Here is a 115,343-nt window from a genome sequence, read left to right as displayed (position 1 = left end):
TTAGTGATGTGCATTATAAAGACAAAAAGGATAAATAGATGAACGCATTAATCAAAGCTACTACACAAGCATTTGAATCTAAATTTGATTATAAACCCGATACACTTATACAAGCTCCCGGTCGTGTAAATTTGATTGGCGAGCATACCGATTATAATGATGGTTTTGTTTTACCTTGTGCTATCGATTATCAAACGATAATAAGTTGTCACAAACGTTCAGATAATCTTGTTCGAGTTATTGCGGTTGATTATGATAATCAACAAGATGAATTTTCTTTAGATTCTCCTATTGAAAAACATCCAGATTATATGTGGGCTAACTACATACGTGGGGTGGTAAAGCACTTAAAAAAATATACAAATAATATCCATGGCGTCGATTTTGCTATTAGTGGAAACGTTCCTCAAGGAGCAGGACTAAGTTCATCAGCATCTCTAGAGGTTGCGGTAGCTAAAATGTTCCAAGTTCTTTACAACTTAGCTTTAGATGGCACCAAGTTAGCCTTAATTGGTCAAGAGGCCGAAAACCAATTTGTTGGTTGCAATTGTGGCATCATGGATCAACTAATATCTGCCCTTGGACAAAGCCAACATGCATTATTAATTGATTGTCGTTCATTAGAAGTTAAACCAGTCTCAATTCCTAAAGATTTTGCTGTAGTTATCATCAATTCAAATATCAAACGAGGATTAGTTGATAGTGAATATAATACTCGACGTAAACAGTGTGAAGCAGCAGCACAAGCCCTTGGGGTAAAAGCCTTAAGAGACGCGTCCTTAACTGAATTACAACATATTGAAAACACGCTCGATCCAATTGTCTTTAAACGAGCTCATCATGTAATCACTGAAAATGAGCGCACACTAAAGGCAGCACAAGCTCTTACAGATGGTGATTATAAATTATTATCAAAACTCATGGCACAGAGTCACAATTCAATGCGTGATGATTTTGAAATTACAGTCCCCGCTATTGATTATCTAGTTGAAATAATTCACGGTGTAATTGGTGAACAAGGCGGTGTTCGCATGACAGGCGGTGGCTTTGGTGGTTGTGTTGTGGCATTAGTACCAAAAGATAAAGTTGATGCTGTTAAAACCGTTGTTAGCGATAGTTATGCTAAAAAATTTGGTATTAAAGAAGATTTTTATGTCTGTAAACCAAGTGAAGGAGCACACGCGATATGCCTATAACGCAAATTATTGAACTGTCCAATAAACAAGGAATGCAAATAAAACTTTCAAACTGGGGAGCTACATGGCTTTCCTGTGAATTGCCCGTTAATGGACAGACTCGTGAAGTGCTACTCGGCTGTCGCTCACTTGAACAATACCAACAACAGGATGCCTATTTAGGTGCTACAATAGGCCGATATGCTAACCGTATTGCCAATGCTACTATTAATATTGACAATAAACAATATCATCTCACTGCGAATCAAGGTGTAAATCAGTTACACGGCGGAAAATTAGGCTTCGATAAACAATTATGGTTAATTCAATCTTGCTCCGATCAGCAAGTGACCTTCCTTTTGATTTCACCTGATGGTGATCAAGGTTTTCCTGGTGAGTTGAATGTAACTGTAACGTATAAACTCACCGATGACAATCAAGTAATTATCTTGTTTAATGCAACTACAACAAAAACTACGCCAGTAAATTTGACTAATCATGCTTACTTTAATCTAGATGGTGAAATAAGCAAGAATATACTTAATCACAGATTAAAAGTAAATGCTAACTATTATTTGCCAGTTAATGCCAATGGTATCCCTAATAAGAGCTTAGCTAGTGTTGCCATGCACGATATGGATTTACGTCAACCAAAACTTTTATCGGAAAAACTGCTTGAAAGCGCAGAAAGGCAAATAACTGGTGGTTATGATCATGCTTATTTATTAGATAAAACCAAAGCGATAGCCGCTCAACTCATTTCATCTGATAAAAAAGTAACAATGAATGTTACTACAACCAAACCGTCATTACAGATTTATACAGGTAACTTTTTACAACATACACCAAACCGGCATAATGGTGAATATGGAAATTTTGCTGGCATAGCATTAGAAAGCCAATTTTTACCAGACAGCCCTAATCATCCTGACTGGCCACAACCAAGCTGCTTTTTACAACCAGAACAAATATATGAACATTACACTGCTTACCAATTTTTTATAAATCAATAAGTTGTTTGACTTAATTATTGCTGTATATTAATAATATCTAGCTTTTTCATATTTACATTACTAGAAATCTAACAAATTGAGCAAAAGAATTTTGCATGGTTAAACTAACAATCCTAAGTAAAATTAGGTATGATACAGTCATCATACCTAATGGATAATATTAAATATGAAAAGCAAAAGTTTAACTGCTATTTTCCCGGGTACTTTTGATCCCATTACTAATGGTCATATTGATCTTGTTACACGAGCTTCGTTACTGTTTCCTCGATTAATTGTTGCTATTGCCGAAAATCCTAATAAAAAAACACTCTTTAATCTAGAAGAACGCGTGAATTTAGCATCAACAGCAGTTGAACATTTACTCAATGTCGAAGTTATTGGTTTTGACAATTTGATGGCTAATTTTGCACAAACCCATAATGCCACGGTTATCGTTCGGGGCGTTCGTACAACACACGATTTTGAATACGAAAGGCAACTTGCCGAAATGAATCGTGCATTAAAATCTGATTTAGACACTATCTTTTTAATGCCATCAATTGCAATGGGATTTATTTCATCAACAATAGTGAAAGATGTTGCCTACCATGACGGTGATATAACAAATTTAGTACCACTACATGTCAAAACAGCTTTATTAAAACGCTTAACATAAATAAAAACGTCTATGGTTAATTTTTACACTCCACAAAGAAAAAAGTTCACACCACAAAAATTGACAGTAACTATTTCATCTTTAGATGCCTTTGGGCAAGGTGTGGCCAACCATAAAGGTAAAACAATTTTTGTAAAATCAGCCTTGCCTGATGAAACCGTTGATATTGAGTTAACTGAAAATAAGAAAAATTACGCTAAAGCTAAAGTCATTAGATATCATAATCAAAGCAAATACCGCGTTAAACCTCTATGTGAATATTATCAACAATGTGGAGGTTGTGAGCTACAACATATTGCACCACATATGCAACAACAAGCAAAATATAATGCGTTGATAAATCTATTACAAAAAGAAACAGGACAACCTTTATCAAATATCGTTAAAAATTCACCGCAAATTATTGCCGATCAACCTTACCATTATCGTCGACGTGCAAGACTTTCAATTAATATCGTTAAAGGCCAATTAGCAATTGGATTTCGCCAAGCAGAATCTAATCAAATAATCAATATCAAACATTGTCCTGTATTAGTTGATGAATTAGATTCATTGCTAGCACCATTACAAAGCATGCTCAATAACATAAAACAGAAAAAAGTACTGGGTCACGTTGAACTAATTTCGGTCGATAGTGGTATTATTCTTGTTTTAAGGCACACTATGCCTCTAAGCAATCATGATGTTAACCTATTAAAAGAATTTGCCGAAAATAACAATATTTCACTTTATTTTCACGGCGATGATTTAATACATATTGCCGGTAATACTGAGCATTTTTATTTAATTAATCATTTAAAATTAACATTCAGCCCTCTAGATTTTATTCAGGTAAATTGTAAAATTAATCAAAAGATGATCGAACAGGCGCTTAACTGGCTAACTTTACAACCAACAGATCGGGTTTTAGATCTGTTTTGCGGAATGGGCAATTTTTCGTTACCTATAGCAAAATTAAGTAAAACTGTAACGGGAGTTGAAGGTGTTGATACCTTGGTTGAAAAAGCAAAATTCAACGCTATATTAAATAATACTGAGATTTGTGCGGAAACTAATTTTTTAACCAGCAATTTAGATGATTCTCAACAATTTTCGATATGGAGTAAATCACAATATAATAAAGTATTATTAGATCCAGCAAGAGCAGGAGCGTTTAATGCAACAATAGAAATTGCAAAATTAGCCCCATCAAAAATTGTTTATATATCGTGTAATCCTGCTACACTAGCTCGAGATAGTAAACAACTTATCGATGCAGGATATCAAATTGCTCAAATTGCTATTTTAGATATGTTTCCGCAAACCAAACACATTGAATCAATGCTGTTGCTAATAAAATCAGGAACATAAGTTATGGTATCTATTAGAGGCGCACACCAACATAGTGAAGAACACTATTCCCTTGCTCAATTTGATGTAGAACAATGGGTAAAACAAGAATTGTTATTAACTAATCCTGCATCTTATAAGAAGTTTAGAGAAGTTTGGGATTTTTGTTTTGAAAACAGCGCAGGTGCATCAGAGCAAATTTTCTGTTTCCAAAATGCGATAGAAATGGTCGAAATTCTATCGACACTTAATATGGATATTAATAGTTTATGTGCGGCTTTATTGCTTCCTTTTGTTGATAGCAAAATTATTCGCCGAGAAGATATTCCAGAAGATTTTGATCGTGAAATTTCTCATATTATTTCTAGTATTGTTAGGATGAAAGAAATTCGCCAATTACGAGCAATTCGTAACGGCAGTGCTACTTCCGAACAAATTGATAGTATTCGCCGAATGCTACTAGCGATGGTAAATGACTTCAGAAGTGTAGTGATTAAATTGGCAGAACGCATTACCTACTTACGCAATTTAATCAATGCACCTCAAGAAGAACAGGTCCTTGCAGCTAAAGAATGTTTTAACATCTATGCGCCTTTAGCCAACCGTTTAGGCATAGGTCAATTAAAATGGGAACTAGAAGATTTCTGCTTCCGCTATTTACATCCAGATGAATATCGATTAATAGCAAAAAAATTGCAAGAAAAACGATTAGATCGTGAACTGTACATCAAACAATTTGTAAGCCATTTACAAGATTTGATGAATCAAGATCATATTCGAGCTGAGGTATACGGTCGTCCTAAACATATTTATAGTATATGGCGAAAAATGGAGCGTAAACACCTTCAATTCGAAGATCTATATGATATTCGTGCTGTGCGCATTATCTGCGATCGTATTGAAGATTGTTATAATGCATTAGGTATTGTCCACAGCCATTATAAACATATCGCAAAAGAATTTGACGATTATGTAGCAAATCCTAAACCAAATGGTTATCAATCGATCCATACTGTTGTTTATGGTCCACAAGATAAAGCAATCGAAATTCAAATTCGTACTGAAAAAATGCACAATGAAGCTGAACTAGGTATTGCTGCACATTGGAAATATAAAGAAGGCAGTACCGACAAAATGACAGCTTATGATCAACGAATTTCTTGGTTGCGTAAATTATTAACATGGCAACAAGAAATGTCGGAAAGTGGTGAAATACAAGAAGCCGTTCGTAGCCAAATTTTTGATGACCGAGTTTATGTTTTTACGCCTAAAGGTGATGTTGTTGACTTGCCTGCTAGGTCAACTCCACTTGATTTTGCTTATCATATACATAGCGATGTGGGTCACCGCTGTATTGGAGCCAAAGTAGGCGGGCGAATTGTACCATTTACCTATAATTTAAAAATGGGCGATCAAGTTGAAGTCATTACCCAAAAACAGCCAAATCCTAGTCGAGATTGGCTAAATCCGAATACAGGATTCGTTAATAGTAGTCGTGCCAGAGCTAAAATTCAAGCCTGGTTTAAAAAGCAAGATCGCGATAAAAATATCGCCGCAGGTGAGCAAATTTTACAAAGTGAACTTGAACCTTTAAACATTAGTATAAAAAGTGTCGAAAAAATCTTAATTAATAAATATAACGCTCATTCATTTGACGAGGTATTAGCAGGTATTGGTAGTGGTGATGTAAGGATTAATCAATTAGTTAATTTTATCAATGCACAATTTAATAAACCAACTGCTGAAGAGGAAGATGAAGCAGCATTAAAACAGATTGCCCAAAAAACGAATATACAATCTAAAAATACTAATAAATTCAACAACAAAAAAGGCAGTGAAATTATTATTGAGGGAGTGGGTAACTTAATGTATACCATTGCAAACTGTTGCCGCCCTATTCCTGGCGATCTAATTATGGGGTTTGTAACTCATGGGCGAGGTATTTCAATTCACCGAGCTGATTGTGAGCAATTGCAAGAACTTAAAAATCATGCGCCTGAACGTATTACTCACGCTGTTTGGAACAACAATACCCAATCAAGTTATACCATGGTGATAAAGATTGTTGCCAACGATCGAAGTGGTTTATTGCGAGATATCACCACGATTTTAGCTAATGAAAAGGTTAATGTTCTTGGTTTAATGAGCCGTTCAGATATGAAGCAACAATTAGCCACTATCGACGTAGATATGGAAATTTTTGATCAAGATTCGTTAAATCGAGTGCTCAATAAAATAAAACAACTACCCGATGTTATTAAAGCTAAACGTTTTCAAGGTTAATTAACATGTTAAATTGCCACTTTTTTAGTGGCAATTAAGTTTAATATTTATTGCTTTCTCTCTAAAATTTCAAACTGATATGAATAGCTATTTTTATCGTCAGGTTGGTGTCCTTCTTGATAAATAACTTGCCATTGCTCAGGTGAATAATCAGGGAAATGGGTATCCCCCTGTAGTTCCGCATCTATGTGCGTTAAATAAAGTCGATTTGCTAACGGTAAAGTCTGCTTATAAATATTACCACCACCAATAATAAATGCCTCATCAACATTCTGTTCTTGGGCTAACACTATGGCGGCATCAATTGATTGAACCCAACTTACATTTTGAGTTGAATTAGATTCACTTGGTGCTTGCTTTGAAATAATAATATTATGACGATTTGGTAGTGGACGACCAATAGACTCAAATGTCTTCCTTCCCATAATAACGGGTTTATTAAGTGTATTTTTTTTAAACCATGCCAAATCTGCAGGTAAATGCCAAGGCATTTGATTATTTAAGCCAATTACACGATTATCAGCCATGGCTACAATAATACTTAATATCATATCCGTTCCTTTACACATACCCTAAAGATTTTATTCGCTGATTGACATGCTCAGGAAAGATAGTTTGACTCCAAAGTCGTTCGCTTAAAGAAAGTAACGCCTCTTTTTGTCCAGCAACGATCCAATTAGACAATTCTGTAGCAACATCAGGGTATATTATTGGTTTTGGTGAAGGTAAATCTAACCAATACTTAAGTTTGATACAGTTTAAACTTTCCATAACCGTTGCCATATCAAGAGATCGTAAACATTGAGCATTATAAATTTGTTCAAATTGACCTGCCACAGGCTTAGTAAGAATCTTTTTACCAAGCGTTAATGCTTCAGAAATCAATGCAAAGCCCGTATTTGAAATAATGCCAGAGCAATTGACTAAAGCTTGCGTAAAACTATCACGACTAAGAGGTTGAAAATTAATATTACCTCGTTGCGATTCTTGCTTTATATCTGGGTGAAAACAGATAAATTGACGATCTTGAAATTGGTTTAACATACCAATGATCTCATCTATACCTTCAAACGGCAAATAAACCACAATGCTGCCATCTTCTGTTGGTGTGGCATTAAATGAATCAATCATCGGTGGCAATAACTTATGCCCAAAATGAAACCAATGCAAACCAATAGGCTTAGTAACTGGCGCATAATATTTCATAATTACATTGGCAACTAACCCATATTCTTTAGGTTTAAGATATTGGCATACGGCCTGATTACTTATACCTAAACAGTCACGTTGCTGATGATGTGCGGCCCAAGCAGTGACTGGCTCAAAATCACTAATAATACAATCATACTTTGATAAATCGAGTTCCCGCACGTCTTTAATCAGCCTGAAAGCGCGAATTCGTTGTATGGTTTTACGAAAATTAATTTTACCGTTTAGTGTTGCAAAGGTGACACCTCGATAAGTCTTATAATCACCAAAAACTTGCATATCAAAATAGTCTTTAGGATCACGTCCACTAAAAATATAATCAACATCAGCTCCAGCTTTTTTTAATGCTTTAGCTAAAGTTCTACAACGACTGACATGGCCATTTCCTGTTCCTTGAACACCAAAAAGAATCTTCATATCAATATTATTTGCCAATTATTATTGATAAATATCATACCAGAACACGTTATAATTATCTTATTTTTTTACACATTAACTTAAAATTTTAGTATTTTTAATATATTAATAGACAAGTCGACAAATCAATACAATTAAATTAAACTAGTTGTATCAAGGTGATATTTAAACTTTAAGTAGGGCTATTATTTATTTTACAAAAAATAGCGAGATATCAAGATGCCTATAACACCCAAAAATAAACCAATTTGCCTGATAATTGTATTAGCATCAATACTATTTTGGTTTAGTTATTCTTCATGGCATTTATCTAACTTACTATTATCACCAGCTTTAACTTGTCATTCTGCTCATTCCACATCTGAATTAACACCTAAACACGAATCTATTTCTAACGAGCCAGTTTTGGTTTTGCGAAAAAACACAATCATATCATCTTGTGCTTTGTTTCATCAGTGTTCAACCTGTAATATTTTAAATTCTCATTTTCCTACAAAACTTTATATTTCGTCTAGCAGTGAACGATATCTGCCCATTAAGCCTATTCTACAATATAACGAATTTATTCCAGAGTTAAGACCGCCGCAAGCTGTTTAATTGATTTATGTAAATAAAAGCAGTAAGTAACACAACACGTAATAACTGAATTATATTGATATTTGTTTTATCAGTATAACCATCAGGTTATTGTTAAACTTAACTATTTTTGAGGAACATCATGAAACGTCGAAATTTTTTGATAAATATTACCACAGCTATCGGTGGATTAGTCGCAACTAAAGCTATAGCCCAAATGGGGCACAATAATATGCATGACACAATGTGTGATACTCATTCTGATGAATGTCAAAAGGGGGATAATATGCACCAACACATGAATATGGACATGAATCACAATCAAATGCCGCAAAAACTTTTATCGACTTCAGCCCTACCACAAGGAATGGATCTACCAACTTTGACCAACTTAAAAAATGAGAGCAAGAAAAAAGGTGTTTTTGAAGCAACATTACATATAAAACCAACCAAAATTGCATTAACGCCAGATTTAACCACGGAATTTTGGACCTATAATGGAATGATACCTGGTCCGAAAATTGAAGTATTTGAAGAAGACCATGTTAAAATCACTGTAAAAAATGAACTTACTCAATCAACGACAATTCATTGGCACGGCTTGCTCATTCCATCTGATCAAGACGGCAACCCACAAAACGAAATTCCAGCAGGAGGCAGTCGAACTTATGAGTTTACCATTCCTAAAGATACGGCTGGCACTTATTGGTATCATCCTCACGGACACAATACAGTAGCCGAACAAGTTTATCGAGGTTTAGCTGGTACATTTATTGTTCGTAGCAAACACGATCCACTTGCATCGTTCCCTGAACAAAATTGGTTCTTTTCTGACTTAAAATTAACCGACAAAGGCCAAATTGCTGATAATTCAATGGTTGATTGGATGAATGGACGTGAAGGCCAATTTGTATTGATAAATGGCAGTTACCGCCCAAAAATCAAAATAGATTCAGCCACACATATCCGAGTATGGAATTCGTGTTCAGGTCGATATCTCAATCTTTCTATCCCTAACTGCGATGTCTTTTTAGTTGGCACTGATGGAGGACTATTAGCTAAACCCTACCTGCTTACCAAACCCTTATTATTAACTCCGGCTGAACGTGCTGAATTAGTCATAATACCAAAACAAACTGGTACTGTATATTTACAATCAATCGGATATGATCGCAATAAAATGGGCAATGTACCGCCAGAACAAGATATAATACTAGGTGAGTTAACACTGACTAAATCCGAGCCAATCACCTTACCAAACACATTAAACCAACTACCTAATATGGGGCCAGCTGTCGTCCATAAATTACTGGAATATACCGAAGTAATGGACATGAAAGAGCCGCGTGGTGGTGTGTTATTTTTAATTAATGGTAAACGTCATGACATGTCGCGAATTGATCTAAAAAGCAAAATTCACGATATTGAAGAATGGACAATATTTAATAACTCCCATATGGATCACAATTTCCACATCCATGGCGCACAATTTATTGTACAATCGCACGAGTTAAATGGTAAAAAAACTCAGCCTGATTATATTGCCTTAAAAGATACCATTAATTTGCGGCCACACGAAAAACTTACCATCAAAATACAGCAAAATCTTCCTGGGCTTCGCATGTATCACTGTCACATTATTGAACATGAAACAACTGGCATGATGGGGCAATTAATGGTGGAATAATATTTATTCCTTTATCCCTTTCCTTGATTCAATTTTTAGTATGGTTGGATTGAGGGAAGGTAAATTAACAAAAACTCGCTTATCATTACTGAAAAAAAGCGAGTTTTTATAAACCTATCATCTTATTAAAATTCCTTTTATTAAATTATTCCCCTTGTAATAAGGGTTTTTTATTTTGCTAAAAAATGCTAAAATGCGCAGATTATGATCGTCATCAACTATTGGCAAAAACTCAACAAACGATTGATTATCAAAACCGCTTTATCGCACTTATTATTAGGTGTGATTGCTGCTGGGTTTGGTTTATGTCAAAACGAAGTGCTTCCATCGGAATCTGATGTTTCGCACAGTGGAATTATTGCTATTACATCCATTGTACAAGATCACAGAGAAACAGCACAAAGAAAGTTACCAACACTAGCACTATCATGTTCCCCAAAACAGCATACTGTAGTACTTTTAATAACGCCCAATTATGATGATCTTTCCCATAGCAAGACAATCCGACTATCCCCTTACAACGGCATACGAGCTGGACCAAAAACTACCTCTTAGAATTTACGCACAAATAAAACTAATTTTTATTCAAGGTAAAAGCCTTAAAATCCGTATTAAAAAACAAGAGAAAAGTTATGTTATTAAAATTATTAACAAAAGTATTTGGTAGCCGCAATGAGCGCGTATTAAAAAGTATGCGTAAACGAGTTGAAAAAATTAATGCACTTGAACCAGACATGGAAGCATTAACCGATGATGAACTAAAAGCAAAAACTACAGAATTTAAAGACAGGATTGCCTCTGGAACTCAATTAGATGATATTTTGGAAGAAGCTTTCGCTGTGGTACGTGAAGCGAGTAAACGTGTATTTGGCATGCGTCATTTTGATGTGCAGTTAATCGGTGGTATGGTATTAAATGAACGTTGCATTGCCGAAATGCGTACGGGTGAAGGTAAAACTTTAACAGCGACATTACCTGCCTACTTAAATGCACTAACAGGTAAAGGTGTACACGTTGTTACGGTTAATGATTACTTAGCGCAGCGAGACGCTGAAAATAATCGTCCTTTATTCGAATTTTTGGGCTTAACTGTAGGGATTAACCTGCCAAATATGCCCACACACATAAAACGTGAGGCTTACAACGCAGATATCACCTATGGTACCAATAATGAATATGGTTTCGACTACCTACGCGATAATATGGTATTTACCAAAGATGCTCGTGTACAACGTCCATTACATTACGCCTTAGTCGATGAAGTTGACTCAATTTTAATTGATGAAGCAAGAACACCTCTGATTATTTCAGGTCAAGCGGAAGATAGTTCCGACAGATATATTAGCGTTGATAAAATCATTCCTTACTTAACCCGTCAAGAAAAAGAAGACTCTGACCAGTTCCAAGGTGATGGTGACTTCTCAATTGATGAAAAATCACGCCAAGTTAACTTAACAGAACGAGGCTTAGTTAAAGTTGAAGAATTACTGATAAAACAAGGTATCATGAAAGGTGATGAGTCACTTTATGCGCCAAGCAATATCGTATTGATGCATCACGTTAATGCAGCCCTACGCGCTCACCACCTATTCCACCGCGACGTTGATTATATTGTCAGAGATAACGAAATTATCATCGTTGACGAACATACTGGAAGAACAATGGATGGTCGACGTTGGTCTGATGGTTTACATCAAGCTGTTGAAGCAAAAGAGCACGTTAAAATCCAAAATGAGAACCAAACACTGGCTTCAATTACTTTCCAAAACTATTTCCGTTTATATGAAAAACTAGCGGGCATGACAGGTACTGCTGACACTGAAGCATTTGAGTTTAACCAAATTTATGGTTTAGATACGATTGTTATTCCAACTAATCGCCCAATGCAACGAAAAGATCAATCCGACCTTGTCTATATGACCGAAAAGGAAAAGATAAATGCGATTGTATCTGATGTACAAGAATGTGTAAAACGCGGTCAACCTGTTTTAGTCGGAACAGCATCAATCGAAAAATCAGAATTAGTTTCACAAGCATTTAAAAAAGCAGGTATCAAACATAATGTCCTAAATGCTAAATTCCATGCTCAAGAAGCAGAAATCATTGCTAATGCAGGGAGTAAAGGTGCAGTTACTATTGCAACCAACATGGCTGGTCGTGGTACTGATATTATGCTCGGTGGTAACTGGCAAAATGATATAGCAAAAATTGAAAATCCAACACAAGAAGACATCGAAAAAGCGAAACAAGCTTGGCAAACAAAACACGAAGAAGTGATTGAGTTAGGTGGACTTTATATTTTAGGTACTGAACGTCACGAGTCACGCCGTATCGACAACCAACTACGAGGTCGTGCAGGACGTCAAGGTGACCCTGGCGCTTCACGCTTTTATCTATCACTGGAAGATCCATTGATGAGAATTTTCGCCTCTGATCGTATGGGTAATATGATGCGTAAATTGGGTATGAAAGAAGGTGAAGCTATTGAACACCCATGGGTCACAAAAGCCATTGCCAATGCTCAAAAGAAAGTTGAAAGTCGCAACTTTGATATTCGTAAACAACTTCTTGAATATGATGATGTCGCCAACGATCAACGTAAAGTAATTTACCGAGAACGAAACGGTTTACTTGATAATACCGATATAAAAGATACCATTGATTCAATTCGAGGTGATGTATTTAACACTCTAATTGACCAATACATTCCACCACAATCAATTGAAGATATGTGGAATATACCAGGTCTTGAAACTGCACTAAAAACAGACTTTGATTTGGATTTACCGGTCGCAAAATGGCTAGATGAAGAGCAAAATCTGCACGAAGAAACATTGCGTGAACGAATCTTACAAATTGCTCAAGACAAATATTTAGAAAAAGAAAATATGGCTGGAGCTGAAGCATTTAGACATTTCGAGAAAAGTGTTATGTTACAAACACTTGATACGCTTTGGAAAGAACATTTAGCAGCTATGGATTATTTACGCCAAGGTATTCATTTGCGCGGCTATGCACAAAAAGATCCAAAACAGGAATATAAACGAGAATCGTTTAATATGTTTGCTAACATGCTAGAATCATTAAAATATGATGTTATTGGTATTTTGAGTCGCGTACAAATTCGCTCACAAGAAGAAGTTGACGAAGCTGAACGCCAACGCCTAGCAGAGATGGAAAAACTAATGGCCAAACAACAAGCTAATCATGATTCGGTAGCGAGTATAAATGGCGAAAATGAAGAACTATCAGCAGGTGCTTCTTCGCAACCAATAGTACGAACTCAAGCCAAAGTTGGTCGTAATGATCCATGCCCTTGTGGTTCAGGTAAAAAATATAAACATTGCCATGGTGCTGTTCAGTAAAGAAAAAATTTAGTATCATCAAATAAAGTTGATAATTAAATCGTCGATTAGGATCGACAATAGGTTGAAAGGGAAAGTTACAACTTTCCCTAATTTTACTCATAGGCAAATAGAATTATGAACAAACATATTGAAATTGCTGTAGGTATTATTCGTTCACAAAATTGTCAAATATTTATCACCCAACGCGGTGAAGACTCTCATCTTGCTGGTTTTTGGGAATTTCCTGGTGGAAAAATCGAGATCGGAGAAACGCCATATCAAACCTTACAACGAGAAATTGCTGAAGAAGTTGACATCCATATCCACCAAGCTCAATTTTTAGATATCTTTAAACACAGTTATGATGATCGCGATATCACAATTCATGCGTATTTAGTTGAAGAATGGGATGGAGTTCCTTTTGCTAAAGAAGGCCAACCAAGTCGTTGGGTTGACCAAGAAGATCTGAATGCCGACGAATTCCCTGACGCCAATCGACCGATCATCGAAATGCTTAAAAACTTAGATAAACAAATATAACTTAGTTATTACAATTTAGCTTGTTTGCTAGTCTAGTTTGTTTAATTTAACTTAGCTTTTTGTATAATTTTAGAGCTATTATATTTAGTTCATAAAATAAATGTACGCTGTTCCCCAACACCTAGAATAACACAATGCTAAAGCAAAAATTTACTATCACAAAGCTTTGATCTTATTTTAACTAATAATCCATTTAGCAATGACTAAATACATACCCAATAAACTCGGATTTAGGTCTATTTACTGTAACAACGAAACGAATAAGTAAGGATTTTTGTATATAAAAAAACTGCCATAAGCAGGTTTTATAAATTCGGAAATTGGCTCCTCCAACAGGACTTGAACCTGTGACATACGGATTAACAGTCCGCCGTTCTACCGACTGAACTATGGAGGAACACTTAACGGGATGAATATTAACTATATATAACGCTAATGTCAATCTCTAAAACAGCAAATAGAATTAACTGCTCAGCTTGTAATCAAATTAATCTGTAGATATGCTAAGATAATTAAATATATTATTAACAGGTAAAATAGCATTTATGAAAAAAAATATTTGTATTTTTTGCGGAGCAAGCGAAGGAAGCCAATTAGAATATCGTACACAAGCAGAACAATTAGGCAAAACTTTAGCAGAACAAAATCGACGGCTAATTTATTATGGTGGTGGTAATAAGGGATTAATGGGCATTATTGCTAATGCGGCACTAGCTCATGGTGGAGAGGTGATTGGTATTATTCCTGAACGTTTAGTCAAAGCCGAAACAGCACACCACGGTATCACTCGTTTAGAAGTAGTGGATAATATGCATCAACGCAAAGCAAGACTTTCGGAATTAGCTGATGGTTTTATTGCAATGCCAGGAGGAACTGGAACTTTAGAAGAATTTTTTGAAGTTTGGACAGCAATGCAAATAGGTTATCATGAAAAGCCCGTTGCATTATTTAATGTGTTAGAATTTTGGCAACCAATGCTTAATTTTTGCAACATGCAGTTAATGAAGGTTTTGTTCGAGATAGTTTTTATAAAACATTAATTGTTTCGGAAGATCATCAAACTATACTACAACAAATGGATCATTTTATCCCTAAAGATTTACAGCGCTGGGTAAAAAAATAGCTTAAATGTCATATTATATAAAAACGCCATCACTTGATGACGCTTTTATTTATATGTTTAAAATTACGCAGCAGTTACAGCTTCTGACTCTGGTTGTTTAATAAATGCATATGCTACACCAGCAACTACAGCACCAACAACGATAGATAATAAGTAGCCAACTACTGGTTTAACAACGCCTGGAATTGCTAAAGCAAATAAACCACCATGCGGCGTCATTAATGTTGAACCGAAGGCTAACGCCATACCACCAGTAATAGCACCACCAACAATACAACATGGGATAACACGTAATGGATCGCGCGCAGCAAATGGAATTGCTCCTTCTGAAATAAAGCATAAGCCTAATACCAATGAAGCCTTACCACTTTCTTGTTCAGTTTTAGCAAATTTTTTGCGCGCAATCAATGTCGCAATTCCCATTGCTAAAGGTGGAACCATGCCCCCAGCCATAACCGCTGCCATTGGAGCATAAACTTGCGCTGAAATTAAACCTGTACCAAATGCATAAGCAACCTTATTTATTGGTCCACCCATATCAGTACACATCATGCCACCTAATATAGCGCCCAATATAACGGCATTGGCCGTACCCATTGAATTTAACCATACTGTTACAACGTTCATTAACCACGCAATAGGCGTACCAACAATAAATTGCATCACAAGACCGGTAATAAGCGTTGCAAATAGTGGTACGATTAATATTGGTTTCAATGCCTCTAGACTTTTTGGTAATGGTAAATATTTAGTGATTAATAGTGCTAGATAACCTGCAAAATAACCAATAATAATTCCACCTAAAAAGCCAGCGCCCGTCGAAACTGCTAGTAAACCGCCAACAAGTCCTGGTGCAAGACCGGGTCTGTCAGCAATGGAATAAGCAATATAACCTGAAAGCAGTGGCACCATAAGTGAGAAAGCAAGACCACCGATTTCAGCTAAGTGCGATTCTCCAATTAATTTTTGTACTCCATCAACCATTTCAAATGAACCAAAAGCGAATGAAAGCGCAATAATCAAACCACCTGCAACCACCATTGGTAACATATAAGATACACCTGTTAGAAGGTGCTGATAAATACCTTTTTTCTCGTTGCTTGATTTAGCGGTTGAAGTATTTGATGACGGTTGATATACGGTTGCTTCTTCAAATGCTTTATCAAATTCTTGTGCTGTTTTTTTCAGAGCTGGACCTGTTTTGGTGCGATAAAGTTTTTTACCTGCAAATTTACTCAAATCAACATCAATATCACAAGCCGCAATTACAACATCGGCTGAAGCCACTTCTTCTGGTGTTAATTCATTACCGACACCAACTGAGCCACGTGTTTCAACCTTACACCACCATCCACGTTTTTTGGCTTCCTCTTCAATCGCTTCTGCTGCCATAAAGGTGTGAGCAACACCTGTTGGACATGCGGTTACCGCAACAATACGTTTTACACTGGTATTATTGCTTGGTGAAGACATAGCTTCGGCTGTTTGTTGATAAACACTCGCTTTACTTTGCGCATCTGTTAAAATCTGTTTTGGGTTAGCAAAAATTTGATTTAAATCATCAACGGCATAAACCTTTTTACCAACAACTGCTTTATCACTGATAGTTCCAGAACCTACTGCAACTATAACATCAGCCGATGTTGCATTATCAACCAGATTTAGATTTAATTCGTTTGCGGCTAAAGCTAATTCCGCTTTAGCCAAACGTCCATTTACTGGGCCTGTATTACTACCTTCAATAATATATATATTCATGAATACTCCTATTCAGAAATTATTTCAATTTTTTCTAGCATATTATTTACAATTTGGCAATCAGATATACCAACACCAGCTTGCCCAACTGATAAAGCTGCAACACTTGATGCAAAGACTAAAGTATCTTTAATTGAACGATTAGTCATTAAGCCATACATCAACCCGGCGACCATTGAATCACCGGCACCAACAGTACTAACTACATGACATTTTGGTGGTTTTGCAAGCCATGCTTCATTTTTAGTTACCCACAAAGCGCCTTTACTTCCTAGCGAGATCACTACATTTTCAATGCCATCGTTAACTAACTCCATAGCAGCTGCTTTAACATCTTCTAATGTTGGTAATTTGCGACCTACCCACATTTCTAGCTCTTTGTCATTGGGTTTAATTAACCATGGTTTTGCTTTTAATCCTGCAACTAATGCATCTCGGCTACTATCAAATACGATCTTTGGACAAATCGCTTTAACTTGTTCCATCCACTTAGTAAATTTATCAAGTGATACTCCAGCAGGTAAACTACCGCTGATAGCCACCATGTCAATATCTTTTAACCATTCAAGAGAATTTGTAACAAAACGTTGCCAATCTTGCTCGCTAATCGTGAAGCCTGAAAAATTAAGGTCAGTCACTTCACTATTTTCCTCAGTTAATTTAACATTAATGCGAGTACGACCTTCAATTGTTTCAAATTGATCAATCACATTTAATGATTTGAATAATAAGTTAAAACCATCACGATTTTCTTTACCTAAAAAACCGCCAATAGTTAATTGGACATCTAAATCCGACAAAACTTTAGCAACGTTGATACCTTTGCCTGCAGCAAGTAACGCATTGGTTTGGACTAAATTAACATCACCAAGCTCAACTTTGGGACAAAAACCCAAAAGATCATAAGCTGGGTTTAAAGTTATTGTTGCGACACGATAAGTCATTATTCAGTCCCCTCACCTAAACCATCCCCAATTGCTTTACCAATAGCATCAAGCGCCTGAGTAGCATCTTCACCTACTGCAGTAAATCGTAATCGACTACCTTTTTTAGCGCCTAGCGCAACAATTTTCATTAAACTCGTTGCACTTACTGGCTCACCTTTACCATCTAAATTAGCGACAGTAACCTTACAATTAAACTCTTTAACTAATTTTACTAGTACTGATGATGGGCGTGTATGTAAGCCATTTTCGTTTGGAATAATAAATTCACGACTTAATGATTCATTATTCGATTCAGCCACAGTCGACTCATTTGAAGATGTCGATTGGATTTCTGATTTATTAGATTCTATTGTCGCAGAACCAGATAAAAGAAGGCTGATAAGATCATCAGTATTGGCTGATAATAATAATTGTAATTTTTGGTTAAAAACTAAAGTTGCAATATTATTTACAATATCAGAAATAGAATCATCAACTGCTGATATGGTGATGAGTAACTTAACAGGCTTACCATCTTCATTAATATTACTGATGGTGCGACTAATCGCCATAGCATTTTTTAAATTACCTTGTTTGCTATCATTTAACCAAACTCCATCACCTAAATATGTAGGTTTATTGTCCAACACATCGGCAATAAAACTTGAATTTACAGCATTTTGCTGTTTTAGACGTGATGCATTTAATACTTGTAAAGTTGCTAAACTATCAGCAGGAATATCCAATAATAATGCAGATTCATTTATAGAAAATTGGCTATCTTCAGAACTTGTTTTACCAGTTAAAATAGCAATTGCTTCGTCGGCTGACTGAATTTTTTTAATTCGCTCCTCTACCCCTTCAGCTCCAAGTACGTGAGTTAGTTGACGGAGTAATTCTAAATGCTCATCAGAGCTTGCTGCAATACCAATTGCAAGATAGGCCTTTTCACCATCATCCCCCCATTGAACACCATTAGGAAAACAAAATACTTGTACCCCTGTTTTTTTGACTAAATGGCGAGTTTTAGTAGTTCCATGGGGAATAGCAAGGCCTATACCCAGATATGTGGCTGCTTGTGCTTCTCGTTCTAGCATTCCATCGACATAACCATCTTCAACAAATCCTGCATTGGTTAATGCCGTAGCAATTTTTTTTATCGCTTCAGTTTTATTGGTAGCTTGTTCATTTAAACGAATGTTTTCTTTAACTAAATGAAACATATAATAAATACCTCTGGGTTAATAATGTTGGGGCGACTAAAATGACTTAGAAAATACAAATCCTTTAATCAATTGAATCGTTTCAGCAATAATGAATAAATAAACATTAATTATCAAATAAATTATGTCTATTAATAAGTAATTTGTGATCTGGATCTTATTTTTTAATTTGAACTGTTTTAAAATTAACATATTTTTTATGCCTATTAATACCTTAACGGCTTAAGCTACCTCGATAGATCAATCGTCTTGGAATTATTGTTGTGCCCGATTGGTAATTATTGTTATGCAGATAGTTTAAAAACAGTTTTATTGTTACATCGGCAACTTCTTTATGATCTTGTGAAAGTGATATAACTTTACATGGTAAAAAATCTAACAATTCATTATCTCCAAAGGTAGCAATAGTTAAACTCTCGGGTAAGTGCCCAAATTTTCTTAAAATTGCATCAATGCTCCCCTGTAATAAAGAAAAAGAGGTAGTAAATATGCCATTAGGCAATTCATGACTTTCTAGCCATTGACTAAAGGCTAAATCAGCATCTCGTCGACTATAGTTATTTGCATATAAAAAATCAACTTTATTACAATTGTCAAGTTTGATATCTTTAAAACCATCTAAACGAAGTTGACTAACAGATAAGTTTGGTAAGGCTCCTATATAAACCACTGAATCTTGTACAAAGTTATTAAATGCTTGAGCAAGTGATTTAGAATCTTGTTTATCTGCACCTACAATATTTCTAAATTTAGAGATGGATAATATTCGATCAAGTGCAAATAATGGAATCTTTTCGTTTTGCCAGTCATCATAAAAAAAATAATCTTGAGCAAAAACAAACGAAGAAGAAACAATTAAGGCATCTACGCGACGCTGCTGAAGGTGTTTGACACACTCTCTTTCGACTTGTGGATTATCTTCGGAACATGCAATTAGTAATTGATATCCTTCCTTTCTTACCAATTGTTCTAAATAATTAGCTATGCGAGTGTAACTGTTGTTTTCTAAATCAGGAATAATAATGCCTATAGTCCGGGTTTTACCTGCTCTAAGCCCCGCTGCTACCGCATTGGGTTGGTAATTATGTTTTTTCACCACCAACATAACTTTTTCGACTGTTTTATCACTAACGCGGTACTTTTTGGCTTTTCCATTGATCACATAACTGGCCGTCGTCCTTGATACACCAGCTAAAAGTGCTATTTCCTGTAATTTCATTATAATTATCTCAACAAAAATATTGCCAATTATTTAACATGGTTAGAAATAAATAGTAAACAATAATTTTTATTTACTTAATTAAACAATTGTAACTTTTTACTATTAAGATTAATTAATTTCCATTGTATTTGTTAATAGTAAATAGCAATATTTTGATTGTGAATATTTTCAATTTTGACCGGTGTATCAAATATATCTTCTAAAATATTGGCTTTCATAATCTGTTGTGAATTGCCTTGGTATATTAATTCACCATTTTTCATCGCTAAGATGTAATCTGAATATACGGATGCAAAGTTGATATCATGAATAACAATCACAATGGTTTTACCCAGCTCATCGGCTGCGCGGCGCAATTGTTTCATCATGGCAACAGCATGTTTCATATCAAGATTATTGAGTGGTTCATCAAGTAATACATATTCAGTATCTTGACATAACACCATAGCAACATAAGCTCGTTGCCGTTGACCACCAGATAATTCATCTAAAAAGCGGTCTTTATATTCAGTAAGATCTAAAAAATCGAGCGCTCGATAAATATGGTTATAATCATCAGCATTTAAACGCCCTTTGGTATAAGGATAACGCCCAAATCCAACTAGTTCAAAAACAGACAATCTACTGGTAAAACGGTTTTCTTGTCTCAATACTGATAAATAAGTGGCAAGTTTATCACTTGGCGTATTAACAACATCCATATTTTGAATTTTAACTTGTCCTTCATCAGCTAATAGAAGACGACTTATAATTGATAATAGCGTCGATTTTCCCGCCCCATTTGGACCAATAATAGCAGTAATTCCACCTTGTGAAATCGTCGCATTGACATTTTTTAATACAGATACTGTTTGATAGTTTTTACTAACATTATCAATTTTTATCACTTTGGAACCTTTTTTAATAATAAGAAGATAAACAAAGAACCACCAATGAATTCAATGACAATGGATAATGCACCAACCATATTTAATACTCGCTCTAAGAACATTTGTCCACCGACCAGAAAAATAACACCTAACAAAAAAGCAGTAGGCAGTAAAAAACGATGTTGGTTTGATCCACTAATACTATAAGCTAAATTAGTAATTAAAAGCCCCAAAAAAGTGAATGGACCGACTAATGCCGTTGACACTGACACTAAAACTGAAACTAGCAATAATATAATAGCGGCACTTTTTTGATAATCGATACCCAAATTGATTGCATTATCCCGACCCAACGCAAGTACATCAAATTTAAATCGCATTTGCCATAAAAATAGACCAACAATAGCTACTATTACTAACGAAAAGATAATCAATACAGGCTCTGCACGCGTAAATGTAGCAAAAATACGACTTTGAAGCACAGCAAATTCAGACGGAGTCATTAAGCGTTGCAATAGATTAGAAAAACTACGGAATAATGTGCCTAAAATAATTCCTATTAATAATACCAAATGTAAATTTTTCTTGAGTCTAGTAAACAAACCTCGATATAAAAATAAAGAGAATAAAATTAATAAAAGTGATTCGAATACAAATTTACCAATAATACCAATATAAGGAATACCTTGTGAATCAATACAAAAGATTACAACAGTTTGAATAAGTACAAATAGTGATTCGAATCCCATAATAGAAGGTGTTAATATTCGATTGTTGGTAACTGTTTGAAAAAGCAGTGTTGATGTCGCAGCCGAAAAAGCGACTAAAATCATAGTTAGCATTACCCACGTTCGATGCTTCAAAATATAGCTAATATTGCCTTTAAGGTTGAAGGTCATAAAACATGTTATGCATATTAAAGCAATAATTAACAATAAAAGAACTCTTTTTTGACACAAAATATGGCGTTTTTGATTAACTAACATGACGTTTTCGACTCAACAATATTAAAAAAATAATAGCGCCAACTACGCCAAGAATAACACTCACGGGTATCTCAAAAGGATAGCGAATTACACGCCCAATAATATCGCAAATTAAAACTAATCCACTACCAAACAAACAGATCCATGGAATGGTTTTACGAACATTGTCCCCAAATAATAAACTAACAATATTTGGTACAATCAATCCTAAAAATGGTAAAACTCCAACAACTACAACGACAATACCACCAATTAATGCAATAACAATAAGTCCTGTTAACATAACACGACCATAGTTAAGCCCTACATTAATAGAAAAATCACGCCCCAAGCCAACTACAGTAAACTGATCCGCACACCAACAAGCAAGTAATGTCAAACCACCCACCAACCATAATAATTCGTAACGACCTTTTAAAATAGCTGAAAAATCACCTGATTCCCAACCACCAAGTGATTGTAATAAATCAAAATACATGGCAAAAAATGTAGTAATAGCGCTAATAACTGCACCTAACATAATGCCAATAAGAGGTACCATTATTGCTGACTTTAAAATAATCTTTCGAGAAATCGCCATAAATATCATTGTGCCAATCATAGCAAATAGGCTAGCAACAACCATTTTAGTCATGACACTAGCGCCAGGAGCTAAAACCATCATAACTAATAAGCCAAGACTAGCCGATTGAGTAGTGCCAACTAAAGAAGGTTCAACAAATCGATTTTGTGTTAATAATTGCATAATCAAACCTGCAACACTCATGGCGCTACCTGCTAACAATAAGGCAACAGTTCGAGGAATACGGCTTACAAAAAAAATCTCACGCATATTGCTATCTGACCATAAATCAAATAGTGTCACATGCCCTGCACCAATAAATAAACTTATTGCAGTCATGATCAATAAAATGAACATACCTGCAATAAAATAAAATGATTTAATCATGCTTTACATTAATGCGCTGGTTCACTTTGCAAAGCGACACCTATTTGATCCATCAAACGGCTATAGGTTTGAATACCGCCAGCAATATACATAGAAGAAGAATCTAAATAAACAATATGGTTTTGTTGCCATGCAGCAGTTTTTCGGATCAATTCGTTGTCAAGCACTTGTTGTGCAGACTGAGCTTCTTTATTACCAATTGCATTATCTCTATCTAACACAAATATCCACTGCGGATTAACACTCAAAATAAATTCAGAGGTAACAGCATTACCATGACGACCAGCTTCTTGGAAAGTAGTTGCTGGCTGAAAACCGAGCACATCAAACACAAAACCAAAACGAGATTTTGAGCCATAAGCCGACATTTTACCGCCATTAACCATAATCACTAGTGCTGTGCCAGCAGTAGTTGTCTTGGTTTTCAATTGTTCGATTTTTTGATTAAAATCGACAATAAGTTTCTTAGCTTCATTTTGTTTATTGAAGATTGAGCCTAATTGTTCTGTTCTTTGAGTTAAACTACTTAAAAAATTATTTGGGTCAATATCTAAAGAAATCGTCGGAGCAATATCATTCAATTTTTTATAAGCATCAGTAGCGCGACCTCCAGCAACAATAACATCTGGTTGAATTGAACTTAAAACTTCATAATTTGGTTCAAATAAAGTGCCCACATTAGTGTAGTCTTTCCGTCCATATTTAGATAAGAAAGTTGGATAATGTACGTCTGATTGAGGCACTGCTGTCACAGGAATATTTAATGCGTCCATGATATCAAGTGTTGCAGTATTAAAAACAACAACTTTTTTAGGATTTTCAGGCACATCGGTTTTACCTTGAGCATGTTCAATGGTAAGCGTATTTGCAGAGGTTTGCTGTTCTTTTTTATTGTCACATCCAACCAAAACAAGCAAAACAGCAAGCAAAACTAAAAATTTCACTTTGATATATGAATACATTGTAACTCCTAATTATCAACCAAATAAAAAACAAAAAACGATAATTATAATAATTATCATTTACATTAAGATTGTAACTAAAAACTTTGCTCTATTCAATGCACTTTAAATATTTAAAAATTTAATATGTGACAAAAGACAGATTAAATAGCGCTCAAATGAATGGATTAAAAAGCTATCGATTTATTCGATAGCATAATTAATATTGGTGATTAAGGGTGTTTAGTGGGATCAAGCGATAAATCTTTAAGTTTTCTAGTTAAGGTATTTCGCCCCCAGCCTAACAGATGAGAAGCATCTTGTTTGTGACCTCGAGTAAAATTAAGTGCACTTCTTAGTAAGATTCGTTCAACATCATTTATTGCTTCAGTCAAAATTCCTGTTTTACCATCTATTAGAGCTTGTTTTGCCCATTGTTCCAGCAATACTTTCCAATCAACTTCTTGTTGAGAAAAGTGGCTTGTAGGCAATGTGGTATTTTCATTTGTAACCACTGTTTTAGCTGTCGATAATTGCAACAATTCTGGAGGCAAGTCCTGAACTAAAACTTCTTTATTCGAAGACATCACCGTAACCCAGCGACAAATATTTTCGAGTTGACGAACATTACCCGGCCAATTAAAGCGACATAAAACATTTAAAGCTTCCGAACTGAATACTTTACTTTCTGCCCCCAATTCTTTGGCGGTTGTATGTAAAAAATGTTCTGATAGTTTTGGTATATCTTCAATTCGATCGCGTAGCGGTGGCAATAAGATACGAATTACATTTAGACGATGAAAAAGATCTTCTCTAAATTTACCCTCACGAACCCTAGTTTGTAAATCTTGATGAGTAGCTGCAATAATACGGACATCTACCTTGACAGGTGAATAACCGCCGATACGATAAAATTGCCCATCAGCAAGCACCCTTAATAATCTGGTTTGAACATCAAGTGGCATATCACCAATTTCATCTAGAAATAATGTTCCACCATTCGCTTGTTCAAACCTCCCGTGCCTAATTTGAGCCGCTCCAGTAAACGCCCCTTTTTCATGTCCAAAAAGTTCTGACTCAATAAGATCTTTAGGTATGGCTGCCATATTTAGCGCAATAAAAGGGGATTGTGAGCGTGGGCTATGGATATGTAATGCTTTTGCAACTAATTCTTTCCCCGTTCCTGATTCACCATTAATTAATACACTAATTGATGATTTGGAAAGCCTACCAATAATACGAAAAACTTCCTGCATTGAAGGTGCTTCACCAATAATACCTGTCGAGGCTTTACTTGTTGTATTATTATTGGTTTTATTACTTTGGGTTTGTGAAATCGCACGTTCAACCAATTGAATAACTTCATCCACATCAAAAGGTTTAGGAATATAATCATAAGCACCTTTTTGATAGGCATTTACTGCTGCATCTAGATCGGAATGAGCAGTCATAATAATAACTGGCAAATTCGGCATTTGCTCTTTAATATGATGAAGCAATGTCAAACCATCAAGTCCTGGCATTTTAATATCAGAAATTAGTACAGCTGGTTTTTGTACATATGTATCTAATGCATCAATAACTTGTTGACCACTCTCAAAGCTAACACAGTTAAAATGAGCATTAGTTAATGCTTTTTCTAATACCCATCGAATAGAGCTATCATCATCAACAATCCAAACATTCATTTTCATTTACCTCACTGCCTAATTGGCAAATAGACAGAAAATTGAGTATGCCCAGGCCAACTATTAAATTCAATTTTACCATGATGTTGATCAACAATATTATTTGCAATCGAAAGTCCAATACCTGTACCTCCTTCATGCCCGCTCACCATAGGATAAAACAAAGTATCTTGTATATGAACAGGCACACCTGGTCCAGTATCTTCAATATCAATACGAGCGCACAAACGATAGCGCTGTCCATGTAAAGTAATCTGAAAAGCAGTTCTTGTCCTGATAATAATTGTGCCAGTATTGGATCCGATAGCCTGTAAAGCATTGCGAACAATATTTAAAATTACCTGCTCTATTTGTTCTGAGTCATGAATAAAATCGGGTAGGCTTGGGTCATAATCACGTAGAATCTCAATATTCATTGGTTTTTCCAAACACAGCAAAGCATAGATACGTTCTATTGCTTGATGAATACTTTGTTCTTTTTGTTGTAATCGCTGCTGTGGGCCTAATAACCTATCTACCAGATTTCTTAACCTATCTGCTTGTTCAATAATAATTTTTGTGTAATCTTGCAATTCATTTTTAGGTAGTTCACGTGATAATAATTGAGCGGCGCCTCGAAGCCCTCCTAGAGGATTTTTAATTTCATGAGCTAGTCCACGAACTAATTCACGAGCAGCACTCTGTTGCGCTTGTTGTAATTGTTCTTGGCTAAGGCGTTTATGGCTATTTAATGGCGTCATTTCAATTAAAATCTGTCCATTACCTAATAGTTGAGCTGTCAACGTTAAAATATGTAATTCATTATTAATAACTAAATTGACTTCATTATCTGTAAAACCCTGATTTTGCTCTAATGTACTGAGCATTAAATTTATATCCAAAGAAAAGTATCCCAACAAATCAGGAAGATAACTTTCTAATAATTTTTTTGAACTTTGTGCTAATAATTGCTGAGCAGCAATATTGGCATACAGAATATTAAGTTTAGTATCAAGTAATAAAATACTTGTAATCATAGAATCGAGAACAAGATTAGCATCAGATTCATTATCAAATGTCATCGTTGGTTTTCCGTCCTGATTAGAAACCACCGCAAATTAACGGTGGTTTAATAGGTTAAATTACTATATAGCTTATAGACTATAGTACATTTCAAACTCAACTGGGTGTGGTGTCATACGTACACGATCAACGTCTTGACGTTTTAAATCAATGTATGCATCAATAGTATCGTTAGTAAATACGTTACCACGTGTTAAAAATTCACGATCTGCATCTAATGCATTAAGTGCTTCTTCAAGTGAACCCGCAACTTGAGGAATTAATTTAGACTCTTCTGGTGGTAAGTCATATAAGTTTTTATCCATTGCATCACCAGGGTGAATTTTATTGATAATACCATCTAAACCAGCCATTAACTGCGCAGCAAAAGATAAGTATGGATTACCTGCTGGATCTGGGAAGCGAACTTCAATACGGCGAGCTTTAGGGCTAGTCACGACTGGAATACGGATTGATGCTGAACGGTTACGAGCCGAGTAAGCAAGCATAACTGGTGCTTCATATCCCGGTACAAGACGTTTATAAGAGTTAGTTGCAGGGTTTGTAAATGCATTAATTGCTTTCGCATGTTTAATAATACCGCCAATATAGAATAATGCCATTTCAGAAAGACCAGCATATTTATCGCCAGCAAATAAATTTACGCCATCTTTTGCCAATGATTGGTGACAGTGCATACCAGAACCATTATCACCAAATATTGGTTTTGGCATAAATGTCGCAGTTTTACCATATGCATGTGCCACATTTTGTACAACATATTTATAAATTTGTACTTCATCTGCTTTTTTAGTTAACGTATTAAAACGACAGGCAATTTCATTTTGACCTGCTGTTGCAACTTCATGGTGGTGAGCTTCAACCACTAAGCCAAGTTGCTCCATAATTAAGCACATTTCAGAACGGATATCTTGTGATGAATCAACCGGAGGAAGTGGGAAATAACCACCTTTTACACCTGGACGATGACCTTTATTGCCTTCTTCATATTTAGTACCTGAGTTCCAAGCCGCTTCAATATCATCGATATGAACAAAGCTACCTGACATTGGCGAACCAAAACGAATATCATCAAATAAGAAAAATTCTGGTTCAGGACCGAAAATAACAGTATCAGCAATACCTGATGATTTTAGGAATTCTTCGGCACGTTTAGCAATTGAACGTGGGTCACGATCATATCCTTGTAATGTTGCAGGCTCTAAAACATCACAACGGAGATTTAATGTCACATCTTCAAAAAAAGGATCGATAACAGCACTTGATGTATCTGGCATTAACACCATATCTGATTCATTAATACCTTTCCAACCTGCAATTGATGAACCGTCAAACATCTTACCATCTTCAAAAAAGCTGTCATCAATTTGACTAACAGGAATTGTAACGTGTTGCTCTTTACCTTTTGTATCAGTAAAGCGTAAATCAATAAACTTAACATCATTTTCTTTAATTTGTGTTAAAACTTTTAGTATAGACATGTATCTTCTCCATTGAGGACAAATAATAATTATTCAGTTTTTAAGGTATTCTTACCAAATTGCTATAACGTATGCAAATATAATGCCAATTTTTTAACTCTATTTTTGGTGGCTTTATAAGTAGCTATAGTAACATAAATATTACAGTTGCACTAAAATAATGCAATAAGCACCAGAATAATGCACCAAAATAGTCATATAAAAAATTAAACCCAATTTTTATGCTCTATATATCTTCTCGCAGTGCTTCAATGCTCAAATGAAAAGTTATTTTATTCCAGTCATGCTCAATCGTTTCTTCTGAACTAAACACCACGTGATACAGCATATGATCTTTAGGATTTACAAAAGATGTAGAAGGATAAACATCCGTACCCCAATAACAGCAAATTAATTTAAGTTCACCTATTCCCATGGTGTTAACTAAATACTGATGTGCTTGTTTTGCATATTTACCCTCAATTTTATAAATAACTTTAAGAGGTTTTCATTGTTCTTTATCATTTTGTATACAATCATTATATTTAAAGAAATCGGGCGCATCTGCATCAAATTCACGCAAAAAATCACGACAAGTTAAATCGGGATCATAGTCATAATGCGGGAAATATTCTGAATGTTTGATTTTTACGTTACGAAGTTTTGTTCTCTTTAACTCAGAAATTTGTTTATTAAAATATGTTCAGCATAAGCTTGATGATAATCTCCATTTTCTAAATAATAATTAGCTAATAAAGATTCGTCTTCAATAGTTTGAGAATTAAATTTATTAAATTCAGAAGAATCATCAGAAAACGCCGGAGAAATAATGGAAAATACAACACAAACCCAAAAGATAAATTGTTTCAATCTCATTAACCTATCCCTTAAAATTAAATAAATATTTTTTATAAAATAGCAAGATTTTCTTATTGGTGCTGTATTTCAGTGCATAATATCGTTATAATCTCACCTTATATTGAAATGACTAGGTAATCATACAAATATGGACTTTATAACACTCGAAATTCTACCTTTTGTAAAAAATCATTTTTTACTGTCCCTAGGTTGGATTGTGCTGTTTATTGCAATCATTGTACTAACCATTAAAGGAAAGCTATCTAAAGTTAAAGTTATCAATAATGCTCAGGCAATCCATATGGTAAATAAACAAGATGCAGTTATTATTGATATTCGCTCTGCTGATAGCTTCAAAAAAGGGCATATAACAGATTCTCATAACATTTTGCCTATCGACATTAAAAATGCAAGTGCAAAAACAATTGAAAAGTTTAAAGAAAATATCATTATTTTAATTGATGAGAATGGTTTATCATCAACAGGTATAGGTGAAATACTTGTCAAACAAGGTTTTTCAAATGTCTTTGTATTAAAAGATGGTATTGCTGGATGGAACGGCGAGAATTTACCATTAGTTAGAAAATAATATTATAAAAAATAAGGTTTTATCATGACAGAACAAAACAATACACAACAACCAGAAACACAGTTTGCTATTCAACGTATTTATACTAAAGATGTTTCATTTGAAACTAATAATGTTCCAGAAATTTTTACTAAACAATGGCAACCAGAACTGAATCTTGAATTAAATTCATCTTCGCAAGTTTTAAGTGAAAATGTATATGAAGTTGCACTTCGTGTCACTGTAACAGTAAAACAACAAAACGAAGTTGTGTATATCTGTGAAGTTACTCAAGCGGGTATTTTCTCACTTGTCGGATTTGACGAAGGCCAAATTCAACATTGTGTTGGTGCTTATTGTCCAAATATTTTGTTCCCCTATGCTCGTGAAGTAATTTCAAGTTTAGTGAATAAAGGTACATTCCCACAAGTGAATTTAGAACCAGTAAATTTTGAAGCACTATTTATGAACTATATTCAGCAACAACAAGCTGAAGCTGAATCAAAAGAAACACTACAATAGTCATTGTATTACAATTAACTGATAATAAATTTATTAGATGATTATGAAAAAAGATGCTGCAGTAACAGTAATTGGCGCTGGATCTTATGGGACCTCTTTAGCTATTTTGCTGGCTCGAAATGGTCACTCAACTTTATTATGGGGGCACAATCCTGATAAAATGACCATTTTGCAGCATGATAGGCAAAACAAACAGTTTCTACCGAATATTCCTTTCCCAAATCTGTTACAAATTGAAACTGATTTAAAAACGGCAGTTTTAGCTGCGCCAATTTTACTTATTGTGGTGCCAAGTCATGCTTTTGCAAGTATTTTGACTCAAATCAAACCTTTTTTACGCCAAGATACAAAAATTGTCTGGGCTACAAAAGGACTTGAAGTTAATACTGGCCGATTATTACAAGATGTTGCAGAGGAGATTTTGGGCAATAAGATTCCATTAGCGGTCATTTCTGGTCCTACTTTTGCTAAAGAAGTCGCATATGGATTACCAACAGCGGTAACTGTAGCATCAACTAATGAGCATTTTTTAAATCAACTGCAAACTTTGTTTCATTGTAGCAAAAGCTTCCGAGTCTATAGCAGCAAAGATTTTATTGGAGTGCAACTTGGTGGTGCAATCAAAAATGTTATCGCTATTGGTGCTGGATTATCTGATGGTCTTGGCTTTGGAGCCAATGCCAGAACAGCATTAATTACACGTGGACTTGCTGAAATGATGCGTTTAGGTGCAGTATTAGGGGCAGATCCAGCAACCTTTATGGGAATGGCTGGATTAGGTGATTTGGTTTTAACCTGTACCGATGATCAATCCCGTAATCGTCGTTTTGGAATGTTACTTGGCCAAAATAAATCCATTCAAGAAGCTCAAGATACTATTGGCCAAGTTGTTGAAGGTCGCAACAATACAAAAGAAGTCTGGTTATTAGCTCAAAAATATCATGTAGATATGCCTATCACTGAACAAATTTATCAAGTTATTTATGAAAATAAAGATCCAAAACAAGCCGCAGTGGCATTACTTAGGCGTTCACAAAAAGAAGAACTAAAAAGCTAATTTTTATACTCAAACACCTAGTTACCTGAAACTTTTTGACACAAAATTATACTAACTTGATATCTAAGTATTATAAAAACGTACCAATTCCTTTTTCTTTTGCTTTAAGATAAATATCGTAGCCAATATACACGTCTAATACAGCTGTACCAACAGTTTTAAACAGCGTGACTTGCTGATCATTTAGACGGCATTGGGTTGGATCTATCACTAAATCTCCTAACTCTAAAAAATCATCTTCTGATACCAATTTTTGTTTAATTGGATCAATAATATCACCTGCTTCAGCAAATACGCCTTCTTTAGTATCAACTACCCGAATATTAGCCTTTTCAACTACACATTCAGGAATTTCATGCATTTCTGGCGTATAAGCACCCACTCCATTAACGTGCGTGCCAGGTTTTACTTTTTCGCCATTAAATGTCACAACTTTTGAGGTTGTAACCGAAGTAATAATATCAGCTTGACTAATGTCATCATCCAAATTTTTTGAAAAATAAAGGTTAGTAGAAAAATGAGCAAAACGATATTTCATCTCTTCTGTAAATTGTTCCGCTTTTTGTGTATCAATATCAAAAATAGCGACATCAGTAAGTGAACGAACAGTTAACATTGCCTCTAATTGAGATACAGCTTGCCCACCAGTACCTATCAACACTGCTCGACTAGCATTTTTACGCGCCAGCAAATCGGTTGCTGCACCTTGAACGGCTCCTGTACGAAGCTGAGTGACAAAAGTGCCATCTAACATAGCACAGACTTCACCTGTTTGCGGATCTAACATTAAAACTTGAGCTGGTACTGATGGTTTACCCAATTTAGGATTGTCAGGAAATACCGAAACAATTTTTATACCCACAATATCGCTACCTTTAATATGTGCGGGCATAAACAAGGATTGTCCCTTTTGCATATCAAAATTAATTCGTAACGGCACATCACTGTTTCCTTGGCTATAGATTTTCAAAGCTTGTTTATCTGCAGCTATCGCATCTTTCATTGTATAAAATCTTTCAATATCATTGGCCGTTAAAATAAGCATTTTTATTCCTTAATTGATTTTCTATATTTTTTGAACTTTAGTATCTATTATCTATTTTTTAGATCAAGATTTATTGTTAATTAAACCATAAAAAACTGTTTTATATAACAAAAATCGCAGTTCTTGTATATCTTCTATATTTTCACTATTATTACAGCGTGTAATATTGCACGATATTTGAGAAATCAGATGCTATTTAAAATATTAAAATTTTTCTTAAAGATCCTATTTCATGTAAGAATTCATGGTAATTTTGAAAACTTAAAACAAGATAGACTTCTCATTACCCCTAATCATGTATCTTTTCTTGATGGTATTCTAATCGGCGTATTTTTACCCGTAAGACCAGTCTTTGCTATTTATTCGGGTTATATTAATCATTGGTTAGTTCGCTTAGCAAAGCGTTATGTTGATTTTGTGCCAATGGACCCAGTCAGTCCAATGGCAATTAAGCGATTAGTTCGAGAAATCGAAAAAGGTCGTCCTATAGTGATCTTTCCCGAAGGAAGAATTACTATAACTGGCTCATTAATGAAAATTTATGATGGTGCTGCTTTTGTTGCTGCTCGCTCTCAAGCTACCATTGTACCAGTGTGGATCGAAGGCGCTGAATTTACTTTAACTAGTCGTTTAAAAGGTTTATTTAAACGTCGTTTATTTCCTAAAATAACCATTCATGTACTTAACCCTACATCTATTCCAATGCCCGATGCGCCTAAAGCTAGTGAAAGACGTTATATTGCAGGTGAAAAACTTCATCAAATTATGATGAACGCACGCATGGCAAGTCGTCCAAAATTAACGCTGTTTGAAGCATTATTAGAAGCACAAGTTCGCTATGGCGTGAAATCAAGAATGGTACAAGACCCAACAACTCACGAAGCATCTTATCGCAGTTTATTAAAACAAATTATAGGTGTTAGTTGTATTATTGCCAAAATTACTAAAAATAAAGAGCGAGTTGGTGTTTTATTACCCAATGCAACCATTACTGTTGCAACTATTTTTGGTTTGTCCGTAAAAAATCGAATTCCAGCAATGCTTAACTATACTGCGGGAACAAAAGGCTTAAACTGTGCCATTACTGCTGCTGAAATCAAAACGATTATTACTTCACGCAAATTTATTAGAAAAGGTAAACTTGATTATCTACTTGAAGAAATCAAAGACGTTAAGTGGTGTTTTCTTGAAGATTTGCGTAAAAACTTAACTTTAAAAGATAAGCTTTATGTTGCAGTGCATCAATATATTCCACGCTTAATTAAATACCAACAATCAAGCGATGACGAAGCACTAGTACTGTTTACCTCTGGTTCAGAGGGGAACCCTAAAGGTGTTGCTCATAGTCATGGAAGCCTACTTGCTAATGTTGAACAAATTCGAACGGTTATAGATCCAACCCCTGCAGATCGCTTCATGTCGGCTCTACCATTATTCCATGCTTTTGGTATTACAGCTGGATTATTTTTACCGCTATTTTCAGGTAGCCGTACATTTTTATATCCAAATCCATTACATTACCGTATGGTCCCTGAAATTATTTATGACCAAAATTGTACGGTTTTATTTGGTACGCCAACTTTCTTGGCAAACTATGCCCGTTATGCGCACCCATATGATTTTATGCGTTTACGCTATGTTGTTGCAGGTGCCGAAAAATTATCAGATGCAGTACGAGAACAATGGAAAGATAAATATGGTATTCGTATTTTAGAAGGCTATGGCGTTACCGAATGTGCACCTGTTGTAGCCCTTAATGTTCCTATGGCATTTAAAGCTGGAACTGTAGGGCGATTACTTCCAGGCATGGTATCAAGATTAATTCACATTCCAGGCATTTGCGATGGAGGCCAATTGCAAGTCAAAGGGCCTAATGTAATGAAAGGCTATTTACGGGTGGAAAATCCCGGCAAACTTGAAGAACCAGTAGCAGCTGATGAAAATGGACAAGCCGAAAAAGGTTGGTATGATACCGGTGATATCGTTGCTATTGATAGTGATGGGTTTGTGACAATTAAAGGACGCTTGAAACGATTTGCAAAAATTGCTGGTGAAATGGTTTCATTGGAAAGTGTTGAATCCTTAGCAAAAAAAGTTGACTCTGATGCAATGCACGGTGCAACAGTCAAAGCTGATGCAGCTAAAGGTGAAGCAATTGTCTTATTTACTACCTCAACAAAATTAAATCGAGAGCAACTTAATCAAGCATCTCAAGAATTGGGCATTCCAGCACTAGCTATTCCTCGTGATATTCGTATAGTAAAAGAGTTACCACTACTAGGTACAGGTAAAATTGATTTTATTTCTTTACGAAAAATGGCTGACGAATAAACTAAAGGATGTCACATGAAACAACATTCTCTATTAAGCAAAGGCATGGTTGCAACCATGCTTGCGCAGTTTTTTTCAGCATTTGCTGATAATGCAATCTTTTTTGCTATTTTAGCTTTCATTAAGAATTTACATTATCCAACATGGAGCCAATCGGTATTACAAATTAGTTTTGTCGCACCGTTTATCATACTTTCACCTTTTGTAGGTCAATTTGCTGACAGCATATCAAAAGGTAAGGCAATGATGATTTCAAATAGTATAAAATTACTAGGTGCTGGTTGCATCTGTTTAAACATCAGCCCTTTTGCTGGCTATTTTCTAGTCGGTATAGGCGCTGCGGCATATTCCCCTGCTAAATACGGAATTTTAGGTGAACTTACGACAGGTGATAATTTAGTTAAAGCAAATGGGTTAATAGAAGCATCAACCATTGCAGCCATTTTACTTGGTTCGCTAGCTGGTGGTCATATTGCCGATCTTAATGTGAACGCTTCCTTACTTGCGTGCGTGTTAGTGTATGGGCTAGCTGTTATTGCTAACTTTTTTATTCCTAAATTACCTGCTGCACGACAAAATATTTCATGGCAATTTATAGGCATGATCAAGGATTTTGCTAACACAATCAAAATTACCTTCACCAATAAGCAGATCTTATTTACATTATTAGGTACTAGTTTGTTTTGGGGAGCAGGTATTACTTTACGTTTTCTTTTAATCAGTTGGGTTCCAGCTATCTTAAATATTCATGATAACGCAACACCAACAAACCTTAATGCAATAGTTGCTATCGGTATTGTTATTGGCGCAGGTCTAGCTAGTACATTTATTTCTATTAACAAAACCTTACGCTGCGTTCCTGCTGGTATAATGATGGGTATAGCGGTAATTGCCTTCACTTTGCAAAGCAACATAATTTCGTCTTATATTTTACTCATTATTATCGGAGCATTAGGTGGCTTCTTTTTGGTACCATTAAATGCTTTTATTCAAAAAATGGGGAAAGATTTGGTCGGTGCTGGCAGTGTTATTTCGGTACAAAACCTAAGTGAATACTCAGCGATGATGATAATGTTAGGGCTTTATACGTTAGCCATTGCTTTAAATTTATCGGTTACTGCTATCGGTGTTGGTTTTGGGAGCTTATTTGCTTTAGTTATATTTTTATTATGGTTAGGGTTAAAAAATAATGAATCACATTAATCTATCATCGATGCTAACAGAAAGTCGTAATCCTAATAGCGAAAAAATAGATAACTGTTCAACATTAGAAATGCTACAAATCATCAATAATGAAGATAAAAAAGTCGCATTGGCTATTGAAAAAGAGCTACCCAATATCGCAAAAGCCGTTGATGCGATTAGTTTAGCATTTTCAAATCAAGGTAGACTAATCTATATAGGTGCTGGCACTTCAGGCCGATTAGGTATTTTAGATGCAAGTGAATGTCCACCAACTTATGGCACATCACCAGAACAAGTTATTGGCTTAATTGCTGGAGGCAAAACAGCTATTTTTAAGGCAATTGAAAACGCCGAAGATAACCCAGAACTGGCAATTACTGACTTAAAAAACATTAATTTTAACTCAAATGACGTTTTAGTTGGCATTGCAGCTAGTGGGCGCACACCTTATGTAATAGGTGCTATGCAATATGCTAAATCAATTGGATCAACAGTGATCAGCTTATGCTGTAACCCATTAGCACCAATGATTAATTTAGCCAATATTGCTATTACACCAATTGTTGGTGCAGAAGTAATTACTGGCTCCTCCAGAATGAAAGCAGGTACAGCACAAAAATTAGTCCTTAACATGTTAACCACTGCCAGCATGATAAAAATCGGCAAAGTCTATAGTAATTTAATGGTTGACGTACAAGCTACCAACGCAAAACTTGTTGAACGACAAATATCCATTGTTATGCAGGCTACCGATTGCAGTCGAGAAAAAGCCATTGCCGCATTAGCCGAAAGTAATAAGCATTGTAAAACTGCTATTTTGATGATTCTTTCAAGTTTAAATGCAGAGCAAGCCAGAGTGAGACTAAAAAAAGAAAATGGTTTTATTCGTCGAACACTGTAAGATAGACTAAATTTACTTTAATAAACAATAAAAAACTAAGTTTTTTATAAAAATGTGATGCTCACATAATTTTTAACTTATTTTTTATTATAAAATAACCAGATAATTTTATTTTACATACTTTATATTATGCAATTAATATAAAATTAGGAGGTCGTTATATGGTTGGAATCATCCTAGCAACTCATGGTGAGTTTGCGGAAGGTATTCTACAATCAGGATCGATGATATTTGGAGAGCAAGAAAATGTTAAAGCTGTTACCTTGCACCCAAGTGATAGTCCTGAAAGTTTAAAAGAACGAATGCTTGAAGCCATTGCAACATTTGCTAATCAAGAAGAAGTCCTGTTTTTAGTAGATTTATGGGGAGGGACACCATTTAATCAGGCTAACAATTTATGTGGTAAACATAGTAATTGGGCTATTGTTGCTGGTTTAAATTTACCAATGTTAATTGAAGCCTATTCTTCTCGTTTTTCAATGGAAACGGCGAAAGAAATTGCTGCCGCAATTATTGAACCAAGCAAAGAAGGTGTTCGAACAACAGTCGAAATGCCAACACAATCTTCTGCTTCTACTAAACACGCAACTACTATCCCAGAAGGAACAGTACTTGGAGATGGTAAAATGAAAATTGTGTTAGCTCGTGTTGACTCACGCCTATTACATGGACAAGTGGCGACAGCATGGACAAAATCAACCAATCCTAACCGTATTATTGTTGTTTCTGACTCGGTTGCAAAAGATGAATTAAGAAAAAAACTCATCCAAGAAGCAGCACCTCCTGGTGTAAAAGCAAATGTTGTTCCAGTTAAAAAAATTATTGAAGTTTCACGCGATCCTCGTTTTGGCAATACCAAAGCGCTACTTCTATTTGAAAATCCACAAGATGTGCTACGAACCATAGAGGGCGGCGTCGATATCAATGAACTTAATATTGGTTCAATGGCCCATTCCGTAGGAAAGGTTATGGTTAATAAAGTGCTGTCAATGAATGCTGATGATGTTGATACATTTGAAAAATTAAAAACAAAAAATGTGAAATTTGATGTTCGCAAAGTACCTAATGACTCTAGTAGTAATATGGACGAATTATTGAAAAAAGCGAAAGAAGAATTGGCGCAACAAAAGAATTAGTTTATTTAAGGGGTTATGTTATGACATTGTCAATTATTGCTATCATTTTAGTGATAGTTATTGCCTTTCTAGCTGGTATGGAAGGTATTTTAGATCAGTTTCAATTCCACCAACCTTTAGTGGCTTGTTCTTTAATTGGACTTGTAACAGGTAATTTAGAAGCGGGTGTTGTATTGGGCGGTTCATTGCAAATGATTGCACTCGGTTGGGCCAATATCGGGGCCGCAGTAGCACCTGATGCAGCTTTAGCATCGGTTGCTTCATCAATTATTTTAGTATTAGGCGGCCAAGGTATAACTGGCGTATCTACTGCTATAGCTGTTGCTATTCCACTTGCAGTTGCAGGGCTATTCTTAACCATGATTGTACGAACTATTGCTGTTCCATTAGTACACATGATGGATGCGGCAGCGGAAGAAGGCAACATTCAAAAAATTGAATGGTTACAAATTTTAGGTATCTGTTTACAAGGTTTACGTATCGCAATCCCAGCTGCTGCGTTACTCTTTATTCCTGCTGAAATTGTTAGAAGTACACTAGAAGCAATGCCAGAATGGCTAACAACAGGAATGGCTATTGGTGGTGGAATGGTTGTTGCTGTTGGTTATGCGATGGTAATCAATATGATGGCAAACCGCGAAGTATGGCCATTTTTCATTATTGGTTTTGTCGTTGCCGCGATATCACAATTAACACTGATTGCACTTGGTGCTTTAGGTATAGCATTAGCACTAATTTACCTCAATCTTTCAGAACGTGGCAATTCATCCAATGGTGGTAGCAAAGGTGATCCACTTGATGATATTTTAAATGATTACTAAAAACTTGGAGAAGAAAATGACTGATAGAATCCAATTAAACAAAAAAGATCGTTTAGCGGTTGCTTGGCGTTCAACTTTCCTCCAAGGGTCTTGGAACTATGAACGTATGCAAAATGGTGGATGGGTCTATTCAATGATCCCAGCTATCAAAAAATTATATACCACCAAAGAGGCTCGCTCTGCAGCTCTTAAGCGTCACCTAGAATTTTTTAATACTCACCCCTATTTAGCTTCTCCAGTGCTTGGGGTAACTCTTGCACTTGAAGAGGAACGGGCTAATGGAGCTGTTGTTGATGACGTAGCAATTCAAGGGGTAAAAGTTGGGATGATGGGACCACTAGCGGGTGTGGGTGATCCTGTATTCTGGTTTACCGTACGTCCAATGCTCGGCGCTCTTGGTGCTTCACTTGCACTAAGCGGTAATATTATGGGACCAATTTTATTCTTCTTATTATGGAATATTATTCGTTGGGGATTCATGTGGTATACCCAAGAATTTGGTTACCGTACAGGCTCTAAAATAACCGATAATTTATCAGGCGGATTACTGCAAAAAATCACCAAAGGAGCTTCTATTTTAGGAATGTTTGTACTGGCAGCCTTAGTACAAAGATGGGTATCAATTAAATTCCAACCAGTCGTATCTACTGTCAAGTTAGACAATGGTGCTTTTATTGATTGGAATACATTACCAGCAGGTGCTGAAGGCATTCAACAAGCATTAATTCAAATGCAAAGCGGATTATCACTGACTCAACAAAAGGTAACCACCTTACAAAATAACTTGGATCAGTTAATACCTGGACTTGTCCCCTTACTATTGACTTTCTTTTGCATGTGGTTACTTCGTAAAAAAGTATCACCAATCCTAATTATTTTGGGATTATTTATAGTAGGTATTGTTGGCCATGTAATCGGTCTTTTATAAACATATAGCTATGCCTATATATATTTAGAAAGTATGATATTTTAAAATAGCGCCAACTTTCTATTTACTATTACATTAACCTTTTCATCACACCATGTGATGAAAAGGTGTCATTAATCATTCGAACTTTGCATGGATATAGGGTAGATGGTTCAATCATTAAATACTAAAATTGATTTAACAATGAAAGCAACCGCATTTACAGGCTTATCTGAATACGGCAATATAATAATTGGTGACAAAGCCTTCGAGTTTTATCATCAACACGATCCACGCAAATATATCCAAATACCATGGAATGAAATTGATTATGTGATTGCTTCTGTATTGTTAGGTGGTAGATGGATCCCTCGTTATTCAATACAAACAAAAAAAAACGGCACATTCACCTTTGCATCTAAAGAGCCCAAGAAGGTATTAAAAGCCATTCGAGTTTATATTGACGGGCAAAAAATGGTACGCTCACTTGGCTTTTTTGATGTTTTAAAGAGAGCTTTTTTTCACAAAAAGAACAAAAAATAAAAATCACTATTTTATTATATTTATCGATTTCCACTTAAATTAAATAAATTATAGTTAGTATCATTTTTTCCACTCTTTTTTAAGTTAGTTTAAGTCAATCAATATAACACCACTTCATCAACAAACAGCCATTGCACTTTTTGCTAGAAAGAGTATAATTCTGGGGCTTTGATTTTGTCCGTGTTGGGCAGAAAAAAGATTATTTTTTAATTTAAGAGGATGTTATGGTAACTATTCGTTTAGCTCGTGGTGGCTCTAAAAAGCGCCCTTTTTATCAAGTAGTTGTCACTGATAGCCGTAACCCACGTGATGGCCGTTTTATTGAGCGCGTTGGCTTTTTTAATCCAATTGCACAAGGTAAAGCAGAAGAATTACGTTTAGATCTTGATCGCGTAAATCATTGGGTTGGTTTAGGTGCAACTGTTTCTGATCGTGTTAATGCACTAATTAAACAAGCACAAAAAGCTGCTTAATTTAGTAATTGATAATCACTGTAATGATGAATACTGAGAATCTTATTGTTGTTGGTAAACTTGGTTCAAGCTACGGCATTCGCGGATGGCTCAGAATTTTTTCGTTTACAGAATTCCCAGATAGCATTTTTGATTACACTCCTTGGTATATCCAGCATGCTGGGCAATGGCAAGAGGTAATTGTAGAGAGCTTTAAACCGCATAATCATGATATGATTGTAAAACTTAAAGGCATTGATGATCGTGATCAAGCCATTGCATTAACCAATATTGAAGTGTTTGTTGATGCAGAAAAATTACCAACACTTAGCAATGGTGATTTTTATTGGAAAGATCTCATTGGGTGCCGAGTTAAAACAATTAATAACTATGATTTAGGACTGGTAACTGACTTGATGGAAACCGGATCTAACGATGTATTAGTGGTTAAAGCAAATCTAAAAGATGCATTTGGAGCAACAGAACGTTTAATCCCTTTTGTTGATAATCAATTTATAAAACAAGTTGATTTAACAACAAAAATGATTGTGGTCGATTGGGATCCTGCTTTTTAATTGGTAAGGTAAAACTATGTGGATTGGCGTAATTAGCCTTTTTCCCGAAATGTTTCAAGCTATTACCTGTTATGGCGTAACTGGTCGAGCCGTTAAAAATGGGCTGTTAACAGTAGAGTATTGGAACCCTCGCGATTTTGCGCATGATAAGCATAAGACTGTCGATGATAGGCCTTATGGTGGTGGTCCTGGCATGTTAATGATGGTACAACCACTTAAAGATGCAATTCATGCGGCAAAAACAGTGGCAGGTAACAATACAAAAGTAATCTATCTTTCCCCACAAGGGCGCAAATTAGACCAACAAGGTGTTTGCGAATTGTCACAAAATAAAAATTTAATTTTGATTTGTGGACGATACGAAGGTATAGATGAACGCGTTATTCAAACCGAAATTGACGAAGAATGGTCAATTGGGGACTACGTGTTAAGTGGTGGTGAAATACCAGCGATGACCATGATTGATGCATTAGCAAGGTTTATTCCTGGCGTGCTAAATCACCAATCATCGGCAAAAGAAGACTCTTTTGTTAACGGTTTACTTGACTATCCACACTATACTCGTCCTGAGGTATTAGATGGAATGGCGGTACCTGACGTATTAATGTCTGGTCACCATGAAGCGATTCGTCGCTGGCGATTAAAACAATCACTAGGACGAACTTGGTTAAGAAGAGAAGATCTTCTTGCAAATCTAGCTCTGACTGATGAAGAGCAATGTTTACTCGCTGAATTCCAACAAGAATACAGTGACAAACTAAGCAATTAATATTTCAGTATAACTAGTAAGAGATAATATTATGAAAAATGCAATTATTCAGCAATTAGAACAAGAACAAATGAAAAAAGACATCCCGTCTTTTCGCCCTGGTGACACGGTTGAAGTAAAAGTATGGGTTGTTGAAGGTAACAAAAAACGTCTTCAAGCTTATGAAGGTGTTGTTATTGGCATTCGCAACCGTGGTTTGCACTCTGCATTTACCGTACGTAAGATTTCGAATGGTGAAGGTGTTGAACGAGTATTCCAAACTCACTCACCAATTGTTGATTCAATTACTGTGAAACGTCGTGGTCAAGTACGTCAAGCTAAACTTTACTACTTACGCGAACTTCGTGGTAAAGCAGCTCGTATCAAAGAGCGCCTTAACTAAATTTTATTGGTTTAATTGTCTAAAACCAATTAAAAAATATCAGATTAAACATGGTCACCTTTTTGGTGGCCGTTTTTGTATCTAACAAAAATCATTCCCTAGCAACTAATAATGTTAACAAAATTAAAGGGAATTTAATTGTTATTCTTTGAAAGGTAACACTATGGATGACTATCTTGTTAATATCCTTGCCACAACTGTAAAGCTATTTGCATTAATGACACCTCCTGCTGTTTTAAGTGCATTTTTAAGTGGCACAAAACAATACGACGAACAGCTTAGACGCAAAACAGCACTCAAAACATCCTGTGCCGTATTTATCATCGGTATAGTGCTATTCTTTTTTGGTAATACCATGTTTAGTGTCTTTGGTTTTACTCTTGATGCATTCCGAATTGGTTCTGGAGCGTTGCTATTTATCACTGCAGTGTCACTAATGAATGATTCTCCAGAAAAGAACAAAATTAACAGTGATGACGATATCAGTGTTGTACCCCTTGCAATTCCACTTTGTATGGGACCCGCTTCCATTGGTACTATCATTGTTATGGGAACAAGCTCCGTAGGCTTTGCAGCCAATATGATTGGGGCTGTTTCTTTATTCATTGCATCTTCAGGGATTTATGCAATGCTATTATGTGCAAAAAGTATTGCTAAAGTATTAAAAAACACAGGTATTGCTATCTTATCAAAACTAACTGGGTTGCTAATATCAGCTATTGCTGCGCAAGTCGTTTTTACGGGTGTATCAGCTTTTCTAAAATAACTTGTATCAGAAAGGATTTCATCAAGATTATACCAAGCAAACGCACTTAACTTAGTGCCTTAAAATAAAGATAAATCACAAATAGTAAAAACATTAATAATCTGATTTTAAAAATTAAATGTAATCACCTAAACCGATTTATTAGGTGATTACAAACAAATTAATAGGTCAATAAAATTAATCTAACGTTTTTATTATTAAAAAATTTCGTTTCTTATAGAAAAAGTAAGAAACCAAAATAATTATTACTAAAACAACTTCTGATAATAAAATAAAATGCCCTGACTCCCCAAACCAAACACCAATAATAATCACAATATTAACAATAATAGAAACCCCTGCCAGCCAAGGAAATAATGGCGATTTGAACTTTACCATCTCTTTGGGATATTTACCGTTATTTACTCCCTTACGGAACTGATATTGACACCAAGCAATAATAATCCATGCAAAACATCCCACTTGCCCTGTTCCCGCTACTAAATAAATATACAATTTTTCAGCGGCAATATATTTAGAAAATAGTGAAACTAGCGCAATAATAGCAATAAATAAAATACCTTTTGTGGGCACTCCACGCTTATTTACGTCTGAAAAATATTGAGGTGCGAGTTTATCTTGTGCCATAGACCACAGCATTCTTGAACTGGCATAAATTGCAGAATTAGCCGCCGATATTGCCGCACAAAAAATAACAAAAAGCATTAAATACGAAGCTATTGAAATTCCTGCTTTATTAAATACCCACACAAATGGGCTAATTTCAGAATGAACCGTTCCATATGGATAAACAAGGGCTAAAACAGCAATAGCCAGAACATAAAATAGAATAATGCGGAAAGCAACACCAGTAATAATTTTGGGTAACACAGACTGTGGAGATTGCGCCTCACCAGCTGCACTACCAATTAATTCGACGCCCTGAAAGGAATAGGTCACGATAGTCATACAAACAAATATGGCTAAAAAACCATTAGGAAACCACCCTTTTTCGGTTTTAAATGTTGGTAAGATATGCGTTTCACTATATTGGTGATTAAGTAAATAAATCCCCACTCCAATAAATGCAATAATCGCAAGAACCTTAATAGTTGAAAACCAATACTCACTTTCTCCAAATGCACGAACAGAGGTTAAATGCACTGAAGTAAGAACAATCAGAATTAATAGACTAAAAAGATAAATAGGAATCGAAGGGAAGGTTTGGTGAGCAATCATTGAAGCAGCGGTTAAATCTGCCGCCATAGATAGTACCCAACTAAGCCAATACAACCAACCGATGGTATAACTCCAAATCGGATTGGGTATAAACATCAACGCATAGTGTTGAAATGAACCTGCATGAGGAAATGCACAAGAAAGTTCACCTAAACATAACATTGTTGAAAGCATTATGCTTCCTGCCATTAAATAAGCAATAATTGTTCCTAATGGACCAACTGTGCTAAGTGGAGCTGCAATACCAATAAATAATCCAGTACCAATTGATCCACCTAATGAAATCATCAATAAATGACGATTTTTTAGGTTTTTCTTTAAATTACTACTGGGATAAGGGTTTTCTTGTGATTCAGATGTTGTCATATAAACCGCCTAGTAATTAATAAAAACTGCTGGTTACCCAGCAGTTAACACAAATTAATAAATAAACCGTTTTTCTACACCATTAGTTTGACAAGCCATTAGTAAAGCAGTGTAATCAAGCTCAAATCCAATAACATCGCCAACACGAAGTGTTTGAGTAACATCTTCAATATCAACCAAGGTATGATCACTGGTTTGACCCAATACAGTAATATCATCATTGATGGGTATACAGCTTTCTGCTGGCACATCTTGACGTCCAAAGGCAAGAAGTGCTCGTTTGCGTGTACCGCTATCAACAAAGGTTTTACTGTTTAAAAAAGCATCTACACCTAATTCACCAACAGGAACTGTTGGTTTACTATTGAGTTCAATGATTTGCGCATATAATTTATAAATATTACTACATGCTTTATCAACGGGTTTATTTGAATGATGAAACTCGTCAAGATATTTCATATCCACATATTCAATACCAAACTCGTGTAAACCACCAATTCTCAAATGATTTAATCCTTCTGGCCAAATACCTTTATCCAATAAGTGGTAACTGGTACAATTACCGGCCGATAAATACTTTATTTTAATATTACAAACTTGCTCTACTTTACGCGCTATTTTTAAAAAGTCTACTCCATTTTTAACTGTAGGTAGTACAGTACCATAGCAATTAAAATTGGTGCCGAGCCCATAGAGCTCAACGCCGGGTAAAGAAAGAATAAGTTTAACCGTATCAATGATTTCATCAATATGTTCAAACCAAATACCTTCGCGTAAATCCCCCATATCAACCATTAATAAAACTTGATGTACTTTTTGTTGTTTAACGGCTTCATCAGAAAGTGCCTGAATTACTGCTTTTTCGCTGTTTAAGCTAATATCAGCATATCTAACAACATCACTAATTTCACTTAAACAAGGGCTCCGTAATAAGCAGGTTTTACAATTTAAAGCATCTTTTAATTTCTTTAAATTGTATGTTCTTGATTCAGCAATCACATCAATACCGCCTTCAAGTACTGCTTTGGCCGTTTCAACACAACCATCAAAAACTTTATTAACAGCCATAACCTCAATACCGTGTTTAGCTAATAAATCTTTTTCAACACGAGCATTATTTCTTAATTTGCGTAAATCAATTTCTAATATAGGTTTGTACATAATTTTACTCCTCTATATATTATTACTACTGCAAACGGTTACGTTTTTGGGCTCGATAATAAATCCATTCAGCTAAACCAATGGCAAGTACTGCACCACCAACAATTTTAGCAATATATTCGACATACCCCCCCATATCTATTTGCGCAGGTGGAATAAACACTAATACCACAGCAAATAGAGTAGATAAGAAACCAAGTGCTGGTAACACAATTGGCAACACCTTACCCGGAATTTTAAAACTACGAGCAACATCTGGTTGAGTAATACGTAAACGATAATACGCAATAAACATCACTAAATATGGGATAAAATAACAAATTGTTGTAAGTGCTGTTAACATCCAATATGCCGCTGCAATACTTGGCGACACAAAAGTTGAAAAACAAAGTACTGTAACAATAATAGCTTGAATAATTAACGCAAAGGCTGGTGTTTTATATACTGGATGTAAACGACCAATGCGTTCTCCAAGCAAATTATCTTCTTTTGATGCTTCTTGTAGCATATAAATCGGACCAACTAACCATGAGTTTATTTGTCCTAATGCACCAAAAAACAAACAAATTGCCATTACTGGTAATAACCAAGGCATATGCAATTCTTTAGCTGCGGCTTCCATTGCTTGCATAACACCCGCTACGATATCAGTATCCGCTGCTGGTAATAAAGTATTAATAGCCCATGTTCCGACCATATAAATACCAACAATTACCACTGCTGAAACCAACATTGCTTTTGGAAAGTCTCGTTGTGGATCTCGTGTACGCCCTGCAATCATTGGAGCCACCTCAAGACCAGCAAATGCGAACATCATGCTAGATAGAAAAACAATAGTATCCCAACTACTTAAATCAGGTAACCAATCACTAACATGACTATAGCTTGTAGCCATAGGATGCCCTGTGAATAACCATACAACAGCTAATAGCACAATAATAGCGGCTGGAATAAATACACCAAGCCATGCACTCACACTATTAATAATTTTAGTCCATTGCATCCCTTTAATATTCATCAGTGTTAAAATCCAGAATACCACCATAGAGCCAACACCAATAAATACTTGATTTTGAGCTAACTCAGCGCTAAACATATACCCAATTGCAGTAAAACCAAATTGCAACATTAACGGGAAGAAAAGAACACAAGAGAACAAAAAGCAAACAACAACTATCCAACCAATACGTTTACCAAATGCTTCTTTTACCCAAACAAAAATTCCACCATCTTTTGGCCAACCGGTTGAAAGTTCGCCACAAACCATAGCTAATGGGAAGAAAAGACAAAATGCAGCAAGTAACCAAAGTACCATTGCTGACGCTCCATAAGGAGCAACATTAGGAATTTGACGCAAACTTAGTATTGCAATGACATTCATAAAAACAATGTCTTTAATACCAAGTAAACTTGAATCTTTAGAATCACTCATAATAACCTCACTTTATCATATCTGGAGCATCAAATGCTCCAGATATTGATGATTAATATATGTCGTATCCAACCATATCTTCGTAAGTGTCCTCACGGCGAATCAATCTATCCTTGCCTTCTTTATCTATCATTACAACAGAAGTACGAGGACGATTGTTATAAACAGTTTGGCTTTCGATGGTATAAGCACCAGCATCAAGGAAAGCAACAATATCACCGATTTGAGTGTCTTTTGGCATTAAGAATTCTTCACCTTTAACACCAACATGGAAATAGTCACCACCATCACATAAAGGACCTGCCAATTTGATGTACTCATCATGTGTTTCACTGATTTTTGAAGCATTATAAACATAGAAGAACCAATCAAAATGTTGACTATCAGATAGCACACTATAACCAGCATCAACAAATTTCCACTCAACATGCTCTTCAATATTGCCATCTAAATCATAATTGGTTTTACGTTTTTCACAGGCAACTTCAGTTACAAGCACACCTGCTGAGCCTGTTACTTTACGGCCTGGCTCAATACAGATTTCAACATCAGTACGCCATTTGTGTACTTCACTAATAACAGCATCAGCAAAATCTTGTGCAGTAATACCTGCATACATATTATCTTCTAATGGATTACCATTTTCTTCATCATATTTATAAGGAACAGGGATCCCCCCACCTACGTTGATTAAATCAAATTTAATACCAAGCACTTCTTCTAAGCGACGTGATTCATCAACTAAAACTTTCGTAGCTTTAGCAAAAGGCTCTGATTCTGGAACCTGATCACCAACGTGCATATGTAAACCGCGTAAATGAACATATGGCATTTCTAAAATACGACGACATGTTTCTTCTGCTTGTTCTAAATCGATACCTGATTTAGCATGATAAGCAGTGACTAATTCTGCGTGAGTTGCTGACGGAACATTTGGTTCAACACGCACACAAACATTTGCTACCTTTTTCAAACGTCTTGAAATCTCATCAATAATATCAAGCTCATATAAGCTATCTACGTTGATAATATACAGATCATTTTGGATAGCAAACTCTAAATCCACTGGTTTTTTAACAACACCATTAAACACAATTTGGCTACCAGGGAAACCGATATCTAAACATTTACGCACTTCAAACATTGAGTTCGCTTCGGCATAAATTCCTGCATCTTTAATCGCTTTAAGAACGCCCATTACTGAACAAGTTTTTGATGCATAGAAAATTTTTGTTTTTGGATGAGCTTTAAATGCCTCTTTAATTTCTTGCACATTACGATCAATCTCCTTTTCAGAAAACACATAAAAAGGCGTTGGATATTTTTTGGCTAACTCTTCTAAATTAACACCATCAAAACAAAGTTTGCCACTTTCAGCGCTAAAACGACGATCTTTAGTTACAAGATCAGTGCGTAATTTGTTATAATTTGACATAATTTTGTCGGACATATAGCCTCCAGTTAATGATTACATAAAAAATAAGTAAAATGGCTTCTCACTTGTTGTGCAATCAGCATGCCAACTTTAAAAACAAAAATAATCAATATATTAACAAACAAAGCGCAAGTAAAAATTTAGTCATTTAGTATAAAATCAATTTTTATGACAAAAATTTGTCATTTTTATATGATAATTAACAGGCGTTTAAATTAAACAAAGCTAAATATAACAAATCACCCTAGTTCAAAAGGCACGAATATCATGACAATCGACCCTGAATTATTACAATCATTGGAAATATTTAAACATTTTTTTGATTTAATCCATCAACCAATGGCGATTATTGATAAAGAAGGCAAATATGTTTATTACAATCAGGAAAGTGCTGAACTTGATGGTTACCCTATAGAACAAGCTATAGGAAAACCAATGCTTAAAGTTTATCCCAAGATGCGAAAAGAAGACAGCACGATGTTGCAAGCTCTGCAGCATGGGAAAGAATATCAAAACAATTACCAAAGCTATTATAACCATGTAGGTAAACTTGTAGATTATATGCACACAACAGTTCCTCTTTATAATAAAAATCAAAAAATTATCGGCGCAATAGAAATAGGTCGAAATTTATCTACTGTTAGGCAATTACAAGACCAAGTATTCAAGCTCAATAGCAAGTTATATCAAAATAAAGAACAACCATTACCAGAAATTGTTTTTGTATCAAAAACAATGCAAGAGGTTATCGATCAAACTAACATCTTGGGAGCAAATGATGTTCCAGTATTAATAGTTGGCGAAACAGGAACAGGTAAAGAGCTATTTGCTCGTTTAATCCACCAAACAAGCCAACGCCGTGACAAAGCATTTATCTCGCTCAACTGTAGTGCACTACCAACCACACTGATTGAAAGCACCCTATTTGGTACGGTCAAAGGCGCATTTACGGGTGCTGAAAACCGACAAGGTTATTTAGAACTGGCTAACGGAGGCACATTATTCCTTGATGAATTAAATGCAATGCCTCTTGAAATGCAAAGTAAATTATTACGATTCTTACAAGAAAAAACCTACTGGCAATTAGGTGGTAATAAAGAAATGCATTCAGATGTTCGTATTGTTGCTGCCATGAATGAACCACCTACAGAACTATTAAAAACAGGAAAAATGAGAAGTGATCTGTTTTTTCGCTTAAACGTTGGTTTAATAAAACTCCCCGCTTTACGCGACAGAACAGAAGATATTCCAGTGTTAGCACGCTATTTTATTGATAAACACAAAAACGACGTCAATGTTGTAATTAGCGGTATCAGTGAACATGCACTACAACAATTAATATCAGCTCCTTGGCCCGGTAATGTCCGTATGCTTGAAAATACAATTGTCAGAAGTATGGTATTACAAAACGAACCGGGTGAATTACAGAATATTGTCCTTGATGAAGATCTATTCGATCTTAATAGTTCATCTCCTCAAAACGATGATATCAATAAACCAGAAAATTTACCTATCAACACATCTACTGATGGAAACAACTTAATTGAACAAGTTGAAAACTATGAACGACAACTCATCATTAACGCATTAAATCAAGCCAACGGCAAAATTATAACGGCGGCAAAACTATTAAACATTTCACGCACAACGTTACAATACAAAGTAAAAAAATACCATATTCAAATGGGCGTAATTAATTAAACGATCTAGCACAAGCAAATGCACTACTCCATGCCCATTGAAAATTATAGCCACCTAACCAGCCTGACACATCGACAACCTCACCAATAAAATAGAGGTTGGGGTGTGTTTTAACTGCCATAGTTTTGGAAGACAACGCATCAGTACTTATACCACCAAGAGTCACCTCCGCAGTACGATAACCCTCAGTCCCATTTGGAGCAATATACCAATGTGTTAAAGCATTATACAAGTCTTGCTGTTGTTTGGGATTAAGTTGCTTAACTATTATATCGTTTATCAAATTGAGCTGTATTAACACCTCAACAAGCCTTTTAGGTAAAACCTGTGCTAAACAATTTTTTATAGTTTGATTACGATTCTGCTCTAATAATGGTTTAAACGATGATTCGAATGTGAAATCAGGTAATAAATTAATAGTAATTGACTCTCCAGCCTGCCAATAGCTTGATATTTGCAAAATAGCTGGTCCTGAAATTCCTCGATGAGTAAATAATAGATTCTCCTTAAAACTAACTCTTTCATTAGAAACTTCAACAGCAACAGCAATACCTGACAAGGTTGATAATATATCAAGTAAAGGTTTATGTAACGTGAACGGTACTAATCCTGCTTTGACTGGTATAACTGGAATAGCCAATTTTTCGGCAATTTTATAGCCAATTGAAGTCATGCCAAGGGCAGGCATCGATAAGCCTCCCGTAGCAATAATAAGATTATCACTATCAATAATGCCTTGAGAAGTATGTAATTTAAATCCTATTTTATCACTGCTAATATCTTCAACCTGTGTCTGCATCATAAAATGAACATGCCCTTTTTGACACTCGTTTAATAGCATATCAACAATATCTTGCGCTGAATTATCACAAAATAATTGCCCATGATCTTTTTCATGGTAAGCAATACCATACTGATTTACTAATTGGATAAAGTCCCACTGAGTAAATTGTTTCAAAGCTGATTTACAAAAATGAGGATTGCAAGAAATATAATTACTAGGTTCAACCATTAAATTAGTAAAATTACATTTACCACCACCAGACATTAGAATTTTGCGTCCTAACTTTTTACCATTATCAATCACAGTAACATCATACCCCTTTTGCCCCAGTAAACCTGCGCAAAAAAGCCCAGCGGCGCCAGCACCCACAATCGTAATTTTAGTTTGCATTATTAATAGATCAAAAATAAAAGATAACAAATTGTAACAGTATACAATTGACACACATAGTTATTGAATCAAATAACTTATTTTATACTCAAACACCTAGTTACCTGAAACTTTTTAACAAGAAAGAAAAAGAACTTATATCCCATTTTCTAAAGCCAAATTTAAAAGCAACTCCTTAACTTATAAAAAACAAAATAAATCATAAAGGTAAATACTACTATTAGCTTTATTAATAACGTTTATATAACTTATTAAAAGATCGACTTATAAATAATATTTATTAAGCCAGCATTCTTTTTATTTTTCATCCAATTATAAAGGTATGATTATGCAATTTTTATAAAAGGAGGGTAAATATATCAAAATAATCTTTATTACTTATTTAAACTTAATTAGTAGTAAAAAGCTTGTATTATTAAAATAATTAACTAATTGATTTTAATAATATATTGATAAACCAGCGACAACTATCACCGATTTATCATTTTTAATATCTTTATAGTACTATTCTATCTTCTTATCCGCTCTTTTTTATTCGCATTTTATTAAAAAATAGATAAGCAGATATAGCAACAACAAAATTTCCTAGTGCAGCAAATATCGTTACAACATTAAGAGCAAAATAGTTAAATAAAATAAATCCTGTCAAAATTGCACCAATTGCCGCACCAAAAGTATTAATCGCATAAAGATGTCCAGTTGTTTGACCAATATTTTTCCAAAACTGTGCTATATAAGTAATTAAAATTGGAAGTGTTGCTCCCATCAAAAGGGCTGGAATAAGCACCAATAAGAAATTAACAATTGCAACAACAATTAAATTGTAAACAATAAAGATATCACCGACGAATAAAATAAGTTGATAACTAATTATTCCAAATAAACCAATTCCAAATTCACTAAAACAAAAAAACTGTAGTGCTTTATTTGGGTATTTATCAACAATTTTCCCTCCTCCAAGAGCACCTAAACCAAGTCCTAACATAAATGCCGATACAATGATTGCCACAGAATCAACATCAGAACCAAAAGCCGAATAAAGAGCTCGTTGCCAAGCAACTTGATAAGTTAAGCCACTCATTCCAGAAATAAAAAATAGCGTGCTTAATAGTAGTGATTGTTTCTTACTTAACATAAAAGCGTCCTTAATTATTTCTCAAAAAACCATATTTATATTCAGTTATCATATTACTATCGGTAATAATTTCCGTATCTCGTCCTAAGTTATAAAGCTTTTCAACTTCATCTAGACTTAACAGTTTGGTTGCTAATGTTTTTTGATAAGCACCGTTTTTCAGTTGTTTAGACACTTCATTAAACAACGGTTTGCCATCTAAAACCAACTTATCAAGGCGATTTTTAGCAACATTGTCATCAATGTTAATCTCTGAATCCGAGGCATAAATAAAGCCCATAGTGCCCCAATAAGCATGTTTAAATACCGATTGTGCCGTTTTTAATGTATCTAGCGAACGAGTACTATTAAATGCCAAAATACCATTAGGATTTAATGAATTATGTAATATATTCATCATTTCTTGCGATAATAGATTGGTTATTCCTGAACGCCAATGGTAAGTAGTATTCATAATAATTAAATCATACTTTTTATCACTATTTCGTTTAAGCCAACGTCGACCGTCATCAATATAGATATTAATTCGATGATCATCTAGTATTGGAGAAACAACTGGGTATTGTTTAATAATATCCAAGTAACCTTTATTAATTTCAATGGCGTCAATCGTTTCTAATGTAGGGAAACTTGATAGAGCATGTGTCCAAGCCCCACCACTAACACCAATAACCAGCACTTTTTTAGGATTTGGATGGGTTGCCGCTAATAGATAAAGTCGATTTAAGTCATTTATATCATTATCTGGATCTATATTTAAAATGCCATCATACATTCGGTTTCCTAATACAATATTTTTCAGTCCATTCTTATTGTCATCGGCGATATGAATTACACCATAGCGATTTTCAATATAATAACTGATAGAAGAGTCTTTTCCTAAGCTATCTCTGAAAATATAATCAGTGTGTTTATCGACTAAACAAAAGCAACAAATACCAAGTACAGCAAAGACAGAAATAGAAACTGCCGATTTTTTAATTATCATCAAGCCACCTAATAAGATACAAACAATACCTATTAGAATAAACATTGATGAAATAGAAATATAATCAAGGAGAACACCACCAATTAATAAACTACCCAGTGTCGAGCCAATAATATTAAAGAAATAGACTTTAGAAACTGAAGCCCCTACTTTTCCATTGGCTATATTCGTCCCTAAATGGTGCACAATTGGAAATAATATTGCTTTTAAAGCTGCAACGACAAATATCAAAATACAACATATACCTTTGCATAGACTTAAACTATTTGGTTGATTTATGTTTTGAATAATAAATGGAATTAATATATCAATAAAACCAGCAAGAATTAAAACCACTCCTCCGACCAATAGTAGATTCGAATAGCGTGTACAAATTGATTTACCTTGATTTGATCCAAAAGTGATACCTAATAGAAAAAAGAACAGTACAAGAGCAAAAGCATAAGAAGCACCACCAAACATAAAGCTAACGATTCTAAACCATAGCATTTCTTGACCTAAGCTCATCAATCCAACTAAAAGCGAAATGCACCAAGCAAAATATTTCATAGTGATTTTCCTACTCCTAACTAACTATTATTATTTAAGCTAATTATAGTTAATATATAATTAATTGCTAATATTTTAGACAATTATTCATTTTGCATCAAATACAACTAGATATAAACGTAATACAAACCGCCATTAGCTTTATTAATAACGCTATATTTGGAAGATCGACTTATAAATAATATTTATTTGACCAAAAACTAATTTTTGATTAACTTCACACGCAATATGGAATTAAAGCCTATTCCTTCTTAAATTATAAAACGATGAATTAGAGGCAATGATATGTTATATAACCAGCATCATGAAAAAGATAACTGTGGATTTGGTTTAATTGCTCACATTGAAGGACAACCAAGTCATAAAGTGGTGCGTACTGCAATTCACGGACTTGCCAGAATGCAACACCGTGGTGCTATTTTATCAGACGGTAAAACTGGTGATGGCTGTGGACTTTTATTACAAAAACCCGATCGATTTTTTAGATTAGTGGCACAAGATGCGGGCTGGCGTTTAGCAAGTAATTATGCCGTTGGTATGTTGTTTTTGAGCCAAGATGAAAAAGAAGCTCAAATTAGCCGCGATATTGTCGAAGAAGAATTAGCCAATGAAACCTTATCTATTTTAGGTTGGCGTGAAGTACCAATTGATAAAAGTGTGCTTGGTGAAATTGCCCTATCATCATTGCCTAAAATTGAACAAGTTTTTGTTAATGCACCCGCCGGATGGACAAAAATTGATCTAGAACGCCGCCTATACATGGTGCGCCGTCGAATTGAAAAACGGGTACAAGACGATACATTTTACGTTTGTAGCTTCTCAAATCAGGTCAATATCTATAAAGGCTTATGTATGCCTAAAGATTTACCTCGATTCTATCTAGATTTGGCTGACATCCGAATGGAAACAGCAATTTGTTTATTTCATCAACGTTTTTCAACCAATACTGTTCCTCGTTGGCCATTAGCGCAACCTTTTCGGCATTTAGCTCATAATGGTGAAATCAACACTATTGAAGGTAATAGACAATGGGCACAAGCACGTTCCTATAAATTTAAAACGCCACTCATTCCGGACTTACAAGATGCGGCACCTTTTGTTAATGTCACAGGTTCTGATTCAAGTTCATTAGATAACATGCTTGAGCTATTTCTTGTAGGAGGAATGGATATTGTACGAGCCATGCGCTTATTGGTTCCACCTGCATGGCAAAATAATCCTGACATGAACGAAGATCTGCGTGCTTTTTTTGACTTCAACTCAATGCATATGGAACCTTGGGATGGTCCTGCCGGTATTGTAATGTCTGACGGTCGTTATGCCGCATGTAACTTAGACCGTAACGGATTACGTCCTGCACGTTATGTAATAACGACAGACAAACTCATTACCTGTGCATCCGAAATCGGTATTTGGGATTATCAACCTGACGAAGTCGTCACTAAAGGACGCGTTGGTCCAGGTGAATTGCTAGTTATAGACACTGAAGAAGGTCGCATTTTACAATCGTCTGAAACAGACAACGATTTACAAAAACGTCATCCATATAAAGAATGGATGGAAAAAAATGTTAAAAGACTGATCCCTTTTGAAAACCTAACTGATGATAACATTGGCTCTCGATATTATGACGATATCTTGCTAGCAACTTATCAAAAACAATTTGGTTATAGTGCTGAAGAGCTAGACCAATGTATTCGAGTGCTAGGTGAAAACGGTCAAGAAGCCACCGGCTCAATGGGCGATGACACACCATTTGCGGTACTATCAACAAGGCCTCGCTCAATTTATGATTATTTTCGTCAAAAATTTGCTCAGGTAACAAATCCGCCTATCGACCCACTACGCGAATCACACGTTATGTCACTTTCAACTAGTATTGGTCGTGAAATGAACGTGTTTGCCGAAGCAGAAGGTCAGGCGCATCGTGTTGCGTTCAAATCCCCTGTTTTGGTCTATTCAGATTTTAAACAATTAACAGCATTAGAATCACGTTATTACAAATCAGAATCCTTAGATATCACTTATGAAATCGATGGTAGCCTGCGCGATGCCATTGAACAATTATGTGGTGATGCTGAAGCAAAAGTTCGCAATGGCACGGTATTATTGATTTTATCAGATAAAAATATAGCACCTGATCGCTTACCAATTCCTGCGCCTATGGCAGTTGGAGCTGTTCAGCAACGCTTAGTTGAAAAAAACTTACGTTGCGATGCTAATATCATTGTCGAAACCGCAGGCTGCCGTGATCCACATCAATTTGCGGTACTTCTTGGTTTTGGTGCAACCGCAATTTACCCTTATTTAGCCTACGAAATCTTAGGCCAAATGATCGATAATAGCACAATAAAAAAATCTTACCGTGAAGCCATTCTTAATTATCGTAATGGAATTAACAAAGGCTTATATAAAATTATGTCAAAAATGGGCATTTCAACCGTCGCCTCTTACCGCTGTTCAAAACTATTTGAAGCAGTTGGTTTAAATAAAGAGGTTGTTGAACTTTGTTTCCAAGGAGTTACTAACCGTATTAATGGTGCCAATTTTGATGATTTTGCACAAGATCAATTTAACTTATCAAAAAGTGCATGGCTGAAAAGAAAACCATTAGAACAAGGTGGGTTACTTAAATATGTTCATGGTGGTGAATATCATGCTTATAATCCTGATGTAGTACAGTCACTACAAAAAGCGGTCAATAATGGCAATTATGAAGATTACAAACGCTATGCCGATATCGTCAACAACCGCCCTATTGCCACCTTGCGTGATTTATTAAAGCTCAATCCACCTGAAAACGCAGCTATTCCACTTGATCAAGTCGAACCAGAAGAATCACTGTTCAAACGCTTTGACTCGGCAGCAATGTCAATTGGTGCGCTAAGCCCTGAAGCACATGAATCCCTTGCCGAAGCAATGAACACGCTCGGTGGTTTTTCAAATTCAGGCGAAGGAGGTGAAGATCCAGCTCGCTACAACACCATAAAAGTATCACGCATAAAACAAGTTGCATCAGGTCGTTTTGGTGTAACACCAAGTTACTTAATGAGTGCCGATGTTATTCAAATCAAAGTAGCACAAGGAGCAAAACCGGGGGAAGGTGGTCAGTTACCTGGTGACAAAGTCACACCATATATTGCTAAATTGCGTTTTTCTGTACCGGGTGTCACACTTATTTCACCACCACCTCATCACGACATTTACTCGATTGAGGATTTGGCACAATTAATATTTGACCTAAAACAGATTAACCCTAATGCCATGATTTCGGTTAAATTAGTATCAGAGCCAGGCGTTGGCACAATCGCAACTGGAGTTGCTAAAGCCTATGCCGACTTAATTACCATTTCAGGCTATGATGGTGGAACAGGCGCCAGCCCATTAACTTCAGTCAAATATGCTGGTTCTCCATGGGAATTAGGGTTGGTTGAAACTCAGCAATCATTAGTCGCCAATGGGTTACGTCACAAAATACGTTTACAAGTAGACGGTGGTTTAAAAACGGGCACTGATATTGTCAAAGCAGCTATTTTAGGTGCTGAGAGTTTTGGATTTGGAACAGGACCAATGGTTGCCTTAGGTTGTAAATATCTGCGTATTTGCCACCTTAATAACTGTGCAACGGGTGTTGCAACGCAAGACGAAAAACTGCGTAGCGAACATTATCATGGCCTGCCAGAAAAGGCGATAAACTATTTCCGCTTTATTGCGCGTAACACGCGAGAAATTATGGCCGAGCTAGGTGTCAGTCGTATCGTCGATTTGATAGGACGCACCGATCTGTTATTAGAACTTGATGGCATCACAGCAAAACAACAAAAACTTGACCTATCAGGACTGCTCGAAACAGCAAAACCTATTGATGGCAAACCAGTTTATTGTATTGAAGACAATAAACCATTTGATAAAGGTGTGCTAAATAAAGAGATCATCACACAAGCACAACAATTTGTTGATAATCGCCAAAGCCAAAGCCTCTATTTTGATATACAAAATACTGATCGCTCTGTGGGTACTAGTTTATCTGGCTATATTGCCAAAAAATATGGTGACCAAGGTCTTGTTGCTGATCCTATTTCGCTTAACTTTAACGGCACTGCGGGTCAAAGTTTTGGTGTTTGGAACGCTGGAGGTGTGGATTTAACACTCACAGGCGATGCCAATGATTATGTTGGTAAAGGCATGGCTGGCGGTCGTATTGTGATTCGACCACCGCAAGGCTCAGCATTTTTAAGCCATGAAGCAACCATTGCCGGTAATACCTGCTTATATGGTGCAACTGGAGGAAAACTCTTTGCCGCTGGACGTGCTGGAGAACGATTTGCGGTACGTAATTCTGGTGCAATTAGTGTTGTTGAAGGCATTGGAGACAATGGCTGTGAATATATGACAGGCGGTATTGTCTGCGTATTAGGCAAAACAGGAGTTAACTTTGGTGCAGGTATGACAGGTGGTTTTGCTTATATTTTAGATGAAGATAGTGATTTCCATAAACGCATAAATAAAGAGTTAGTGGAACTATTGAATGTTGCTGATTACTCAATTCACGAAGAACATTTACGTGGTTTAATAATGGAGCACGCTCAACTTACCCATTCATCACGCGCAGAAGAAATTTTGGCTAATTGGGATGATTATTCAAAACAATTTGTATTAGTCAAACCAAAATCGAGTGATGTAACAGCGCTACTTGGGCACCGCAGTCGCTCATCAGCAGAATTACGTATTCAAGCACAGTAAGGAGAACACGAAAATGAGCCAAAATGTTTATCAATTTATCGATTTACAACGTGTTGATCCGCCTAAAAAATCGTTAAACATTCGCAAAATTGAATTTGTTGAAATTTATGAAGGATTTTCTGCTCCACAATCACAAGCGCAGGCTGATCGTTGCCTTGCTTGTGGCAACCCATATTGTGAATGGAAATGCCCTGTGCATAACTATATACCCAATTGGTTAAAACTGGTTAATGAAGGCAAAATATTAGAAGCGGTTGAACTCTCACATCAAACCAACAGCCTGCCTGAAGTTTGCGGTCGAGTTTGCCCACAAGATCGCCTTTGCGAAGGCTCTTGTACTTTAAATGCTGAATTTGGCGCAGTTACCATAGGTAATATAGAGCGTTATATTACTGATGAAGCCTTTAGAATGGGTTGGAAACCTAATTTATCAAACGTCGAAAAAACAGGATTGAAAGTTGCAGTTATTGGTGCTGGTCCTGCTGGCCTTGCTTGTGCCGATGTCTTAGTCCGCAATGGCGTAACGCCAGTAGTGTTTGACCGTCACCCTGAAATTGGTGGACTACTCACCTTTGGCATCCCAGCGTTTAAACTTGATAAAGAAGTATTAATCAACCGAAGACATATTTTTACTGAAATGGGCATTGAGTTCCGTCTAAATACTGAGGTCGGTAAAACGGTACAATTAACCGACTTAATCAACGAATTTGATGCGGTTTTTGTGGGTGCTGGAACTTATCAATCAATGCGAGCGGGTCTTCAAAACGAAGATGCCAACGGCGTTTATGATGCCTTACCATTTTTAATTGCCAACACTAAACACATAATGAAACATGCGCAAACCCAAGATACCCCATACATTGACATGAAAAACAAACGTGTTGTGGTATTAGGTGGTGGTGATACTGCAATGGACTGTGTACGAACATCTATTCGTCAAGGTGCAACTGAAGTTACTTGTGCTTATCGCCGAGACGAAGCCAACATGCCGGGCTCAAAACGAGAAGTCAAAAACGCCAAAGAAGAAGGCGCACAGTTCCAATTTAACGTACAACCTCTCAGCATTGAAATTAACAGTACAGGACAAGTAACAGGCATAAAAATGGTAAGGACAGAACTCGGCGAGCCAGATGCAAAAGGACGACGCTCGCCAGTAATTATCGAAGGTTCTGAATTTATTCTTCCTGCCGATGCAGTAATTATGGCTTTTGGATTCAAACCACATGCCATGCCTTGGCTTGCTCAGCATGGTGTCGAATTTGACCCACAAGGCAAAATCATCGCACCCGAAGCTAACAGCTACCAAACCACCAATCCAAAAATCTTTGCTGGTGGCGATGCTGTTCGTGGTTCTGATCTAGTTGTCACTGCCATTAGCGAAGGTCGCAAAGCGGCTGAAGGTATCTTAGATTACTTAGAGATTTAGCGACTATCTTGCTTTAAATAAAAATTACTTTAAATAAAAAACAAGCCCGCTTTAAAACAGCGGGTTTTTAATAATTCGAGTTTTTATCTTTAATTTTAGTAGCTCAAATTTAATCTAACAGATACTTATTACTCATTAGCATTCATTTCAACAAAATAGAGCTAACTTGTTGTAATATTATATGCTTCTTCTATTTGCATAATAAATAAAAAAACAGTAGAATCGGCGCCTTTAATATTATAGTTACACTAAAAAATTAACGTTACATCAATTATCTACTGCATCAGGTATGAATAATATTTGTAAAAAGCATTAATTATTAATAAAAACATAAGTTAATTATAAAACGGAGATATTATGAAAAGTAAAGGTGTTGCATATTTATTATGGTTCTTTCTTGGAGTGTGGGGAGCCCATCGCATGTACTGTGGAAAATGGATTACAGGCTTCATTTGGTTTTTTACTGCTGGTTTATTAGGTATTGGATGGTTTTTAGACCTATTTCTAACTAGCGGTATGGTTGACTATGCTAACTGTATCTACAAAAGTAAATATAATCTGTCACCAAATAATATTTCAATTCAAATTAATAACGCTTGCCACACTGAACCATCAACACAGGCTATAAATGAAAAAAATTCATAGTATGTAAAAAGGCTATTTACATTTCATGATTAAAATAATCCTTTAAAACTCATAAGGCGTTTTTCCCTAAAATCACTTTATGGGGTTTAAAGGTATTATAAAAATTAATAAAGCATTTGAGCTTTTATTTTCTATCTTTTGCATCACTAAATATTTGTTGATTACGCTACATATTAACTCAAAACCTAGATTACACCATGAAGTGCAATTCTTCTTAACTCCTTAGAATAAAAATCGGCAGGGCTTTTAAACTTATGCCGTTTTCTTGGGCGTGTGTTCAATAGATATTGTATTTTCTTTATCTGTTCGTCATCAACTAATGAAATGGCCGCTGACTTAGGTATAAACTGACGTATTAAGCCATTGGTGTTTTCATTTGTGCCTCTTTGCCAGCTTTTATAAGGCTCCGCAAAGTATACGGTAGTGTTTAAATAATACTCAATAGCATGATGATAATTAAATTCGGTTCCATTATCAAAGGTGATGCTTTTAACCATTTTTTTAAACGGCGTTAGCAATTTTATTATCATATCTCTCGTTTCGGAGGCGGTACGTTGATTGAGGCGCCCAATTAATACTAGCTCTGTTTTGCGTTCAACTAATGTCACCAATGCTTGCTTGTCTTTACGGCTAATAATCGTATCGCCCTCCCAATGTCCTCGCGTTTTCCGGCTTTCTACATAACTTGGACGTTGTTTAATTGACCGTTTATAACGGCGGTCTCCTTCTTTGCTTGTAATAATACGAAAATCTGGTATCTTTCCTTCCTAGAAAGGTGATTATAATACATAGCAATCTCCAAACTGTGGTGGTGCGAAGGTGCTAGTATAAATCGCCTTTCTACTTTCTTCACTCCACCGTGTTTAAAATTGCACTTCATGTTTGAATTCAGGATATTTATAGCTTGGTTTCAAATTATATTTAACTTTTTATTAAAAAAATAAACCGACATTAGCCGGTCTATTTATTGTGTTGATTTTAGAATTTAAATTAATAATTAACTATTCTTATCATTTGCCACTAACGATATAACCATAAACAATTAATCCCAAAATGATACTTATTGAAACCTTAACAATCATATATTTAGTGCTAGTATCATATTTTTTCATTTCGCCAAGTGATAGCTCCTTATTTTTATTTCTTATATGATAATAGTAATACACAGGCAAACCAATTAAGGTGACCACTATTGAAGCTATACCATTTACGGTTTGATAAATTAACATTCCGTAAATAACATATATTGCACCTAACATAGCGATGATAGGAATAATCGGATAACCAATTACTTTATAAGTTCTAGTCACATTCGGGTATTTTCTTCGAGCAATTATTACACCAATGAAAGTTAATAAATAAAATACCCATATGGAAAACATCGATATTTCAGATAGACGATCAGCATCGAGTAACACTGAATAAAGGAAAGAAAAAATAACTAAAACGATAATCGCATTAATTGGTGAGCGACTTTCTTCATCAATAGTACTTAAATAACGTGCACCAATGATAGTCCCTCGTTCTCCCATACTAAAAATTGTGCGAGATAGCGTCATAATATAGCCATTAATGCCGCCTAAGATGGAAATCATAATACCAACTGCAACTAAATTACCACCAAAATGCCCAAACATCCGCTGTGAAGCAACCGCTGAAGTATCATGTCCTAGTGATACCATTTCTTTAACAGGAAAAATTTTGAATAATGCAATATTAATACAGGCATAAACTATAACAAGGAAGATTATGCCTAAAATTATGGCTCGGGGTAAAACTTTCGACGGATTACGAATTTCACCAGCTACCGATGCGACCTGCGCCCAACCGTCATACGCAAATAACGTAGCTAAAATAGCGACAGCGAAAGGCGCATAGCTTTCAATCCCTTGCCCACTAGCACTGAACAATACCACTTGTCCACTACCTTTCCATAATCCAAATATAGCTAATAATAGTATTGGAATAAGTTTGCATATAGTGGCAACAGTTTGCAAATAACCTGCTTTTTTAACACCTACTGCATTGATTGTTGCAATAAACACTAAAACGCCAGCACTCACAGCCATTCGATAAGCATCATTGATATGAAATAATAAGCAAAATACTGAGCTAAAATATCCGACTAGTGCTCCAATAAGTGAAGGCGCAAATAAGACAGTTATCATCCAACCATAAAGGTGAGAAACTTTCGCACCATAGATTTTTTCTAAATATACTAACATTCCACCAGTTCGAGGAAACATGACTCCTAGTTCACAAAGAGTTAAACCACCACAAATAGAAAATACACCACCTATTACCCAAGCTAGCAACGCAAAATTATAATCACCAGCAACTTCTAACACAGCAGGAGGTTTCATAAAAGCTCCTGCACCTAAAACCATTCCAACGACTAGTGATAATGCAGAAACTAAACCAAGATCCTTGCGCAAATTATTCTCTAAATTATGATCTGCCATGAAGTTCCTCTTGAAACATATAAAATTAATTAGCAAAATCTGATTATGATAGGGATTTATTTATAAAACACAAGAAAAGATTAACATTATCTACATAAAAACTTAGATAAATCAAATAAATAATTTTTTGATTTATAAAAAAGCCAGCATATAGCCAGCTTTTTGAATTACAAATAAGGTTAATTTATTTAGACTTCTGCATTTTCATATCAACAACCATACGACCTCGAATTTTACCTGCTTTCATTTCGTCGATCATATCATTGATATCTTCCAACGGTCTTTTTTCAACTATCGGCACGACCTTTCCTTCTGCACTAAACTGAAATGCTTCTGCTAAATCTTCACGAGTTCCAACCAATGAACCTAAAACTTGAATACCATCTAACACGGTTTTAGGAATACTTAAATCCATATTTTCTGAAGGCAAGCCTAAGGCGACCACACGCCCTAAAGGTCGCACTGAATTGATGGCCTGATTGAATGCTGTTTTAGTCACAGAAGTTACAACAGCACCGTGCACTCCTCCTCCAGTGTGTTCTTTAATATAAACGCCCACATCCTCAACTTTTTTAGGATTAACGACCAAATCAGCACCTAGTGTTTTACATAATTCTAATTGGCTATCGCTGTTACTAATAGCAACCACTTTATTATTAAACACTTTTTTACCATATTCGACAGCAAGTGTTCCCAAACCGCCAATCCCAAATACTGCAAGCCATTGTCCTGGTTTAGTAGCAGCCACTTTAATACCTTTATAGGTAGTCACACCAGCACAAGTTACACTTGTTGCTTGTGCTGGATCGAGCCCTTCTGGCACTTTAACCGCATAATCAGCTTTAACAATGCACTGCTCTGCCATGCCTCCATCAACAGTATATCCAGAGTTTAATGCATTACGACAAAACGTTTCTTGCCCAGAGATACAATATTCACAAGTACCACAACCAGCATGGAACCAAGCAATACTAACCCGATCACCAACTTTTAAGCTTTTTACATCTGGGGCAACTTTAATCACAATTCCTACACCTTCATGTCCAATAATACGACCTGGTTTTTTACCAAAATCGCCAGCTGCAACATGAAGATCAGTATGACAAAGGCCACAATATTCAACATCAACTAAGGCCTCTCCTGCTTCTAAAGAACGAATAGGAATATCTTTGATTTCGACTTTACCATCGCACTCTTGCTTAATAACTGCTGCTTTCATTTTTTCTCCTAGGAAATTTTAAAATTAAAATATCATTGGTTTTATTTTAACCTAATCCCACTTAAAAAATTTGAGTTATTTCACAATTTTATTAAATAGCATTGATTACTTAATAAACTATACTAAAACGTAGTCTTTCCTGAAACTTTTTAACAAAATAAGTTGGATATATCGTTTAAATAAATAAATCTGGCTGGTTTGAATATAAGGTAGGTCAGGTAAATGGAAAGTAAGAATAAATTCTTATACTTTCCATTTCAACATATTATTAAATAATAATTAAAATTCTATGGTCAGCATTTATTATGCAATATCTTTAGCTATATACTTTTGACTGTTATCCTTAATAAATAAATATAATCCAATCAATGCACCAAATCCAAATAATCCAATAACATAAATAGCTGGTGCCATTTTGCTAACAAAATCACTCAAAAAGGAGATCAACAGAGGTGTTAATCCGCCCGCAATAGCGTAAGCCATGTTAAATGAAAATGATACACCACTATAACGAATTTGGGTAGGAAACACTCTCACCATAAAATAAGCAAAAGAGCCTACAATACCAACACTAAAACCTGCTAAAGAATAAGTAATAAATAAAAGATGTGGGTTATCTAATGATAGATAAAAAATAGCAATAACAATAGTTGCAATAACACAACCTATTAACATCACTTTCCCCATAGCAAATTTATCCATCATCATTCCATAAAATGTACAACTTATAATTAGTCCAATGATAGCTAATATATTTCCTTGCAACGCATCTATCGCTGAATAACCAAATTGCTTTTGTAATAAAATTGGTGTCATTAGCATAATAACCATAATACCAGCAGACAACACCCAAGTGAGTAGCATAGATAAAATAGTTTGAGGTAAATACCCCGTTAATACAGTGAGCACTGGTATTTTTTTAGCTAATTCTTGTTGTTTACGATTTTGCATTTCCAGAAAAATTGGTGTTTCTTTTAACCAACGACGTAAATACATTGCTATCAATCCAAAGACACCGCCAACTATAAATGGTATGCGCCATCCCCAATCAATAAGTTGTTCCGAAGATAAGCACTTATTCATGGCCGTTGAAACTAACGAACCGAGCAAAATACCTAGGCTCAATCCGCTTGTCAATATTCCACATGCCAATCCAATTTTATTTTTCGGTACATGCTCAGATACAAAAGTCCAAGCGCCAGGAACTTCTCCTCCTACAGCTAGGCCTTGACATAATCGCATAAGCAGTAACAATAAAGGTGCAAAAATACCAATATTAATATACGTAGGTAAACAACCTATAAATAGTGTTGGTAATGCCATAAGCAGTATACTTAGCGTGAACATCCTTTTGCGACCAAATCGATCCCCAAAGTGGGCCATAACGATTCCACCCAATGGGCGTATTAAATATCCAGCAGCAAAAATACCAAAGGTCTGTACTTGGCTCAGCCAATCAGGCATATCATTCGGGAAAAAAAGGTGACTAATGGTTATAGAAAAAAAGACAAAAATAATAAAATCATAAAATTCTAATGCTCCACCTAATGCAGAAAGCGACAACGTTTTATAATCCTGAGCATTTAAAGTTCTTGTTGGTGTATGGAGTACTTTGTGCATGTTCATCCTTGTAAATTATTGTTTACAAACAGTTTAATATTTTTAACTACTATACTCTAACACTTAATCTTTTAAAAGAAGATAACAAATTAAGTAATAATTTAACTCAATCATAATGCCACTATATAACAATTGAATTTATTAAAATTATGCATATCGTTAAAACTAGCACAAATGATTAATAAACAACCAAATAAAAAAACTACAATAATACATCTTACTAAACGGAGAGCTATAAAATGGCTAAAAAATGTATTTCTCGTGGTAAATTTACACGTATGCAGCAGTTATCAAACCAAGATGGCATTATTGCAGCATTAGCGATTGATCAACGCGGTTCAATGGTTAAAATGATGGAATCTGCTGTGGGGAAAGATCGTTATCATATCGATATGGTGTATGAATTTAAAGAACTTGTCTCTCAAGAATTAACTAAATATGTTAGTGCAATATTGTTAGATGAAGAATATGGTTTTAAAGGCATGGCAGCTAAAAATAGCAATGCTGGATTAATCATGTCATACGAAAAAACAGGGTATGATGCTAGTACTCCAGGACGATTACCCGATATTTTGCCTGAGGATTCATTACAACGCCTAATAAAAAAAGGTGCCGATGCCGCAAAAGTATTGGTTTATTATAATCCGGATGATCCTCAAGATATTTTAGACAAAAAACATGCTTTTTTAGAACGTTTAGGCAATGAAGCTAGAGCCGCTGATATTCCTGTATTTGTTGAACCGATTGTATATGACAATGTGATAACCGATGATAAAAGTCCTGAATTTGCAAAAATTAAACCTCAAAAAGTCATCAATACAATAAAAGAGTTTACTAAAGAACAGTATTATATTGATATTTTAAAAGTCGAAGTTCCCGTATTGTTTAAGAATGTAGAAGGTTTTAACGACAACAATGTAGTTGTTTACACACAAAAACAAGCTGCTGACTATTTTAAACAAGCAAGTGAAGTAGCAACCCGTCCTTTTATCTATTTAAGTGCTGGCGTACCAACAAAAACCTTCCACCAAGAACTTATTTTTGCAGGTGAAAATGGCGCTAAATATAGCGGCATCCTTGGAGGTAGAGCAACATGGTTTGAAGGTGTTGCGGCCTATGCTAATGGAGGTAAAGAAGGTTTAAAACTTTGGCTAGATCAAACTGGTCGTGAAAATGTTGAACATCTCAATAAGATATTAAAACAATATGCAACACCTTGGTACGATATCTATGGCGGTAAAGATAATATTGAAGTGATTGATGTTAAATTAGGTAATTAATTGCTAAAACAAAAAAGAACAGGTTTATTCCTATTTTTCCTGTTCTTTTTAATACCTCGCTCTAGAACCATGATTTAATATCAAACAAAAATAGCAAGATCCGCATTTTTAATCATTAAATAGCTTTATCAAAAAATAGATCAACTTTACTAAATTTAGCCATTGATTGTAGGTAATCCTTAATTTTAGATGAAAAAGTTAAGCTTTTAACACACGTCAAATTCCGTAAAACTGGAAACAAACAGATATCATCTAAAGATAATTGTCCATTACATGCATCTGGTGACACAATAAATAACTCAAGTTTATTTAATATAGCAGATACGGCAGACACTAATGAATCCGTTTGCATCAAACATTCATCAAACGATCCCATTTTTTTTGATTTACTATTAACAAAAGAATCGATAGCACTTTGTGTCGCAAACTCAGCTAAACCTAGTTTTATATAACGTGGACACACTAACTTATAATCATATTGTTGCAACTGTTTTATTAAATCTGTGATATCTGACGATCTAGGACCTGTTAAAATGGGTTTATCGCCATAATTGTTATCAACATAATCAACAATGTCTAAACTTTCAGGCATATAGCTACCATCATCTTTTTGTAAAATAGGCACCATTTTTTCACCAATCATACGCTCTGGCGATTGAAAATCATCACTCAATAATACCTGTTTTTCAACCGGTATATTTTTTAGACCAAAAATCATTCTAGCCCTAACACAAAAAGGGCAATGCTCATAAATATACAGTTTCATTTTCGCTTCCTTAAGCGTTCAACCGCCCATAATAAAAAAACTAACCCCAAAAATAATAAAAAAACAATACTTGAAGCATACAAAGCTTTGGGATAACCGATTCGTACAACATTAATAAAAGGGTATGGATATTGATTAGTATAATAACCTCGGACAAAAATATAAATGCCGTAAGATAGCATTGATAATATTGATCCTATAATGACATGAACGTTGATGCGTCTAAATGGCCCCCAAATCAGCCAACTTAATAAACCCAAAGCAGGTATAACAGCATGTAAACTTTCGTTAGTGATTTTCATTAATACATTAGGCGGGGTATGGATACCTCTTAACACTAAATTATACACAATAGCCGTTATAATCACACCAGCCAAACCATTTAAGCGAATAACTTTAAAACTATATCGATTACAATTGGGGTTAACAGATAGCCACAAACAACTTAATGCCAGCATCAAATTTGATAACACCGTAAAAAAGCTATAATAATAAATTAATCGACCTATGGAAGATTCTGGTTGCCAAGGACGAAACTTTGTATGCCAATAAATATAAGTTTCCATGGCAATAATTGTGATAGCAAACAGTGCTATAAAAAGATTAATACTTCGCTTTAGCATAAAAAATAAATATAGATAAAACAGTACATCAGTATATACCAAACAGTATAAAAGCAAAAAGTTAACTGATTATTTTAAATTAATGCAAATAATTTAAAATAATCAGTTTTTAATATATAAATAAAATGCAATTCAACTAAAACATACTAACTAATGTCTACTGAGTGATATAAAAATAAATAGGTAATTAAATGATTAATCAATTGTTGTTTAAACTCGACGCCAAATTTTTTCATCATAGTCGTTTATTCTATAATTTTTAACTATACCAATGGCAGCATTTGTCCAATTTTTGAGTAAGGCTTAATCTTTAGTTTTAATTTTCAGTGCGATATTTTATTAAATGTCTCATTTAATAAGTAATACATCCCTCCCTTTATAAGGCTGTTCAAATTCTGCCAAATAAGTCGGGAGGATTAAAGGATATCATATTCTATAAGATGCCTTAACGTTATCACGGTGAAAATACAAATAAAAATCAAAAATTTGACATAGCTATATATATTACCTTAACGCTTAATCAGTGTTATTTTCTTGCAAACATGACACAACCGAAGCGGTAAGTGGTGTTTTACCTACCATGACCAATTGTTTATCTTTTTTTATAGATACATTTTCAATGGCTAATACTAATGCTAACCAATACGAACAATAACCAGCATAACCAATTGAATTATCGATATTAAAATGATTTTTTGCTTCAAACTGAATTCGATTAAAGTGGTGCATAATTTCATTTTTAAAATCTGACAAAATACCGCTATACCAAACCCCGCCATACTGGTTATCATCGGCACTACCCCACAATAAAGCATGTTCAATAGTTTGCGTGAATTCCGTTTTTTGTTCACTACGATAAACTTTTATTAATGGCGAATTAGCAGTAGGAAAAAATGGCGCTCTATTTACGTTTTCCCCTGCTAGAACTAGCATTGACGCAAACTCACCTTCGTCTTTAATTGGAGCAGAAAACAGATGTGTATTAATCACCAAAAGCAACTCATCATCATGATCACTATCGTCTAACCATGTTTCTATAAATGTAGATGAATGGCTGGGATCTTCAATTTCAAAGCTAGCAGGATGACAAATTCTTTTTCCCAATGTTTCCATCCATAATGCCTTTATTTTATCGTTTGAAACTTCAACATCAATAAATAACCTAACATGCAAATTTGATTGTGTTAACGCAGTTGCAAATTTAGCTTTGTATTCTTTTTCAAAACGAGTAAAAATGGCCTTTAAACGCTCATCAAAGCTTTCAGATTTCATACCATCAATCACAGATAAAGTCGTATGGGGAATAACAATGCCACTATTAAGGTGTAATTTACTTGTAATAAGAAAATCATTATTAACAATAGCGGCGGCATTTCTTGTTTCGCCCTGTTCTGTAATAAGTGAAAAGCCTAAAACATATAATCCTCTTTGCCCATAATGAATTAGTTTTTGTTTACGCTTTTCTATGCATAAATTCCACTGTTCAATATAAGCTAGACGATTACCATAGAGATAAACACCATATAAAAATATAAACAGCCAAAAAACAAAAGGAAAGGCAAAAAGGCCTGAAATAAAAAGGATATCTGATATGTCATAAAAAAAGCTGAGTGTAACAGTAATAATACAACCAAGCAAAATAAACACAATAAGCAAAACACCCCAGAACCAAAAATTCATTTTTTTAGCATCAGACAACGGAGCTGGCAGTAATGTTAAATCGATAGACATTAGCTTTTTCCTACCTCGGATAATGATGAGATTAAAGAACAACCGCAACTGCTTTTATGACCATCTAAAGCGACTTGCTTACCTTGATCGGAAAAAGTTGATTCGCCCTCAATAATAGGATTAATTCCATGGCCTTTTATTGGACAACTGACTAAATCCCCCACTCGAACAACGGGTTTGCCTAAAACTGTCATTGTCGATGAAGCAGTAATGACTTTTCCACCATGATCTGTCAAATCGCCTAACCGAATAACTCCGCGTAATTTACTCATGTTTCATTTCCTTTATTTTTTATATTATTAATTTCCACCTTTTGATATTGTGCATCTATTTTCTGATACTCTTCAAGCGAGCTAGCTTTGGATTTTTTGTCAATTTCTTCTGGCCAGTTGACTTTGATTGGCCATGTAAACTCTTCTTCTGGCATCAATTCCCCATCCAAATTATTATCCGAAAAGGCCATATAGTTATTTATCCACATCCATTCGTCATAGCTTGGGCTACCAGCAGTCAACAGAAAGTGGTCAATCACTTTAGTGGTATTAGGCTCACATACCACACATTCTAGACGATAGTTTCTAACCATTCCGCCACTAGCAAGAGGAACTGATACTGAGGTCATACAACCTTGAATATCTGCCCAATTAAACTCTTTAACCGTAATTTCTTTTACTTTTAAAGGTGAGCGAGTGAAAGTTGCCCACGACCCAAAATATAAAATAAAATGATCATAAATATAAACTTTACCTGTTTTACGATTAAAACGGATTGGGCAATCTTCAGGAGCATATAAATAATGCAAAAACATTTGAAAGGAAATATAAAGAAGGAATATCATTAGAAATTCAATAAAAATAGCTAGAATTCTTAAATCTTGAAAATAAATAATAACCAAACTTGTAATAAATACAAAAGCAATACACATCAAGTTAATTACAAAGAGAGCTAAAATAAAAATAATTCTAATAAAATATCCCATTCCTGTTATATGACGAGAAAATTCACAATAATCATCATTAGCATAACGTAATTTTTTATTATTACTTAAATGTAATTTTGTTGTATATACCCATTTATGCAAATCCTGTCGCCATGCGGAAACTTGCGGTTGATATTTGGATGGCATTATTACGTTCTCCTTTTTAATTGATAATATGTTCCATGCGTAGTGGCGATTTGGCGTCTTTACCTTGCCAGTAATGTAATATGCCAATCACTTTTTTCGCTTTTACCCTTAATTCGGCAACTTTTTGGTCTATCGCCACGGTACTTTGGAGATTATTTATTCCCTAATTTTTTATACTCAGCATCTATTTTCTGATACTCTTCAAGCGAGCTAGCTTTGGATTTTTTGTCGAGTTCTTCGGACCAATTGATTTTTACCGACCACTCATATTCATCTGGCATCTGTTCGGTATCTAGGTTTTTATCCGAAAATGCCATAAAACTATTCACCCACATCCACTCATCGTAACTTAAACTGCTATCCATACAAAAAGTAAAGTGGTCAATTACATTAGTGGTATTGGGCTCACATACCACACACTCTATGCGGTAACTTCTGACCATACCACCACCATAAATCGGTGCCGATACTGACGTCATGACTCCTTGAATATCTGCCCAATCAAACTCTTTCATTGTTATCTCTTTCACTCTAAATGGTGAGCGAGTAAATGTTTCTAACGAACCAAAATATAAAAGAAAATGGTCATAAATATAAACTTTACCTGTTTTACGATTAAAACGGATTGGGCAATCCTCGGGAGCATAGAATAGATAGAAAACAAACTGTAAGAAGAAATATATTAGATAAAGGAATAATAGCCCAAAAGGTATAAATATAAGCTTTTTTTCAGTTTCAAAAGTAATATCATAAAATGCAATATATACTGCAAAAAACGACAATAAAATAAGCATTATTAAACAAATAATAGTAACCCAACGTGGAACCCACTCCCATCCTATTGTTCGCCGAGAAAATTCACAATAATCATCATTAGCATAACGTAATTTTTTATTATTACTTAAATAATGGCGGGTTGTATAAACCCCTTTGTATAAATCTTCGCGCCAACATGACACTTGCGGTTGATATTTAGATGGCATTATTTATTCCTTAATTTTTTTATACTCGGCATCTATTTTCTGATACTCTTCAAGTGAGCTAGCTTTGGATTTTTTGTCAATTTCTTCTGGCCAGTTGACTTTGATTGGCCATGTAAACTCTTCTTCTGGCATCAATTCCCCATCCAAATTATTATCCGAAAAGGCCATATAGTTATTTATCCACATCCATTCGTCATAGCTTGGGCTACCAGCAGTCAACAGAAAGTGGTCAATCACTTTAGTGGTATTAGGCTCACATACCACACATTCTAGACGATAGCTTCTAACCATTCCGCCACTAGCAAGAGGAACTGATACTGAGGTCATACAACCTTGAATATCTGCCCAATTAAACTCTTTAACCGTAATTTCTTTTACTTTTAAAGGTGAGCGAGTGAAAGTTGCCCACGACCCAAAATATAAAATAAAATGGTCATAAATATAAACTTTACCTGTTTTACGATTAAAACGTATTGGGCAATCTTCAGGAGCATATGACAAATAGAAAAAAAATTGAGTAAGAAGGTAAAACATAAATAATACTAAAACGCAGCTAGGTATAACCAAAGCTTTATGCGTGCTAACAGGAATATGTGGAATTACGATATATAATACAAAAACTGATAGTAAAATGAGTATTGATAAACAAATAATAGTTATCCAACGAGAAAAATATCCTAAACCCATTGAACGCCGTGAAAACTCACAATAATCATCATTAGCATAACGTAATTTTTTATTATTACTTAAATGTAATTTTGTTGTATATACCCATTTATGCAAATCCTCGCGCCATGCGGAAACTTGCGGTTGATATTTGGATGGCATTATTACGTTCTCCTTTTTAATTGATAATATGTTCAATGCGTAGTGGCGATTTGGCGTCTTTACCTTGCCAGTAATGTAATATGCCAATCACTTTTTTGGCTTTTACCCTTAATTCGGCAACTTTTTGGTCTATTACCACGGTACTTTGGAGATTATTTATTCCTTAATTTTTTTATACTCGGCATCTATTTGTTGATACTCTTCAAGCGAGCTGGCTTTGGATTTTTTGTCGATTTCTTCTGGCCAGTTGACTTTGATTGGCCATGTAAACTCATCTTCTGGCATCAACTCCCTATCCAAATTATTATCCGAAAACGCCATATAGCTATTTATCCACATCCATTCGTAATAGTTTAAACTGCTATAGGCTGCTAGTAGAAAGTGGTCAATCACTTTAGTGGTATTAGGCTCGCATACCACACATTCTAGACGATAGCTTCTAACCATTCCGCCACTAGCAAGAGGAACTGATACTGAGGTCATACACCCTTGAATATCTGCCCAATTAAACTCTTTAACCGTTATCTCTTTAGCTCTAAAGGGCGAGCGAATAAACGTTCTTAATGAACCAAAATATAATAGGAAATGGTCATAAATATAAACCTTACCTGTTTTTCTATTTAAACGAATGGGACAATCTTCAGGAGCAAAACAAATATTCAAAAACATCTGAAGAAAAAGTTGAAATGACAATATTATTAAAAAAGTGCAAAGTATAAATATAGACCTACCTTCATTTAGTTTAGTAATAATATAAATAATAAATAATATTCCTAATATTATAGATACAACAAATATTAAAGAGAAGATTACTGTTATGCAACGAAGAAAATATTGCATAACAGGTAATCTTCTTGAAAATTCACAATAATCATCATTAGCATAACGTAGTTTTTTATTATTACTTAAATGTAATTTTGTTGTATATATTCCTTTATGCAAATCCTCGCGCCATGCGGAAACTTGCGGTTGATATTTGGATGGCATTATTACGTTCTCCTTTTTTAATTGATAATATGTTCAATGCGTAGTGGCGATTTGGCGTCTTTACCTTGCCAATAGTGCAAAATGCCAATCACTTTTTTCGCTTTTACCCTTAATTCAGCCACTTTTTGGTCTATTACCACGGTACTTTGGAGATTATTTATTCCTTAATTTTTTTATACTCGGCATCTATTTGTTGATACTCTTCAAGCGAGCTGGCTTTGGATTTTTTGTCGATTTCTTCTGGCCAGTTGACTTTGATTGGCCATGTAAACTCATCTTCTGGCATCAACTCCCTATCCAAATTATTATCCGAAAACGCCATATAGCTATTTATCCACATCCATTCGTTATAGCTTAAACTGCTATCTGTACAAAAAATAAAGTGGTCAATTACACTAGTAGTATTAGGTTTACATACCACACATTCAATACGGTAAGTTCTGGCCGTACCACCACTGGCAAGCGGTGCCGAAATTGAACTCATTACCCCTTGGATATCTGCCCAATTAAACTCTTTAACGGTTATCTCTTTAGTTCTAAAGGGCGAACGAGTAAAGGTAGCCCATGATCCAAAATACAATAAAAAATGATCATAAATATAAACCTTACCTGTTTTTCGGTTTAAACGGATAGGACAATCTTCGGGGGCATATAGCAGATAGAAAAAAAACTGAATTAAAATATAAGCAATATAAATAAATACAATACAACTTGGTATATATATAAGTTTATTTATTATTTTATCCTCAACTATACCAGGTATTACCATATACAATACAAATAAAATCATACACATCGTCAAACCTAGACAAATCATTGTGATTAAACGACCAATTTTCCCCCACCCTGTTAATCGTCTTGAAAATTCACAATAATCATCATTAGCATAACGTAATTTTTTATTATTACTTAAATGTAATTTTGTTGTATAAACCCCTTTGTATAAATCTTCGCGCCAACATGAGACTTGCGGTTGATATTTGGATGGCATTATTACGTTCTCCTTTTTTAATTGATAATATGTTCAATGCGTAGTGGCGATTTGGCGTCTTTACCTTGCCAGTAATGTAATATGCCAATCACTTTTTTCGCTTTTAACCTTAATTCGGCAACTTTTTGGTCTATCGCCACTGTATCATTTATATTTGATTCGATAGGATAATCTTTAGAAGCAACCCAGCGCACTAAATCATAATTACATTGATTGGGTGATACCATAACATTCAGAGTTTCCTCGTCTTTACCTTTTACAATTTGGACCTTAGCCGATTGCCCTTCTGAATCAGTTAGATAGACCATACAGGTATAACGGCTGTGCGCATCAAAATTGGGCAATTTAATATGCACATGCAGCCCCCCCGTATAATCTAATATATCAAGATCATTCTGACTGTATATAAAGTAATCAGCAAAAAATTCTAAATCCATAGAATCATAATTTAAAGCCAAATAAACACCTGAAATATAGGCAAAATAGTCATTTAACGCCGCACTGGTGCCAACAGCGGTGAGAGGATAAGGCCCCCCTTTTTCTTGATGTTCATGGTTACCAAAATAGCAACGGTTAAACCAAATTTCCATGGGCGACCAACGATCGGCTTCTGAGCCTATATACACTAAAATTACGCCAATAACGGCAAAAGCTATTGCAGCCAATACAACTGTCCATGAAATACTAATTATGGCTCCGTATAAACTTATTAAACCAGATATTATTGTAAAACTACCGCCTATTATAACTAGTTTAGCATCATCACTATCACCATTTTTCGCATAACAATACCCTTTATAAATATCCATTGCCCCATCTAATATCGCAATAAGCGCTAACGTTCCCCCAGTGACTTTTATAAATTTATCACAACCCGGTATCATAGTGGTAAAGATATTGGTTTTGGGTAATGCACTACCAACTAGCTTAATCGTGTGGGCCATTACTTCAGCCGACATTAACGACATAATTACACCAGTTTTTGCCATGTCATTAAGAATTTCCTCTTTCACATCTTGCCGCATGTCACGCCCTTCAGCCTCGAGTACTTTCCTATTTTGATTGTATAGGTGGCCTTGTAAAAATATCATTAACCCATTCATAAAAACCCCTTTTGAGGCATCAAACGCGATTCGTCGTTTGGCGACCTGCTCTATTGCTATTTCAAGTTTATCTAGAGTTAGCTCACCACTAAATTGGTGAGCGTGTTTAATTTCAGCGTCTAACACCTTTTTGGCTTTGGCAAGGGTGGGTTCTTTTAAATTGCCGCCTTTTTTCAACTCATCAATCATGTTATTCATTGAGGCTATATCATCAGCCAACACCATAAACTCCATTTGAACCGTTTTTTCGAGCTGTTTTTTAGTCAGTTGGCTTTCAAATTGCCAACGCTTATCGGCATCCGATACTCTTGATAGCTTATACAGCTTGGAATTTTTATCAATGCTCACCGTTGATACATCTGAATGATCCATCAAAATTTCATAAACTTTGGGTAGGTTTTTAATTTTTACCGGTAAACTTATACGCCTATGCTCAATACCCGAAAAAATTTTAAGCAGTTCTGTGCCATGATCTTTCATTAAAATGTCGTTAATTAACTTAGCATTCTTGGGTGGATTAGCAACACCAGCAGCCATCCAATTCATTAATACTTCCATTTGATCCACAAATAAGGTCGTATTTTTCGCATCAATTGGCAAATTCAAAATATCGTTAATTTTGCCCACTAATTCATTAAGAATGGTTACGTTCGTTTTGTGGTTTGCTGCCTCTTGATTTTGCTCCATTTCAACAATCCGTTGTTTTAGTAGCAATTCATACAGATTATTGTCCTGACCTTTTAACAGATGAAAATAGATGGAATTTTCGTCTCGTAATAGGCTGTCCCATAAGCCAAACTGTTCAGGTAGCTTCGCCATTGTTATATTACCTTGTAATATGGTAGTAATATCTTCAAAATAGCCTAAGTGGTCTTTAGAGTAGTCGTTTTCTTGTTCCCGTTTCCAAAACTCAACTTGGTTATAGTTGGTCAGTCCAGCTGGGGCATATTTAGACGGTTTATCTTTTGAGCCAAAAAGCCAAGTAACATAAACTAAATAATCGATTGATATTTTGCGGATGTCTTTAACTATTTCGTCAAATAGTTGTTTTTCTTCTTGGCGAAATGCGCCTAGTTTACCCTTATCCAGCCGTGCATCGAGTTTTGCCCATTCCTTTTTAAATTTGCTTTCAGCTGCATTATCCAATGTCCAATGAAATCGTCTTACATCAACAGCTGGTATGGCGGATTTATGCTTTGTGAGTAGTTCTTTTTTTTCTGCTTCTGATAAGGCAACTTCTTTATATCCATTTTCTTGTAACGTTTTGATAGTATTATAATAAGAATTCTTCGCACCTTTATAATTAGAGCCTGGTTCATAGGCATCGTAATATTTTGGCTGAGTGTCAGCGCCTTCATAATCTTTGTCTATAACTTCATTACAATAGTTCTTTAATCCTTTTTTATAAGCGTCAATACAAGACACAATCCTGCGTTTATAGCCACGCTCAGTAGAAAAATATTTATGATAATATTTGGAGGTATCTGTATTGGGTCTTAGGGGGACTGTTATTGCTTGTGACTGTGCGGTGTCACTTTGATTGTCATCAATATTAGGATTTATAAGGCTTTGAAAATAATCTTTTGCATATGGAAACAGCTGTGGTAACTCATCAGACGCATTTAACCAGTTATCTGATGGCGTATAATCTGCTATTTTTTCGTTATAGGCATCAGTTAATTTTTTCTCTATTTCTCGTTCGTGCTCTAAAAAGGCATTATTAATAGGATCAAAGTTCCGAAATCGTTGAGCATTCAGCTCTTCGGCTATGCCGAAGGTGTCTTCTAGCACAATGCAACCTATTGTACATTGATACTGCTTTTCAAATTTTGCGGCTATATTTGCAATTGCGTTTAAATTATCTTTATCTGAATAATCATAAAATTCATGTGCACTTGGAAAACGTACGTTAAAATCTTTTTTGTCAAAGAAAAACTCAGGTAAATAAGGTGCTTTATTCTTGTCAAGTAAATCGTTGAAAGCAAAGCTACGTCCGTCGGTTAAATCGGTAGGATTGTTTCGCGTTTTGTCGTTTATCGTTACTTGGGTGAATCGTCTTAAATCAGCATCTGGAGAACGGTAATAATCTTCAATATCTTTTGACCAAGCTCGACGGCTATAAGCTATCCATACCGTGGCATTTAATACATCAATATTGGCAAAAATAGCGGGGATATTGTGGTTCTTTTCAGTGCATTTTTCAGCTAAATCTTCAATTTCGTATTTTTTCATATGGTAAATGGATCGATGCCGTAATGCTCCTTTCGAGGTCACTTCGTAGCCTAATAATTTTCGAATGCCATTTTGTTCCATTAATACATAAACATATCCTTTGCGTAACATTCTTAAGGCGTATTTATGCTTCGTTAATGCCACGTTAGGGCGCCTATCAGCTAATTTGGGTACGTTTTCTGACCAGTCTATACCGTGGTAAGCATTGGGATTAATAACCGATTGGCGAACTAAAAAAAATGGCATGCCGTTTCGTTGACAAGTACCACATCCACCATCGGCCATTGCTGAAGTGTTTTTTGCTTCAGTAAAAATATTAGGGTCAATTTTTTCCATGATATATTCCTTTGTTATTATTGTTCTAGCTCTATTTGACTTAAATGCTGTGCTAAAGTACCTGGTTCATCTATTGTTTTAGCTATCGCGGCTTTTAACGATTTGGGATCTAATCGGTTTTTATAGCGCATAAGCACTAATGATAATGTAAATAGATCGTTGCTATCTTCTAACCCTTCTATTTTTGCTTTGTTATAAAAATCTGCTAATAATAATATGTCTGAATCTTCAATATTTTTATTTTGATTTTCACAGATATTTTGCCAAGCTACAGTTAAGTGATATAACTGAACAGATTGTTTTAAAAAAGTTTTAGTTTCTTCTGTTACAAATAGATCAAAGGGTTCAGGGGTATAAGATAATGATTGAATAACCTGCAAATGATTGGTGAAGGATGTAAAACAGTAAGTACTACAGCAATTTAATAAAGTTGGTAACCAATCAGGACAAATTTTATTGCCTTCTTGCAATAAAAACATTCTAAACGGTTCATAAAAAGGAACAAAACGAACTCCAATTAATTGACCTAACTTTAAACCGATGTTAATCAGTTGCTCACTTAAAAACTGGGGGGCGTTTTCGCTAACTATACAGCCACACAAATATCGTTTTGGTAGCGAACCTTCTTCCTTTAGTTGATTACTAATAAAATGAACTAATCTTTTATTGATTGGTTCATCAGGTTTTGCGATCACAACTAACTTTGGGCAATGACGTGGATCGTGGGCTAAATCAGGTCTTAGCACAACTTGGATAGCTTCTTTACCTAGATTTTCTTGCAAACTGTCCATCGATAATAGATGAAAATAACTGAGCGAAACTAGGTTATCAATTAATAGATAACGATACTGCTTGCGTGCTTTTTCATTCTCTAAAAGAGTGAGTATTTGCTTTTCCATTATGCTGACTCCGAACAAGTATCGCCTTTTGGCAAATTGGTTTTTGCCACTTGATAATTTGATGGCCCTAATATACGAAAGCTAGCAGATTCAATCTGAACATCACCTGGTGCTAGCATTTTTATACCGCCATTTTCAATTACAATAGCAACATCATCACATGCCAATACAAGTTTTTTCTTGGCTGATATAATTACTTCGCTGTCGGTGCTGGTAATTGTCATATTTTGTTTTGAACTCAATTGCATTTCATCATTTTGAGCCTGTATTTCGACATTACCTTGCGAAGCAAATAGCTTTATGCCCATTTTGTTGGCAAATAGGCTTATCATGTTACCCGCAGTGACCATAAAGCGTTTAAACGCACTAACATCAACCGTGTTTTGTGCTGTCTGGATAATGTTTTCACCTGCGGTGTGTTGAATTGAACTTGGGGTGACATCCGCCATGCCAGCTGGTGCGTACGTAAGTATTCCCGGTTGTTTTAGTTCTTTTAAGCTTTGTTCAAATAGCTGTTTTTGGGTTTGTAAATCAGCCAGTTCAGCTTTGGCGGCCTCGGCAAGTTCATTGAGCCGTTTAACCATTTCAGCCGCTTGCGCTAGTTCTTTAACAGCATTGTCCATTTGTAGCTGTATATGACTTGCTTGCGTTTGTTCTTCACTGGTAATATACAGCCCTTTACCCGCTCTTATCGCGCCCCATTCGTCGGTGCGCAGTTCAAAACCTTCACCGCGGGGTTGTTTTTTTTCGTTAACTAAGTGACCGATATTAAGTTGAGTTTTTCCGTATTCGGTGGCTAGCTTAATATGTTCTTGCCCACGTTTATCATCCATGCGCAGTTTGTTATTAGCTGGGGTGCGAATGACATTGCGGTGTTTGTTGATGGTGGTAACAAGGTCAGGGTGAGCACTGTCATGCATTGCATGGGCTATATACGGCCTATCGGGGTTGCCGTTCATAAAGGCGATGGCCACTTCGGTGCCGTCAATTAACGGGAAGTGAAAACCATAGGTGTTACCCGCATAAGGTTTAGCTAAACGTACCCATAAGCTTTCCGTGCCACTTTTCCATTGTTTCAGGTCAACATTAAATTTAACCCGATATCGTCCTTGCGGGTCGATATAACCATAGGTGTCATGATTAGGACTGGTGACACGGGCAGGTAATGTGCCACTAACTTGTGGCCAGCGTATGGGCGCAGGGCGATAGGGTTTTAAAGCTTGATAGGGAATGGCGGTAAAGGTGAGTTCATAGGCATCAGTGCGATTACCTTGCCCCTGTACACTTAAAATAATCACCCCGTCATTGATATCTGCCAGCGGACTGCCATTGATGTTAATCCATTGACCGGGAGCAAGGTTATAGTGGTTACTCTTGCCTTTGAGGATAATTTTCTGGCTAATGGCCTGTTCATGGCGAATACGCGCATACCATTGGCCGCTTTCAATCTGATTATCGTGAGTGTTATTGTCATTATCACGATTATCGTCACTATTTTGCGGGTTTTCTTGTCCGTTGCTATCTAAGCCTTTATAGTGCTCGGCATAACGGTAGTCGGTGCCATAGGTGGTAAGGTCTTTGGGTTGGGTATTAATCTCGCCCTGTAAATCGGCTAGGGCATCACGGTAGTTATAGTCTTGTACCTTGACTGAGGAGACCACCACTTCACTATGCAGGCTGATATCCCACACACTTTCAACGCCACTATCTGCCATGCCACTGGGTTGTTTATAGTCGATATCAGCGACCTGCGCATAGCCTTGCTCATAATCACTTAACACCATCACATCACAGTTGTGCTCAGCGTGCGTTTCAAAGCGAAACCAGATACCGACATCGGCCAATAAGCGTTGAATAAATTCAAGGTCACTTTCTTGCCACTGAGTAATAAACTCCCGCTCAGGGTAGCTATCTTTTAGCTCTAGACGGTAATCAATGCCTGTCAAACCATGACTGCGTAGCACTTCTTCAACCACACTGACCACACTTTGATTTTGAAATATGGCATTATGTTGCCCCACAGCCAACCGTGCTAAGCACGAAGATAACACCACTTGATAATGGGCTTCATCTTTATTGACCGATAACTGACTAAACTCAGTAATCACCCCATGCAAGGTGCGTTTATTACTCAACGTGGGCAAGTCACTTAATGAGCGGATAGCGGAAGTTAATGGTTTGTTGATAACAGGATTAAAGGAGAAGGTCGATTTTTGATTAAGAAAGGAATCAGGCGATAAGGTTTTATCAGTACAGGTAAAAGTAATCACATAACGCCAAGGCTGGTTTAACGACTCATCACCATCAATATGCAAAACCGAAATCGGCGCCCCCAGCCCGTCAACCGTTAAGGTATAGCGATTATGGCTAACCCCACTCAAACCCGCCATTAGATCGCCAAAACCTTCACCGAGTTGCTCCAGAAGACGATTAAGTTCGTTTGACATGTTTTCCTCCTCCTTATATCCAATTTTAAAATCAGTCTGTCTATTTAATTATTTTTTATATTTTATACTCAGCATTACTGAGTTCAAGCAACAGACAGCTTAGCTAAAAAGCATACACAATTTTAGTGTGAAATTTAATCTTTTTTTTAAAAAAATGTTAAATGAATGTTGTTTAATATGAATAATTTCTGTTAGTTAAGCAAGTAATTGACAGCTACTTAAACTTTTTATTGAATAAGTGATTTAAATAACCTGACTTTTGTTAATGTGTAGAAATTTGTACAACTAAAAATAGCAATTTTTACTTAAACTGCAACTTATTGACAGCTAGTATATAATATAAAGAATAAACGTAATGTAGAGATAATTTTGATGTCTAGCCAAGATACACCTGCCCAAAATAAAATGTTAATAGACCGTTTTCTAGATTCATTGTGGCTAGAAAGGAACTTAGCTGAAAATACCATTGCTTCTTATAGACTTGATTTGTTGGCACTAAGTCAATCTTTACAACAGCAAAATGTCACATTCCTAACAACTCAAACGTTTAATTTACAAAACTTTTTAATGCAACGAGTAGAAGATGGGTATAAAGCAAGTAGTTCAGCACGTTTGCTTAGTGCAACTAAACGTTTTTTTCAGTATTTATATCAAGAAAATTATCGCACTGATGACCCTTCTGCAGTATTATCATCCCCCAAACTTCCTAAAAAATTACCTAAAGACTTAACTGAATCGCAAGTCGATGCGCTACTAGAGTCGCCAAGCATAGAAGATCCCATTGAACTTAGGGATAAAGCGATGTTGGAAGTACTTTATGCCACCGGTTTACGCGTATCTGAATTAGTAAATTTAGAAATTAGCGATGTTAGCTTACGTCAAGGTGTAGTAAGAGTAATTGGTAAAGGTAATAAAGAGCGCTTAGTCCCACTTGGAGAAGAAGCAATTTATTGGCTTGAATATTATTTTAAATATGCCAGAAATGATCTTTTAAAAAATGGACCTATTGATGTGCTTTTTCCAAGTCGATTAGGAAAAAAAATGACACGACAGACTTTCTGGCATCGAATTAAATATTATGCCATACTAATCGGTATAAATATTGATGCACTTTCTCCTCATGTGCTTCGACATGCTTTTGCGACACATCTTCTTAATCACGGAGCAGATTTGCGCGTCGTTCAAATGTTGCTTGGGCATAGCAGTTTATCAACTACACAAATTTATACACATGTTGCAACAGAAAGGTTAAAACAGTTACATAGTAAACATCATCCTCGAGCATAGGATTGACAAAAATAAGGATAATTGAATGAAAAAATTAGTTATATGTTTAGGCTTAGCGTTAATTTCAAGTTCAGTATTAGCAAGTAATAATGAAATTGCAAAATCTTTAGATAAATTCGGTTACGATAGCAAAGAATCAAAAATTTTTGATAGTCCAATTAAAGATTTTAAAAGCGTTAGCACGCCAGAAGGTATTGTATACGTTAGTAAAGATGGTAAATACTTAATTCAAGGCTCTATTTTTGATTTACAAGGTGATGAACCAGAAAACATTGCTAACAGCATCAATCTTAGCCTAATAAAATCAATTGAAAAAGATGCCATTATTTATAAAGCTAAAAATGAAAAATACATCATTTCAGTATTTACTGATTATACTTGCCATTACTGTAAACTACTACATGAAAATATTGATAAGTATTTAGAAGCGGGTATTTCAGTTCACTATTTTGCATTCCCTCGTGCAGGTGCTAACAGTGATGTTGGCAAAAACATGCAATCTATTTGGAGCATGGCTGATCGCAAAACTGCATTTGACAATGCATACAAAGGTAATAAAATTTCGCCAGCAAGCAGCATGATACCTTATGTAACACAACAATTTAACGTCGGTAAAAAGTTAGGGATTGGTGGCACACCTGCAATTGTCTTACCTAACGGCCAACTTGTTTCAGGTTACGTGCCTGCAGATAAACTAATTGAATTTCTTGATCACAAAAACTAAATAAAAATTAGCAGTTATTGTTACTAAAATGTAAATTAAAATGAAAACACATGTTAGCGCAAATGCGCTAGCATATAAATTATGAAAAAAAGTAAATTAAAACATCGCAAATTACCTGAAGTACTTCCAGAATTTTCTGATGATATTCCGTTATTATTACAACGGATTTATGCATTGCGTGGTGTTGCTAGCATGCAAGATCTTGATTACACCACACGCAATCTATGTAATTACGATAAACTAGATGGTATTAAAAAGGCAGTCGAAATTCTTTATTCAGTAATGAAAAATAATCAGCAAATCATGATTGTTGGTGATTTTGATACTGATGGTGCCACCAGTACTGCTTTAACCATCAGAGCCTTAAAAAATATGGGGTACCAATTTGTTGATTATATCATTCCTGATCGCTTTAATGATGGATATGGATTAAGTGTTTCGGTTGTTAAAAAGGCCATTTTACAAAATGCACAACTTATTATTACCGTTGACAACGGAATATCTGCTATTGAAGCTGTCGATTTTGCTAAGCAATCAGGATTGTCAGTCATTATTACTGATCACCATTTATGCCCTGAGCTACTACCTAATGCCGACGCCATAGTCAATCCTAATTTACCTAATTGTACATTTCCATCTAAGCATTTAGCTGGGGTGGGTGTAGCTTTTTACTTTATGCTGGCTTTACGAGCAAAATTACGGCAAGAAAATTGGTTCTCCGACAATAATTTAGCTGAATATAATGTAGCAAATTTATTAGATCTAGTTGCTTTAGGCACTATTGCTGACGTGGTTAGACTTGATCATAACAATCGTATTTTAGTTCATCAGGGTATAAACAGAATACGAGCTGGCTATTGTTGTGAGGGCATCAAAGCCTTATTACAGGTATCTAAAAAAGATCCTATTAATCTTACGTCTACCGATTTAGCTTTTTATATAGCGCCACGATTAAATGCAGCAGGTAGAATGGATAATATGTCATTGGGTGTTGAATTACTACTTTGTGATAATTATGATTCAGCAATCAACAAAGCTATGGATTTGGATAATCTCAATAGTGATCGAAAGTTAATTGAGCAAATGATGCATAAAGAGGCCTTATCATTCATTCAAGAAATTGAAAAACAAAATATCACAATTCCTAATTTACTCGTGTTTCATCATCCAGAATGGCATCAAGGCATTATTGGGATCTTATCGTCACGTTTAAAAGATAAATATCATCGACCAGTCATATCTTTCGCTTCAACAGAAGATGGTTTTCTAAAGGGCTCCGGACGTTCAATTAAAGGCGTTCATTTACGCGATCTTCTTGATGAATTAAATCAGAAAAATCCTGATCTAATAATCAGTTTTGGAGGTCACGCAATGGCTGTTGGGTTAACTATTCGAGAAGAAGATTTAGAACGTTTTAAAAATAATTTTGAAACACTTTTAGATGCACGCTTAGAACCCGATTTGCTAGAACCAATTATTGAAACTGACGGTGAAATAGATAGCCAAGATCTTACTTACGAAATCGCCAAACAATTAAAAGAATCAGGACCATGGGGAGAAGGATTCTACACTCCCATTTTTGACGGTGAATTCATTATTCATCAACAGAGATTACTTTCAGACAAACATCTAAAACTAGTACTAGAACCCCAAAACGGTGGTCCACTTATTGAAGGAGTCTTTTTTAATGTAAATAGACAACTATGGCCTGATCAATCGATAAAAAATGTGAAAATAGTATACCATTTAGATGTTGATGAATTTCGTGGCAACCAAGCTCCACTATTAATGGTTCGGCATCTATGGCCACTCGCATAAACAATCAGAATCGATTATAATTACAAGGTTGCTCTGAATTTACATCTGTTTACCAATCAAATAAGCAATGGTTACCCAATACTATCGATATAACTTTTATACAATGTTAAGGATTCAAAATGCATATTCATATTCTTGGAATTTGTGGCACATTTATGGCAGGGATTGCTTTAATAGCTCGCTCTCTAGGTCATAAAGTAACGGGTTCAGATAAAAATGTTTACCCACCAATGAGCACACTTTTACAAAAAGAACACATTGATATCATTGAAGGATATGATCCATCACAACTGACATCAAGACCTGATTTAGTCATTATTGGCAATGCGCTATCAAGAGGTAACCCTTGTGTAGAATATCTTTTAGATAATAACATTCCTTATATTTCAGCACCTCAATGGTTACATGACAATGTATTACGGGATCGTTGGGTCATAGCTATTGCTGGAACTCATGGTAAAACTACAACTGCGGGTATGGTCAATTGGATTTTAGAAAAGCAAGATTACAAGCAAGGATTCGTTATTGGTGGTGTACCGGGTAATTTTGATGTATCCGCAAGATTAGGTGAAGGCAATTATTTTGTTATTGAAGCAGATGAATATGATTGCTCGTTCTTTGATAAACGTTCAAAATTCATGCATTACTGCCCAAAAACACTTATCATGAATAATCTAGAATTTGATCATGCAGATATTTTTGATGATCTCAGTTCTATTCAAAAACAATTTCACCATTTAGTTCGTTTAGTGCCAAGCAATGGATTAATTATCTCACCACAAGAAGATGTAAATTTAAAACAAGTATTAGCTAAAGGTTGTTGGAGCCAAAAAGCATTCACAGAATCAGAAAACGGCTGGCTAGCACAACGTATGAATAATGATGCGAGTCATTTTGCGGTTTACTTTAACAATAAAAAAGTAGGCGAAGTAAAATATTCATTAGTTGGCGAACACAATATGCATAACGCACTAATGGCAATTGCAGCCGCCCATAATGTGGGCATTGAGCCTGCTGATGCTTGTTTAGCACTAGGTTCTTTTGCCAATGCTAAAAGACGATTAGAGCTTTATGGTGAAGTTAATAATATTGAAATCTATGATGACTTTGCCCACCACCCAACTGCAATTTTAGCCACATTAGAAGCATTACGCAGTAAAATAGGAGCTAATCGTCGCATTCTAGCCGTACTTGAACCACGCTCAAATACGATGAAATTAGGGGTATCTAAAGATGAACTAGCCCCATCACTTGGTCGAGCTGATGAAATTTTTATATTCCAACCAGAACAACTACCTTGGCTAGTGGCTGATGTGGTTGATGCTTGTATTCAACCCGCTTACTGGAGTGGTGATATTGATTTGTTGGTTGAAATGATCACAAAATCAGCTAAACCAACCGATGCAATTTTAATTATGAGTAATGGTGGCTTTAATGGTATCCATAAAAAGATTTTAGAAAACTTAAAGAAGAAACAAATAAAAAACCAAGAACAATAACCGCTAGTCTAAAAATAATATAAATAGCAATATGATATATGCCACATCATGTGGCATATCAAACAAAAAGGATATTTCATGAATGAAACTACCGACATGATTGCTATGCTATGTCGCAGAATAAAATTAGCCAGAATTGAGAAAAATTTATCCCAACTAGAACTTGCGCAAAAATCCGAAATAGGCATTGCCACAATAAAACGTATTGAACAAGGCGAATCAATTACATTACAAACATTAATTTCCGTCCTCCGTGGATTAGGTGAACTTGATCAACTTAATAATTTACTTGCCTATAACGAAGTTATCCATATTGCCTCAGCAAAACAACCAAAACGAAAAAGAAAACAACGAAAAGTAAAAACGGAACGGGTAGATGTACTAACAGAAAATGATTTCTTGCGCTCTAAAGTTAATACTATGCACTGGAAACATTAAATACAATCTAATGTCTCGCCGATTTTACAATCGGCGAATTCGACAGAAAAATAGCAACAACCTAATTACAATGAACCGTAATTGCTAGCCCACCACGCGATGTTTCTCGATATTTTGCATTCATATCCTTTCCTGTTTCATACATTGTTTTAATAACTTTATCTAAAGATACTTTTGCTGCAGTAATTCGTCTTAAAGCCATTCTTGTTGCATTTATCGATTTTACTGCGGCAATGGCATTTCGCTCAATACAAGGAACCTGAACTTGGCCTGCAACTGGATCACAAGTCAAGCCTAAGTTATGCTCCATTGCTATTTCTGCCGCCATGCATACTTGTTGAGGATTACCGCCTAAAAGCTCAGCAAGTCCTGCCGCAGCCATAGAACAAGCAACGCCAACTTCCCCTTGACATCCCACTTCTGCACCAGAAATAGAAGCATTTATTTGATAAAGTTGTCCTATTGCGCCACAAGTTAGAAAGAAACGAATATAAATATCAGGTGTAACTGGATTAATAAATTTATCATAATAAGCGAGCACAGCAGGTATAATACCACATGCACCATTTGTTGGCGCAGTAACCACTCGTCCTCCTGCTGCATTTTCCTCACTAACTGCAAGCGCAAACATATTTACCCAATCAATAATCACCATTGGATCACTAATAAATTTATCCTTAGTGGTAGACAATTGACGGTATAACGAAAACGCACGACGAGGAACTTTAAGTGGTCCTGGTAATAGCCCTTCTGTATTCATACCTCGTTTGATACATTCCAAAATAGTTTGCCCAACACGAGAAAAATAGGATTCAATTTCTTCATAAGAGTGTATTTGCAACTCATTTTTCATCATAATACTAGAAATTGATAATGAGTTATCTTCACAATGTTTTAATAATTGCTCAGCTGAAGCAAATGGATAAGGAAATTTTACTGAATCCTGCTCTTGTTGACCAAATTGCTCTTCTTCAACAACCTGACCACCGCCAACAGAATAATAAGTTTTCTGAAAAACTAATTTATCGCCGCTATATGCAGTCAAAGTCATACCATTTTCATGTAATGGTAAAAATTTAGAATGAAACACCATACAACTTTCCAACGGAAAATCGATTTCATAACGATCATTGTAAATAGATAACCGCTGAGTTTGGCTAAGTTTTTCGATAACACTTGGAATACTATCAATATCAACAGAATCAGGTTTTTCACCAGCTAATCCCATAATAATAGCAATATCTGTTTGATGACCTTTGCCTGTTAACGACAAAGAGCCATAAACATCAGCCACAATTTTTGTTACTGATGCCATCATATTATTACTGATTAGTTGATCTATGAATGCCTTCCCTGCCCTCATTGGTCCTACTGTATGTGAGCTTGAAGGTCCAATGCCAATTTTAAATATTTCAAATACCGAACTCATATTTTTCCCTTTTGATGCAAAACATAAATTAATACTGCTATCCTAGTGATATCTTTACGAATTAACTTTTGCTAATAAAATAACCAATAATCATCTTGCCACTTACCCCATACTGATACCTAGGTATCACTTTTGAAATTATGAAAATAAGTTTTAATACCCATTAATAGTTAATTCTTGCTATATCGGTAGATTATTTTACTAGTAGCTGTATTTACCTACCAACGAATGCCAGTAGGTTTTATATATTAAATAAACAAGTAAGTGGTAATTACCCATGAATTAAATTTTATAATAAATTATAGATAGCGGCTGAAATTGCAACTAATCCCATAACAACAATAAACACATTACTTAGCCTTCCTTTATATTTTGCTAGTACAGGTAATTTATGAATTGCATACATTGGCATTAAAAACAACAACACAGCTAAAATTGGGCCACCAAGTGATTCAATAAGACCTAAAATACTTGGATTTAATGTTGCAACCCCCCAAGCAGTTACAAACATAAAGGCAATAGCTAATTTATCAAGTTTGTTTTCTGAAATTGTTTTATTACGGCTACGCAAAAATTTATTAACAACACCATTAAATCCTTCTTTACCACCTAGATAGTGACCTAAAAACGATTTAGCCATTGCAATAAATGCAATTGGAGGACCAATATACTCAATAACAGGTGAATTAAATCGATTAGCCAAATATGACAACGTTGAGATATTTTGAGCTTTTGCATCTAAAAGTTCAGCAGGCGACAAGCAAAGCGCACAACTAAAAACAAAAAACATCACTGTTACAACCATCATGATATTGCTTGCTGCAATAATTTTAGTACATTTAGGTTCAGCATAAACGTCACCATATTCTTTACGTTTAGCTACCGCTAAAGATGAAATAATTGGTGAATGATTAAATGCAAAAACCATAACAGGAATAACTAACCAAAGTGTCATTAAAATACTTTGTTCTCCGTCACTACTACCAAAAGACAAATTGGTAAAAATTTCACCATTCCACTCAGGAATTAAAAATAACGCTAAAATCATTAAAACGGCAATAAATGGAAAAACTAATATTGACATAACTTTAACAATAAGTTCTTCGCCAAAGTGAACAATTGACATTAAAAATGCAACTAAAACAAATGAAAGTAAAGCTCGTGGTAATGACTCCATTCCTAATTGATGAACCATAAAGCTATCTACTGTATTTGTAATACCAACGCTATATACTAATAATATTGGGTAAATTGCAAAAAAATAAAGTACAGTTATCCAGTTTCCTGCTGTGCGCCCAAAAGCCTCTTCAACAACAACGGTAATATCGCCATCGCGACTTTTACCTGATAATACAAATCGACACAAAGCTTGATGAGCAAAAAATGTCATAGGAAAGGCAAGAACCAACATAACCAGCAATGGAATTAACCCACCGACACCTGCATTAATTGGTAGAAAAAGTACTCCAGCACCAATCGCTGTACCATAAAGGCTAAGCATCCATAACGTATCACTTTTTCGCCATTTAGGTAATTTTGATTCTTTACATGAATCTATTACATTTTCGTTAGTCATTAACGTACTCATTTTGAACTACTCCTCAATCTAAAATTCTGCGCATATGATATCAATTTAATAACTTTTACAAAGTGATCTTTATCACACAAACACAAAAAATTAAATATAATCAATATGATGAAAAATATCCAATTTGATACCTAGCAAAATAAAAATTAATAAAGTATTAATATTGATACAAAAAAGTAAAACATACTGCCATTCTATAGCCAAATAATCTGTATTTAGCGACTATAATTTAAAAACATACTTTATTAATGCTGAGTTGGAGGTATTACAAGAATTCCATATTAAAAATAACAATAAAATTACTTTAGTGTTACGCTTGGTACTGCTAAACTAGCTCACATTTTTATCATATATATTTATAAATAAATTTTTTTAGGATAAATTTATGCGAACCAGTAAATATCTTCTTTCTACGTTAAAAGAAACACCTGCTGATGCTGAAGTCATTAGCCATCAATTAATGTTACGTGCAGGCATGATCCGCAAAGTGGCTGCTGGATTATATACTTGGCTTCCCACTGGTTACCGCGTACTTAAAAAAGTAGAAAATATTGTCCGTGAAGAGATGAATAAAGCCGGTGCAATAGAAGTATTAATGCCAGTTGTACAGCCTGCTGATATTTGGCAAGAAAGCGGACGTTGGGAACAATATGGTCCTGAATTATTACGTATTAAAGATCGTGGCGACCGTGATTTTGTTCTAGGCCCAACTCATGAAGAAGTCATTACAGACTTACTACGTAATGAAGTTAGCTCATATAAACAATTACCACTTAACGTGTATCAAATTCAAACCAAATTTCGAGATGAAGTACGCCCTCGCTTTGGTGTGATGCGTTCACGTGAATTTATTATGAAAGATGCATACTCTTTCCATACTACACAAGAATCATTACAAGAAACTTATGATGAGATGTATAAAGCCTATAGCGCAGTTTTTACACGTGCAGGTTTAAACTTTAGAGCGGTGCGTGCTGATACAGGATCAATTGGTGGTAACTGGTCACATGAGTTCCAAGTATTAGCCGACAGTGGCGAAGATGATATTGTTTTTTCAACCGAATCTGATTATGCGGCTAACATAGAAATGGCTCAAGCATTAGCACCAACACAAAAACGCGCTGAACCTACAAAAGCAATGGAGTTAGTCGATACTCCCAATGCCAAAACTATTGACGAATTAGTCGAACAATTCAATTTACCGATTGAAAAAACCGTAAAAACCTTGATGGTTAAAGCCACGAAAGAGAGTGGTCATCAATTAGTAGCTTTACTGGTTCGAGGTGATCATACATTAAATGAAATCAAAGCAGAAAAAATTGATATTGTTGCCTCACCACTAGAATTTGCAACCGAAGAAGAAATCCGTGCGATTGTGAATGCAGGGCCAGGCTCATTAGGTCCAATTAACTTAAATATGCCTGTTATTATTGACCGTGACGTGGCTGTGATGAGCGATTTTAGCGCTGGTGCCAATATTGATCATAAACACTATTTTAATATCAATTGGGAACGTGACACTGCTTTACCTCGCATTGAAGACATCCGTAATGTGGTTGAAGGAGATATTAGTCCTGATGGCAGAGGCACATTACAAATTAAACGTGGTATTGAAGTGGGACATATCTTCCAACTTGGCACAAAATATTCACAAGCAATGAAAGCAACAGTCCAAGGTGAAGATGGACAAAACCACGTTATGATTATGGGGTGTTACGGCATTGGAGTAAGCCGCATTGTAGCTGCTGCAATTGAACAATGTCATGACGATCGTGGTATTGTATGGCCAGAAGCGATTGCTCCATTTAGCGTTGTCATTATTCCAATGAACATGCACAAATCCGAAAAAGTTCAAGCAACAGCCGAAAAACTTTATGCTGATTTACAAGCTGCTGGCATTGAAGTTTTATTTGACGATCGAAAAGAGCGCCCTGGCGTAATGTTTGCTGATGCGGAACTAATCGGGATCCCTCACACTATCGTAATTGGTGAACGCAACCTCGGTAATGGAGAAGTGGAATACAAACACCGTTCAGGTGGTGATAAAGTAATGGTGAAAGTCAACAATATCATTGAATTTATCCAAAACCGCCGTCAAAAAGTATAATAAATCCAATCATAAAAATCAAAATAACAACAACGTATTAATATAGTTGTTGTTATTTTACCAATTCAAGAATAAACATTATTATTCATAACACATATTACATCAAATAAGTTAAACCCTTAATTATAAATTCAAAGTGATATTGTTGTTTTTTTCAGCTAGAATAAATCAACGCAACTCTTATTTTAATTGGTTAGAATAATGTTAAAAAAAACAATCGCATTGGTATTATCCACCTCATTATTATTACAAAGTACATCTATCGTTTATGCTGATAATATTAACCTCCCTGATATTGGCACTGCGGCAGCCACAACGCTTAGCATTGGCCAAGAAATGGAAATGGGCGATTATTATATGCGAATGTTACGAGCAAGTGCTCCCATAATAAACGACCCTGTTTTAAACCAATATATTAATGATCTAGGCAAAAAATTAGTATCAAAATCAGAATCAGTAAAAACGCCATTCCATTTTTATATTATGAAAAGTGACGTACTTAACGCATTTGCTTTTTTTGGTGGAAATGTCGTCATTCATTCTAAACTAATATTAGACACCGACAATGAAAGCCAATTAGCCTCTGTTATGTCTCATGAAATTGGCCATGTCACCCAACGCCATTTAGCCAGAGCAATGGAAAACCAAAACCGTAATAGCCCTTATGTTTGGGGTGCAACATTAGGCTCTCTACTACTAACATTAGCCAATCCCGAAGCTGGCATGGCGGCGATGACAAGCACCATGGCAGGATCAGCTCAAAATATGATTAGTTTTACGCAAAGTAATGAACAAGAAGCCGATCGTGTTGGTTTAAGAACGCTTGCTAAAGCAGGGTTTGATCCTTATGCTTCATCAGAATTTCTACAAAAACTTGCCGATCAAAGCCGATTTAGTAGTAAAGCTCCCGAAATTTTACTTACTCACCCATTACCTAACAGCCGATTAACCGATATTCGAAATCGTTCATTGCAATATAGCAAAAAAAATGTATCTCCGTCATTAAACTACTATTTAGCGAAAGCTCGATTGGCCATATTAATGGCTAAAAATAAAAATACCGCAAAGCTATTAGTTGAAGATTATAAAAAACTAAACAATGAACAAAGTAAAACAGCTATTATTTATGCTAATGCTTTAGCAGATAATCTAAGTGGAAATAATCAAAAAGCGAAACAACAACTACAGCCATTATTAGATAGTGATCCCAATAATATTTGGTATATTGATTTAATGACTGATATTGATTTAGCGCTCAACAATAGCAGTACTGCAATCACTCGTCTACAAGCAGCATTAAAAAAAGCACCAAACAGTTCTGCATTGCAACTAAACTTAGCTAATGCGTATATAAAAAACAAAAATTATCAACAAGCCGTAAGCTTGTTACATCGCTATACTTTTGACCATAATGATGACTCAAATGGATGGGAATTACTCATCACTGCTTACGGGGGATTACATGCAAGAGCAAAAGAAATGAGTGCTAGAGCGGAATTAATTGCATTAGAAGGTCAATTTCAACAATCCATACAACTACTACAAAACGCTAAGAATCAAACAAAAGGCGATCAGACAATGATTTCCAAAATTGATGCAAGAATTAATCAATTAAAGCAGCTACAAAAACGTTATGCAGCTTATAAACGATAATTTTATTAACAAAACCTTCTCGACTAATTATTTACACACCCATTAGTCGAGAAGATAAAAAAATACTTATTTATCAACTAAATGATCCACATTATTGAAGAATTTTACAGTAAATGTCCCTTCAGATTGTTCATTACCTTGCTTATAATTAACCACACTAATGCTAGTATTTAACATTCGAGGGAAATAATCCTCATCACGATGTAAACGCCAATCACCACCATTTAAAACACAAAGTAATATACGTAATACCGTTCCATGTGACACAACCAAAATATTACCCGTATCTTGAGGTGCATTTTTTACAATAGTATTTAACCCCTGCTTCATACGCAAAAGGGTATCAAAATAATTTTCACCTTGATTGACCGAAGCATCAAAATTAGCAGGATCTGTCAAATAAGTAGTGAATTCTGGAAACTCCTTTTTCAATTGAGGGACTTTCTTGCCTTCCCAAATGCCAAAATCCATCTCACGCAGATCAGCAAGCTCAAAAGTAGGAATAACTATATTATTTTCTTTAACAATATAATCTCGAGTTTCCATAGCTCGTTGTTGTGTACTTGAGTATGCTTGCATAAAAGGAACATTTTTTAAATGTTGTCCTGTCACTTTAGCACCCAAAATACCTTGATCTGTTAAAGGTGAATTTTGAGAACCTTGCATCTGATCTTTAATATTCCATTGCGTTTGACCATGTCTAATTAAATATAAATTAATATCTTTCATTCGTACTAACTACCTTTTTTATTTTAAGATTCTGTTTTTTCATATTTATCTTTTCTTAGATACGACAAGCAAGTCTGCAAAACATCATCCATTGGTGCATTTAATTGCATTTCTTGCAAACTTTTAGGATGAATAAATCTTACGCTTGCTGCATGTAAAAATAAACGATTAAGCTTAGTATCAGCTAATAACGCATCAAATTGCCTATCGCCATAACGATCATCAAAAGCAATTGGATGGCTTGCGTATTGAGTGTGTATGCGAATTTGGTGTGTACGCCCAGTAACAGGGCTTGCTTTAATCAAAGTGGCAAAATTGAAGCGCTCCTCAACTTTAAAACGCGTTTCAGAAGGCTTACCCTCTTTATCAACCTTTACCACACGCTCACCGCTTTTTAATACATTTTTAAGCAGTGGGGCTTGTATTACTTTACATTCAGAAGGCCAATTCCCCTTAACAAGTGCCAAATAATTTTTTTGCATTTGCTTCAGGCGCAACTGCTCGTGTAGCGCTTTTAGTGCTGAGCGTTTTTTGGCAATCAATAACACGCCCGATGTTTCGCGATCTATGCGATGCACCAGCTCCAAAAATTTCGCTTCAGGTCTTAAGGCGCGTAATCCTTCAATTACACCAAAACTTAAGCCACTACCGCCATGAACAGCAATACCCGATGGCTTATTAATTGCCAACATTACCTCATCTTCATAAATGATTGCCTTTTCTAAATCAGCGACTTTATTAAGCTTGGTCGAAATCTCTGGCGTGGGTTTTTCAGTCATACGAACAGGAGGAATACGAATTTCATCGCCAATATTTAATTTATATTCAGGTTTAATCCGTTTTTTATTAACACGAACCTCACCCTTTCTTAAAATGCGATAAATCATACTTTTTGGCACACCTTTTAAATAGGTGATTAAAAAGTTATCAATACGCTGTGTCGCATTTTCCTCAGAAATAGTAACAAATGAGACTTGTAGTTTTGTATGTGGAACCGTTGAGTGCATAAGGAATGATTAATCCGCCGTCAATAAATAAAATCGTTTTACATTACTCAAAAATAAACTACACTATCGTAGTAAAAATAAGATAGATTATATTCAATATAATTAAAGAAGAAAGATTATAGCGAAATCTGAGGGAATAAAATAGTATGTTATCATTGCTTAATCAATACTCACAAGCTAGATTGGCTTGGTTCTTATTGTTCTTTTCTACTTTTACTTTTGAAATAACCGCACTTTATTTTCAACATGGTTTAGGGCTTGCGCCTTGTACTCTCTGCATTTATCAGCGTTGCGCTATTTTTGGTATCATGTTGGCTAGCATTATTGGAATAATTGCTCCTCGCAACATTTTTGTTCGATTAATAGGTATTTTCATTTGGCTTTTTAGCGCCTATAAAGGCTTTTCATTAGCAACATTTCATGCTCATCTACAATTTGAACCTAATCTAAATGATACTTGCTCAATTAACGTACACTTTCCTACTTGGCTACCATTAGATTCGTGGTTTCCTAGTTTGTTTAATGCTTATGGTTCATGTGCCGATAAAATTTGGACATTTCTAACAATTGAAATGTCACAATGGATGATTATTATTTTTGCTTGCTATTTTATTGTTGGTTTGGCTGTATTAATATCTCAGTTCTTTTTATCCTCAAAAAATTCAATCTGGAGTAAATGACTTTATTTATAAAACTAGCACTTTTTGTTGAGTTTGTTAGAATGTGTGATAATTTTATTTTACAAACGTCACACATAAATGCTTTTGGAATACCACCCACCTATTGAACCTTGGCTATCGATTTTGCATCAAGACGACCATATTGTGGTTGTAAATAAACAACCAGGTATTTTGTCGGTTTCGGGCAATAAACCTCAATTTATTGATAGTATTATTCACCGATTGCAACAAAAATATAGCTACGTCGAATCCGTGCATCGGTTAGATATGGCAACCAGTGGTATCATGGTTGCCGCACTTTCTAAACTCGCCGATCGAGAGATAAAAAAACAATTTCGTGAACGTATTCCTAAAAAAACCTATATTGCTGTAGTGCATGGGCATCTTGAGCAAGATTCTGGTCGTGTTGAATTACCCCTAATTTGTGATTGGCCCAATCGACCAAGGCAAATGGTCGATTTAGAAAATGGCAAACATGCGCTGACAGAGTATCAAGTCATTTCACGCAATCCAGACAACACAACACGAGTGCAATTATTTCCGTTTACTGGGCGATCACATCAATTACGGGTACATATGCAAGCCATTGGTCACCCTATTTTAGGCGATAAATTCTATGCCCACCCTGAAGCCTTTACTATGTCTAAAAGGCTGCTATTGCATGCTCAATTACTAACAATTAACCATCCTAAAACAGGCGAAAGTATGACGTTTAGCTGCGAACCTGATTTTTAAAAATAGAAATATAAAATTAGCGACCATTATATAAAATCTGCTCATGCGAATAAAAGATAAACAACTGATATAAAGGAAATTAAAATGCAAAAAATTGTTTTAGCAACGAATAATCAAGGCAAAGTCAATGAATTGCAAACATTACTCGCTAATGCAGGTTTTGATATTATTGCACAAAGCCAATTTAATATACCGGATGCCGACGAAACAGGCTTAACATTTATTGAAAATGCACTTTTAAAAGCAAGACATACTGCCAAATTAACTGGACTGTCCGCCATTGCTGATGACTCTGGTTTAGCGGTCGATGCACTTGATGGGCAACCTGGGATCTATTCTGCTCGTTATGCAGGTGAACACGGTAACGACAAAAGTAACAATCAAAAATTACTTAAAGCATTACAAAATATCCCAAAAGAAAAACGTACCGCTTACTTTTATTGTGCGCTAGTTTTTATGCGACACGAAAACGACCCAACACCTATCATCTGCTTAGGAAAATGGGATGGTTTAATTTTAAATGAAGAACAAGGTGATGGGGGATTTGGCTATGATCCACTTTTTTATGTACCAGAACTAGGCTGCACCGCAGCACAGCTAACAAAAGAACAAAAAAGCCAAATATCACATCGAGGTCAAGCTCTAAAACAATTGATTGAAAAAATTAAAACTGCTTAGCAAACTTATTTATACTCGAAATTGCATATCAAGAAGTAAACAGTATATACTTAATACATTAATGATATTGGAGTTAATATTTTGATTATAATGATAGTAAGTGGTCGCTCTGGATCGGGAAAATCAATCGCCCTACGCGCTCTAGAAGATATGGGATTTTATTGTGTTGATAATATCCCAGTTGCTTTATTACCTCAATTAGCCAACTCATTAAAAAACCACAACACGCCAGTTGCAGTTAGCATTGATATTCGAAATTTGCCTGAACAATTTGATTTTAATAATGATATATTTCAACGTTTACCCGAATCGGTGACACCTGAAATACTTTTCCTCGATTGTAGTCGTAATACGTTAATTCGACGCTATAGTGAAACACGACGGATACATCCATTAACCAATCAACACTATTCTCTTGAAGAAGCAATAGATCTTGAAGAAAAATATCTAGAACCTTTAAAATCTAACGCAAGCCTAGTTATAAATACCGATGACCTATCAGTACATGAACTATCAGACATATTAAGATCACGTATTTTAGGTAAAAAAGAGCGTGAATTAACCTTTATTTTTGAATCATTTGGCTTTAAACATGGCTTACCCATTGATGCTGATTTTGTATTTGATGTCAGGTTTTTACCTAACCCACATTGGGAAGTGAATTTGCGCCCATTAACAGGATTAGATAAGCCAGTAAAAGAATATTTATTACAACACAATGAAGTATCCAATTTTATCTATCAAACCGCCAATTACTTAAATCAATGGATACCTTTATTAGAAAAAAACAACCGCAGTTACTTAACCATTGCTATTGGATGTACAGGTGGTCAACATCGTTCTGTCTTTATTGCTGAACAATTAGCCGCATTTTTTAAAGCACAAAACAAACAAGTAAAAATTCGCCATCGAACTTTAGAAAAAAAATGATGATTATCTTTCAATTTTAAAAATTCGATAATCTATCAATGTTTTTTTTACATTTTTCAAAAATATCTTTTAGTGTAGTTTTATGATTAGCTGAAGCTGGTATTGCCGTAATTAATTGACTAACCTTGGTCAATTCAATATCTGAAGGTAAATTTGCAAGCTTCTGCCTTAATATATTAACTGTTTGTGGATGTGGATGACCAATAACAATAGCAACGCCATTTTTGCGTGCCAATTTTATCGCCAAATCAAATTGCAAGCTAATAGCACTTTCTTTTTGTTGAGCATCTAAAAATACATCACGCGTTAATACTGGGATGTTATAGTAGCTAGCAGCTTTTTTTATTTGAGTCTTACCGATTGTTTTACTATCTAAAAAAAACATCGAATATTGACTTAATGCTTTCATAACTTTTATCATACCAGTAAGATCCGCTGTCATCAAACTTCCCATATGATTATTAGCTCCAATCGCATAAGGCACTTGTTCAACAGCATTTGTCACTATTCGGTTTACTTCAGCTTCATCCATCGAAGGAAATAGAGTCTCTTTTTCTAGTGGCTGTTTACCTAATGGAGCCATAGGTAAGTGAATTAACACATCATTACCATTATTATGGGCTATAGTTGCAATACGTTTAGCATTAGGCGAATTTGGTAAAACTGCAATAGTAATATTAGGAGAAAATGAAATTATTTGCTCTTCATTATGCTGGCGATAGCCAAAATCATCAATGACTATTGCAAGTTTTGCTGCCCATATATAGTTGGAATTTAGCACTAAGAAAATGATAAAAAAAAGGTTAATAAAACAACGCATTACTTTAACCACTCTCTCGGATCAAGTGCCTTACCATCGCGGCGAATCTCAAAATATAAAGCAGATATGTTTTTCCCACCACTTGAACCAACCAATGCAATAGGTTGGTCAATATGAATCTTATCACCCACCTCAACTAAAATACGCTGGTTATAACCATATAAACTCATATCACCTTTACCATGATCTAATGCAACAACAAAACCATAACCTTGTAACCAACTAGCCAAGATGACCCGTCCACCAGCAATGGCTTTAACTTGAGCACCATCTTTAGCATTAATCACCATCCCTTTCCAACGTAGCTCACCTTGGAGTGATTCTCCAAATTGATGTACAATATTACCATTCACTGGCCAATTAAACTGATGTTGTGGCTTACCAATACCACTTACGCGAGCCATTAATGCTAGCTCATCAGGATTAGGAGTATAACGAGAATTATTCTGCTTTTCTTCAATATATTTTGCTTGTTTTGCTTCTTCTTCTGCAATACGTCTATTTTTACGTTCAGCTTGAGCAATTTTAGCCTGTAGTTTAGCTTCATTATTACGCAAGTCGGTTAATTTTTGTTGATTTAATTGCATCAATGATTCAAGAGAATTTATCGTGTTTTGTCGATTTTGACGATTTTTTTCAAGTCCTACTTGTTGTTCTTTCTGTTTAATTTGTAATTCTTTATGCAAAACTTGTTTTTTTTGTAACTCAATTTTCTTCTCGATCAATTGGGTTTGAGTATCTTGAAGATTGTGAATTTGCTGTTGCCGTGCTTGATTAATGTAGCTGTAATAAGCAATTATACGATCATTACGTTCGCTCTTTTCGCCCGAAAAAATTAACTCCAAACCAGTTGTTTTGCCTAGTTTAAATGCACTTTCGAGCTGCTTTGATAATATAATTCGTTGATGTTTTTGTTTTATAGTTAATATATCAATTTGTTCAATCAACTTATTGATTTCTTGATCGAGTTTCTTAAGTGATAAGTCATTCTTTTCAATTGAGGTTAGAAGGTTAGCTATTTTGGTTTCTTGTTCTTTAAGATTATTAACCAACTGATTACGCTCTTCTTTTTGTTGTGCTAAACGCTTTTCTTGTTCTTCAATAGCGTGACGTAAAGATTGAAGTTGCTGATTATCATTAGCATATAAAAAACTAATTTTTATTAATCCAACAAAAACAATAACAATAATTTTCTGATAAACAGACATGGCGTTTATATTTATGATTTATAACCAAACAATAATGATAGTATCACTATACCGATAAATAGACCAAGATGCAAAATGAAACCCACACACAAAGTAGGATAATTTGTTTTTTTAGATAAAAAATTAGTATGTTTTGTATCTCATTTCTGAACGGAAAAATAGTTATTATTAAAGTGAGCTATCCGTGACTTTACTAATTTTGAATACAGGTCGAATTCACAATAAACAAATACATAACAACATACTAAAAGCTACTTTATACAGAATGCAAGTTTTTGGCATCCCTAGCGAAATATACCAAGAAATTTAACTACTAAAGTATGATTTACCGATGTTTTAATCTACGGTCAGAAAAGTACATTAATTAAAATATATAAATTTATTCATTATATACAATATTTATAATGAAAATTTATTGATGAAAGCATAATTAAAATCCATTAACAACTAGAAGCAAAATTATCAAGAATAGCAAGCAACACATTACGGTAAGTTGATAAAAATTTACTGTTGATAATTTGAGCCTAGGCAAAGCATTAGTCGATAGAAAAATTATTGCGATAATAAGGTCGTTGAGCTTTTCTTATACACTCAAAACATATATTATTTATGTTGTTACTACAATGACGAATCTGGCTAACAATATTATGAATATATTTAAATTTATTATAATCGTATACACCACAACTGAAGGTAAGTTATCGCCAGACCAATATAGACAACAATATTACCGAAATAACAAAATAATATAGGTATGTACGAAGCAATCTGATGATTCATGACACCTACTCATAAGAATCTATTAGCCAAATCAAACCTCAAAAGGAGTCATTAATGCAAGATGATAATAAAATATCAGATGATGAATTGAATCTAATAATTCAGCGATGTAAAAAAGCAACAAAAGGGCCATGGATATCATATGTAGAAGGTAGAGATCATACTAGTGGCTCAAATTTTATTCTCACAGGAACTGAATGTAATCGTGGAAAAAATATTGAACTTATTGGTGGAACAATAGATGATCCAGAATTTATTGCACACGCACGACAAGATATTCCCAAATTAATTAATGAAATTAAAAGATTAAAAAAAATAATTATTAAAAATAAGCAATAAATATGATCGTTTTTTTGATTCTATATTTGGACTTTACGTATTTATTTAAAAATTAATCAGCCTTTATTAACAATAATATTTATGGATCAACAATATCAAATCGGTATGTCCACACTTTTTAGTACCAAAAAGATAAGGTCATTGATTTCTTTTGTATTCAATCGGCGACTGGTAATTTAATGTTGAATGAAGTCGATTATAATTAAACCAATCCACATAGTGATTAAATTCCAACTTAAGTTGCGCCAGTGAATCAAAAATAGTATTTGACACAAATTCTGTTTTCACTGCTTTAAATGTGCTTTCTGCAATTGCGTTATCATAAGGACAGCCTTTGCGACTTAACGACCTTTTTTACAGGTGTATTTCGAAACCCAGCCATTTTTCGCCATGATTCGACCTATTTGGCGTCGAGACACGGTTATGCCTTGCTTTCTCAGCTCTGCTTGCAGACGCCTTGTACCATAAACTTGATAATTATTATTAAAAATTTCACCCACTATTTCACTCAGCGATATATCTTGTGGTTGCTGCGATAATTGCCGTTGATAATAGAAACGATTTCGGGTTACATTTAAACATCGACATAATGCACGTAAGCTGTATCGATGCTTATTATGTAAAATTAACTCGATTTTCTTCCCATTACCAACGCCGCTTGCTTTAGGATATCATTCTCCATTAACAAGCGTTTATTCTCTTTGCGTAGCGCGATAAGTTCGTTCTCTTCAGTTCGACGATTATCTTTTGCGATGAATGAGCCAGTAGTTTGGTACTGCGTTATCCACTTATCTAATGCTGACTTGGTGAGGTCATACTCTGAGACGATATCCACACGTTTTTTACCATTTTGATATAGCATGACCATTTGTTTTTTGAACTCGTTAGTAAAGCTACGTTTTGTTCTTCGCGATGAATCGATTGTCATTGTTGTTACCTTCTTTTATTTTTAGTTTATCATAACAATGACCTTATAAAACTGGTACTAATTAGTGTAGCCTATCCAAAGTTTCAAACAGGAAGATAAGCCGTATTTTACAACAATAAAAAAACAATGTTAAATATGGTTTTATAAATCTATTTTGGCTGAGCTATTAAAATTACCCCAGCAGAAACTGGGGATTAATCAATGAACGATTTATTGCTTATAGGAAGATAGAAAGAGAGCAAATCTTCCAATAGCCTCTTCAAGTTGGCCAGAATGAGGCAAAGCAACAATTCTAACGTGATCCGGTTTATGCCAATTAAAGCCAGTTCCTTGTACAAGTAATACTTTTTCTTGTAACAAAAAATCTAATACGAGTTTTTGGTCGTTATGGATGTTGAATTTTTTCTGATCTAATTTTGGAAATAGATACAAGGCACCTTGTGGTTTAGTACATGAAACCCCAGGGATTTCATTAAGTAAACGCCATGCCAACATACATTGATCATATAAGCGACCTCCAGGAACAATAAATTCATTGATGCTTTGGTAGCCTCCTAGCGCTCCTTGAATAGCATGTTGTAATGGCACATTAGCACATAAACGCATTGAAGCTAGCATATTTAAGCCTTCAATATAGCCTTTTACATGGTTTTTTGGGCCACAAAGCGCCATCCAGCCTTGCCTAAAACCAGCAACTCGATAAGTTTTTGATAGGCCACACATGGTAATGACAAATAAATCGGGGGCCAATGCGGCAATTGAATAATGCACTGCATCATCATATAAAATTTTATCGTAAATCTCATCAGCGAAGATGATTAGATTATTTTGACGAGCGATTTCAGCGATCTCAAGTAATACTTCTTTACTATAAACAGCGCCTGTCGGGTTGTTAGGATTAATAATTACTATTCCTTTAGTGTTTGGAGTTATTTTCCGTTTAATATCTTCAATATCAGGTGACCAATTTGATTCTTCATCGCAAAGATAGTGCACAGCGCTACCTCCAGACAAACTAATAGCTGCTGTCCATAATGGGTAATCAGGCATAGGTACGAGTATTTCATCTCCACTATTTAGTAAGGCCTGCATGGATTGAACGATTAATTCTGATACACCATTACCGATGTAAATATCTTCAACATCTAAACTATTAATTCCGCGAGCTTGATAATACTGCATGATTGCTTTACGAGCAGAATAAAGGCCTTTAGAATCGGAATATCCTTGTGAGGAAGGTAAGTTTCTAATCACATCAATTAATAATTCGTCAGGCGCAGCAAAACCGAACGGCGCTGGGTTTCCAATATTGAGTTTCAGGATAGTTTGACCTTCTTCTTCCAGTCGTTTTGCATGCTCTAGAATTGGACCACGGATATCGTAACAAACATGATCCAATTTTGTGGATTTTGAGAAATTTACCATAAGTTGCTCTTTTTAGTTCTTGTATTGATATTTTTACTGAAAAAAACAATCTACTCCTATTTCGATAATTTTTGAAGATGCTATTATAGTTAGCTCAATAAATATTATTTAATTGTCTATTTTTTGTGCGGAGGAGTGTTATGAAAACCATTTTAACGGTAATTGGTAAAGATCAAACAGGTATTATTGCTGGTATTAGCCAAAAGTTATATGAATTAGATATTAATATTTTAGATGTCAGCCAAACTATTATGGATGAGTATTTTACGATGATTATGTTACTTGACCTATCTAAAATTAATGTGTCATTTGATGAAGTAAAAACTGTGTTGATGCAAACAGGTGAAAATCTAAAAGTTAAAGTTAATCTTCAAAGAGAAGAAATTTTTGATGCTATGCATCGTTTATAATATTAATTCTATATTTTAATAAAAGGATAATACTAATGGAAACAAAACAAATCCTCGAAACCATTAAAATGATTGAGGAAGAAAAACTTGATATCCGCACAATAACCATGGGTATTTCTCTTCTTGATTGTATAGATAGTGATGGTGAAAAAGCACGCCAAAAGATTTATAACAAAATTACACGTCTGGCAAAAGATCTTGTTAAAGTAGGTGATCAGATTACTTCAGAATTCGGTATTCCAATAATCAATAAGCGTATTTCTGTTACGCCAATATCTTTAATTGCCGGTGCTAGTGATGATAAAGATTATGTAGCGTTTGCTAAAACTTTGGATGAAGCGGCCAAAGCAGTTGGTGTTAACTTTATTGGTGGATTTTCAGCACTGGTACAAAAAGGTTACCATAAAGGGGATGAAATTTTAATTAAATCAATTCCACAAGCACTTGCACAAACTGAACGAGTTTGCTCTTCGGTAAATGTTGGCTCTACACAAACCGGGATCAACATGGATGCAGTAAAGCAAATGGGAAATGTCATTAAAGAAGCTGCGCAATTAACAGCTGATAATAGTAGCATGGCCTGCGCTAAGTTAGTTGTGTTTGCTAATGCTGTTGAAGATAATCCATTTATGGCAGGTGCCTTTCATGGCGTAGGGGAAGCTGATTGCGTCATTAACGTTGGTGTCAGTGGTCCTGGTGTAGTTAAGCGAGCACTTGAAAAAGTCAAAGGTCAGCCATTTGATGTTGTAGCTGAGACTATCAAAAAAACTGCATTTAAAATTACTCGTATGGGGCAACTGGTCGGTAAAGAAGCTTCTGAACGTTTAGGCGTTAAATTTGGTATTGTCGATTTATCGTTAGCTCCAACCCCAGCAATTGGTGATTCGGTTGCACACATTTTAGAAGAAATGGGATTAGAAGCAGTTGGTACACACGGTACAACTGCAGCACTAGCTATGCTAAACGATGCGGTTAAAAAAGGTGGAGTAATGGCTTGTGGCCATGTTGGCGGATTAAGCGGTGCATTTATCCCTGTTTCGGAAGATGCAGGTATGATTGATGCTGTAAATAACGGTGCACTTAATCTTGAAAAACTAGAAGCAATGACCTGTGTTTGTTCTGTTGGACTGGATATGATTGCAATTCCAGGCGATACGCCAGCTGAAACTATTTCGGCGATCATTGCAGATGAGGCTGCAATAGGGGTGATTAACCACAAAACAACAGCGGTGCGAATTATTCCAGCCGAGGGATTAAAAGTAGGAGATAACATTGAATTTGGTGGTTTACTTGGCCATGCTCCCGTTATGTCAGTAAACAAATTTAGTTCATGTGATTTTATTAATCGAGGTGGAAGAATTCCCGCTCCAATTCATTCATTTAAAAACTAATATATTTATTTTAAATGAATATTTTCCCTTACTCCGTCTACAGCAAGGTAGGCGGATTATCGCTATAAATAATGAATATTCCTTATTTCATGAATTGGTGGCTTTTATTCGGGTATCTATTATCAAGGCTGCTTTTCTTGCCATAATAATTTTAAGTATATAATTTTTAATTATATAGTATTTGTACTTAAGTATATACCTAAAAGTGTGGTTTAAGATGTGGTTTAAAATGTACCTTACTGATACTTAATGGGCAATAAAATAGACTTTAAGGCTTGTTATTACTGGGTTTGGTGTGCTTTGCAGGGTTTAAAAGAATGTTGCTGTTTATTGATTTGGTGCGTGGGCGGGACTTGAAAAGCACTGTTTAAATCATTTTTCATAAAGCATTGTGTTTGTTTCTTCTGTTTGCCGTACCCCCATTTGTACCCCCAAAATAAAAACTGATCCCCAATATTAGGTATTTTAATCTTGCCAAATTGAAAGGTTAAAAATTGGTTTTAGAATTTTGACGGTGTAAAAATTTATCTAGGTGAGCGGTATCCGTTAATTATGTTTTAGATTTTTATACCTCCCCCCATAAAAATAAAATTTTATAAAAAAGTGTTCACGGTGTTCACTACTTGCTTGAAGCCTTATTATAAAAGGGTTTGAGCGGTGAACACTTAATGATTTACTATTCACAAGTGTACACTTAAAGTGTTCACCACAAGATAAATAATGGATTAATTTAGATCTAACTATATATGTTTAGCTAAATATTCCACCATTTCTTTATTATTTAAAAAAGAATAAAATCTTTTTGCTAAGGCTTTTATTCTTGTATATCGTTTTGCTTCACTAAGTTGTTTTTCGGCACAATAACAATTAAGACCATCATACATATCAAAGTAATCATAATAGATAAAAAGCCAATAGTGCTTTATTCTATGAAAATATCTGTTTCCAAATTCTATATATTTAAATACAAAACTATGAAGAAGATCGCCAATATCTTCTAAACTATTACATATCATAATTTTTTGGCTAAAAAGTCTCATGAAAACTAAACAGCTATAATTAATGCTTGGTACTGATGAATCCCCTAATGATTTTTATCAAAATCATTAAGTTAAGGTAGATACACATCTTGTCATATGATCAAATGGTTTCGCCAAAAATCAATAATCAGACAACAAAATGTGCGAACTCGATATTTTACACGACTCTCTTTACCAATTCTGCCCCGAATTACACTTAAAACGACTCAACAGCTTAACGTTGGCTTGCCACGCCTTACTTGACTGTAAAACTCTCACTCTTACCGAACTTGGCCGTAACCTGCCAACCAAAGCGAGAACAAAACATAACATCAAACGAATCGACCGATTGTTAGGTAATCGTCACCTCCACAAAGAGCGACTCGCTGTATACCGTTGGCATGCTAGCTTTATCTGTTCGGGCAATACGATGCCCATTGTACTTGTTGACTGGTCTGATATCCGTGAGCAAAAACGGCTTATGGTATTGCGAGCTTCAGTCGCACTACACGGTCGTTCTGTTACTCTTTATGAGAAAGCGTTCCCGCTTTCAGAGCAATGTTCAAAGAAAGCTCATGACCAATTTCTAGCCGACCTTGCGAGCATTCTACCGAGTAACACCACACCGCTCATTGTCAGTGATGCTGGCTTTAAAGTGCCATGGTATAAATCCGTTGAGAAGCTGGGTTGGTACTGGTTAAGTCGAGTAAGAGGAAAAGTACAATATGCAGACCTAGGAGCGGAAAACTGGAAACCTATCAGCAACTTACATGATATGTCATCTAGTCACTCAAAGACTTTAGGCTATAAGAGGCTGACTAAAAGCAATCCAATCTCATGCCAAATTCTATTGTATAAATCTCGCTCTAAAGGCCGAAAAAATCAGCGCTCGACACGGACTCATTGTCACCACCCGTCACCTAAAATCTACTCAGCGTCGGCAAAGGAGCCATGGATTCTAGCAACTAACTTACCTGTTGAAATTCGAACACCCAAACAACTTGTTAATATCTATTCGAAGCGAATGCAGATTGAAGAAACCTTCCGAGACTTGAAAAGTCCTGCCTACGGACTAGGCCTACGCCATAGCCGAACGAGCAGCTCAGAGCGTTTTGATATCATGCTGCTAATCGCCCTGATGCTTCAACTAACATGTTGGCTTGCGGGCGTTCATGCTCAGAAACAAGGTTGGGACAAGCACTTCCAGGCTAACACAGTCAGAAATCGAAACGTACTCTCAACAGTTCGCTTAGGCATGGAAGTTTTGCGGCATTCTGGCTACACAATAACAAGGGAAGACTCACTCGTGGCTGCAACCCTGCTTACTCAAAATCTATTCACACATGGTTACGTTTTGGGGAAATTATGAGGGGATCTCTCAGTGCTCAGCATGTTTGAGTGCTTTACTCGCCGCGGGTTGAGAAATATGTAAAACTTCAGCCGCACGCGTTAAGGAACCACAAGTCATTACAGCATAAAAGATATCGAGATGTCTTAATTTCATTCCATGTAGCCTACTGATTATTTATTTCTACGGACTATTCTAACGAATAAAGTATAAATAATCAGATATACTCGTCATAATTCAAATTTTGGTTTAGTTGTCACGAGAATTAATTCGTAAACGTGCAAGCTAAATAGATTGACTAGGGGAATATACGGGGTAAGAAAGCGGCTCGGCATACTGCCCTATAATAAATTGTTAGGAGAAGTACGCCGAGTAGTGTGTAGCTATTAGGTAAAGTATGTACCAATTTCAATAAATATTTTAATTAAGATACTGTTTGAAATATCAACAATAAAGGCACCGACCATAGGAACGACAAGGAAAGCTTTATGTGATGGTCCAAATGCTTTTGTGACTGTTTGCATATTCGCAATTGCTGTTGGTGTTGCTCCCATACCAAAGCCACAGTGACCCGCGCTGATCACGACAGCATCATAATCTTTGCCCATCATTTTGAAGGTGACAAAGCAGGCAAATAGCACCATGACAACAGTTTGTACAGCAATGATAATTAATACTGGCCCTGCCATGCTTGCCAATTGACCAAATTTTAATGACATTAACGCCATTGCCAAGAAAAGCGATAAAGCAACGCTACCTAATACATCGACGGTCGGCTCAAACACTTCGTGTTTAAATACATGAGTCAGTGTATTACGGATAATAATACCGACAAATAAACACCAGACAAAAGTAGGCAGTTGCAGAAAAGTATCTTTAAACAATGCACTGATATAGCCACCAACAACAATACAGATAATCAGCATTGAAATGGTTTCAATAACGTTATTTGCATTGATTTTTCTTTTGACGCTTGGTTGCTCAAAAGCTTCAACGATAGTGTCGCGCTCTTGCTCGGTTGTTTTAGGAATAGAGACCTTTTTCAAAAGATGACGGGCAACAGGGCCGCCAACTAAACCACCCAACACTAATCCAAGTGTTGCACAAGCCATCGCTAATTCAACGGCGCCTGTTACACCATATTTATCAGCGAGAATAGGGCCCCATGCTCCGGCATTACCATGACCACCTGTTAGAGTAATTGAACCTGCAATTAAGCCAATAAATGGACTTTCATTCATCATGACAGCCATACTCATGCCGACAGTATTTTGAATGGCGATTAGGATCGTTACTGCAATAGTTAATAGAACTAACGGCTTTCCTCCTTTAATCAGTCGAGAAAAGTCAGAACTTAGCCCGATAGAGGAAAAGAATGTGAGCATTAATAAACTTTGCAATGAAGCATCAAAAGTAAACGAATAACCTGATGTTTTATCAATAATTAACAGAACAATTGCAACAATAAAGCCACCAACGACGGCTTCTGGTATGTGGTTTTTTTGTAGGAACGGGGTAAATTTTACGACAAACATTCCTATGAGTAGCGCGATACATGCGACTAATAATGTATAACTGGCATCTAGGATCATTTTTTTACCTCTATTAGTTTACCAGAATTTTCACTATAACAATTTAACAATAGTGAAAAATGAAGTTACTTTGGTTAACTAATCTTTAACAATGAGTTTTATTAGGGTATCCATAACTTTTAGTTAATAGGGTCATAATTTTAGTGTGATCTTAATCATGAAATATTAAAAAGATTAAAATAACAACAATGGTATTTAATGATGGGTAAACCTAAATACCATGCGGGATCCGCACTATTTTCGGTGATAGCAAAAAATAAAAAAGTATAAATAATAAACAAAATTATAAGAGAAGGAGAACATGATAAGCGCAGGCCGAGCAATTTAAAGAAGTGTGATATACAACATAAAACAGCAGCATGACCTTTCTATATTTCGTTGCTTATCGAAGTGTTAATTTTCGGGTGGATTACTCTGTTTGTTGATTAATAACGGAGAAAAATATGATTGCTGTAATATTTGAGGTGCAAATACAACCCGACCAACAAACTCGCTATTTGACTTTAGCTGAGGAGTTAAGACCACTATTAAGTCATGTAGCTGGTTTTATTTCAATTGAACGTTTTCAAAGTCTAGCTACAGAAGGAAAAATGTTATCGCTATCTTGGTGGGAAAACGAATACGCAGTTCTGCAATGGAAAAATCATGTTTTACATGCGAAAGCTCAACAAGAAGGGCGAGAGTCAATATTTGATTTTTACAAAATTAGTATTGCTCATATTACTCGCGAATATTCATTTAAAAAGGACAAGGATAATGTTTGATGTTCACGTTGTTTTAGATAATCAAATAGGACAATTAGCATTACTAGGAAAAACATTAGGTAATAAAGGTATTGGATTGGAAGGGGGAGGGATATTTACGGTTGGTGATGAATGCCATGCTCATTTTCTTGTTGAACAAGGAAAGGAAGCTAAAATAGCGCTAGAGCAAGCTGGACTGTTAGTACTTGCGATCCGGACACCATTAATTCGTAAGTTAAAACAGGAAAAACCGGGGGAACTTGGCGAAATAGCACGAGTATTGGCGGAGAATAACATTAATATTTTAGTGCAATACAGTGACCATGCTAACCAACTGATATTAATAACGGACAATGATAGTATGGCTGCATCTGTTACGCTCCCTTGGGCAATAAAGTGAACTTGCGATGGCTAATTTAATACGAAAAGAGGTTACCTTTGAGTCCTCAATAGCCGCGATAGGGGCGGCTATGTCTGACATTTCACGAGTTAAAATACTCAGTGCTTTGATGGATGGGCGAGCTTGGACGGCCACTGAGCTAAGTTCTGTGGCGAATATATCAGCTTCAACGGCGAGCAGTCATTTATCTAAATTATTAGATTGCCAGCTAATCACAGTAGTAGCTCAAGGCAAGCATCGTTATTTTCGGCTAGCAGGAAAAGATATTGCTGAATTGATGGAAAGTATGATGGGGATCTCCTTAAACCATGGCGTACATGCCAAAGTTTCCACGCCAGTGCATTTACGAAAAGCACGTACTTGCTATGATCATTTAGCTGGCGAAGTTGCCGTTAAGATCTATGATTCCCTTTGTCAACAGCAATGGATCACTGAAAATGGTTCAATGATCACATTAAGTGGTATTCAATATTTTCATGAAATGGGAATTGACGTTCCTTCCAAACATTCACGTAAAATCTGTTGTGCGTGTTTAGATTGGAGTGAACGCCGTTTCCATTTAGGTGGGTACGTTGGAGCCGCATTATTTTCGCTTTATGAATCTAAAGGGTGGTTAACTCGACATCTTGGTTACCGTGAAGTTACCATCACGGAAAAAGGTTATGCTGCTTTTAAGACCCACTTTCACATTTAAGTTGTTTTTCTAATCCGCATATGATCAATTCAAGGCCGAATAAGAAGGCTGGCTCTGCACCTTGGTGATCAAATAATTCGATAGCTTGTCGTAATAATGGCGGCATACTATCAGTAGTAGGTGTTTCCCTTTCTTCTTTAGCGACTTGATGCTCTTGATCTTCCAATACGCAACCTAAAGTAAAATGCCCCACAGCGCTGAGTGCATATAATGCATTCTCTAGTGAAAAACCTTGTTGGCATAAAAAGGCTAATTGATTTTCGAGAGTTTCATACTGTTTTTCTGTAGGCCGTGTACCTAAATGTACTTTTGCTCCATCGCGATGACTTAGTAAAGCACATCTAAAACTTTTAGCGTTATTACGTAAAAAATCTTGCCAGCTTTCCCCTTCTAAAGGGCAAAAGTGAGTATGGTGCCTATCTAACATCTCAATGGCTAAGGCGTCGAGCAAAGCCCGCTTATTTTTTACATGCCAATACAATGTAGGCTGCTCTACACCTAGCTTCTGGGCGAGTTTACGGGTTGTTAAACCTTCGATTCCGACCTCATTAAGCAGCTCTAATGCGCTGTTAATCACTTTACTTTTATCTAATCTAGACATCATTAATTCCTAATTTTTGTTGACACTCTATCATTGATAGAGTTATTTTACCACTCCCTATAAGTGATAGAGAAAAGTGAAATGAATAGTTCGACAAAGATCGCATTGGTAATTACGTTACTCGATGCCATGGGGATTGGCCTTATCATGCCAGTCTTGCCAACGTTATTACGTGAATTTATTGCTTCGGAAGATATCGCTAACCACTTTGGCGTATTGCTTGCACTTTATGCGTTAATGCAGGTTATCTTTGCTCCTTGGCTTGGAAAAATGTCTGACCGATTTGGTCGGCGCCCAGTGCTGTTGTTGTCATTAATAGGCGCATCGCTGGATTACTTATTGCTGGCTTTTTCAAGTGCGCTTTGGATGCTGTATTTAGGCCGTTTGCTTTCAGGGATCACAGGAGCTACTGGGGCTGTCGCGGCATCGGTCATTGCCGATACCACCTCAGCTTCTCAACGCGTGAAGTGGTTCGGTTGGTTAGGGGCAAGTTTTGGGCTTGGTTTAATAGCGGGGCCTATTATTGGTGGTTTTGCAGGAGAGATTTCACCGCATAGTCCCTTTTTTATCGCTGCGTTGCTAAATATTGTCACTTTCCTTGTGGTTATGTTTTGGTTCCGTGAAACCAAAAATACACGTGATAATACAGATACCGAAGTAGGGGTTGAGACGCAATCGAATTCGGTATACATCACTTTATTTAAAACGATGCCCATTTTGTTGATTATTTATTTTTCAGCGCAATTGATAGGCCAAATTCCCGCAACGGTGTGGGTGCTATTTACCGAAAATCGTTTTGGATGGAATAGCATGATGGTTGGCTTTTCATTAGCGGGTCTTGGTCTTTTACACTCAGTATTCCAAGCCTTTGTGGCAGGAAGAATAGCCACTAAATGGGGCGAAAAAACGGCAGTACTGCTCGGATTTATTGCAGATAGTAGTGCATTTGCCTTTTTAGCGTTTATATCTGAAGGTTGGTTAGTTTTCCCTGTTTTAATTTTATTGGCTGGTGGTGGGATCGCTTTACCTGCATTACAGGGAGTGATGTCTATCCAAACAAAGAGTCATCAGCAAGGTGCTTTACAGGGATTATTGGTGAGCCTTACCAATGCAACCGGTGTTATTGGCCCATTACTGTTTGCTGTTATTTATAATCATTCACTACCAATTTGGGATGGCTGGATTTGGATTATTGGTTTAGCGTTTTACTGTATTATTATCCTGCTATCGATGACCTTCATGTTAACCCCTCAAGCTCAGGGGAGTAAACAGGAGACAAGTGCTTAGTTATTTCGTCACCAAATGATGTTATTCCGCGAAATATAATGACCCTCTTGATAACCCAAGAGGGCATTTTGGATCGGCTACACTAATTCATACAACTTTTTTAAGGGGTAAGGTAAACTTATCACAACTAAAAAAGGAACAAATATGAATAAGATTAAACGCAAAAGACGAACATTCACAGATGATTTTAAACA

Annotated in this window: 100 protein-coding genes, 1 tRNA gene and 6 pseudogenes (1 of these 107 running past the window's edge); 52 read left to right on the top strand and 55 right to left on the bottom strand. The window is 35.5% G+C overall.

Annotated features, from left to right (window positions below; translation table 11 throughout):
* From galT to relA, 6 genes are all read left to right on the top strand, one after another.
* Positions 1-38 carry the final stretch of a galactose-1-phosphate uridylyltransferase gene (galT, locus tag A9G32_RS09590; RefSeq protein ID WP_065589413.1) on the top strand. The gene continues 1,012 nt to the left of window position 1, outside the view, so the window shows 38 of its 1,050 coding nt (coding positions 1,013-1,050); its start codon lies off the left edge, out of view; it ends in the stop codon at positions 36-38.
* Positions 39-1,196, top strand: a complete 1,158-nt coding sequence (gene galK / locus A9G32_RS09585) for a galactokinase (protein ID WP_065589412.1) — start codon at positions 39-41, stop codon at positions 1,194-1,196.
* Positions 1,187-2,188 carry a galactose-1-epimerase gene (gene galM, locus A9G32_RS09580; RefSeq protein WP_065589411.1) on the top strand — a complete coding sequence of 334 codons (1,002 nt, stop codon included), beginning with the start codon at positions 1,187-1,189 and terminating at the stop codon, positions 2,186-2,188. Before galK ends, galM begins: the two co-directional genes overlap by 10 nt.
* 166 nt (positions 2,189-2,354) lie before the next feature.
* Positions 2,355-2,843, top strand: coding sequence for a pantetheine-phosphate adenylyltransferase (gene coaD / locus A9G32_RS09575; protein WP_034912639.1), 489 nt, complete (start codon positions 2,355-2,357; stop codon positions 2,841-2,843).
* Between the two features lie 12 nt (positions 2,844-2,855).
* Entirely contained in the window at positions 2,856-4,193 is a 1,338-nt protein-coding gene (rlmD, locus tag A9G32_RS09570; protein ID WP_065589410.1) for a 23S rRNA (uracil(1939)-C(5))-methyltransferase RlmD, read from the top strand.
* A 3-nt stretch (positions 4,194-4,196) separates the two neighbouring features.
* On the top strand, positions 4,197-6,455 hold the full coding sequence (gene relA / locus A9G32_RS09565) for a GTP diphosphokinase (RefSeq protein ID WP_065589409.1): 2,259 nt from the start codon (positions 4,197-4,199) through the stop codon (positions 6,453-6,455).
* Between the two features lie 47 nt (positions 6,456-6,502).
* Here relA and folA read toward each other — a convergent pair whose 3' ends face one another.
* Together folA and A9G32_RS09555 are read right to left on the bottom strand one after the other, a co-directional pair.
* Positions 6,503-7,006 carry a type 3 dihydrofolate reductase gene (gene folA, locus A9G32_RS09560; protein WP_065589408.1) on the bottom strand — a complete coding sequence of 168 codons (504 nt, stop codon included), beginning with the start codon at positions 7,004-7,006 and terminating at the stop codon, positions 6,503-6,505.
* 10 nt (positions 7,007-7,016) lie between these two features.
* Entirely contained in the window at positions 7,017-8,099 is a 1,083-nt protein-coding gene (locus tag A9G32_RS09555) for an MJ1255/VC2487 family glycosyltransferase (protein ID WP_218055881.1), read from the bottom strand.
* Positions 8,100-8,300: 201 nt separating this feature from the next.
* On the opposite strand from A9G32_RS09555, the gene A9G32_RS09550 reads away from it, so the two are divergent.
* The 5 genes from A9G32_RS09550 to mutT all read left to right on the top strand — a co-directional run bounded on the left by A9G32_RS09550 (position 8,301) and on the right by mutT (position 14,231).
* On the top strand, positions 8,301-8,678 hold the full coding sequence (locus tag A9G32_RS09550; protein WP_065589406.1) for a hypothetical protein: 378 nt from the start codon (positions 8,301-8,303) through the stop codon (positions 8,676-8,678).
* A gap of 121 nt (positions 8,679-8,799) precedes the next feature.
* Positions 8,800-10,344, top strand: a complete 1,545-nt coding sequence (locus tag A9G32_RS09545) for a multicopper oxidase family protein (RefSeq protein ID WP_065589405.1) — start codon at positions 8,800-8,802, stop codon at positions 10,342-10,344.
* Positions 10,345-10,548: 204 nt separating this feature from the next.
* Positions 10,549-10,899, top strand: coding sequence for a hypothetical protein (locus tag A9G32_RS09540; protein ID WP_065589404.1), 351 nt, complete (start codon positions 10,549-10,551; stop codon positions 10,897-10,899).
* Positions 10,900-10,976: 77 nt separating this feature from the next.
* Entirely contained in the window at positions 10,977-13,709 is a 2,733-nt protein-coding gene (secA, locus tag A9G32_RS09535) for a preprotein translocase subunit SecA (RefSeq protein ID WP_065589403.1), read from the top strand.
* Positions 13,710-13,826: 117 nt separating this feature from the next.
* The gene (gene mutT / locus A9G32_RS09530) at positions 13,827-14,231 is read left to right on the top strand and encodes an 8-oxo-dGTP diphosphatase MutT (RefSeq protein WP_065589402.1); all 405 of its coding nucleotides are present in this window, start codon (positions 13,827-13,829) and stop codon (positions 14,229-14,231) included.
* Positions 14,232-14,552: 321 nt separating this feature from the next.
* On the opposite strand, the gene A9G32_RS09525 is transcribed toward mutT, so the two are convergent.
* Positions 14,553-14,628 (bottom strand) — tRNA-Asn (locus A9G32_RS09525).
* A 148-nt stretch (positions 14,629-14,776) separates the two neighbouring features.
* On the opposite strand from A9G32_RS09525, the pseudogene A9G32_RS09520 reads away from it, so the two are divergent.
* Positions 14,777-15,354: pseudogene (locus tag A9G32_RS09520) on the top strand (TIGR00730 family Rossman fold protein).
* 63 nt (positions 15,355-15,417) lie between these two features.
* On the opposite strand, the gene fruA reads toward A9G32_RS09520, so the two are convergent.
* The 13 genes and pseudogenes from fruA to A9G32_RS09455 all read right to left on the bottom strand — a co-directional run bounded on the left by fruA (position 15,418) and on the right by A9G32_RS09455 (position 29,314).
* Positions 15,418-17,112, bottom strand: coding sequence for a PTS fructose transporter subunit IIBC (gene fruA, locus A9G32_RS09515; protein ID WP_065589401.1), 1,695 nt, complete (start codon positions 17,110-17,112; stop codon positions 15,418-15,420).
* An 8-nt stretch (positions 17,113-17,120) separates the two neighbouring features.
* Positions 17,121-18,056, bottom strand: a complete 936-nt coding sequence (fruK, locus tag A9G32_RS09510) for a 1-phosphofructokinase (protein WP_065589400.1) — start codon at positions 18,054-18,056, stop codon at positions 17,121-17,123.
* A complete protein-coding gene (fruB, locus tag A9G32_RS09505; RefSeq protein ID WP_065589399.1) occupies positions 18,056-19,261 on the bottom strand; it encodes a fused PTS fructose transporter subunit IIA/HPr protein in 1,206 nt (401 codons plus the stop codon). The genes fruK and fruB overlap by 1 nt, the downstream gene beginning before the upstream one ends.
* A gap of 214 nt (positions 19,262-19,475) precedes the next feature.
* The gene (gene cra / locus A9G32_RS09500; RefSeq protein ID WP_065589398.1) at positions 19,476-20,480 is read right to left on the bottom strand and encodes a catabolite repressor/activator; all 1,005 of its coding nucleotides are present in this window, start codon (positions 20,478-20,480) and stop codon (positions 19,476-19,478) included.
* Between the two features lie 134 nt (positions 20,481-20,614).
* Entirely contained in the window at positions 20,615-21,370 is a 756-nt protein-coding gene (locus tag A9G32_RS09495) for an iron ABC transporter ATP-binding protein (RefSeq protein ID WP_065589397.1), read from the bottom strand.
* Positions 21,367-22,338: an iron chelate uptake ABC transporter family permease subunit gene (locus tag A9G32_RS09490; protein WP_065589396.1), complete on the bottom strand. Its 972-nt coding sequence runs from the start codon at positions 22,336-22,338 to the stop codon at positions 21,367-21,369. Before A9G32_RS09490 ends, A9G32_RS09495 begins: the two co-directional genes overlap by 4 nt.
* A complete protein-coding gene (locus A9G32_RS09485) occupies positions 22,328-23,284 on the bottom strand; it encodes an ABC transporter permease (RefSeq protein ID WP_065589458.1) in 957 nt (318 codons plus the stop codon). Before A9G32_RS09485 ends, A9G32_RS09490 begins: the two co-directional genes overlap by 11 nt.
* Before the next feature lie 11 nt (positions 23,285-23,295).
* Positions 23,296-24,249 carry a siderophore ABC transporter substrate-binding protein gene (locus A9G32_RS09480; protein ID WP_141671441.1) on the bottom strand — a complete coding sequence of 318 codons (954 nt, stop codon included), beginning with the start codon at positions 24,247-24,249 and terminating at the stop codon, positions 23,296-23,298.
* 212 nt (positions 24,250-24,461) lie between these two features.
* The gene (gene glnG, locus A9G32_RS09475; protein ID WP_065561467.1) at positions 24,462-25,922 is read right to left on the bottom strand and encodes a nitrogen regulation protein NR(I); all 1,461 of its coding nucleotides are present in this window, start codon (positions 25,920-25,922) and stop codon (positions 24,462-24,464) included.
* 5 nt (positions 25,923-25,927) lie between these two features.
* Positions 25,928-26,977, bottom strand: a complete 1,050-nt coding sequence (glnL, locus tag A9G32_RS09470; RefSeq protein WP_065589395.1) for a nitrogen regulation protein NR(II) — start codon at positions 26,975-26,977, stop codon at positions 25,928-25,930.
* Positions 26,978-27,049: 72 nt separating this feature from the next.
* On the bottom strand, positions 27,050-28,459 hold the full coding sequence (gene glnA, locus A9G32_RS09465; RefSeq protein ID WP_065589394.1) for a glutamate--ammonia ligase: 1,410 nt from the start codon (positions 28,457-28,459) through the stop codon (positions 27,050-27,052).
* Positions 28,460-28,685: 226 nt separating this feature from the next.
* Positions 28,686-28,934 (bottom strand): annotated as a pseudogene (locus tag A9G32_RS13690) (hypothetical protein); the annotation flags it as partial.
* 176 nt (positions 28,935-29,110) lie between these two features.
* On the bottom strand, positions 29,111-29,314 hold the full coding sequence (locus tag A9G32_RS09455) for a hypothetical protein (RefSeq protein ID WP_065589392.1): 204 nt from the start codon (positions 29,312-29,314) through the stop codon (positions 29,111-29,113).
* 130 nt (positions 29,315-29,444) lie between these two features.
* Between A9G32_RS09455 and A9G32_RS09450 the strand changes: the two genes are divergently transcribed.
* The 3 genes from A9G32_RS09450 to gpsA are packed head-to-tail and all read left to right on the top strand — an operon-like array spanning position 29,445 to position 31,443.
* Positions 29,445-29,885 carry a rhodanese-like domain-containing protein gene (locus A9G32_RS09450; RefSeq protein WP_065589391.1) on the top strand — a complete coding sequence of 147 codons (441 nt, stop codon included), beginning with the start codon at positions 29,445-29,447 and terminating at the stop codon, positions 29,883-29,885.
* A gap of 24 nt (positions 29,886-29,909) precedes the next feature.
* Entirely contained in the window at positions 29,910-30,386 is a 477-nt protein-coding gene (secB, locus tag A9G32_RS09445; protein ID WP_065561473.1) for a protein-export chaperone SecB, read from the top strand.
* A gap of 40 nt (positions 30,387-30,426) precedes the next feature.
* Positions 30,427-31,443 (top strand): NAD(P)H-dependent glycerol-3-phosphate dehydrogenase, encoded by a 1,017-nt coding sequence (gene gpsA / locus A9G32_RS09440; RefSeq protein ID WP_442902819.1) that lies wholly within the window; start codon positions 30,427-30,429, stop codon positions 31,441-31,443.
* A 70-nt stretch (positions 31,444-31,513) separates the two neighbouring features.
* Here gpsA and A9G32_RS09435 read toward each other — a convergent pair whose 3' ends face one another.
* Positions 31,514-32,488, bottom strand: coding sequence for an ornithine cyclodeaminase family protein (locus A9G32_RS09435; protein WP_065589389.1), 975 nt, complete (start codon positions 32,486-32,488; stop codon positions 31,514-31,516).
* 189 nt (positions 32,489-32,677) lie between these two features.
* Between A9G32_RS09435 and aas the strand changes: the two genes are divergently transcribed.
* From aas to A9G32_RS09375, 13 genes and pseudogenes are all read left to right on the top strand, one after another.
* On the top strand, positions 32,678-34,819 hold the full coding sequence (aas, locus tag A9G32_RS09430; protein ID WP_065589388.1) for a bifunctional acyl-ACP--phospholipid O-acyltransferase/long-chain-fatty-acid--ACP ligase: 2,142 nt from the start codon (positions 32,678-32,680) through the stop codon (positions 34,817-34,819).
* 15 nt (positions 34,820-34,834) lie between these two features.
* Positions 34,835-36,022, top strand: coding sequence for a lysophospholipid transporter LplT (gene lplT / locus A9G32_RS09425; protein WP_065589387.1), 1,188 nt, complete (start codon positions 34,835-34,837; stop codon positions 36,020-36,022).
* Complete coding sequence (murQ, locus tag A9G32_RS09420; protein ID WP_065589386.1) at positions 36,009-36,905, top strand: N-acetylmuramic acid 6-phosphate etherase; 897 nt, start codon at positions 36,009-36,011, stop codon at positions 36,903-36,905. The genes lplT and murQ overlap by 14 nt, the downstream gene beginning before the upstream one ends.
* A 161-nt stretch (positions 36,906-37,066) precedes the next feature.
* Positions 37,067-37,444: pseudogene (locus tag A9G32_RS13685) on the top strand (PTS sugar transporter subunit IIA); the annotation flags it as partial.
* Between the two features lie 54 nt (positions 37,445-37,498).
* A pseudogene (locus tag A9G32_RS13680) lies at positions 37,499-38,041 on the top strand (PTS system mannose/fructose/N-acetylgalactosamine-transporter subunit IIB); the annotation flags it as partial.
* A 26-nt stretch (positions 38,042-38,067) separates the two neighbouring features.
* Positions 38,068-38,862: a PTS mannose/fructose/sorbose transporter subunit IIC gene (locus A9G32_RS09410; protein ID WP_065589457.1), complete on the top strand. Its 795-nt coding sequence runs from the start codon at positions 38,068-38,070 to the stop codon at positions 38,860-38,862.
* 16 nt (positions 38,863-38,878) lie between these two features.
* Positions 38,879-39,790 carry a PTS system mannose/fructose/sorbose family transporter subunit IID gene (locus tag A9G32_RS09405; protein ID WP_065589384.1) on the top strand — a complete coding sequence of 304 codons (912 nt, stop codon included), beginning with the start codon at positions 38,879-38,881 and terminating at the stop codon, positions 39,788-39,790.
* A 147-nt stretch (positions 39,791-39,937) separates the two neighbouring features.
* Positions 39,938-40,312: a DUF956 family protein gene (locus A9G32_RS09400; protein WP_065589383.1), complete on the top strand. Its 375-nt coding sequence runs from the start codon at positions 39,938-39,940 to the stop codon at positions 40,310-40,312.
* A 224-nt stretch (positions 40,313-40,536) separates the two neighbouring features.
* Complete coding sequence (gene rpsP, locus A9G32_RS09395; RefSeq protein WP_034900786.1) at positions 40,537-40,785, top strand: 30S ribosomal protein S16; 249 nt, start codon at positions 40,537-40,539, stop codon at positions 40,783-40,785.
* A 23-nt stretch (positions 40,786-40,808) separates the two neighbouring features.
* Positions 40,809-41,339 carry a ribosome maturation factor RimM gene (gene rimM / locus A9G32_RS09390; protein WP_065589382.1) on the top strand — a complete coding sequence of 177 codons (531 nt, stop codon included), beginning with the start codon at positions 40,809-40,811 and terminating at the stop codon, positions 41,337-41,339.
* Positions 41,340-41,355: 16 nt separating this feature from the next.
* Entirely contained in the window at positions 41,356-42,108 is a 753-nt protein-coding gene (gene trmD / locus A9G32_RS09385; RefSeq protein ID WP_065589381.1) for a tRNA (guanosine(37)-N1)-methyltransferase TrmD, read from the top strand.
* 31 nt (positions 42,109-42,139) lie between these two features.
* Positions 42,140-42,490: a 50S ribosomal protein L19 gene (rplS, locus tag A9G32_RS09380; protein ID WP_034913735.1), complete on the top strand. Its 351-nt coding sequence runs from the start codon at positions 42,140-42,142 to the stop codon at positions 42,488-42,490.
* Between the two features lie 163 nt (positions 42,491-42,653).
* Positions 42,654-43,256, top strand: coding sequence for a MarC family protein (locus tag A9G32_RS09375; RefSeq protein WP_065561484.1), 603 nt, complete (start codon positions 42,654-42,656; stop codon positions 43,254-43,256).
* A gap of 177 nt (positions 43,257-43,433) precedes the next feature.
* Here the strand turns inward: A9G32_RS09375 and A9G32_RS09370 are convergent, their stop codons facing one another.
* Genes A9G32_RS09370 through lysA form a run of 4 tightly spaced genes read right to left on the bottom strand, consistent with a single transcriptional unit; the run spans position 43,434 to position 48,883 of the window.
* Positions 43,434-44,840 (bottom strand): amino acid permease, encoded by a 1,407-nt coding sequence (locus A9G32_RS09370; protein WP_065589380.1) that lies wholly within the window; start codon positions 44,838-44,840, stop codon positions 43,434-43,436.
* Positions 44,841-44,894: 54 nt separating this feature from the next.
* On the bottom strand, positions 44,895-46,001 hold the full coding sequence (locus tag A9G32_RS09365) for an alanine/ornithine racemase family PLP-dependent enzyme (RefSeq protein WP_065589379.1): 1,107 nt from the start codon (positions 45,999-46,001) through the stop codon (positions 44,895-44,897).
* Positions 46,002-46,026: 25 nt separating this feature from the next.
* Positions 46,027-47,433 carry an APC family permease gene (locus A9G32_RS09360; protein ID WP_065589378.1) on the bottom strand — a complete coding sequence of 469 codons (1,407 nt, stop codon included), beginning with the start codon at positions 47,431-47,433 and terminating at the stop codon, positions 46,027-46,029.
* Between the two features lie 52 nt (positions 47,434-47,485).
* Positions 47,486-48,883 carry a diaminopimelate decarboxylase gene (gene lysA, locus A9G32_RS09355; protein WP_065589377.1) on the bottom strand — a complete coding sequence of 466 codons (1,398 nt, stop codon included), beginning with the start codon at positions 48,881-48,883 and terminating at the stop codon, positions 47,486-47,488.
* 249 nt (positions 48,884-49,132) lie between these two features.
* Here lysA and A9G32_RS09350 point away from each other — a divergent pair, with 249 nt between their 5' ends.
* Positions 49,133-50,569, top strand: a complete 1,437-nt coding sequence (locus A9G32_RS09350) for a sigma 54-interacting transcriptional regulator (RefSeq protein WP_141672662.1) — start codon at positions 49,133-49,135, stop codon at positions 50,567-50,569.
* On the opposite strand, the gene A9G32_RS09345 is transcribed toward A9G32_RS09350, so the two are convergent.
* The 3 genes from A9G32_RS09345 to A9G32_RS09335 form a co-directional block, all read right to left on the bottom strand.
* Positions 50,562-51,743 (bottom strand): NAD(P)/FAD-dependent oxidoreductase, encoded by a 1,182-nt coding sequence (locus tag A9G32_RS09345; RefSeq protein WP_065589375.1) that lies wholly within the window; start codon positions 51,741-51,743, stop codon positions 50,562-50,564. The two genes, A9G32_RS09350 and A9G32_RS09345, sit on opposite strands and share 8 nt — an antisense overlap.
* 517 nt (positions 51,744-52,260) lie before the next feature.
* Positions 52,261-52,878 carry an MFS transporter gene (locus A9G32_RS09340; protein ID WP_034915183.1) on the bottom strand — a complete coding sequence of 206 codons (618 nt, stop codon included), beginning with the start codon at positions 52,876-52,878 and terminating at the stop codon, positions 52,261-52,263.
* Positions 52,879-52,888: 10 nt separating this feature from the next.
* Positions 52,889-54,415 carry a fused MFS/spermidine synthase gene (locus tag A9G32_RS09335; protein WP_065589374.1) on the bottom strand — a complete coding sequence of 509 codons (1,527 nt, stop codon included), beginning with the start codon at positions 54,413-54,415 and terminating at the stop codon, positions 52,889-52,891.
* A gap of 285 nt (positions 54,416-54,700) precedes the next feature.
* Between A9G32_RS09335 and gltB the strand changes: the two genes are divergently transcribed.
* The 3 genes from gltB (at position 54,701) to A9G32_RS09320 (ending at position 61,229) form a co-directional block, all read left to right on the top strand.
* Entirely contained in the window at positions 54,701-59,158 is a 4,458-nt protein-coding gene (gene gltB / locus A9G32_RS09330; RefSeq protein WP_065589373.1) for a glutamate synthase large subunit, read from the top strand.
* Between the two features lie 13 nt (positions 59,159-59,171).
* Positions 59,172-60,584 (top strand): FAD-dependent oxidoreductase, encoded by a 1,413-nt coding sequence (locus tag A9G32_RS09325; RefSeq protein ID WP_065589372.1) that lies wholly within the window; start codon positions 59,172-59,174, stop codon positions 60,582-60,584.
* 357 nt (positions 60,585-60,941) lie between these two features.
* A complete protein-coding gene (locus tag A9G32_RS09320; protein ID WP_065589371.1) occupies positions 60,942-61,229 on the top strand; it encodes an NINE protein in 288 nt (95 codons plus the stop codon).
* Positions 61,230-61,414: 185 nt separating this feature from the next.
* Here A9G32_RS09320 and A9G32_RS09315 read toward each other — a convergent pair whose 3' ends face one another.
* The 4 genes from A9G32_RS09315 to A9G32_RS09300 form a co-directional block, all read right to left on the bottom strand.
* Positions 61,415-61,969, bottom strand: a complete 555-nt coding sequence (locus A9G32_RS09315) for an IS30 family transposase (protein ID WP_255306792.1) — start codon at positions 61,967-61,969, stop codon at positions 61,415-61,417.
* A 270-nt stretch (positions 61,970-62,239) separates the two neighbouring features.
* A complete protein-coding gene (locus A9G32_RS09310) occupies positions 62,240-63,691 on the bottom strand; it encodes an APC family permease (protein WP_065589369.1) in 1,452 nt (483 codons plus the stop codon).
* A gap of 184 nt (positions 63,692-63,875) precedes the next feature.
* Positions 63,876-64,910, bottom strand: coding sequence for an alcohol dehydrogenase AdhP (gene adhP, locus A9G32_RS09305; protein WP_065589368.1), 1,035 nt, complete (start codon positions 64,908-64,910; stop codon positions 63,876-63,878).
* Between the two features lie 303 nt (positions 64,911-65,213).
* Positions 65,214-66,530, bottom strand: coding sequence for an MFS transporter (locus tag A9G32_RS09300; RefSeq protein ID WP_065589367.1), 1,317 nt, complete (start codon positions 66,528-66,530; stop codon positions 65,214-65,216).
* 239 nt (positions 66,531-66,769) lie between these two features.
* Between A9G32_RS09300 and A9G32_RS09295 the strand changes: the two genes are divergently transcribed.
* Positions 66,770-67,810, top strand: coding sequence for a tagatose 1,6-diphosphate aldolase (locus A9G32_RS09295; RefSeq protein WP_065560449.1), 1,041 nt, complete (start codon positions 66,770-66,772; stop codon positions 67,808-67,810).
* 115 nt (positions 67,811-67,925) lie between these two features.
* On the opposite strand, the gene grxB is transcribed toward A9G32_RS09295, so the two are convergent.
* From grxB to A9G32_RS09235, 15 genes are all read right to left on the bottom strand, one after another.
* A complete protein-coding gene (grxB, locus tag A9G32_RS09290; protein WP_065589366.1) occupies positions 67,926-68,576 on the bottom strand; it encodes a glutaredoxin 2 in 651 nt (216 codons plus the stop codon).
* Positions 68,573-69,199, bottom strand: coding sequence for a Pr6Pr family membrane protein (locus tag A9G32_RS09285; RefSeq protein ID WP_065589365.1), 627 nt, complete (start codon positions 69,197-69,199; stop codon positions 68,573-68,575). The genes grxB and A9G32_RS09285 overlap by 4 nt, the downstream gene beginning before the upstream one ends.
* A gap of 516 nt (positions 69,200-69,715) precedes the next feature.
* Positions 69,716-70,930, bottom strand: a complete 1,215-nt coding sequence (locus A9G32_RS09280; RefSeq protein ID WP_065589364.1) for a hypothetical protein — start codon at positions 70,928-70,930, stop codon at positions 69,716-69,718.
* The gene (locus A9G32_RS09275) at positions 70,930-71,202 is read right to left on the bottom strand and encodes a PAAR domain-containing protein (RefSeq protein WP_065589363.1); all 273 of its coding nucleotides are present in this window, start codon (positions 71,200-71,202) and stop codon (positions 70,930-70,932) included. Before A9G32_RS09275 ends, A9G32_RS09280 begins: the two co-directional genes overlap by 1 nt.
* Positions 71,199-72,056, bottom strand: a complete 858-nt coding sequence (locus tag A9G32_RS09270) for a DUF6708 domain-containing protein (RefSeq protein ID WP_065639573.1) — start codon at positions 72,054-72,056, stop codon at positions 71,199-71,201. The genes A9G32_RS09275 and A9G32_RS09270 overlap by 4 nt, the downstream gene beginning before the upstream one ends.
* A 16-nt stretch (positions 72,057-72,072) precedes the next feature.
* Positions 72,073-72,195 (bottom strand): hypothetical protein, encoded by a 123-nt coding sequence (locus A9G32_RS13425; RefSeq protein ID WP_255306828.1) that lies wholly within the window; start codon positions 72,193-72,195, stop codon positions 72,073-72,075.
* A gap of 13 nt (positions 72,196-72,208) precedes the next feature.
* Positions 72,209-73,039: a DUF6708 domain-containing protein gene (locus A9G32_RS09265; protein ID WP_065590885.1), complete on the bottom strand. Its 831-nt coding sequence runs from the start codon at positions 73,037-73,039 to the stop codon at positions 72,209-72,211.
* Positions 73,040-73,042: 3 nt separating this feature from the next.
* A complete protein-coding gene (locus A9G32_RS09260; RefSeq protein ID WP_065639575.1) occupies positions 73,043-73,867 on the bottom strand; it encodes a DUF6708 domain-containing protein in 825 nt (274 codons plus the stop codon).
* 16 nt (positions 73,868-73,883) lie between these two features.
* On the bottom strand, positions 73,884-74,006 hold the full coding sequence (locus A9G32_RS13420; RefSeq protein WP_255306798.1) for a hypothetical protein: 123 nt from the start codon (positions 74,004-74,006) through the stop codon (positions 73,884-73,886).
* A gap of 17 nt (positions 74,007-74,023) precedes the next feature.
* The gene (locus A9G32_RS09255) at positions 74,024-74,854 is read right to left on the bottom strand and encodes a DUF6708 domain-containing protein (RefSeq protein WP_065590887.1); all 831 of its coding nucleotides are present in this window, start codon (positions 74,852-74,854) and stop codon (positions 74,024-74,026) included.
* Between the two features lie 17 nt (positions 74,855-74,871).
* Positions 74,872-74,994: a hypothetical protein gene (locus tag A9G32_RS13415; protein WP_255306798.1), complete on the bottom strand. Its 123-nt coding sequence runs from the start codon at positions 74,992-74,994 to the stop codon at positions 74,872-74,874.
* Between the two features lie 17 nt (positions 74,995-75,011).
* The gene (locus tag A9G32_RS09250) at positions 75,012-75,845 is read right to left on the bottom strand and encodes a DUF6708 domain-containing protein (protein WP_065590888.1); all 834 of its coding nucleotides are present in this window, start codon (positions 75,843-75,845) and stop codon (positions 75,012-75,014) included.
* 17 nt (positions 75,846-75,862) lie between these two features.
* Complete coding sequence (locus A9G32_RS09245) at positions 75,863-79,516, bottom strand: toxin VasX (protein ID WP_065590889.1); 3,654 nt, start codon at positions 79,514-79,516, stop codon at positions 75,863-75,865.
* Positions 79,517-79,533: 17 nt separating this feature from the next.
* Positions 79,534-80,415, bottom strand: a complete 882-nt coding sequence (locus tag A9G32_RS09240) for a hypothetical protein (RefSeq protein WP_065590890.1) — start codon at positions 80,413-80,415, stop codon at positions 79,534-79,536.
* Complete coding sequence (locus A9G32_RS09235) at positions 80,415-82,862, bottom strand: type VI secretion system Vgr family protein (protein ID WP_081296808.1); 2,448 nt, start codon at positions 82,860-82,862, stop codon at positions 80,415-80,417. The genes A9G32_RS09240 and A9G32_RS09235 overlap by 1 nt, the downstream gene beginning before the upstream one ends.
* 372 nt (positions 82,863-83,234) lie before the next feature.
* Between A9G32_RS09235 and xerD the strand changes: the two genes are divergently transcribed.
* The 5 genes from xerD to A9G32_RS09210 all read left to right on the top strand — a co-directional run bounded on the left by xerD (position 83,235) and on the right by A9G32_RS09210 (position 88,628).
* Positions 83,235-84,149, top strand: coding sequence for a site-specific tyrosine recombinase XerD (gene xerD, locus A9G32_RS09230; RefSeq protein WP_065590666.1), 915 nt, complete (start codon positions 83,235-83,237; stop codon positions 84,147-84,149).
* A gap of 25 nt (positions 84,150-84,174) precedes the next feature.
* Positions 84,175-84,873 (top strand): bifunctional protein-disulfide isomerase/oxidoreductase DsbC, encoded by a 699-nt coding sequence (dsbC, locus tag A9G32_RS09225; protein ID WP_065590665.1) that lies wholly within the window; start codon positions 84,175-84,177, stop codon positions 84,871-84,873.
* A gap of 81 nt (positions 84,874-84,954) precedes the next feature.
* Positions 84,955-86,691, top strand: a complete 1,737-nt coding sequence (gene recJ, locus A9G32_RS09220; protein WP_065590664.1) for a single-stranded-DNA-specific exonuclease RecJ — start codon at positions 84,955-84,957, stop codon at positions 86,689-86,691.
* 119 nt (positions 86,692-86,810) lie between these two features.
* On the top strand, positions 86,811-88,190 hold the full coding sequence (mpl, locus tag A9G32_RS09215) for a UDP-N-acetylmuramate:L-alanyl-gamma-D-glutamyl-meso-diaminopimelate ligase (protein ID WP_065590663.1): 1,380 nt from the start codon (positions 86,811-86,813) through the stop codon (positions 88,188-88,190).
* Positions 88,191-88,268: 78 nt separating this feature from the next.
* Positions 88,269-88,628, top strand: coding sequence for a helix-turn-helix domain-containing protein (locus tag A9G32_RS09210; protein ID WP_065575425.1), 360 nt, complete (start codon positions 88,269-88,271; stop codon positions 88,626-88,628).
* 61 nt (positions 88,629-88,689) lie between these two features.
* On the opposite strand, the gene A9G32_RS09205 is transcribed toward A9G32_RS09210, so the two are convergent.
* Both A9G32_RS09205 and A9G32_RS09200 read right to left on the bottom strand, forming a co-directional pair.
* The gene (locus tag A9G32_RS09205) at positions 88,690-90,057 is read right to left on the bottom strand and encodes an L-serine ammonia-lyase (protein ID WP_065590662.1); all 1,368 of its coding nucleotides are present in this window, start codon (positions 90,055-90,057) and stop codon (positions 88,690-88,692) included.
* A gap of 289 nt (positions 90,058-90,346) precedes the next feature.
* Positions 90,347-91,645, bottom strand: coding sequence for a serine/threonine transporter (locus A9G32_RS09200; RefSeq protein ID WP_081296806.1), 1,299 nt, complete (start codon positions 91,643-91,645; stop codon positions 90,347-90,349).
* Positions 91,646-92,030: 385 nt separating this feature from the next.
* Between A9G32_RS09200 and proS the strand changes: the two genes are divergently transcribed.
* Together proS and A9G32_RS09190 are read left to right on the top strand one after the other, a co-directional pair.
* On the top strand, positions 92,031-93,752 hold the full coding sequence (gene proS / locus A9G32_RS09195) for a proline--tRNA ligase (RefSeq protein ID WP_065590661.1): 1,722 nt from the start codon (positions 92,031-92,033) through the stop codon (positions 93,750-93,752).
* Between the two features lie 201 nt (positions 93,753-93,953).
* Entirely contained in the window at positions 93,954-95,405 is a 1,452-nt protein-coding gene (locus A9G32_RS09190) for a beta-barrel assembly-enhancing protease (protein WP_065590660.1), read from the top strand.
* A 66-nt stretch (positions 95,406-95,471) separates the two neighbouring features.
* Here A9G32_RS09190 and A9G32_RS09185 read toward each other — a convergent pair whose 3' ends face one another.
* Both A9G32_RS09185 and rluC read right to left on the bottom strand, forming a co-directional pair.
* A complete protein-coding gene (locus A9G32_RS09185) occupies positions 95,472-96,134 on the bottom strand; it encodes a histidine phosphatase family protein (RefSeq protein ID WP_065590659.1) in 663 nt (220 codons plus the stop codon).
* Positions 96,135-96,157: 23 nt separating this feature from the next.
* Positions 96,158-97,141: a 23S rRNA pseudouridine(955/2504/2580) synthase RluC gene (gene rluC / locus A9G32_RS09180; RefSeq protein WP_065590658.1), complete on the bottom strand. Its 984-nt coding sequence runs from the start codon at positions 97,139-97,141 to the stop codon at positions 96,158-96,160.
* 146 nt (positions 97,142-97,287) lie between these two features.
* Between rluC and dsbB the strand changes: the two genes are divergently transcribed.
* The 4 genes from dsbB to rapZ all read left to right on the top strand — a co-directional run bounded on the left by dsbB (position 97,288) and on the right by rapZ (position 100,164).
* Complete coding sequence (gene dsbB, locus A9G32_RS09175) at positions 97,288-97,821, top strand: disulfide bond formation protein DsbB (protein WP_065590657.1); 534 nt, start codon at positions 97,288-97,290, stop codon at positions 97,819-97,821.
* 78 nt (positions 97,822-97,899) lie between these two features.
* Positions 97,900-98,556: a bifunctional tRNA pseudouridine(32) synthase/23S rRNA pseudouridine(746) synthase RluA gene (gene rluA, locus A9G32_RS09170; RefSeq protein WP_065590656.1), complete on the top strand. Its 657-nt coding sequence runs from the start codon at positions 97,900-97,902 to the stop codon at positions 98,554-98,556.
* Between the two features lie 84 nt (positions 98,557-98,640).
* Positions 98,641-99,234 carry an XTP/dITP diphosphatase gene (locus tag A9G32_RS09165; RefSeq protein ID WP_065590655.1) on the top strand — a complete coding sequence of 198 codons (594 nt, stop codon included), beginning with the start codon at positions 98,641-98,643 and terminating at the stop codon, positions 99,232-99,234.
* A gap of 81 nt (positions 99,235-99,315) precedes the next feature.
* The gene (gene rapZ / locus A9G32_RS09160; protein WP_065590654.1) at positions 99,316-100,164 is read left to right on the top strand and encodes an RNase adapter RapZ; all 849 of its coding nucleotides are present in this window, start codon (positions 99,316-99,318) and stop codon (positions 100,162-100,164) included.
* Positions 100,165-100,180: 16 nt separating this feature from the next.
* Here the strand turns inward: rapZ and A9G32_RS09155 are convergent, their stop codons facing one another.
* Both A9G32_RS09155 and envC read right to left on the bottom strand, forming a co-directional pair.
* A complete protein-coding gene (locus tag A9G32_RS09155) occupies positions 100,181-100,984 on the bottom strand; it encodes a divergent polysaccharide deacetylase family protein (RefSeq protein WP_065590653.1) in 804 nt (267 codons plus the stop codon).
* Entirely contained in the window at positions 100,984-102,192 is a 1,209-nt protein-coding gene (envC, locus tag A9G32_RS09150) for a murein hydrolase activator EnvC (protein ID WP_065590652.1), read from the bottom strand. Before envC ends, A9G32_RS09155 begins: the two co-directional genes overlap by 1 nt.
* 834 nt (positions 102,193-103,026) lie before the next feature.
* Here envC and A9G32_RS09145 point away from each other — a divergent pair.
* Entirely contained in the window at positions 103,027-103,311 is a 285-nt protein-coding gene (locus tag A9G32_RS09145; protein ID WP_065590651.1) for a hypothetical protein, read from the top strand.
* 138 nt (positions 103,312-103,449) lie between these two features.
* Here the strand turns inward: A9G32_RS09145 and A9G32_RS12640 are convergent.
* A pseudogene (locus tag A9G32_RS12640) lies at positions 103,450-104,239 on the bottom strand (IS3 family transposase).
* 210 nt (positions 104,240-104,449) lie between these two features.
* A complete protein-coding gene (locus A9G32_RS09135) occupies positions 104,450-105,664 on the bottom strand; it encodes a pyridoxal phosphate-dependent aminotransferase (protein ID WP_065590649.1) in 1,215 nt (404 codons plus the stop codon).
* Positions 105,665-105,804: 140 nt separating this feature from the next.
* Here A9G32_RS09135 and A9G32_RS09130 point away from each other — a divergent pair, with 140 nt between their 5' ends.
* Both A9G32_RS09130 and A9G32_RS09125 read left to right on the top strand, forming a co-directional pair.
* Positions 105,805-106,074, top strand: a complete 270-nt coding sequence (locus tag A9G32_RS09130) for an ACT domain-containing protein (RefSeq protein ID WP_065560430.1) — start codon at positions 105,805-105,807, stop codon at positions 106,072-106,074.
* A gap of 35 nt (positions 106,075-106,109) precedes the next feature.
* Positions 106,110-107,465 carry a PFL family protein gene (locus A9G32_RS09125; protein ID WP_065590648.1) on the top strand — a complete coding sequence of 452 codons (1,356 nt, stop codon included), beginning with the start codon at positions 106,110-106,112 and terminating at the stop codon, positions 107,463-107,465.
* Positions 107,466-108,205: 740 nt separating this feature from the next.
* Here A9G32_RS09125 and A9G32_RS09120 read toward each other — a convergent pair.
* Positions 108,206-108,505 (bottom strand): hypothetical protein, encoded by a 300-nt coding sequence (locus A9G32_RS09120; protein WP_065577680.1) that lies wholly within the window; start codon positions 108,503-108,505, stop codon positions 108,206-108,208.
* A 139-nt stretch (positions 108,506-108,644) separates the two neighbouring features.
* Here A9G32_RS09120 and A9G32_RS09115 point away from each other — a divergent pair, with 139 nt between their 5' ends.
* A complete protein-coding gene (locus tag A9G32_RS09115; RefSeq protein WP_001352368.1) occupies positions 108,645-109,853 on the top strand; it encodes an IS4-like element ISVsa5 family transposase in 1,209 nt (402 codons plus the stop codon).
* Positions 109,854-109,868: 15 nt separating this feature from the next.
* Here the strand turns inward: A9G32_RS09115 and A9G32_RS09110 are convergent.
* Positions 109,869-109,988 (bottom strand): annotated as a pseudogene (locus A9G32_RS09110) (LysR family transcriptional regulator); the annotation flags it as partial.
* 230 nt (positions 109,989-110,218) lie between these two features.
* Positions 110,219-111,424 (bottom strand): sodium/glutamate symporter, encoded by a 1,206-nt coding sequence (gene gltS, locus A9G32_RS09105; protein ID WP_000599533.1) that lies wholly within the window; start codon positions 111,422-111,424, stop codon positions 110,219-110,221.
* A 443-nt stretch (positions 111,425-111,867) separates the two neighbouring features.
* On the opposite strand from gltS, the gene A9G32_RS09100 reads away from it, so the two are divergent.
* The 3 genes from A9G32_RS09100 to A9G32_RS09090 are packed head-to-tail and all read left to right on the top strand — an operon-like array spanning position 111,868 to position 113,261.
* Positions 111,868-112,188 (top strand): antibiotic biosynthesis monooxygenase family protein, encoded by a 321-nt coding sequence (locus tag A9G32_RS09100; protein ID WP_000562370.1) that lies wholly within the window; start codon positions 111,868-111,870, stop codon positions 112,186-112,188.
* Entirely contained in the window at positions 112,181-112,567 is a 387-nt protein-coding gene (locus A9G32_RS09095; RefSeq protein WP_000460651.1) for a hypothetical protein, read from the top strand. The genes A9G32_RS09100 and A9G32_RS09095 overlap by 8 nt, the downstream gene beginning before the upstream one ends.
* A 7-nt stretch (positions 112,568-112,574) precedes the next feature.
* Positions 112,575-113,261 (top strand): ArsR/SmtB family transcription factor, encoded by a 687-nt coding sequence (locus A9G32_RS09090; protein WP_001284954.1) that lies wholly within the window; start codon positions 112,575-112,577, stop codon positions 113,259-113,261.
* Here A9G32_RS09090 and tetR(B) read toward each other — a convergent pair.
* Complete coding sequence (tetR(B), locus tag A9G32_RS09085) at positions 113,239-113,862, bottom strand: tetracycline resistance transcriptional repressor TetR(B) (protein ID WP_000088605.1); 624 nt, start codon at positions 113,860-113,862, stop codon at positions 113,239-113,241. The two genes, A9G32_RS09090 and tetR(B), sit on opposite strands and share 23 nt — an antisense overlap.
* An 81-nt stretch (positions 113,863-113,943) precedes the next feature.
* On the opposite strand from tetR(B), the gene tet(B) reads away from it, so the two are divergent.
* Positions 113,944-115,149, top strand: coding sequence for a tetracycline efflux MFS transporter Tet(B) (gene tet(B) / locus A9G32_RS09080; protein WP_001089072.1), 1,206 nt, complete (start codon positions 113,944-113,946; stop codon positions 115,147-115,149).
* The last annotated feature ends 194 nt before the right edge of the window (positions 115,150-115,343 follow it).

Origin of the sequence: Gilliamella sp. Gris3-2 (genome assembly GCF_001690345.1) — a bacterium.
Lineage (GTDB): Bacteria > Pseudomonadota > Gammaproteobacteria > Enterobacterales > Orbaceae > Gilliamella > Gilliamella bombi.
Note: the sequence above shows the minus strand (reverse complement) of the source record. Positions and strands in the feature narration are given on the sequence as shown.

Bases quoted from the DNA above. Each gene is read 5' to 3' on its own strand.
- galK (WP_065589412.1), top strand. From the start codon at position 39: ATGAACGCATTAATCAAAGCTACTACACAAGCATTTGAATCTAAATTT.
- galM (WP_065589411.1), top strand. From the start codon at position 1,187: ATGCCTATAACGCAAATTATTGAACTGTCCAATAAACAAGGAATGCAA.
- coaD (WP_034912639.1), top strand. From the start codon at position 2,355: ATGAAAAGCAAAAGTTTAACTGCTATTTTCCCGGGTACTTTTGATCCC.
- rlmD (WP_065589410.1), top strand. From the start codon at position 2,856: ATGGTTAATTTTTACACTCCACAAAGAAAAAAGTTCACACCACAAAAA.
- relA (WP_065589409.1), top strand. From the start codon at position 4,197: ATGGTATCTATTAGAGGCGCACACCAACATAGTGAAGAACACTATTCC.
- folA (WP_065589408.1), bottom strand. From the start codon at position 7,006: ATGATATTAAGTATTATTGTAGCCATGGCTGATAATCGTGTAATTGGC.
- A9G32_RS09550 (WP_065589406.1), top strand. From the start codon at position 8,301: ATGCCTATAACACCCAAAAATAAACCAATTTGCCTGATAATTGTATTA.
- A9G32_RS09545 (WP_065589405.1), top strand. From the start codon at position 8,800: ATGAAACGTCGAAATTTTTTGATAAATATTACCACAGCTATCGGTGGA.
- A9G32_RS09540 (WP_065589404.1), top strand. From the start codon at position 10,549: ATGATCGTCATCAACTATTGGCAAAAACTCAACAAACGATTGATTATC.
- secA (WP_065589403.1), top strand. From the start codon at position 10,977: ATGTTATTAAAATTATTAACAAAAGTATTTGGTAGCCGCAATGAGCGC.
- mutT (WP_065589402.1), top strand. From the start codon at position 13,827: ATGAACAAACATATTGAAATTGCTGTAGGTATTATTCGTTCACAAAAT.
- fruA (WP_065589401.1), bottom strand. From the start codon at position 17,112: ATGAATATATATATTATTGAAGGTAGTAATACAGGCCCAGTAAATGGA.
- fruK (WP_065589400.1), bottom strand. From the start codon at position 18,056: ATGACTTATCGTGTCGCAACAATAACTTTAAACCCAGCTTATGATCTT.
- fruB (WP_065589399.1), bottom strand. From the start codon at position 19,261: ATGTTTCATTTAGTTAAAGAAAACATTCGTTTAAATGAACAAGCTACC.
- cra (WP_065589398.1), bottom strand. From the start codon at position 20,480: ATGAAATTACAGGAAATAGCACTTTTAGCTGGTGTATCAAGGACGACG.
- A9G32_RS09490 (WP_065589396.1), bottom strand. From the start codon at position 22,338: ATGTTAGTTAATCAAAAACGCCATATTTTGTGTCAAAAAAGAGTTCTT.
- A9G32_RS09480 (WP_141671441.1), bottom strand. From the start codon at position 24,249: ATGTATTCATATATCAAAGTGAAATTTTTAGTTTTGCTTGCTGTTTTG.
- glnG (WP_065561467.1), bottom strand. From the start codon at position 25,922: ATGAAAATGAATGTTTGGATTGTTGATGATGATAGCTCTATTCGATGG.
- glnL (WP_065589395.1), bottom strand. From the start codon at position 26,977: ATGACATTTGATAATGAATCTGATGCTAATCTTGTTCTCGATTCTATG.
- glnA (WP_065589394.1), bottom strand. From the start codon at position 28,459: ATGTCTATACTAAAAGTTTTAACACAAATTAAAGAAAATGATGTTAAG.
- A9G32_RS09455 (WP_065589392.1), bottom strand. From the start codon at position 29,314: ATGAGATTGAAACAATTTATCTTTTGGGTTTGTGTTGTATTTTCCATT.
- A9G32_RS09450 (WP_065589391.1), top strand. From the start codon at position 29,445: ATGGACTTTATAACACTCGAAATTCTACCTTTTGTAAAAAATCATTTT.
- secB (WP_065561473.1), top strand. From the start codon at position 29,910: ATGACAGAACAAAACAATACACAACAACCAGAAACACAGTTTGCTATT.
- A9G32_RS09435 (WP_065589389.1), bottom strand. From the start codon at position 32,488: ATGCTTATTTTAACGGCCAATGATATTGAAAGATTTTATACAATGAAA.
- aas (WP_065589388.1), top strand. From the start codon at position 32,678: ATGCTATTTAAAATATTAAAATTTTTCTTAAAGATCCTATTTCATGTA.
- lplT (WP_065589387.1), top strand. From the start codon at position 34,835: ATGAAACAACATTCTCTATTAAGCAAAGGCATGGTTGCAACCATGCTT.
- murQ (WP_065589386.1), top strand. From the start codon at position 36,009: ATGAATCACATTAATCTATCATCGATGCTAACAGAAAGTCGTAATCCT.
- A9G32_RS09405 (WP_065589384.1), top strand. From the start codon at position 38,879: ATGACTGATAGAATCCAATTAAACAAAAAAGATCGTTTAGCGGTTGCT.
- A9G32_RS09400 (WP_065589383.1), top strand. From the start codon at position 39,938: ATGGTTCAATCATTAAATACTAAAATTGATTTAACAATGAAAGCAACC.
- rpsP (WP_034900786.1), top strand. From the start codon at position 40,537: ATGGTAACTATTCGTTTAGCTCGTGGTGGCTCTAAAAAGCGCCCTTTT.
- rimM (WP_065589382.1), top strand. From the start codon at position 40,809: ATGATGAATACTGAGAATCTTATTGTTGTTGGTAAACTTGGTTCAAGC.
- trmD (WP_065589381.1), top strand. From the start codon at position 41,356: ATGTGGATTGGCGTAATTAGCCTTTTTCCCGAAATGTTTCAAGCTATT.
- rplS (WP_034913735.1), top strand. From the start codon at position 42,140: ATGAAAAATGCAATTATTCAGCAATTAGAACAAGAACAAATGAAAAAA.
- A9G32_RS09375 (WP_065561484.1), top strand. From the start codon at position 42,654: ATGGATGACTATCTTGTTAATATCCTTGCCACAACTGTAAAGCTATTT.
- A9G32_RS09370 (WP_065589380.1), bottom strand. From the start codon at position 44,840: ATGACAACATCTGAATCACAAGAAAACCCTTATCCCAGTAGTAATTTA.
- A9G32_RS09365 (WP_065589379.1), bottom strand. From the start codon at position 46,001: ATGTACAAACCTATATTAGAAATTGATTTACGCAAATTAAGAAATAAT.
- A9G32_RS09360 (WP_065589378.1), bottom strand. From the start codon at position 47,433: ATGAGTGATTCTAAAGATTCAAGTTTACTTGGTATTAAAGACATTGTT.
- lysA (WP_065589377.1), bottom strand. From the start codon at position 48,883: ATGTCCGACAAAATTATGTCAAATTATAACAAATTACGCACTGATCTT.
- A9G32_RS09345 (WP_065589375.1), bottom strand. From the start codon at position 51,743: ATGCAAACTAAAATTACGATTGTGGGTGCTGGCGCCGCTGGGCTTTTT.
- A9G32_RS09340 (WP_034915183.1), bottom strand. From the start codon at position 52,878: ATGTTAAGTAAGAAACAATCACTACTATTAAGCACGCTATTTTTTATT.
- A9G32_RS09335 (WP_065589374.1), bottom strand. From the start codon at position 54,415: ATGAAATATTTTGCTTGGTGCATTTCGCTTTTAGTTGGATTGATGAGC.
- gltB (WP_065589373.1), top strand. From the start codon at position 54,701: ATGTTATATAACCAGCATCATGAAAAAGATAACTGTGGATTTGGTTTA.
- A9G32_RS09325 (WP_065589372.1), top strand. From the start codon at position 59,172: ATGAGCCAAAATGTTTATCAATTTATCGATTTACAACGTGTTGATCCG.
- A9G32_RS09320 (WP_065589371.1), top strand. From the start codon at position 60,942: ATGAAAAGTAAAGGTGTTGCATATTTATTATGGTTCTTTCTTGGAGTG.
- A9G32_RS09310 (WP_065589369.1), bottom strand. From the start codon at position 63,691: ATGGCAGATCATAATTTAGAGAATAATTTGCGCAAGGATCTTGGTTTA.
- adhP (WP_065589368.1), bottom strand. From the start codon at position 64,910: ATGAAAGCAGCAGTTATTAAGCAAGAGTGCGATGGTAAAGTCGAAATC.
- A9G32_RS09300 (WP_065589367.1), bottom strand. From the start codon at position 66,530: ATGCACAAAGTACTCCATACACCAACAAGAACTTTAAATGCTCAGGAT.
- A9G32_RS09295 (WP_065560449.1), top strand. From the start codon at position 66,770: ATGGCTAAAAAATGTATTTCTCGTGGTAAATTTACACGTATGCAGCAG.
- grxB (WP_065589366.1), bottom strand. From the start codon at position 68,576: ATGAAACTGTATATTTATGAGCATTGCCCTTTTTGTGTTAGGGCTAGA.
- A9G32_RS09285 (WP_065589365.1), bottom strand. From the start codon at position 69,199: ATGCTAAAGCGAAGTATTAATCTTTTTATAGCACTGTTTGCTATCACA.
- A9G32_RS09280 (WP_065589364.1), bottom strand. From the start codon at position 70,930: ATGTCTATCGATTTAACATTACTGCCAGCTCCGTTGTCTGATGCTAAA.
- A9G32_RS09275 (WP_065589363.1), bottom strand. From the start codon at position 71,202: ATGAGTAAATTACGCGGAGTTATTCGGTTAGGCGATTTGACAGATCAT.
- A9G32_RS09270 (WP_065639573.1), bottom strand. From the start codon at position 72,056: ATGCCATCCAAATATCAACCGCAAGTTTCCGCATGGCGACAGGATTTG.
- A9G32_RS09265 (WP_065590885.1), bottom strand. From the start codon at position 73,039: ATGCCATCTAAATATCAACCGCAAGTGTCATGTTGGCGCGAAGATTTA.
- A9G32_RS09260 (WP_065639575.1), bottom strand. From the start codon at position 73,867: ATGCCATCCAAATATCAACCGCAAGTTTCCGCATGGCGCGAGGATTTG.
- A9G32_RS09255 (WP_065590887.1), bottom strand. From the start codon at position 74,854: ATGCCATCCAAATATCAACCGCAAGTTTCCGCATGGCGCGAGGATTTG.
- A9G32_RS09250 (WP_065590888.1), bottom strand. From the start codon at position 75,845: ATGCCATCCAAATATCAACCGCAAGTCTCATGTTGGCGCGAAGATTTA.
- A9G32_RS09245 (WP_065590889.1), bottom strand. From the start codon at position 79,516: ATGGAAAAAATTGACCCTAATATTTTTACTGAAGCAAAAAACACTTCA.
- A9G32_RS09240 (WP_065590890.1), bottom strand. From the start codon at position 80,415: ATGGAAAAGCAAATACTCACTCTTTTAGAGAATGAAAAAGCACGCAAG.
- A9G32_RS09235 (WP_081296808.1), bottom strand. From the start codon at position 82,862: ATGTCAAACGAACTTAATCGTCTTCTGGAGCAACTCGGTGAAGGTTTT.
- xerD (WP_065590666.1), top strand. From the start codon at position 83,235: ATGTCTAGCCAAGATACACCTGCCCAAAATAAAATGTTAATAGACCGT.
- dsbC (WP_065590665.1), top strand. From the start codon at position 84,175: ATGAAAAAATTAGTTATATGTTTAGGCTTAGCGTTAATTTCAAGTTCA.
- recJ (WP_065590664.1), top strand. From the start codon at position 84,955: ATGAAAAAAAGTAAATTAAAACATCGCAAATTACCTGAAGTACTTCCA.
- mpl (WP_065590663.1), top strand. From the start codon at position 86,811: ATGCATATTCATATTCTTGGAATTTGTGGCACATTTATGGCAGGGATT.
- A9G32_RS09210 (WP_065575425.1), top strand. From the start codon at position 88,269: ATGAATGAAACTACCGACATGATTGCTATGCTATGTCGCAGAATAAAA.
- A9G32_RS09205 (WP_065590662.1), bottom strand. From the start codon at position 90,057: ATGAGTTCGGTATTTGAAATATTTAAAATTGGCATTGGACCTTCAAGC.
- A9G32_RS09200 (WP_081296806.1), bottom strand. From the start codon at position 91,645: ATGAGTACGTTAATGACTAACGAAAATGTAATAGATTCATGTAAAGAA.
- proS (WP_065590661.1), top strand. From the start codon at position 92,031: ATGCGAACCAGTAAATATCTTCTTTCTACGTTAAAAGAAACACCTGCT.
- A9G32_RS09190 (WP_065590660.1), top strand. From the start codon at position 93,954: ATGTTAAAAAAAACAATCGCATTGGTATTATCCACCTCATTATTATTA.
- A9G32_RS09185 (WP_065590659.1), bottom strand. From the start codon at position 96,134: ATGAAAGATATTAATTTATATTTAATTAGACATGGTCAAACGCAATGG.
- rluC (WP_065590658.1), bottom strand. From the start codon at position 97,141: ATGCACTCAACGGTTCCACATACAAAACTACAAGTCTCATTTGTTACT.
- dsbB (WP_065590657.1), top strand. From the start codon at position 97,288: ATGTTATCATTGCTTAATCAATACTCACAAGCTAGATTGGCTTGGTTC.
- rluA (WP_065590656.1), top strand. From the start codon at position 97,900: ATGCTTTTGGAATACCACCCACCTATTGAACCTTGGCTATCGATTTTG.
- A9G32_RS09165 (WP_065590655.1), top strand. From the start codon at position 98,641: ATGCAAAAAATTGTTTTAGCAACGAATAATCAAGGCAAAGTCAATGAA.
- A9G32_RS09155 (WP_065590653.1), bottom strand. From the start codon at position 100,984: ATGCGTTGTTTTATTAACCTTTTTTTTATCATTTTCTTAGTGCTAAAT.
- envC (WP_065590652.1), bottom strand. From the start codon at position 102,192: ATGTCTGTTTATCAGAAAATTATTGTTATTGTTTTTGTTGGATTAATA.
- A9G32_RS09145 (WP_065590651.1), top strand. From the start codon at position 103,027: ATGCAAGATGATAATAAAATATCAGATGATGAATTGAATCTAATAATT.
- A9G32_RS09135 (WP_065590649.1), bottom strand. From the start codon at position 105,664: ATGGTAAATTTCTCAAAATCCACAAAATTGGATCATGTTTGTTACGAT.
- A9G32_RS09130 (WP_065560430.1), top strand. From the start codon at position 105,805: ATGAAAACCATTTTAACGGTAATTGGTAAAGATCAAACAGGTATTATT.
- A9G32_RS09125 (WP_065590648.1), top strand. From the start codon at position 106,110: ATGGAAACAAAACAAATCCTCGAAACCATTAAAATGATTGAGGAAGAA.
- A9G32_RS09120 (WP_065577680.1), bottom strand. From the start codon at position 108,505: ATGAGACTTTTTAGCCAAAAAATTATGATATGTAATAGTTTAGAAGAT.
- A9G32_RS09115 (WP_001352368.1), top strand. From the start codon at position 108,645: ATGTGCGAACTCGATATTTTACACGACTCTCTTTACCAATTCTGCCCC.
- gltS (WP_000599533.1), bottom strand. From the start codon at position 111,424: ATGATCCTAGATGCCAGTTATACATTATTAGTCGCATGTATCGCGCTA.
- A9G32_RS09100 (WP_000562370.1), top strand. From the start codon at position 111,868: ATGATTGCTGTAATATTTGAGGTGCAAATACAACCCGACCAACAAACT.
- A9G32_RS09095 (WP_000460651.1), top strand. From the start codon at position 112,181: ATGTTTGATGTTCACGTTGTTTTAGATAATCAAATAGGACAATTAGCA.
- A9G32_RS09090 (WP_001284954.1), top strand. From the start codon at position 112,575: ATGGCTAATTTAATACGAAAAGAGGTTACCTTTGAGTCCTCAATAGCC.